Below are 110,462 nucleotides of genomic sequence, written 5' to 3'. Positions count from 1 at the left end.
CCTGTCCGGCGCCGACCGCATCGTCTACAAGCCCCGTCGACGGCATGCGCCGTCGGCGGGGTTTTCGCGTCGAGGGCCACCATGACGGGCGGGGCGGGGATGATCGAACTCGACCTCAGCGGGCTGAAATGCCCCCTGCCGGTCCTGCGGACCCGCAAGGCCCTGCGCAACCTCGCCCCGGGGGCGGGCCTCGTCGTCACCTGCACCGACCCGATGTCGGCGATCGACATCCCCAATCTGGTGCGGCAGGAGGGGGACCGGGTCGAGGCGCAGGAGCGCCTCGCCGAGGCCGTCCGCTTCACCATCCGCCGGATGCCCCGGCCCGCCTGATCGCCAGGGGCCGGCGCGGTGCCGGGATCGGGCCATCCTCCGCCTCATTCATGCGCCATCTCGCGGTTACAGCCCCGCACGATCTAAGTCCGGGGGGCGCTGCGGCCCGCGCGAGACCTCACGGCGGGAGACTGGCCATGGCACCCATCATCCGCGGGACCCGCATCGTGCATGACGGCTGGAGCCGCTTCCTCATCGCCGACGTGACGATGCCGGACGGTACCCGCCTGAAGCGCGAGATCGAGGATCACGGCCGGGCGATCGCGGTGCTGCCCTACGACCCCGAGCGGCGCCTCGCCGTCCTGATCTCGCAGTTCCGCGCCCCGGCCTTCTACGCCGACGGCACCACCGAGGTGCTGGAGGCCCCGGCCGGCCTCCTCGACGAGGCCGAGCCGGAGGAGGGCGCTCGGCGCGAGGCCTACGAGGAGACCGGTCTCCGGCTCGGCAGCCTCGAGAGCGTCGCGCGCGCCTGGAGCATGCCGGGCATCTCCACGGAGCAGATGGACCTGTTCCTCGCGGCCTTCGCGGAGGGCGACCGGGCGGGGCCGGGCGGCGGCCTCGCCGACGAGCACGAGGCCATCACGGTCCACGAGATCCCGCTGGCCCGCCTCGCTGAGATGAGCGACGACGGCGGGATCACGGACGTGAAGACGCTCCTCCTCGTTCTCGCCCTGCGCCTGCGCCATCCGCATCTCTTCGTCGAGCGCTGAGGATCGACCATTCGCTCAAGGCCGAATGTTCGGATGTTCGCCCGACATCAGGGCGCGCGTCCCAGTCAGCATTGTCGTTGCCTTGGCAAGCATCGCGGTTGCGAGGCCTTGCGAAGGATTTCGGCAAGGTTCGTCGCGCATAGTCTTCGGCATGAAGCGTGACCGCGATCCGGCCCGGACGCCCGCGCGCCGCCTAGCCGGCGGCGCTGTCGCGCTCGCTCGCCACGATCCGGACGAAGCGCCAGGAGCGCACGAAGTAGCGGCGGAACAGGCGCTGCGGCGCGTGCAGGAAGCGGAACAGCCATTCGAGCCCGACGCTCTGGACGAGGCGCGGCGCACGGGGCGCGAGCCCGGCGGCCACCGTCACGGCATCGCCCACCGCCAGGACCACGGGCTCGCCCAGCGCCGCCCCCTGCCGGTCGACCCAGATCTCGGATTTCGGCGCGCCGACCCCCATCAGGAGGAGCGTGGTCCCGTGGGCGCGCACCGCGTCCGCGAGCGCGCGGCCGTAGGTCGCGTCCTGCTCGAAGCCGAAGGGCGGCACCGCGATGGCGACCGCGTCCGGGGCGAGGCCCGCCTGCACGAACAGGTCGCGGATGCGCTCGCCCACGCGGGTGCCGGCGCAGACCACGAAGACGCGCCGGTCCTCCGGCTGCGGCCCCGCGAGCGCGCAGGCCAGCAGGTCATGGCCCGTCACCCGGACGGCGTCGTAGCGCCCGCCGAGGCGCGCCAGCCAGACCAGCGGCGTGCCGTCGAGGGTGCGGACCGCCGCCCGCTCGTAGGCCATCCGGAAGGCCGGGTTCTCGGACAGGACGACGATGTGGTCGACATTGGCCGTCACCACGAGGCGGGGCCGCGCCCGCGGGCCGGCCTCCGCCTCGGCGAGGATCGCCGCAGCACTTCCGGTGGAAAACACATGTCCGAACAGACTGAGGCTCATGCCGCGTCTTCCGAAGGGGTTCGTGCGGGACTTGGAGCGGTCTCGGACATTGGGAAGGGCCGGATGAACGGGGTGGGGGCCGCCGCGTGAGCGATGCGCCCGTGCCGCAGGTCGAGCAGGGCTGGTCCAGCGGATACGACCGGACGCTGTTTCGGTTCCTTGCACGGCGCGTGCCGTCGCGTCGCGTCAGCCTCGCGGGAGCGGGGCCGGTGGCGAGCATCACCTTCGACGACGTGCCGGAATCGGCCGCCCGTATGGGCGCGCCGCTGCTGGAGCGCAAGGGCCTGCGGGGCACCTTCTACGTCGCGGCGGCGTGGTGCGGCCTGCAGGATCAGTACTGGCGCGTCGCCAGCCGGTCGCAGGTCCGCGCCGTCGCCGAGGCCGGCCACGAGATCGGCTGCCACACGGCCCGCCACGTGAACGTGCAATCCCTCAGCCCGCGCGACCTCGCCCGCGAGTGCGACCGCAGCCGCGCGCTGCTCGGAGAGATCTGCGGGGCCGATCCCCGTCATTTCTGTTACCCGTTCGGCGATGTCGGGCTGGCCCAGAAGCGCTATCTCGCCCGCCGCTTCGTCACCTGCCGGTCGATCTACGAGCATCCCAATCTCGGCCGCGTCGATCCGGCGCTGCTCGGTGCCGTCGGGCTGTTCGACGCGACCTACCGGCGGGAGCGGCTCCTCGCCCTCGTCCGCCAGACCGTCGCCGCCCGCGGCTGGCTGATCCTCTACACCCACGACGTCTCCCCCGATCCCACGCGCATCGGCACCTCGCCGCGTCTCCTCGAGGAGACGCTCGCCGTGCTGGCCGACCACGGCGTCCCGGTCCTGACCCTGACGGACGCCGCGCGCCATCACGGGCTCGAACCCGGCTGACGCCCGCCGCTCACGCGTCGGCGGCGCGGAAGCTGCGGGCGGAGCGCTTCGGGGCCCGGGCGGCGCGGCGGCGGTCGCGGTCGGCGCCGAGCGTCAGGGCGATGGCGCCGCCGAGCGCCATGCCGAGCAGGAGGGCGATCGGCAGGACGAGCTTCGGCGAGGGCGGCCAGTTGCGCAGGCGGGCGGGCGTCGCCGGCGAGATGATCCGCACGTTGGTGGTGTTCAGCCGCTCCTGCTCGCTCGCCTCGCGGGCCCGGCGCAGGAAGGCCTCGTAGACGCCCCGGCGGGATTCCACCACCCGGTCCAGCTCGCGCAGGCCGACATTGGCGCGGTCGCTGGTGGCGGTCTCGGTCTTGACCCGGTCGAGGCTTTTGCGGATCGCCGTCTCGCTCGCCGCCGCCCGGTCGTAATCCTTCTGCGTCGTCTCGATGATGCGCTCCTTCTCGCGCTGGATCAGGCGCTGGAGGTCGCGCTGCTGGGCGTATTGCTCGGCCATGGCGGGGTGGCGCTCGCCGAGGCGCGTGGCGAGCTCGGCGGTGTTGCGCGAGAGCGTGGCGTATTGCTGCCGCAGCGCCTGCATCTCGAGGGATTGCAGCATCTCGGGCAGCGCCGTGCCGCCGTCGCCGTTCTTCATCTTCCGGGCCTGCTCCAGGCGGGCGCGGGACTCCGCCGCCTTGATCGAGGCGGTGACGAGCTGCTGGTTCAGGTCGCCGAGCTGCTGATCGGTGAGCAGCCGGCCGCTCGAGACCACGAGCTTGTTGTCCTCCCGGTACTTCACGACGCGGCTCTCGGCCTCCTCCACGCCCTGGCGCAGGGTGTTGAGGCGGGCCGTGAGGTTGTCGGAGGCGCGCTTGGCGGCCTCGGTGCGGGCGCTGGCCTCCTCGATGAAGTAGGCCTCGCCGATCGCGTTCGCGATGCGGGCCGCCTTCTCGGGGTCCTGCGACTGCACGAAGACGTCGATCACGAAGGTGCGCTCGGCCCGGCGCACGCCGAGCTTCTGGCGCAGGTTGTCGAGGGCGATGTTGACGGGGTCGCGGCTCGAGGGCGGCGGCACCATCCCGAGGGCACGCTTGAGGCCGACGATGGCGGGGTTCTGGGAATCGGGCTTGGCGAACTCGTCGTCCTTGTCGAGGCCGAGCTTCAGGGCGACCCGGCGCAGGACGTTGTCGGACTGGACCACCCGCACCTGGCTCTCGACGATCGAGACGCCGCTATCGGCCTGGGGCGTCCGGGCCGTGACGTCGTTGTCGACGAGGCGCAGGTCCGAGGGGTCGATCAGGATCTGGACGTTGGAGGTGTAGGTGGGCGTGAGCAGGCCCATCCCGGCCACCGCCACCGCCAGCATGAACAGGCCGCCGAGCAGGATGAAGCTGCTGCCGCGCCAGAGCCGCCGCAGGATGACCCGCGCGGTCGGGCGCGGGGCCGGCGGCTCTGCCTTGGGCAGCACCACCTCCACCGGCTCGCCGCGCGTGGGCGTCGCGAAATCGAACATCTGGCTCGTTCCCTGACCTGGACACCGCCGGAATGGTCCGGCCGCTGTATGGTCCCGCTCCGGCGTCCCGCGATCCGTGCCGGACTGGCACAGGGTTCGGGGCGGCGGTAACGGTCCAGCGACACGTCGCAACCGTCATGCCGAAAAGTTAGACCACTTTGCGACCGGCGTGTCTTCCGTATTGACCCGGGAAACGGTGAAGATCCCGATCGGTGCCGATTGGTCGACCGTTAAGACTAACGTTGCCTCCATCGGTTTCTGCTTTCGCAGCGTGCTCAATCCGAGGCTGTGGTCTTGTGCCGCGGGCAAAACTGTTCTGCGGCGGGTCCCGTGCCGGGCGGGGTCGCGGCGGGCGGCGTCGCCGAGGCCCGGGGCGCAGAGGCCGGGGGCGCAGAGGCCGGGGACGCAGAGGTTATGTCGGGGCCGCGCCCTCGCCGGGCGGGACGGTGCCGCCCGCCGCGTAGGCGCTGGGGCCGTCGCTCAGGAAGGCCCGGAACCGGTCGGCATCCGCCGCCGCGAGGGCGTTCCAGCGCGCCACGTTCTCCCGGGCCAGGCCGGCCGGCGCCGCGAGGCCGCCGGCGCGCAGCCACGTGCCCACCCGCGCGGCGGATTCCACCGGATCCTCGGGCCGGATGAAGAGCCCGGACCCGCCCAGGACCTCCCGGAAGACCGGGCCCTCGGGGGCGATCACCGGCAGGCCGCCGTGCTGGACCTCGAGGAGCGGCAGCCCCAGGCCCTCGGCCTTCGAGGTCGAGACGAGGGCGTGGCAGCTCTCGGCGAGCTGGCGCAGCCCCGCATCGTCCACGTAGCCGTGCAGCCTCAGGAACGCGGGCGGCGCCTCGAGGAAGGCGTGCCGGCCCCAGCCGACCCGACCGACGACGTGCAGCTCCGCCGGGAGGCCGGCGGCGTTGAGGGCGGCCGTGAGGGCGAGCGCCGCCGGGTAATCCTTGCGCGGCTCGATCGTGCCGATGGCGAGGAGGCGCAGCGGCGCGCCCGGGCGGTAGGGCGCGGGCCCGGCGAGCGCCCCGAGGCCGAACACGTCCGAGACCGCCGGCCGCAGGGTCGCCACCAGGGCCCGCGGCGCGCAGACCGCGCGCAGGGCCTCGCCCGTGGTGCGGGAATTCACCAGGAAGCGCCGGCCGTAGCGCATCGCGAGGCGGAAGCTCGGCGCCATGTAGAGGCGGCTCTTCCAGCTCAGGTCCTGCGGCCGGGTGATCAGGAAGGTGTCGTGGACGTAGAGGATGCAGCGCTCCCCGAGGAGGGCGCAGAGGGGCCCGGGCGGGAAGCCCGGGAAGATCATCAGCGCCGCGCGGTCGGCAAGGCCCCGGAGCGGCAGGCCGAATTGCTGCTCGGCGATCATCCGGGCGACGTTGCCGCCGCTCAGGGCGCGGACGGGATGCGGCGCGAGGCGCCCGGGCGCGAACAGGTCGCGGGCGACCCGCTCGATCCCCGTCACGTGGCCGCGCAGATGCGTCTGGTCGACGTAGACGCGGCGCGGGGTCATCGGCCGGTCCCGGCGGCACGCGGGCTGCCGTCGAGGCCGCGGCTCAGGGCGCCGCGGAGCCGCGCCGCGCCGAAGCGGGCCCACCGGAGCCACGGGGGCAGGTTGCGGCCGAACACGGCCTTCTTGGCCCGCCTCAGCCGGCTGACGAGGGCGGAGGAGGGCGGCTGCACGGTCCCGGTCGCGCCCGGGTAGCGCTCGGCCGCGAAGGCGAAGCGGCCGAGCATCGCGGGGGTGAAGCGCGGGCGGGCCTGCGGGTCCGGCAGCAGGCCGCGCCCGGCCAGCACCGCGTGCAGGGTCAGGGCCGCGGCCGCGTCGCTGAAGCGGTTCTCCAGGGCGATGCGGGCGAAGGCGCCGAGCCGGCGGCGGGCGGGCGCGTCGGCGATCAGCTCGGCGAGCGCCCGCGCCAGGGCGCCGGGCTCGGGGGCGACCAGCCGGCCGCTGACCCCGTCGATCACCGCCGTGGTCAGGCCGGTGGCGGCGTAGGCGAGGGTCGGCGTGCCGCACAGGCCCGCCTCGACCGGGGTCTGCCCGAGGGTCTCGGCCCGGCTCGCCGTGACGTGGAGGTCGCAGGCGCCGTACCAGGCGGCGAGCTCCGCCTCCTCGGCGACGAGGCCCGGCGCGAACAGGTTCGGCAGGCCGAGGGCGCCCGGGTCGTCGAGGCGCCCGATCCCCACGAAGCCGATGCCGGGCCCCGCGACGCCGCGCAGGGCCGACACGAGGTCGGCGAAGCCCTTGTCCGGCGCGTCCACGATGACGGCCGAGAACAGGATCAGGCAATCCTCCTCCGGCAGCCCGAGCCTGCGGCGCAGGGCGCCGCGCCCGGCCGGCCGGAACACGCCGCTCGGGAAGGCGAGGGTGATCTCGGCGATGTCGGCGCCGGGCGGCGCGTAGGTCCGGGCCCGCTCGGCGGTCCAGGCGGAGTTCGCCAGGAGGAGGGGCGCCCGCAGCCCCGCGAGCAGCCGGCGCTTGGCCGCGTGGACGGGCCCGACGCGGGCGCGGGCGAGTTCCGGGTACTGGTCCGGCGTCGGGCAGCCCGCGTCGCAGCCCGTGACGATCCGGGGGCAGTCATTGGGATAGGCGCAGCGCCCGGTGAGCGGGAAGAGGTCGTGCAGGACCTGCGCGACGGGGAGCCCGGCGCAGAGCCGGCCGAGGATGTCGAGGCTGCGCGTCGCCCCGTGCAGGTTGCCGGCGATGACGAGGTCGTGCCTGCCGGAGAGGATCGCGGCCTCGGTCCGGGGGAAGCGGTCGGTCCACTCGGCGGCGGCGGCCGGAGATTCGTCGGTGAGCCGGAGATGGCTGACGCGATGGCCCGAGAGGGCGAGGGCGTCCGCCAGCCGGCGCTGGCCGATGCCGGCGCCGCCCTCGTAGCCGGCCCCCGTGAGCGACACCACGGAGAGGCCCGGCGGCGCGGGCGCGGCCCCGGGCGCCCGCTGCAGCAGGACCGGGCGGCCGATGCGGACCCGGCCGCCGCCGGCGGGCGCGCCCTCGGCGAGGCGGGTCCAGAGCTCGGCGGGGGAGCGGCCCGGCGCGAGGCCGCCGGCCCGCACGATCGCGGCGCGCGCGAACAGCATCTCGCCGCCCGTGAAGGGCAGGCCCGCGTCGGGGCCGGACAGGGCGGGCACGTCGAGGCCGGTCACCGCCCGGTCGAACAGCACGCGCAGGCCCGCCACCGCGGCGGCCCCGCTCAGCGCCGCCTCGAGGCAGAGGGCCACGAGGGCACCGGGGGCCAGCAGGTCGCCGGCGCGCAGGAACAGGAGGTATCCGGTCTCCGGATCGTCGAGGGCCGCCGCCAGCGCCGCCTCGGCCCGCGGACCCGCCGGCACCACGTCGTGCCGGGCCTCCGCGTAGCCCTGCGCCAGCACCGAGGCCACGGTGTCGCTCAGGCCCGGCACGTCGCCATCGATCGGCGTCAGCACGCGCACGCGCGGCCAGGGCCCGCCGTCCGGCAGGGTCCCGGGCCGCGGGACGGTGAAGCCCTCGCGGGGGCCGGGCCAGTCCGCGACGCCGTGCGCCGGCCGGGGGACGGCCGTGGCGTCTGCGGGCGGGTCGTCGGGCGGGCGCGTCAAGGCGGGGATGGACCGGGGGGAGGAGAGGGCGAGACAGCCGATACCTTGTCCGGGAGAGATGAAGAAGCCCTTCCCGCCACGGCGCGCCGCCCCTCCCCAGCCCGATCCCCGCGAGGGCGGCCCCGGCCGGCCCGGCGCGCCGGCCGGAACGGGACGCGACATCGGGCCCGCGCAGGACCATATGCGGGTGACGCGACGTCTCCGCCGAGGAACCCCATGGCCGCCGACACGACCCGCAGCTTCATCCCGCTCTCGATCGCCGTGCTGACGGTCTCGGACACCCGCCGGCCCGAGGACGACCGCTCCGGCGACACCCTGGTCCAGCGCCTGACGGAGGCGGGCCACGGCCTCGCCGCCCGCGCCATCGTGCCCGACGAGGTGGCGGCGATCCGCGGGCAGGTCGAGGCCTGGGTGCGCGATCCCGCCATCGACGTGGTGATCACCACCGGGGGCACCGGCTTCACCGGCCGGGACGTCACCCCGGAGGCCCTGGAGCCCCTGTTCGAGAAGCGCATGGACGGTTTCTCGGCGGTGTTCCACCGCATCTCCTACGACAAGATCGGCACCTCGACGCTGCAGTCGCGCGCGACCGCGGGCGTGACGGGCGCGACCTACGTGTTCGTGCTGCCGGGCTCGCCCGGCGCCTGCAAGGATGCCTGGGACGGCATCCTGCGCCAGCAGCTCGACTACCGCCACCGGCCCTGCAACTTCGTCGAGATCATGCCCCGCCTCGACGAGCACCTGCGCCGCGGGGCCGCCGTGACGGCGTGAGCCGCCGTGACGGCGTGAGCCTCAGTCCCGCTCCAGGCGGGCGAGCAGCGGGCGAGGCTTGAGCCGGGGCGAGAAGGCCGGCCCCGCCATCAGCCGGTCGCGGCGCACGAGGTCGCCGGGGCGGGCGGTGGCGACGCCGATCACGCGCTCGCCCTTGGCGGCGAGGCGCTGGGGCAGGCCCGCATGCGGGCGGCGCAGGCGCGCCAGCGCTACGTCGGGCCGCACCGTGCCGACGAAGCGGTCGATGCTGCGGATCCAGCCCTCCGCCGGCACGTCCCCCGCCTCGAGGCACAGGACCCAGTCGCGCCGGGCCACCTTGGCGCCGGCGACCCAGGGGCTGACGCCGCGCGGGCGCACCACCACGGCGGCGCCGGTCGCCTCCGCCACGGTGTCGATGGCCTCGCAGGCCGTCCCGGCGACGATCACCGCATCGCCGATGAGCCCCGCCGCCACGCCCGACACGAGGGCGCTCAAGGTGTCGGCGAGGCGGTCGATCGCGTCTGGGTCGGCCGGCCGCGCCACGTAGGTCAGGGCGGAGATCATGCGGGCCCATAACGTATTTTTGACCTGATGGCACAGCCCTTTGCGCCGCATCCGAAGCGGTCGCCGACCGGGCCGCCGCCGTGGCCGCCGCCGTGGCCGCCATGGGGAGGGCCGGGAGGACGCCGGATGCCTCGAATTTAGGCGCAGCACCGGCGCTTGTTCCTGATATGTTCGGATCGAGCGCCCCGGCCCCGCCTGGGCTCAGGCCCGGGAGGGGATCGCGGATGCGCAGACAGGCCCCGGAGGGCATATCCGAATCAGCGCCGCGCCGGCTCGCCGGGACGACGCCCGAGGCCGGGAGCCGGCGCGGGCGCGGCGCGACGGCCAATCCCGCCGGCCGGTTCGAGCCGAGCCGGCGGGAGGCCTTCGACGACGGCTGGGAGCAGGATCCCGCCCCGATCCGGCGCACCGAGGTGAGCCCGGAGCGGGCGCGCCGCATCCTCACCCGCAACGAGTCCCCCGACATTCCCTTCGACCGCTCGATCAACCCCTATCGGGGCTGCGAGCACGGCTGCGTCTACTGCTTCGCCCGGCCGAACCACGCCTATGTGGGCCTGTCGCCCGGGCTCGACTTCGAGACGCGGCTGTTCACCAAGCCCGACGCGGCCCGGCTCCTGGCGGCGGAGCTCTCGGCGCCGGGCTACAGCCCGCGCACCATCGCGCTCGGCACCGCCACCGACCCCTACCAGCCGATCGAGCGGGAGCATCGCCTGACCCGCGGCGTCCTCGAGGTGCTCGCGCGCTTCCGCCACCCGGTCGGGATCGTGACGAAGTCGAACCTCGTCACCCGCGACATCGACATCCTGGCCGGGATGGCGCGGGAGCGCCTCGTCAAGGTCGCGGTCTCGGTCACCACCCTCGACCCCGTGCTCGCCCGGCGGATGGAGCCGCGGGCGCCGCATCCGCGCAAGCGCCTGGAGGCGATCCGGGCGCTGAGCGAGGCCGGCATCCCCGTGATGGTGATCGTCGCGCCCGTGATCCCCTCGCTCAACGACCACGAGATCGAGGCGATCCTGGCCGAGGCGCGGGCGCAGGGGGCGGGGGAGGCGAACCACGTGCTGCTGCGCCTGCCGCACGAGCTCGACGCGCTCGTGTCGGACTGGTTCGCCGAGCATTATCCGGGGCGCCGGGAGCACGTCTTCTCCCTCGTGCGCCGGGCCCGCGGCGGCAAGGCCTACGACGCGACCTTCGGGCGCCGCATGGTCGGGGAGGGGCCCTACGCCGACCTGATCGCGCAGCGCATGCGCCTCGCCAAGGCCCGCCTCGGCTACGCCGGCGCCCGCGTCACCCTGAACCCGGACGCGTTCTCGCCCCCGGGGGCGCAGCTCGCCCTGTTCTGACGGCTCACGGCCCGAAGGGGCGGGTGAAGCTGATCCGGTGGTGGGGGCTGCGCCCGCGCCGGGTCAGGCCGGCGAGGTGGGCCGCGGTGCCGTAGCCGACATTGCGCTCCCAGGCGTAGTCCGGGTGGCGCTGCGCCAGCGTCCGCATCAGGGCGTCCCGCAGGGTCTTGGCGACGATCGAGGCGGCGGCGATCTGGGGCACCAGCCGGTCGCCCCCGACCACGGCCTGGCAGGCCTGGCTCAGGCCCGGGACGGGGTCGCGCCCGTCGACCAGCACGAGCCCGTCGAGGCCGAGCCGCAGCACGGCGCGCCGCATGGCGTCGAGGGTGGCGCCCCGGACGTTGAGGCGGTCGACGAGGGCGCGCGAGCCCGCCGCCACGGCGACGCGGGCATGGGCCCGGATCAGCGGGGCCAGCGCCTCGCGCAGGGGCGGCTTCAGGCGCTTGCTGTCGTCGAGGCGGCCCAGGATCCCGGCCGGCAGGGCGGCGGGGTCGAACCACACGGCCGCCACCACGACGGGGCCGCACAGGGCGCCGCGGCCGACCTCGTCGCAGCCGATGAGGGCGGGGTAGCTGGCGGCGCGCGCCGGATCGAACGGGGGTATGGGCGAGGTTCGGGGCGAGGTTCGGGGCAAGGTTCGGGGTTCAGGTTCGGGGCGAGGTTGTGGACGCGTCCGCGGGCGGACCCGCAGCCTTGCCAGCTTCCGCGACCGGCGTCACCGGTCCTCGGGGAGCTCCGCCGTCTCAGCCGATCTCGACGGCGCCGCGCCCCCGCGCCGGGGCGGGACTCCGCGCCGCCGGCCCCCGGGCATGGGCCGCCGCGATGTTGGCGTAGAACTGGCGCGCGCTCTCGGCCCAGGTGTAGCGCAGGGCCTCGTCCCGGCAGCGCCCGCGCGGGATCGCGAGCGCCCCGAGGGCCGCCGCGCGCAGGTCCCGGTCGAGCACCCCCGCCCCGGTTCCGGCGATGACGTCGAGGGGGCCGGTCACCGGGTAGGCCGCCACCGGCAGCCCGCAGGCGAGCGCTTCGAGGAGCACGATCCCGAAGGTGTCGGTGAGGCTCGGGAACACGAAGGCGTCGGCGGCGGCGTAGATCCGTGCGAGCGCCGCGCCGGTCTGGGTGCCGAGGAAGCGCGCCGCCGGCGCCAGGGCCGCGAGCCGGGCCCGGTCCGGCCCGTCGCCGACCACCACCTTGGTGCCGGGCAGGTCGAGGGCCAGGAAGGCCGCGATGTTCTTCTCCACCGCGAGCCGCCCGACGAACAGGAAGATCGGCCGGGGCAGGCCGGCGAGCGCGTCGGAATCCCGGGGCCGGAACAGCTCGGTGTCGACGCCGCGTGTCCAGCGCATCAGGTTGGTGAAGCCGCGCCCCGCGAGGTCGCGCTCGAGGGAGGGCGTCGACACCATGGTGCCGCTCGAGGCCCCATGGAAGCGGCGCAGCCAGGCGTAGCTCCAGGCCTCCGGCACCGGCGCCCGGGCCGCGAGGTATTCGGGGAAGCGGGTGTGGTAGCTCGTGGTGAAGGGCCGCCCCCGCGCCAGGCAGTAGCGCCGCGTCGCGTAGCCGACCGTGCCCTCCGTGGCGATGTGGACGTAGGTGGGGCTGAGCCCCGCCCAGCGCTCGGCGATCTTGCGCTTGGTGGCATAGGCGAGCCGGATCTCGGGGTAGCCCGGCAGGGGCATCGAGCGGAAATCCTGGTGGGTCAGGAACACCGGGTCGAAGCCGAGGTCGCGCCCGGCCGCCGCCATGTGCTCCAGGGAGCGCACGACGCCGTTCACCTGCGGCGCCCAGGCGTCGGTGGCGATGAGGAGCCTCATGGAAGCCTCATGGACGCCTCACGGCAGCGGCCGGGCGCGGGGCGGGTTCCTCACGCGACGGCCCGCCGGCCGGCCGGGGCCGGCTCCGCCAGCCGGGCGACCTCGGCGCGGCCGGCCTCGCGGGCACGCAGGATGCTCGGGTAGTGCAGCACCTCCATGGTGCCGTCGTAATGCTCGACGACGGCGGTGCAGGATTCCACCCAGTCGCCGGTGTTGAGGTAGCGCAGGCCCTCGATCTCGCGGTTGGCCGCGTGGTGGATATGGCCGCAGATCACCCCGTCGGCGCCGACGCGCCGGGCCTCGGCGGCGAGGAACTCCTCGAACTTGCCGATGAAGTTGACGGCGTTCTTGACCTTGAGCTTGGCCCAGGCCGAGAGCGACCAGTAGGCGAGGCCGAGGCGGCGGCGCACCTTGTTCAGCCCGGTATTGATGACGAGCGCCAGGGTGTAGGCGCCGTCGCCCAGATAGGCGAGCCACTTGGCGTGGCGAACCACCATGTCGAACTGGTCGCCGTGGATGACGAGGTAGCGCCGCCCGTCCGCCGCCTCGTGGATGCGGCTCTCGGCGATCTCGATGCCCCCGAAGGTGGTGCCGATGTAGTCGCGCAGGAACTCGTCGTGGTTGCCCGGCACGTAGATCAGGGTCGAGCCCTTGCGCACCTTGCGCAGGAGCTTCTGCACCACGTCGTTGTGGGCCTGCGGCCAGTACCAGCCCGAGCGCAGCTGCCAGCCGTCCACGATGTCGCCGACGAGGTAGATCTCGTCGGCGTCGTAATCCTTCAGGAATTCCAGCAGCAGCCCGGCTTGGCAGCCCTTCGTGCCCAGATGCATGTCGGACAGGAAGAGCGTCCGGACGCGGATCGCCTTCTCTGTGTCTTCGGCCACGAGCGTCTCCCGGCGGCTGCGAGGCCCCGAGCCAAACCGGATTCCCGTATCAGTTTGATGACGCCGGCGGCCCGCGCGGCGGCGCGGGTCCTCGCCAAGATCGCTTGCTGCATCGCACCATTATTTGTGCGGCTGCACAACATTGACGAGGGCGGAGCGGCAGTCTTCCGTTGCAGTGCACGTAATTTTTTTGACAGACGCCCAAGTTTTTTCAGTTTTCCTTCCCTTGAGAAGGTCGTCATAATCAGGCTCAAGGAGACCACCGGGCTCGCCCGGTGCCGGAAACGGCCAATGGGATCGCCGGCGACAGGAAGGAAGGTGTCCATGAACCGTCGGAGCGCTTGCATGCGCGGCCCGACCGACGCATTGAGGCTCTGGCTATTCGGAGGCGACCGGCATGCGACCATGCCGCGACCGCGGGCGGCGCCTGCCGCCCTGCCGCTCCGCACAGCACCATGATCTGACCTGGGGGCGGACGACGTCGACGGAACGGAATGCGGCCCTTGATCCGGCCCGGCCTTCTCGAGACGGCGAGATCCGCGAAGACCGGACCATCCGTCCGCGACCACCTTCGGGCCCCTACGGCCGAGGGACCCGCCGTCACGACGATCACGGCATCCACGAGCGACGCTGGCTCACTGACATCATCCCTGGCGCCGGACGCACGGTCCGGCCATCGAGTTAGGAAATCGGAGGAAACATCATGGCGGCAACGAGACGGCCGGGTCGTAATCATCTGTTCGTGCCGGGCCCGACGAACATCCCCGACCGCATCCTGCGGGCGATGATGGTGCAGTCCGAGGATCACCGCTCGGTCGATTTCCCCTCGCTGACGAAGCCCCTGTTCGAGGACACCAAGAAGGTGTTCGGCTCGACCGACGGGACCATCTTCCTGTTCCCGGCCTCCGGCACCGGCATCTGGGAATCGGCCCTGTGCAACACCCTGGCGCGCGGCGACAAGGTCCTGTCCTCCCGCTTCGGCCAGTTCAGCCACCTCTGGATCGACATGGCGCAGCGCCTCGGCCTCGAGGTGATCGTGCAGGAGGAGGCCTGGGGCACGGGCGCGAACCCGCAGCGGATCGAGGAGGCGCTGCGCGCCGACAAGAACCACGCGATCAAGGCCGTCATGGTGGTCCACAACGAGACCGCCACGGGCGTCACCAGCGACATCGGTGCCGTGCGCAAGGCGATGGACGCGGCCGGCCACCCGGCCCTGCTCTTCGTCGACGGCGTGTCCTCGATCGGCTCGCTGCCGTTTGATGCCGACGGCTGGAAGGTCGACGCGGCCATCGCCGGCTCGCAGAAGGGCCTGATGCTGCCGGCCGGCCTCGGCGTCGCCTGCATCAGCCCGAAGGGCCTGCAGGCCGCCGAGAGCCAGGCGGGCAAGAACGACCGCCTCGCCAAGGTCTATTTCGACTACGCCGACCAGCGGAAGGCGAACCCGGCCGGCTACTTCCCCTACACCCCGCCGCTGCCGCTGCTCTACGGCCTGCGCGAGGCCCTGGCCTGCCTGTTCGAGGAAGGCCTCGAGAACGTCTACAACCGCCACCACGTGCTCGGGGAGGCGACCCGCCAGGCCGTGGCCGCCTGGGGCCTCAAGACCTGCGCCAAGGAGCCCCAGTGGAACTCCGACACCGTCACGGCGATCGTCGTGCCGGAGGGCGTCGACGCCGCCAAGATCATCAAGCACGCCTATGTCCGCTACAACCTCGCCCTCGGCGCGGGGCTGTCGGAGGTGGCCGGCAAGGTGTTCCGCATCGGCCATGTCGGCGACCTGAACGAGCTGCAGCTCCTCGCCGCCATCGCGGGGGCCGAGATGGCGATGCTCGACAACGGCGTGACGGTGACCCCCGGCTCCGGGGTCGCGGCCGCCTCGAGCTACCTGCGCGAGAACCCCCTCGCGAAGGCGTAGTGGATCACCGGGGCGGGGCCGCTGCCAGGGCGGCCCCGCTTCGCGCCAACACACGGATGAAGGCCGGGCGGACGCCACCCCCGGCCGCCCGGGTTCTGAAAGGGGTTCTCCATGACGCACAAGATCGTCTTCCTCGACCGCGAATCCCTCGACGCCACCGTGCGCGAATTCAGCTTCCCGCACGCGTATACGGAGTACGAGTCGACCTGGACGCCCGACGAGATCGTCGAGCGCCTGCAGGATGCCGACATCGCCCTGATCAACAAGGTGCCGATGCGGGCCGAGACCCTGAAGCGGCTGCCCAGGCTCAAGCTGATCGCCGTGGCGGCGACCGGCACCGACGTCGTCGACAAGGCCCAGGCCAAGCAGCAGGGCATCACGGTCGTCAACATCCGCAACTACGCCTTCAACACCGTGCCCGAGCACGTCGTGGCGCTGATGTTCGCGCTGCGCCGGGCGATCGTCCCCTACGCCAACTCGGTGCGCCGGGGCGATTGGTCGAAATCGACCCAGTTCTGCTACTTCGACTACCCGATCTACGACATCGCCGGCTCGACGCTCGGCATCGTCGGCTACGGCGCCCTCGGCAAGTCGATCGGCAAGCGGGCCGAGGCGCTCGGCATGAAGGTCATCGCCTACGACGTGTTCCCGCAGGAGGGCCTCGTCGACTTCGAGACGATCCTGTCCCAGTCCGACGTCATCACGCTGCACGTGCCGCTGACGCCCGAGACCAAGAACATGATCGGCCGCGACGAGCTCGCGAAGATGAAGCGCACCGCCATCCTGATCAACACCGCCCGCGGCGGCCTCGTGGACGAGGCGGCGCTCCTGGAGGCTCTCAAGGACGGCACCATCGCGGGGGCGGGCTTCGACGTGGTGGCGCAGGAGCCCCCGAAGGACGGCAACGTCCTGGCCGATGCCGACCTGCCGAACCTGATCGTCACCCCGCACGTGGCCTGGGCCAGCAAGCAGGCGATGCAGATCCTCGCCGACCAGCTCGTCGACAACGTCGAGGCTTACGTCGCCGGCAAGCCGCAGAACGTCGTCGAGGGCTGAGGAGGCCGGCCCGCGGGCGGGTCCGCCGGGCCGTCCGGCCCCGGGCCGCGGCGAGGCCGGCAGGACGGGACGACGACCGGGCGGGCTCGCCCGGAACCTGCCGGGACCAAACCGGGCGCGTGCGCCCGCTCGGGAAACGCTGAACCGCGCGCTGACGCGGGTGAAGGGACAAGAAAATGAAGAAGCTGCTCTTCCTGTTCGACACGGATGCGGTGCCGAGCGTCTTCGACACGGTCGTCGGCTACGACGGCGGCGCCGACCACATCACGGGCTACGGCGGGGTCACGCCGGAGAATGTCGGCGCGCTGGTCGACGGAACGATCTACACCCGCGGCGGCTCGGAGAAGAAGTCGACCGCGATCTTCGTCGGCGGCGGCAACATGGCGGCCGGCGAGGCGGTGCTGGCGGCGGTCAGGAAGCGCTTCTTCGGGCCCTTCCGGGTCTCGACCATGCTCGACTCGAACGGCTCGAACACCACCGCGGCCGCGGGCGTCGCCCTCGTGGCCAAGGCGGCGGGCTCCCTCGAGGGCAAGAAGGCGGTCGTGCTCGCGGGCACCGGCCCCGTCGGCATGCGCTCGGCGGCGCTGCTCGCCAAGGAGGGCGCCGAGGTGATCCTGGCCGGGCGCCAGCTCGACAAGGCCCAGGCCGCGGCCGAGGCCGTCAGCAAGCGCTTCAACGTCAAGATCGCGGCGGCCGAGACCCCGGATGCGGGCTCGCGCGCCAAGCTCGTGCGGGGCCAGAACCTCGTGTTCTCGGCCGGCGCCATCGGCCTCGAATTGCTGCCGGAGGAGGTCTGGAAGGACGAGTCCGGCATCGAGTTCCTGGCCGATTACAACGCCCAGCCCCCCCTCGGCTTCGGCGGCATCGACGCCATGGACAAGGGCAAGGAGCGCAACGGCAAGCGCGTCTTCGGGGCCCTCGGCATCGGCGGCCTGAAGCTCAAGCTCCACCGCGCCTGCGTCGGCCAGCTCTTCGACAACACCGAGCAGGTGCTCGATGCCGAGGAGATCTACGCCCTGGCCAAGAAGATGGCCTGAGGGAGGGGTCGATGGCCGAGAACGAGACCATCCGGAACTTCCTCGACGGGCTGGCGAGCGCGGCCCCGACCCCCGGCGGCGGCGGCGCCGCCGCCATCTCGGGCGCCATGGGGGCGGCGCTGGTGTCGATGGTGTGCAACCTCACCATCGGCAAGAAGAAATACGTCGAGGTCGAGGGCGAGCTGAAGCAGATCCTGGCCAAGTCCGAGGCGCTGCGCGCCGAGCTCACCGGCATGATCGCCGACGACGTCGCGGCCTTCGACGCCGTGATGGGCGCCTACGGCCTGCCGAAGGAGACGGACGCCCAGAAGGCCGACCGCGCCGAGAGGATCCAGGCGGCGCTCAAGACCGCCACCGACGTGCCGCTGGCCTGCTGCCGGGCCTGCCGCGCCGTCATCGACCTCGCCGAGACCGTGGCCCAGAAGGGCAACCTCAACGTCATCTCGGATGCGGGCGTGGCCGTGCTCTCGGCCTATGCGGGCCTGCGCAGCGCCGCCCTCAACGTCTACGTCAACGCCAAGGGCCTGGACGACCGCGCCTTCGCGGACGAGCGCCTGACGGCGCTGGAGACCCTCCTCGGCGAGGCGGGCGCGCTGAACGAGAGGGTCTACGAGGTGGTCAAGGGCAAGGTGAACTGAAAGGTGAACTGAGCCGGCACAGCGCATTCATCCCCGGCTCGACGGGCCGGGGATGGCCCAGAACTGAATCCCGAGCTGAATACGGAAGCATTCCGGTCGCCCTTCAAGGCAGACTCAAAGAGAGTGCAAAAAAATATTAAAACAGGAGCGCTTCCCGCGAAAAGAAATTTGCGGGATGATCCTCCGAAGGAAACGGCAAGGAGGTCTCAGATGGACGTTCACGAGTATCAAGCCAAGGAACTGCTCGCGGGCTTCGGCGTCGCCGTGCCCAAGGGCGCCGTGGCCTTCAGCCCGGACCAGGCGGTCTACGCGGCGACGGAACTCGGCGGCTCCTTCTGGGCGGTGAAGGCGCAGATCCACGCGGGCGCCCGCGGCAAGGCCGGCGGGATCAAGCTCTGCCGCACCTACAACGAGGTCCGCGACGCGGCGAAGGAGCTCCTCGGCAAGCGCCTGGTGACGATCCAGACCGGCCCCGAGGGCAAGCCCGTCCAGCGCGTCTACGTCGAGACCGCCGACCCGTTCGAGCGCGAGCTCTATCTCGGCTACGTCCTCGACCGGAAGGCCGAGCGCGTCCGCGTCATCGCGAGCCAGCGCGGCGGCATGGACATCGAGGAGATCGCCGCGAGCGAGCCCGAGGCCCTGATCCAGGTGGTGGTGGAGCCGGCGGTCGGCCTGCAGCAGTTCCAGGCCCGCGAGATCGCGTTCCAGCTCGGCCTCAACATCAAGCAGGTCTCGGCGGCGGTGAAGACGATCATGAACGCCTACCGGGCGTTCCGCGACTGCGACGGCACCATGCTGGAGATCAATCCGCTGGTGGTCACCAAGGACGACCGGGTGCTGGCCCTCGACGCCAAGATGTCCTTCGACGACAACGCCATGTTCCGCCGCCGCAACATCGCGGACATGCACGACCCCTCGCAGGGGGACCCGCGCGAGGCGCAGGCGGCCGAGCACAACCTCAACTATATCGGCCTCGAGGGCGAGATCGGCTGCATCGTCAACGGCGCCGGCCTCGCCATGGCCACCATGGACATGATCAAGCACGCGGGCGGCGAGCCGGCGAACTTCCTCGACGTCGGCGGCGGGGCGAGCCCCGAGCGCGTCGCCACCGCCTTCCGCCTCGTCCTCTCGGACCGCAACGTGAAGGCGATCCTCGTCAACATCTTCGCGGGCATCAACCGCTGCGACTGGATCGCGGAGGGCGTCGTCAAGGCGGCGCGCGAGGTCCAGATCGAGGTGCCCCTCATCGTCCGCCTCGCCGGCACGAACGTGGAGGCCGGCCAGAAGATCCTCTCCGAGAGCGGGCTCGACCTCATCACCGCCGACACCCTGACGGAAGCCGCCCGGAAGGCCGTCCAGGCCTGCAGCGACGCCAAGCGCGCTCACTGACGACGCGATCACCGACGGCGCGTCCACCGAACCGGCACGAGCGGAGACACATCATGAGCATCCTCATCGACGAGAAGACCCCGATCCTCGTCCAGGGCATCACCGGCGACAAGGGCACCTTCCACGCCCAGGAGATGATCGCCTACGGCTCGAACGTCGTCGGCGGCGTCACGCCGGGCAAGGGCGGCAGGACCCATGTGGGGGTCCCGGTCTTCGACACCGTCAAGGAGGCGGTGCGCGAGACCGGCGCCACCACCTCGATCACCTTCGTGGCGCCCCCCTTCGCGGCGGACGCCATCATGGAGGCGGCGGATGCCGGCATCCGGCTGATCTGCTCGATCACCGACGGCATCCCGGCCCAGGACATGATGCGGGTGAAGCGCTACCTGATGCGCTACCCCAAGGACCGCCGCTCGATGGTGGTGGGCCCGAACTGCGCCGGCATCATCTCGCCCGGCAAGTCGATGCTCGGCATCATGCCGGGGCACATCTACCTGCAGGGCAATGTCGGCATCATCTCGCGCTCGGGCACCCTCGGCTACGAGGCCGCCTCGCAGATGATGGCCCAGAACATCGGCATCTCGACCTCGGTCGGCATCGGCGGCGACCCGATCAACGGCTCCTCCTTCCTCGACCACCTCGCCCTGTTCGAGCAGGACCCGGACACCCACGCGGTGCTGATGATCGGCGAGATCGGCGGTCCCCAGGAGGCCGAGGCCTCGGCCTGGATCAAGCAGAACATGTCGAAGCCCGTGATCGGGTTCGTGGCGGGCCTCACGGCCCCCAAGGGCCGCCGCATGGGGCATGCCGGCGCCATCATCTCGGCGACCGGCGACAGCGCCGCCGAGAAGGCCGAGATCATGCGCTCCTACGGCCTCACCGTGGCGCCCGATCCCGGCTCCTTCGGGCTCACCGTGGCGCAGGTGATGAGCCAGCGGGCCGCCTGAGCCCCGCGACGTGTTCCCCTTCCCGCGCGGCGGGGAGGGGCAGGGATGGGGGTGGTGACGGCACCGCCGAGCCCAATCCGGCATCGCCCCCATTTCCCGGCGCCTCCCCACCCGGACCGGGCCCGCCCGGTCCGGGTGGGGAGGCGCGCCGCCGCGCCGCCGTGCGGGACAGGCCCAGGAGACCATCCCATGACCCAGACGCTGCACGCTTCGCCGGGCGCCGCCGTCGCGCCGATCTTCGCCCCCCCGGTGATCACCGGCACCTCCTCCAAGGAGGCGCTCGACATCCTGTTCCACGCCCTCCTGGACGTCGCCCGGCGCCACGAGCCCGAGCTCGAGGCGGTGCTGCACGGCCACGCCAACATCTCGGAATTCACCCCCGAGCTCCTGGCGCGCGCGCTCCAGGTGCAGGGCATCTGGTTCCAACTGCTCTCCATCGCCGAGCAGAACGCCGCCATGCGCCGGCGCCGCCACATCGAGCGCAACGAGGGCCGGGAGGCGCTCGGGGGCAGCTTCAGCAAGGTCCTGTGCGAGGCGGCCGGGGCCGGCATCGGGGCCGATCAGATCCACGGGCTGCTCAAGGACCTGCGCATCCGCCCGACCATCACGGCGCATCCGACCGAGGGCAAGCGCGTCACGGTGCTGGAGAAGTTCCGCCGGATCTACCTGCTGCTGCGCGAGCTCGAGCTGCCGCGCTGGACCGAGCGCGAGCGCAACGGCCTGATGAACGACCTGCGCGACCAGATCGAGCTGGTCTGGATGACGGGCGAGCTGCATCTCGAGAAGCCGACCGTCGAGCGCGAGGTCGCCTGGGGCCTGCACTTCTTCGACGAGACCCTGTTCGAGATGCTGCCCGAGGTGCTCTACTCCCTGGAGGAGAGCCTGACGCAATACTACCCGGACGAGAAGTTCGAGGTGCCGGCCTTCTTCCAGTTCGGCTCCTGGATCGGCGGCGACCGGGACGGCAACCCCTACGTCACCGCGAGCGTCACCCGGGCCACCCTGCAGCGCAACGCCCTCGCGTCGCTGCAGCGCTACCGCGACGGGGTGAACGGCCTCGGCCGCATGCTCTCGCTCACCGAGCGCTCCCTGCCGGTGCCCGAGTCCTTCCGGCGCGAGCTGGCGCACCTCCTCGCCGAGAGCGGCGACGCCAAGGCGATCGCGGGCCGCAACCCCGGCGAGGCCTTCCGGCAGTTCCTCACCTGCATCCTGCGCAAGATCGAGGCGACCATCGCCCGCAACGAGGGCCGCAAGTCGACGGGGCCGGATTACCCGAGCGCCGACGGCCTCATCAACGACCTGCGGGTGCTGGAGCAGGGGCTTTCGGACGCCAAGTGCACCTCGCTGGCGATCGACCTCGTTCGGCCGGTGCGCCGCATGGTCGAGATCTTCCGCTTCTCCACCGTCCGGCTCGACCTGCGCGAGAACACCACCCGCACCACCCGGACCCTGCAGGCCCTGTGGCAGCAGCAGCACGGCCCGAAGGCCCCGCCCGACATCGCGGCGCCGGACTGGAAGGCGTGGCTCCTCGCCGAGCTGGCCAAGCCCCGCAACCCCGAGCGCAGCTTCGAGGACCTGCCCGACGACGCCCGCGAGACGCTGGAGACCTTCGCCCTCGTCGGCGAGATGCGCGAGCAACTGGACCGCGAGGCCTTCGGCGCCTTCATCCTGTCGATGACCCGCTCGGTGCCCGACATCCTCGGGGCCTACCTGCTCGCCAAGGAGGCCGGCATCTTCCTCGACGCGGCGGGCACCGAGATCTGCCCGCTGCCGATCGTGCCCCTGTTCGAGACCATCGACGACCTGCGCGCCGCGCCCGTCATCATGAAGGAACTCCTGAGCGTGCCGGTGGTGCGCCGCTCCACCCGCTGGCAGGGCGGGGTGCAGGAGGTGATGATCGGCTACTCGGATTCGAACAAGGACGGCGGCTTCGTCGCCTCGAACTGGGAGCTCTACAAGGCGCAGTCGAAGCTGACCGTGCTGGGCAAGCATCTCGGCGTGCCGATCGCCTTCTTCCACGGCCGCGGCGGCTCGGTCAGCCGGGGCGGGGCCCCGACCGCCCGCGCCATCGCGGCCCAGCCGCCGGGCTCGATCAACGGGCGCTTCCGCACCACCGAGCAGGGCGAGGTGGTGTCGTTCAAATACGCCAACCGCGGCACCGCCGCCTACCAGATGGAGCTCCTGGCCTCCTCGGTCTTCGCCCACGCGCTGAATTCCGAGCGCGAGGCCGCCTCCGTGCCCCGGGCCGAGTTCGACGACGTGCTGGAGGCCTTCTCGGGGGCGAGCCGGGCGGCCTACGTCAACCTGATCCAGCACCCCGACCTCGTCACCTATTTCGGCGCCGCGAGCCCCCTCGACGAGATCGCGCTCCTCAATATCGGCTCGCGCCCGGCCCGGCGCTTCGGGGCGCGCTCCCTCGGCGACCTCAGGGCGATCCCCTGGGTCTTCGCCTGGGCGCAGAACCGGCACGTCATCACGGGCTGGTACGGCGTCGGCTCGGGGCTGCAGAGCTTCCTCGAGGTGCGGGGCGCCCAGGGCGAGGCGCAGCTCAGGCGCATGTTCCGGGAATCGCGCCTGTTCCGCCTGATCATGGACGAGGTCGAGAAGACCCTCCTGATGGTCGATCTCGAGATCGCCCGGGACTATGCCAGCCTGGTGCCCGACGCGGAGGCCCGCGAGAACATCTTCGCGCTGATCGAGGCCGAGTACCGCCTCACCTGCGAGATGGCGGTGCGTGTCAGCGGCGACCGGGTGCCCGCCGAGCGCTTCCCCCTGTTCCGCGACCGGCTCAACGAGCGGCTGCCGACCATCAACCAGGTCAGCCGCGAGCAGGTCGAGCTCCTGCGCCGCTTCCGCGCCGAGGAGGACGAGGACCAGCGCGAGGCGGTGAAGTCCGCCCTCCTGCTGTCGATCAACTGCATCGCGGTCGGCTTCGGGGCCACGGGATGAGCGGGGCCCGATCCAGAACGATCCGACCGCGCTGTCTCGCGGCCCGCCGGACGGCCCGTTGAAAACCTCCCGCCCCGCGCCCTAGCTGCGCGCCGGCGCCGACCCAGTTTCCCCCCGACCCCAGACGTCCAACAGGAGGCATCCCATGAGCTTTACCCTGATCCAGCAGGCCACTCCGCGCCTGCACCGCTCCGAACTCGCGGTCCCGGGCTCGAACCCGACCTTCATGGAGAAGTCCGCGGCCTCGAAGGCCGACGTGATCTTCCTCGACCTCGAGGACGCGGTCGCCCCCGACGACAAGGAGCGGGCCCGCACCAACATCATCCAGGCGCTCAACGAGATCGACTGGGGCACCAAGACCATGATGATCCGCATCAACGGTCTCGACACCCACTACATGTACCGCGACGTGGTCGACATCGTCGAGGCCTGTCCGCGCCTCGACATGATCCTGATCCCCAAGGTCGGCGTGCCGGCCGACGTCTACGCCATCGACGTGCTGGTGACCCAGATCGAGCAGGCCAAGAAGCGCGAGAAGGCGATCGGCTTCGAGGTCCTGATCGAGACCGCCCTCGGCATGGCCAATGTCGAGGCGATCGCCCAATCCTCGAAGCGCCTCGAGGCGATGTCCTTCGGCGTCGCCGACTACGCGGCCTCGACGCGCGCCCGCTCCACCGTCATCGGCGGCGTGAACCAGGATTACAGCGTGCTGACCGACAAGGACGAGGCCGGCAACCGCCAGACCCACTGGCAGGACCCGTGGCTGTTCGCCCAGGCCCGCATGCTGGTGGCCTGCCGCGCCTACGGCCTGCGCCCGATCGACGGCCCCTTCGGCGACTTCTCGGATCCCGACGGCTACCTCTCGGCGGCCCGCCGCTGCGCCGCCCTCGGCTTCGAGGGCAAGTGGGCGATCCACCCGAGCCAGATCGACCTCGCCAACGAGGTGTTCACCCCCTCCGAGGCCGAGGTCGGCAAGGCCCGCCGCATCCTGGAGGCCATGGAAGAGGCCGCCAAGGCCGGCCGCGGCGCCGTCTCCCTCGACGGCCGCCTCATCGACATCGCCTCGATCCGCATGGCCGAGGCGCTGATCGAGAAGGCCAACGCGATGTCGGCCCAGTAGGGGGCGCGTCGCGCCGCCCGCGGGGAAGCGGACCCACCAGAGCGGAGGCAGCGGCCATGACCGTTCCGAGCCCGGACCTCGCCATCCTGACGGTCACGAGCGTCGATCCGCTGATCGCGCTCGGGGTCGTCCTCGCCACCGGGGTGACGGACGCGGCCTACGTGTTCTTCAACGCCGCCGTGACGGCCCGGCACCGGGTGCGCGCCGCCAACTGGAGCGCGGTCTGGTACCTGCTCTCCGCCTTCGCGGTCATCAGCTACACGCAGAACGCGATCTACGTCCTGTTCGCCGCGCTGGGGTCCTGGCTCGGGGCCTACGCGTCGGTGACATGGCTCGCCCGCCGTCCCGATGACGGAACCGGCCGCCACATCTAACCATTGCGCAGGGGCCGCGCCGTGCGGCCCCGCTTCGAGGAGACCACGCCATGCACGTCACGATGGAAGAAGCCCAGAAGGCGATCGAGGCCGCGCGCGCCAAGGCCGTCTCGCTCGACACCCAGATGTGCATCGCGGTGGTGGATTCGGGCGGCAACCTGAAGGCCTTCCACCGGATGGACGACGCCTGGGTCGGCTCCATCGACATCGCGCAGAAGAAGGCCAAGACCGCCCTGTTCTTCGGCATGAAGACCGGCCAGATCGGGCAGCTGTCGCAGCCCGGCGGCCCGCTCTTCGGCATCGAGCACTCGAATGACGGGCTGATCACCTTCCCGGGCGGCATCCCGATCGTCGACAAGGACGGGGTGATGTCCGGCGCCATCGGGGTCAGCGGCTCCACCGTCGAGAACGACCACACGGTGGCGGAGGCCGGGGCCAGCGCGATCGGCGCCACCGAGCTGCCGGACCATCCCTGGCGCACCTGACCGGGTCCGCGGCGCCCCCGACCCCGGGGGGCGCAGATCCCCGACCCGGGGGCGCAGACCCCCCCCCGGGAAAACCAGCGGTTAAGCATGTGGCCCTATCACGGAGCCGAGAGCCAACCGCAGGAGACACGGGGAGCGCCGATGATGCGGGAACAGATCGCCGACGCGCTGAGGCGTCTCGTCGCCGTACAGGTCGAGGACATCGAGCGCGCGGTCAAGGATGGCCACAAGACCATCGCGCTGAACGAGCTGGCGGACCTGAACCGCCAGCTCAAGGCCTTCGCGGCCGCCCTCAAGAAGGTGCCGATCCGGGCCTGATCGGCCTGCGCCGATCGAGGCGGAGACCGAGTCGGCACAATCACCAGCGCGGGCCGCCCCAGAGTCCCTCCGGGACCTCCCGCGGCGGCAGGTCCCGCGGCGGCAGGTCCCGCGGCGCGACCTCCTGCGGCGGGAAGGGCGGCGGCCCGTAGCCGTCGCCCCCGAGATGGCCGGGCCCGAAGCGGGGGCCGCGGCCGAAGCCCGGCCGCGCGTCGCAGACCCGGACGCGGCGCACCACCTCCTCCCCGTCGGCGTCGAAGCGGCGCTTCACGAAGGTCCGGCATTCGTCGGCCGGCGGCGGCTCGAAGCGGGGCCCGGCGCTGAAGCGCGGCGCTTGGAAGACCGGGGGCGGGGGGCGCCGCTCGAACTCGGCCCCGTATTCGGGCCGGGGCGGCGGATAGGCCCCGTCGAAATCGGCGGCGAGGGCCGGGCCGGCCACGAGCGCCAGGGCGCTTAGTCCGGCAAGACGCGTCAGGATGGGGCGCGTCAGGATGGGGCGCGCCAGGATTGGGCGCGTCGGGAGCGCGCGCGTCGGAGCAGGGCGCGTCGGAAGATGGGGCAACACGGGTGTACGGCCTCCGCGGGGCGGGCCGGCGGGATCGTCCGGCCCTGCCGAGCCCGTACCATGCGGGTGCGTTCATGAACTGTTCCAGAGCTTGTGCGCGGGATTCCGTTCAGATCCGACCGCCGCACCCTTGACCGAACCATGCGACCCGTGGCGTGTTCTTGTTCTGTTCGCATCACAGGACCGCCGATGCCCCCGCGACCGAGCGCCGAGACTTCGCCATCGCCGACCGTCGAGGCGATCGCCGCGGCCTATCTGGAGGCCGCCGACGGGGATTCCGCCCTGGCGATCCGGCGCATCATCCAGGATGCCCTGACGGATCTGTGCGAGGCCGAGCGCCGGACGCTGCGGCGCGACCGACTGATCTCGCACGGCTACGTGCGGGGCGCGTTCGAGGCGAGGCGCTGAAGAACGCGCGGCCGGTCCTGAAAACGCGAGGCCGGTCAACGGGGTGGCGGCTCGTCCTCGACCTCCCGGTTCTCCTCGACCTCCCGGTTCTCTTCGACCTCTGGGGCGACCTGCCCATAATTCAGCACCGCCACCAGGGCGACCCCGCCGAAGACGTTGCCGAGGAGCGTCGGCAGGAAGAACCGGACGACATATTCGCCCATCGTGGCGGTGCCGTTCGCCACGAGGAAGAACGCCTCGACCGAGCCCGCCACGATGTGGGCGAGGCCGCAGAGCGAGACGAGCCAGGTCATCAGGAAGATCACGAAGGGCGCCGCCGACCCGGTCGCGGGCAGGATCCACACCATCAGGGCGATCATCCAGCCGGCGAAGATCGCCTTGATCAGGGTGGTGCCGAAGGAGAACGCGACGGCGTGGTGGCTGATCTCCGCGAAGGCCGCCGTCACGGCCGGCCCGAACGCGTCCGAGCGCGCCAGCACCGTGGCGATCGCCGCCGTCGCCAGGATGTTGCCGGACAGCACGATCGCCCACAGGCGCAGGACCCGCCAGGCGGTCTTGGCCGAACGGTCGTGCAGCAGGGGCAGGATCGGCGTGATGGTGTTCTCGGTGAACAATTGCTGGCGCCCCAGCACCACGACCAGGAAGCCGACCGCGTAACCCATGGTGGTGAGGATCGCGGTCCACTCGCCGGAGGGCAGGTGGGCCTTGAGCACGCCGGGCACGATCAGCGAGAGGGCGATGCTCAACCCCGCCGCCACCGCCGACAGGAACAGGGCCCCGCCGTGCCGGCGCAGCTCCTCGTCGCCCTCGTGCCGGATCACCTCGTGCAGCACGAGGGCGTCCGGCCGTCCGATCGCGCTCACCGCGTCCGCCATCTCGTCGCGCTTGGCGACCATCTCGGCCCGATCCCGCGTCATTGCCCCAGCCCGCCCCGTCCGCCCGGCGCCCGCGCCGCGTGAGGTCGACGCCCGGGAACGCTCATCGATCCGCGACGCACGTGAAGTCGCGTGCGGGCATGCGGGGACGGGGCATGCGGGGACGGCATCTGCGGGGGCTCATCCCCGAAGGCGCGCCACCAGGGTCTCGATCTCGGCCCGCGCCCGGATGACCGCCGCGGGGTCCTTGCTCCGCACCACGATGCGGTTGAGGAAGCCGTCCGGCGTCATCGACGGATAGGAGCCGACCGAGACCCCCGGATGGGCGGCCGCGAGCGCCGCGAGGTCGGAGGCGTAGGCGCCCTCCGGGATGTTGCCGACCTCGATCGTCTCCGAGATCACCTTGGCCCCCGTCGACAGGGTCGGGCCGATATTGTCGAGCATCGCCTGCATGATCGCCGGCACGCCGGCCATCACGAAGACGTTGCCGATGCGGAAGCCCGGCGCCTTCGAGATCGGGTTCGCGATCAGGTCGGCCCCGGCCGGGATCCGGGCCATGCGGAGCCGCGCGGCGTTGAGGTCCTCCGGCTTGATCCGCTCGAGCAGCATGGCGCGCGCCCGCGGGTCGACGTCGATCGAGACCCCGAAGGCCTCGGCCACGCAATCGGCCGTGATGTCGTCGTGCGTCGGGCCGATGCCGCCGGTGGTGAACAGGTAGGTGTGCCGCGCCCGCAGGGCGTTCACCGCCTCGACGATCATCGGTGCCTCGTCGGGGACGATGCGGACCTCGCGAAGGTCGATGCCGATCGCCGTCAAATAATCGGCGATCGTACCGATGTTCTTGTCCTTGGTTCGTCCCGACAGGATCTCGTCGCCGATGACGAGGACGGCGGCGGTCACGGCGTTCGGTGCGTCGGTCATGATGTCCGGGGGCGGTCGCGTGCGCTCACCGGCACGCTCAGCGGCAGATAGTGCGCCGGCGGGCGGCGGCCATATCCGTCCGGGCCGAAGCCTGTTCAGGCCGCGGATCGCCGGGTAGGGAGGGCCCGCGTCTCCCTCCCAGTCGACGGCTCGTCCGATGCGCTTTCCCGCGCCCCTGATCGAGGGGCGGCTCGTCCAGCGCTACAAGCGCTTCCTCGCCGACGTGGCCCTCCCGGACGGCCGCATCGTCACGGCCCACTGCGCCAATCCCGGCGCCATGCTCGGCCTCAAGGCGCCCGGCAGCCGGGTCCTGCTCTCCGAGGCCGGCAACCCGGCGCGCAAGCTGCGCTTCTCGTGGGAACTCGTCGAGGCGGACCTGCCGGGCGGCCCGCAATGGGTCGGCGTCAACACCCTGCGCCCCAACGCCCTCGTGGCCGAGGCCTTCCGGGCCGGGGGGCTCGCGCCGCTCGGCGGCTACACCCGGCTGAAGCCGGAGGTCCGCTACGGCGCGGCGAGCCGGGTCGATTTCGTGGCGAGCGGCGACGGGCTCCCGCCCTGCCATGTCGAGGTCAAGAACTGCCACCTGATGCGGCGCGCAGGCCTCGCGGAATTCCCCGATTGCGTCGCCGCGCGCAGCGCGCGCCACATGGCGGAGCTCGCCGGGATCGTCGCAGGGGGCGGGCGGGCCGTCGTGATCGTCGCGGTGCAGATGCGGGCCGAGGCCTTCGACGTCGCCCGCGACCTCGACCCGGCCTTCGACCGCGCCTTCCGGGCCGCGCGGGCGGCGGGGGTCGAGGCTTACGCGTATCGCGCCCAGGTCGGTCCGGAGGGCGTCGCGCTGGCGGACCCGATCCCGATCACGACCCCGCCCTGACCGTCAGGCCGCGGGCGCGGCGCGCTCGAACACGAGGTTGAGGCGCGAGCGCGCGATCTCCCGGTAGCCGTGGGTGCCGAGCAGGCGCGGCAGGTCGAGCTGCCACTGGTCCGTCCCGTTCTCGAGGAGGAGAAGTTTCGGCAGCAGGGATTCGGGGGCCTCGCGCAGGAAGGGCTCCAGGATGAGGTCCTCCGCCCCCTCGACATCGAGCTTGACCGCGTCGATCCGGGTGATGCCCTCGGCCTGGACGAGGCCGAGCAGCGTCACGGCCGGCACCTTGATCTGCGCCCCCTCGTTGGTGCCCACGATCCTCAGGCTGGATTCGCCCCGGTTGCGCGGATCGATGAACAGGGTCAGCTCGCCCGCCTTGTCGGCGACCGCGCAGGCGATCGCCTTCACGGTCCCGAACGGGTTCTGGGCGATGTTGTAGGTCAGCCGGTCGAACACGTCGGGCTGCGGCTCGACCGCCAGGATGCGGGCGCGGGCCCCCGCGAAGGCCGCGACGAAGAGCGTGTAGGCCCCGATATTCGAGCCGATGTCGAGGAAGACGCAATCGGCCGGAAGGCGCGCCTTCAGGATCGCGCGCTCCTCTGGATCGAAGAATTGCGGCGTGAAGAGCACCTTCTTCTCGCAGTTGTTGTTGTAGGGATGCAGGCGCATCCGGGCGCCGTAGCGCTCGACGTCGAGGGGCTTTCCGCGCAGGAGCGAGATCGCGATCCGGCGCAGGAACAGGGCGAGGCGGCGCCCGCTCCAGGTGCCCGCCGGGATGCGTGCGGTCCGCTCCGCGATGCGCGCGACGAGACCCGCGGGGGCGAAGGTTCCGTAGGGGTGGATGTCATTCATCGGCAGGCGTGATGCCAGCCCCGCTGTTTCGCCGCAAGCCGTTCCGGCATTGCCTGCCCGGCCCCGGCTGCTCTAAGCGGACAGCCACCCGCGAGAGACGAGGCCGAGACCGACCGATGCAGACCTTCGATTCCGACGGCGTGACCATCGCCTTCATCGACGTGCCGGCCAATGCGGGCCCGGGGGATCCGATCCTGCTGATCCACGGCTTCGCCTCGAACCACGCGGTGAACTGGGTCAACACGCTCTGGGTCAGGATCCTGACCCAGGCCGGCTACCGCGTGGTCGCCCTCGACAATCGCGGGCACGGAGAGAGCCAGAAGCTCTACGACCCCGCCCTCTACGGCTCCGACGCGATGGCGGGCGACGCCGTGCGCCTCCTCGACCATCTCGGCATCGCGCGGGCGGACGTGATGGGCTACTCGATGGGGGCGCGCATCACCGCGCATCTCGCCCTCGACCACCCGAACCGCGTCCGCTCGGCCCTGCTCGGGGGCCTCGGCATGCATCTCGTCGAGGGGCGCGGCCTGCCCGCCGGCATCGCGGAGGCGCTCGAGGCGCCGGCCGGCGCCCCGGCCCCGAACCCCACCGCGCAGGCCTTCCGCACCTTCGCGGAGCAGACCCGCAGCGACCTGCGGGCGCTGGCGGCCTGCATGCGCGGCTCGCGCCAGACCCTGTCCCGGGCCGAAATCGCCCAGATCGAGCAGCCGGCCCTGGTCTCGGTCGGCACCCTCGACACGGTGGCGGGCTCGGCCACCGGCCTCGCCGCGCTGATGCCGAATGCCCGCGCCCTCGAGATCCCGGACCGCGACCACAGCACCGCGGTCGGCGCCAAGGTCCACCGCGACGGGGTGCTGGCCTTCCTCGCCGCCCGGCCCTGACGCCGCCGCCTCAGCTCTTCAGCCGGTAGCCGGTGCGGAAGATCCAGGTCACGAGGCCGAGGCAGACCGTCAGGAACAGGCAGGTCATGCCGAGGCTGATGCCGAGGCTGACATCGGCCTTGCCGAAGAAGCTCCAGCGGAAGCCGCTGATCAGGTAGACCACCGGGTTGAACAGGCTCAGGGCCCGCCAGAAGGGCGGCAGCATGTCGATGGCGTAGAAGCTGCCGCCCAGGAAGGTCAGGGGCGTGACGATGAGGAGCGGCACAAGCTGCAGCTTCTCGAAGCCGTCCGCCCACAGGCCGATGACGAAGCCGAACAGGCTGAAGGTGACGGCGGTGAGGAGCAGGAAGGCCAGCATCCAGACGGGATGCTCGATGCGCAGGGGCACGAACAGCGCCGCGGTGGCCAGGATGATCAGCCCGATCAGGATCGATTTCGAGGCCGCCGCCCCGACATAGCCGAGCACCACCTCGAGGGGCGAGATCGGGGCGGACAGGATCTCGTAGATCGTGCCGGCGAAGCGCGGGAAGTAGATGCCGAAGGAGGCGTTGGCGATGCTCTGCGTCAGGAGCGAGAGCATGATCAGCCCCGGCACGATGAACAGGCCGTAGGGCACGCCGTCGACCGCGGTCACCCGCGAGCCGATGGCCGCGCCGAAGACCACGAAGTAGAGCGAGGTCGAGATGACCGGCGCCAGGATGCTCTGCATCGCCGTGCGCCAGAATCGCGCCATCTCGAAGCCGTAGATGGCGCCGACCGCCTGCCAGTTCATGCGCGCTCCTTGACGAGGTCGACGAAGATGTCTTCGAGCGAGCTCTGGCTGGTCCGCAGGTCGCTGAACCGGATGCCCGCCGTGGAGAGCGCGGTCAGCAGCCCGGTGATCCCGGTGCGCTCGCCCTTGGTGTCGTAGGTGTAGATCAGCTCGTGCCCGTCGCCCGCGAGTTCGAGGCCGTGCTCGGCGAGCGCCGGCGGGACCTCGGCGAGGGGCGCCTGGAGCTGCAGGGAGAGCTGCTTGCGCCCGAGCTTGCGCATCAGCTCGGCTTTGCCCTCGACCAGGATGATCTGCCCGCGCCGGATCACCCCGATCCGGTCGGCCATCTCCTCGGCCTCCTCGATGTAGTGGGTCGTCAGGATGACGGTGACGCCCTGGTCGCGCAGGCGGCGCACGAGGCGCCACATGTCCTGGCGCAAAGCCACGTCGACGCCCGCGGTCGGCTCGTCGAGGAACAGGATCTGGGGCTCGTGGCTCAGCGCCTTGGCGATCAGCACCCGCCGCTTCATGCCCCCCGACAGCGCCATGATGCGGCTGTCGCGCTTCTCCCAGAGGGACAGGTCGCGCAGCACCCGCTCGATATGGGCGGGGTCCTTGCGCAGGCCGAACAGGCCGCGGGTGAAGCTCACCGTGTTCCAGACCGTCTCGAAGGCGTCGGTCGTCAGCTCCTGCGGCACGAGGCCGATCCGGCGCCGGGCGGCCCGGTAATCGCCCAGGATGTCGTGCCCGTCCGCCGTCACCGTGCCGGCGCTCGGCGTGACGATGCCGCAGACGATGTTGATCAGCGTCGACTTGCCGGCGCCGTTCGGGCCGAGCAGCGCGAAGATCTCGCCGCGCTCGATCGTGAGGGTCACGTCTTTGAGGGCGACGAGACCCGATGCGTAGACCTTCGACAGGTTCGAGATCGCGATGATCGCCACGGGATCGGCCTCGCTGCGGGGGAGGGCGGGTCGGCCTCGAACCGGCCCGAAAGAAAAAAGCCGCCCGGAGGCGGCTTTCGTCGGTTCCGGCCCCGGGGGTCAGGCCCGCAGGCGGTTCCGGACCTCGCCGAGGCTGAGCCGGACGAGGTCCTGGGCGGCCTCGCCCTGCATCCGCTCGCGCAGGATGGTCTCGGAGACCCGGACCGCCGCGTCGGCGGCGGCGGCGCGGACCTGGGCGGTGGCCTGCGCCTCGGCCTGGGCGATCTTGGTCTCGGCCGCCCTGGTCCGGCGGGCGATGAAGTCGTTCAGGCGGGCATGGCCCTCCTCGGCGGCCCGCTCGGCCTCCTCGCGGGCGCCGGCCACGATCCCCTCGGCCTCGCGCTCGGCCTCGGTGCGGCGGCGCTTGTAATCGGCCAGCACGGCGGCGGCCTCCTCGCGCAGGCGGCGCGCCTCGTCGAGCTCGGCCCGGACGCGCTTGGCGCGGCCGTCGAGGCCCTTGGTCATCAGGCCGAAGCCGCCGACCTTCCAGACGATCGCCATGAAGACCACGAAGGCGACCGCGACCCAGAACTCAGCTGTCAGCAACATGTGCGTCGCTCCCGTATCAGTGCGCGGTGACGGCGCGGTCGAGGGCCCGGTCGAGGACGGCCTGGTCCGGGGCCTGTCCGGTCAGGCGCTCGACGATGGCGGAGGCGGTCTCGCCCGCGATGCCGCGGACATTGCCCATCGCCTCGGTGGTGCGCGTCCGGATGGTGGCCTCGGCGGCGGCGAGCTTCTGGTTCAGCTCGGCCTCGAGGGTCTTGCGCCGGGTCTCGGCCTCGGCCGCGAGGGTGTTGCGGGTGCCCTGGGCGATGTCGCGGGCCTTGGCCTGCGCGTCGCTCAGCGACTTCTCGTAGGCCGCGCCCGCGGCGTCGGCCTCGGCCTTCATGCGCTGCGCCTCGTCGAGGTCCGACGACAGGCGGTTCGAGCGCTCGTGCAGGATGGCCTGGATGCGCGGCAGCGCGACCTTGTCCATCAGGTAGTAGAGCAGGCCGAAGGCGAGCGCGAGCCAGATCAGCTGCGACAGGAAGGTGTGCGTCTCGAAGGGCGGAAAGGCGGCGCCGTGCGGCGCGGGATGCTCGGTGTGAGCGCCCAATTGCGTGTCGGAGCTGGGCGAGGGATGCGTGAGGGGGTTTGGCTGCGCCATGGCCTCGTCCGTGATCTTGCAACACGTGATCTTGGAAAAAACGAGCGCTCCGCGTGTTCGGAGCGCTCTCCCTCGGCTGGCCGGCCCCCGCGGCGGGGCCGCGGAGGCTGCTGGTCCGACGTCTCAGACGGCGAAGAGCAGGAGCAGCGCGATCAGCAGCGAGAAGATGCCGAGCGCTTCCGTCAGGGCGAAGCCCAGGAGCAGCGTCGCGCGCTGGCCGTCGGCCGCGGAGGGGTTGCGAAGGGCGCCGGCGAGGAACTGACCGAAGAGGTTGCCGAGACCGATACCCGCACCAGCCATGCCGAGGCAGGCGAGGCCGGCGCCGATGTACTTCGCAGCGACGGGATCCATGAGTAACTCCTGATAGGTTTTGAAGAACGAGAGTTCGTTTTCGGCGGGAGGAGCCGACCGTCAGTGGCCGGGGTGAAGGGCGTCGTTCAGGTAGATCGCGGTCAACGTCGCGAAGACGTAGGCCTGCAGGGCCGCCACGAGGAACTCGAGGGCCGTCAGCGCGATCGTGAGGGCAAGCGGGAGGGGCGATAGCACGCTCCAGGCCCCTGCGGAAAGCAGGGCGGCGACGAAGAACGCGAAGATCTTCATCGCGATGTGGCCCGCCAGCACGTTGGCGAAGAGACGGACCGAGAGGCTGATCGGCCGCGACACGAAGGAGATGATCTCGATCGGCACGAGGATCGCCAGCAGGGGCTTGGGCACGCCCGACGGCACGAACAGGCCGAAGAAGTGGGTGCCGTGCGTCATCACCCCGTAGCCGATGACGACGCCGATCACGAGGGCGGCGAGCCCGAAGGTGATGATCAGGTGGCTCGTCACCGCGAAAGCGTAGGGGATCATCCCGAACAGGTTCAGGATCAGCACGAACATGAACAGGGAGAACACCAGCGGCATGAACTTGCGGCCGCCGTCGCCGGTCGCCTGGTGCAGCGTGTCGGCGATGAACTCGTAGAAGATCTCGGCGAGGGACTGCATCCGCCCCGGCACCACCGAGCGGCTCGCGGTGGCCACGATGGTGATCAGCGCGATCACCCCGACGGCGGCGAACATGTACAGCGCCGATTGCGTGAAGGCGATCTCCTGGCTGCCGATGTGCCCGAGGGACACGAGCGGCTTCAGCTCGAACTGGTGGATCGGGTCTACATTGACCGCCATGCCCGCTTCCGTCCCTTGCCTGTCTCCGGGCGCCCCCGGGGATCATCCCGCGGCGGCCACCCGTGAAGCCCTTCGTCGCTCACGATCCCTTGCGGTCGTCCGGCCCGGAGCGCGGTCCGCTGAAGCCAGAGGCGCGCATCACGTTGTAGACGCCCGTCACGAAGCCCAGCATCAGGAATACGATCATCCCCCAGGGTTTCGTCCCGAGGAAACGATCGAAGATCCAGCCGAGGATGCCCCCTGCGATCACGCCCGCGATGAACTCCGTGGAGAGTTGCATCGCGCGCCCGAGCGGGGATGGCCCATCGGACGACCCGGAGCGCGACGAAGGACCGGGAGAGGCCGAGGGCCGCTTCCGTTCAATCTGCGTCTCGAGACGTTTGAGCCTCGCGGAGAGATCGCTGTCCGGTGCCGCTCCCCGTCCCGTGTCGCCCTCGTCCTTTGCGTCGTTGCCGCTCACGGCGATAACTCACATTGGCGAGAGCGAGAGGAACCGGCTGGAACGCCCCTTCAAGCGCGGCGCACCATAGTTTCGCCCACCTTGGGTGTCAAGGCGAGCTCAGGGCGATTTAAGTCTTTGAGATCTCAGACTTATTGCAGTCTTCGCCGAACCTTGCCGAAACCGCCGCGCCGCGCGGCCCGCGGGGGATCCCGCCGGGTGTCCCGCGGGCCGCGCTGCGCCGATGGTGCGGCCGGCCGGGCGCCCCGGAGGGGCCGGCGGACCGGCCGGAAGGGTCAGGCGCCGAGGATCGGCTTGATCACCTTCTCCATGCCCTCGATCGAGATCTCGCCCTTGTAGCGCTCGCCGTTGATGAAGAAGGTCGGGGTGGAATCGACCTTGAAGGTGTCGAGCCCCCGCTGCTTCACGGCGTTCACGGCGTTGTAGATCTTCTGGTCCTTGAGGCAGGCCTCGAACTTGTCCTTCGAGTAGCCGGCCTGGCGCAGCATCTGCTCCAGGGCGTCGACGGGGGATTGGGGCTTCTGCACGAAGGCCCAGGCGGCCTGCTGGTCGAAGAGCAGGTCCGTGATCGGGTAGTACTTCGCGTCCCCGTCGCAGCGCGCCAGCATGAAGGCGGCGGTGGCCAGGGGGTCGAGGGGGAACTCGCGCAGGGTGAAGCGCACCTTGCCGGTATCGATGTAGCGCGCCTTCAACTCGGGCCAGGTCTGGCGGTGGAAGGCCGCGCAGTGCGAGCAGGTCATCGAGGCGTACTCGATGATCGTGACCTTGGCGTCCTTCGGGCCGAGCCAGACGTCGCCGAGGGGGCCGGGCTGCAGCAGCGCGGCCACGTTCTCGCTCTGCGCGAAGGCCGGGAGCGAGAGCTTCGGCAGGATGATGGCCGCGCCGAGCGCAAGGCCGGTCGCTTTGATGGCGTCGCGCCGGGTGATCATGATCGTGACGGGCTCCGGTGGCAGTTGATCCGTGGATATAGGGCTGCGGTAGAATCTCGGGCAGATCGTGGCAAGACGCGTCCCGGCAAGACGCGTCCCGGCAAGACGCGTCCCGGCAAGACGCCCGTCATCCCCGAGCCTCGCCGATCGGGCGCCGACACCGGTCGCGCCGAGGGGGAGCGGGGCCCCGGGCGGCACGGCGCCGCGCCGTGTCTCAGCGCTTCGGCCCCGCGGCGACGACCGCCGTGCCGAGCCGGTCGAGGGCGTCGCGCAGGGCCTCGTCGCCGATGGCGGAGACCGCGAGGGCGACCTCGCCCCGCCGGACCGGGTCGATGGCGGCGGCCGGCGCGCGCCGGCCGCCGCGGTCGATCCGGCCCTGCTGCATCACGATTTTGCCGATGCAGGCCCAGCCGTAATGGGCGTTGATGCGCTCGATCACCACGGGGGCGAGGTGCTGCAGCTCGAGGGCGAACACGCCCTCGACCCGGACCACCAGGGTGCCGGAGTCCGGGCGCCCGTCCTCGTCCCGGCGGCGGCGGCGCGGCCATTCGAGCTTCGAGGGCTGGCAGTGGCGGGCGAGGCGCGGGCCGACGATGTCGGGCCACGCCGCCAGGATGTCGGTCGAGGCGAAGCCCTGCGCGGCGAAGGCCGGGCCGATGCAGGCTTCGAGGAGCTCGGCCAGCGGTTTGACGCGCGCCATGGGGTTTCTGGGCCTCGGTGTGATCGGCCTCGGTGTGATCGGCCTTGGTGTGATCGGCCTGGGTCTGATCGGCCTCGGGACCGCCGGGGCGCGATGATACGCCAAGCCGGGCCGCGACGGGAGCGCTTTGATCGGGCCGCCCGCCCGGCTATGCACGGGACCGCATGTCAGCGCCCGATGCGACGATTCCGGGGCCTCGGGCCGCCGACCTCCTGTGCTGGTACGACCGGCACCGCCGGGTGCTGCCCTGGCGCGCCCCGGCGGGGGAGCGGCCCGACCCGTACCGGGTCTGGCTCTCCGAGGTGATGCTGCAGCAGACCACGATCGCGGCGGTGAAGCCCTATTTCCACCGCTTCCTCGAACGCTTCCCCGACGTGGAGGCCCTGGCGGAGGCCCCCGAGGAGGCCGTGATGGCGGCCTGGGCGGGGCTCGGCTACTACTCGCGGGCGCGCAACCTCCACGCCTGCGCCCGGGCCGTCGCGGCGGCGGGGCGCTTCCCCGACACCGCGGACGGCTTGCGCAAGCTGCCGGGCATCGGCGCCTACACGGCGGGCGCCATCGCGGCCATCGCCTTCGACCGGCAGGAGGCGGCGGTCGACGGCAATGTCGAGCGGGTGGTGACCCGGCTGTTCGCGATCGAGACCCCGCTCCCCGCCGCCCGCCCCGAGATCCGGCGCCTGACCCAGGCCCTCGTGCCGGCGGCGCGGCCCGGCGACTTCGCCCAGGCGGTGATGGATCTCGGCGCCACGATCTGCACGCCCAAGCGCCCGGCCTGCGCCCTCTGCCCCTGGCTCTCCCCCTGCCGGGCGCGGGCGCTCGGGCTGCAGGAGAGCTTCCCCCGCAAGCTGAAGGCCGTGAAGGGGAGCTTGCGCCGAGGCGCCGCCTTCGTGGTGGTGCGCAGCGGCGACGAGGCGGTCCTGCTGCGCACCCGCCCGGCGACGGGCCTGCTCGGGGCCATGGCCGAGCCGCCGATGAGCGCGTGGGAGCCCGATTACGACCCGGCCCGGGCGCTCCTCGACGCGCCCCTCGACGCCCGCTGGAAGCGCCTGCCCGGCCTCGTGCGGCACGGCTTCACGCATTTCCCCCTGGAGCTCACGGTGTTCCTGGCCCGGGTCGCCCTGGCGACGCGCCCCCCGGAGGGCATGCGCTTCACGCCCCGGCGCGACCTCGCGGACGAACCGCTGCCCGGGGTGATGAAGAAGGTCCTGGCCCACGCCTTCGACCCGCCGGCCGAGCCGGCGCCGGCGCGGGCGGTCAAGCTCCGGCGCGAGCCCGCGCCCGCGCCCCTCCTCGCCGCCGCGGAGGCGTCCGTGCCCGCCCCCGTGCCGGCGCCCAGCATCCGCTCGGTGCCCAAGCCCGGGCCCCGCCCGTCCGCCCGGCCCGCGGGCGCGGACCCGGATTTCGAGGATGCGCCGATGGAGGCGGAGGCGCCCGCCCGGCCGGCGCCCCGCGCGAAGCCCGCGCGGGGCCGGCCCCGCGCGGCGAAGCGCTGATCGGGTCTCCGCTCGATCGAAGCGGCGGCCGCATCCGCGATCGCGCCCGGGCTCCGCCGGATCCGGCATCGGACCCGGCGCGGGCGGCACGACGCCCCCCCTGTCTCGTGCGGGAGCGGGCCGGGGCGAGGGATGCGCGTTGTCCGGATGCGTCGCAGCCCTCACCGTTCCGCTCACGCGGATTCGACCTCTCCCGAACGGGAGAGGTGGGGCGGGCCGCCGTCCGGAGTGAGTCGTGGTCCTGTGATGACGCGGGTGGCGCGACGCGCCCCCTCTCCCGTGCGGGAGAGGGTTGGGGTGAGGGGTGCGCGCTCTCCGGAGAGGTCGCACCCCTCACCCGGTCGGCTGGCGCCGACGCGACCTCTCCCGGACGGGAGAGGTGGGGCGGGCCGCCGTCCGGAGTGAGTCGTGGTCCTGTGATGGCGTGGGTGGCGCGACGCGCTCCCTCTCCCGTGCGGGAGAGGGTTGGGGTGAGGGGTGCGCGCTCTCCGGAGAGGTCGCACCCCTCGCCGGTCGGCTGTCGTGGAGGAGATCCCGCGCGAAAAATCCGCTGAGGCCCGCCCAGGTGCCGGTCAGGCGGCGGAGCCCATCTGGGTGCGCATCTTGGCCCGGAAGGTGTCGATGACGACGCGCTGGCCGTTTCGCTCCGCGTGCCAGAAATCCCAGCCGTTGCAGGCGGGCAGGCCCTGGACCAGGGCGCCGATCTTGTGGATCGAGCCGCTGACCGGGCCGACCATGACGGTGCCGTCCGGCCGCACCACCGCCTTGAAGCGGCCGCGGGCGTCGCTGAGCGTCTCGCCGGCCCGGACATGCCCGGCCTCGATCACGCTGAGGAAGGGCACCCGCGGCTCGGCCCGCTTGGCCGGCGCCAGGGCGAGGGTCGCCTGCGACAGGGGCTCGACCGCGTCGATCCGCCGGCGGGCCGCCGCCGCGTAGACGCTCTCCCGCTCGATGCCGATGAAGCGCCGGCCGAGGCGCTTGGCCACGGCCCCGGTGGTGCCGGTGCCGAAGAACGGGTCGAGCACCACGTCGCCGGGATTGGTGGCCGAGAGCAGTGTGCGGGCGAGGAGCGCCTCCGGCTTCTGGGTCGGGTGGACCTTGTGGCCGGCGGCGTCCTTCAGGCGCTCGTCCCCGGTGCAGAGGGGGATGAACCAGTCGGACCGCATCTGCAGGTCCTCGTTGCCGCCCTTCAGGGCCTCGTAGTGGAAGGTGTACTTCGCGCTCGGGTCGCGGGAGGCCCAGATCAGGGTCTCGTGCGCGTTGGTGAAGCGCTTGCCGCGGAAGTTCGGCATCGGGTTGGCCTTGCGCCAGACGATGTCGTTGAGGATCCAGAAGCCAAGATCCTGCAGCGCGCTGCCGACCCGGAAGATGTTGTGGTAGGACCCGATCACCCACAGGGAGGCGTTCGGCTTCATCACCCGGCGGCAGGCCGTGAGCCAGGCCCGGGTGAAGCTGTCGTACTGCGCGAGGCTGGAGAACTTGTCCCAGTCGTCGTCGACGGCGTCGACGCGGCTCTGGTCGGGGCGCAGCAGCGCGCCCTCGCCGAGCTGGAGGTTGTAGGGCGGGTCGGCGAAGACGCAATCGACGCTGGCCGCCGGCAGGCCGTCCATCGCGGCGATGCAGTCGCCGATCAGGATCTCATCGAGGGGAAGACGCTGGACGGCGGGTACGAGACCCATCCGTGGCGCCGACGCGAGCCGCCCGGGACGCGAGACTTGTTTCCGGGCGGCGGCGCCGGCGACCACGGTACGCGGGGAGGCCATGGCAAACACCGGTTACGCGACTGACCAGGGGACCATGGGGCCGTTAGGGTAAAGGTCGGGTTGCGGAGTTCGACGCAATGCGTCTCGATTTGGGGCTGCAGTTTTTGCCGAGTGGCCGGCGCGTTGCTGGGCCTGAACCGGATCGTCCCGGGTTTCAACGCTTGACGCCCCGCGCGACTGCTTCCGACATCAGGGGTCGGTCGGATTCTCAAGCCTGCCCGCGGGGGCTGCGGCGCGGCCGGGCCGCGATGGGGCCGCGAGGCGGAACAAATCCACGCGCCTGGCGGGCCCGCGTCCGGGGCGTTCCGCGCGGGCGTCATATGATTTGTTCCATCGCTGAGCGGGAGGCAGGGCTTCGCTGAGCGCAGATCTGGCCCCGCGCCGGACAGCTTCCGCGCGGCGCTCCGATCACTTCGGGATGAAGTCGTGCGATGTATCGAGGATCGCCTCCCAAGAGGAGCGCATGAATTCAAATCTATCGCGATACTTCGCCGAAACCATGCGTGGCCGGCGACGGGAATTAGCCTGAGGCGTCGCGTTTCGGGTCGCGAAGAGCCGGTCTCATTTTGGCCGTCATCGGCTTCATTTTCCGCGGCCATCGCCAACAACGAAGGGAATGCGAATGCACATGACGCCTGTTCGTGGGTCCGCAGCTGTCATCCTGGGTCTTGTCGTCTCCCTCGCCGCCCAAATTCCGGCCAAGGCACAAAACGGAGCCGCCTCCTGGTATGGCAGCGGGCACCGGACCGCGAATGGTGAGCGCTTCAATCCGAACGGAATGACGGCCGCTCATCGCAGCCTGCCGTTCGGCACGCGGGTCCGCGTCGAGAACAAGCAGACCGGCCGCTCGGTGGTGGTGCGCATCAACGATCGCGGGCCCTTCGTCCGCGGCCGCATCATCGACCTGTCCCGCGGCTCGGCGCGCGCGCTCGGCATGGGCGGCACGAGCTACGTCTCGCTGCACGTCATCGATTGAGCATCCCGCCGGCTGGCGTTGCCTGAGCCGCCGGCCGGCACCATCTGGAGGCGCGCAGCACGAAGGATGGTTCTTCTCGAATGGCTAAGCCCCTGATCGTCGAAATTCCGCACGAACTCGGTCGCGACGAGGCGCGGCGCCGGATCGAGACCGGCGTCGAGCAGGGGCGAGCCCTGTTGGCCAAGAGCGGCGTCACCATCGGCAACCTCGCCTGGACCGGGGATCGCCTCGACTTTGCCCTCGCGGCGCTGACGCAGAGCGTGGATGGTCAGATCGACGTCGGGCCTGAGAGTGTGCGCGTCGAGGTTCGCCTCCCGCTCCTCCTCGCGCTCTTCGCGGAGAAGATCCGCAAATCCCTGGGCAAGGAAGGCAATCTCCTCCTCACCAAGAAGTAGGCAGCGGCGGAACCGGCCCACGACGGGGTCGTTGCCGACGACACACAAAGCCGTCACCCGGAGGAGCAACCGCCATGTCGAACCCAGGCCCGATCCCGGAAGCTCCGGTTCCCGACACGCCCTACGAGCCGCCCCAGGTGCCGCAGCCGAGCCCAGGCCCCGAAATACCCGGTGAGACCCCGACGGAAGCACCTGGCGGGCGCCCTGCCGAGATACCGATCAACGATCCGGGGACCTCGCCGCAGATCACGCCGGATCCTTCGCCCACCGGCCCCGCCAACCCAACAGCCTGAAGCCGAGCTTGCTGACTGGCGCGTTTGGCCTGAAGCGGGGATTTGTTTGCGGGCACGGGCGCTGTCATAAGCCCGCCCATGGCCGCACCCCCGCTTCTCACCCTTCAAGGCGTCGCGCTCACCTTCGGCGGTACGCCGCTGATCGAGCACGCCGACCTCGCGATCTCACCCGGTGAGCGGACCTCCCTGGTCGGCCGCAATGGCTCGGGCAAGTCCACCCTCATGCGCATTGCCGCCAGTCTGGTCGAGCCCGACCGCGGCGTCCGCTTCCTCCAGCCCGGTACGACGATCCGGTATCTTGCCCAGGAGCCCGATTTCTCCGGCTTCGAGACGACGCTCGGCTTCGTCGAGGCCGGTTTGGCACCGGGCGACGATCACCACCGCGCCCGTTATCTCCTGGAGAGCCTCGGTCTCACGGGCTCCGAGGACCCGGCTCGTCTCTCCGGCGGCGAGGGGCGCCGCGCCGCCTTGGCACAGGCCCTCGCACCCGAACCCGATATCCTGCTCCTCGACGAGCCGACCAACCATCTCGATCTGCCCGCGATCGAGTGGCTCGAGAGCGAACTGAAGGGGACGCGCGCGGCACTCGTGCTGATCAGTCACGATCGCCGTTTCCTCTCGGCACTCTCCCGCACCACGGTCTGGCTCGACCGTGGTGTCACCCGCCGGATCGAGCAGGGCTTCTCGACCTTCGAGGCTTGGCGCGACGCGTTCTTCGAGGAGGAAGAGCGCGACCGGCACAAGCTCGACCGAAAGATTGCGGCCGAGGAAGATTGGCTGCGCTATGGCGTGACCGCGCGCCGGAAGCGCAATGTCCGGCGTCTCGGCAATCTGCACAACCTGCGCAAGGAGCGGCGTGAGGATCGCCGCCCGGTCGGCACGGTCAGCATGACATCGACCGAGGCCGAATCCTCCGGCGCCCTCGTGGTGGAGGCGCGCGGTGTCTCCAAGTCCTACGGGGAGCGCCGCATCGTCGATGGCGTTTCGCTGCGGATCATGCGAGGAGACCGTCTCGGCATCGTCGGTGCGAACGGCACCGGCAAGACGACCCTCGTCAACCTCCTGACGGGCAAGCTGGAGCCGGATGAAGGCAGCGTGCAACTCGGCACCAATCTGAAGATGATGCTGCTCGATCAAGCGCGCGCCGTCCTCGAGCCGAGCCAGACCGTGACGGAGGTTCTCACCGGCGGGCGCGGCGACACCGTGACGGTGGGTAACCAGTCCCGCCACGTCATCGGATACCTCAAGGACTTCCTGTTCGCCCCCGAGCAGGCACGCACGCCCGTGAGCGTCCTCTCGGGCGGAGAGCGCAATCGCCTCCTCATCGCGCGCGCTTTGGCCCAGCCCGCCAACCTCCTCGTCCTCGACGAACCGACGAACGATCTCGATCTCGAGACGCTTGACCTGCTTCAGGAGATGCTAGGAGAATATTCCGGTACCCTGATCCTCGTCAGCCACGACCGCGACTTCCTCGACCGCGTCGTCGGCAGCGTGCTGGTCAGCGAGGGAGAGGGACGCTGGGTCGAGTACGCTGGCGGGTACACCGACATGGTCACGCAGCGCGGCCAGGGCGTGCAGGCGCGATCGGCGCCCGGCTCGGCCAGGCCCGAACCGCGCGAGAAGAACCCGGCGGTAAACCCAACCTCGGCCGCGACGGCCCGGACCAAGCTCGGGTTCAAGGAGCAGCATGAGTTGAAGACCCTGCCGGCGCGGATCGCGAAGCTCGAGACGGCGATCGCGCAGCTCCGCGAGATCCTCACGGATCCGTCTCTCTACGCGCGCGATCCCGGGCGTTTCGAGAAAGCGTCCGCGATGCTGGCCGAGGCGGAGGCCGGACTTGCGGCTGCGGAAGATCGTTGGCTGGCTCTCGAGATGCTGCGCGAGGCGCAGGATGCGTGAGAGCTCAGTCTAGGTCGATCCGAGCCCAGGCAGGGTTCACACTGGGTTTGGCGACAGCGCATTGTGCAATTGCGTGGCATTCGATCACACGCAACCACGCAAACACGCCACATCTTAATTTTCGCTGCGCGGAAGCGATCGAATTGGGCAGGATGCCCCCAATTTAAACGTTGCGAGCCTGCAACAGCCTCGTGCAAAGGCGATTTGTGACCGATCTGAGTCACGAAAGCGTGTTGCCCGCCGGGGGGGGCTCACTCATGGTGGATCAGAGACAGGGAGAAACATCCCTTCTCAAGGTTTGGCCAGTGCCCATGCGGGGAGGGCCCTACCTCCAAGGGATACAAGGATTGTGGCGCGAGATCCCCTCGAACGAAGAGGTCAGCGCCGCGCAAAAGTCCGGTCCCACGGGTCTCGAAACTTTTGGAGGTTTCACAATGAAGCTCGTGAAGAGCCTACTTCTGGGTTCGGTGGCGGGGATGACCGTCGTCGCGGGAGCACAGGCCGCTGACCTTCCCGTCAAGAAAGCGATCCCGGTCGAGTATGTCCGCGTCTGCTCGGCCTACGGCGCCGGCTTCTTCTACATCCCGGGCACCGACACCTGCCTGCGCGTCTCCGGCCGCGCTCGTCTCGAAGTGGGATATCTGAACAGTTACAACCGGAACACGACGACCGGCGACACCACACAGTACCGCGGCCTCGCCCGCTTCAACCTCGACGCCCGGACGCAGACCGCCTACGGCACGCTCCGCGCCTTCACGCGTCTCGAGGTGGCGAGCCGCACCGGTCAGCACATGACCTCGGGCACGCAGCAGCGCTACGGCAACGCCTTCCCGGCGCTCGGCCCCGACACGTTCGGCCGCGCCCAGCAATACGTGAACGTCGACAAGGCCTTCGTGCAGTTCGCCGGCCTCACCGCCGGCCGTGCCTCCTCGTTCTTCGACTTCTACGCCCACGACTTCGAAATCATCGCCCTCTCGGGCGGCTCGGACACGCCCTCCACGAACCTCCTCGCCTACACGGCGAAGTTCGGCGAGGGCTGGTCGGCCACGATCTCGATGGAAGACCCGACCTTCCGCTTCCAGCCGATCTTCGCGGGCTACGCGGCAAATGCCGGCGGCATCAATAGCGTCGTCAACGTTGCGCCTGGCGGAACCGCCGGCAATTCCGGCTTCAACATCTTCGCGAATGCGACGGCCTTCTCACCGATCTACATCACCAACGCGGCCGGCGTGCCGGTCGCCCTCGCGAATTTCGACGTCACGCAGAAGAATCGGACGCCCGACTTCGTCGGCGCGCTGCGCTACGACGCGGCCTGGGGGTCGTTCCAGCTCTCGGCAGCAGTACACGAGGTGGGGATCGGCAGCGCTCTGAACCTGACGGGCGTCAACGGCGGTGCCGCGCCGCTTGTCGCGAACGTGGCGCGTCCGAGCAACGTCTACGGCTGGGCCGTGCAGGGTGGCGTGAAGCTGAATCTGCCTTTCATCGCTCCAGGCGACACCCTCTACCTGCAGGGCGCCTACGCCGATGGCGCCATGTCCTACTCGGGCTTCAACTCGACGGTTGCGGGGGAGTTGATCGCCTCCTCGATCATCCCGATCGTCGGCGGTGTCCAGCCCTACATGAGCGACGCCGTTCTCAACCCGGCGACGGGCCGCCTCGAGACGTCGCAGAGCTGGACGGTCACGGCCTCCTACCTGCATTACTGGACACCCGAGTGGCGCTCGGCCTTCTTCGGCTCCTACGGCGAGGCCTATCAGCCGCAGGGTGCGCGCACCCAGCTCGCGCGCATCGGCTTCGCTGGCATCCCGAACATCGGTCCGGGCACCGCGACGGCCTTCAACCAGCTCGCCTTCAGCAACATCCTGCGTGACACGAATATCTCCTACGCGGGTGCGAGCTTGATCTGGTCGCCGGTGAAGGATCTCGATATCGGCGCGGAAGGCGCGTACCTGCGCTACGGCGTCAACAACGGCCGCATCGCGGACGGCAATCGCCCGGGTTTCACCGCAGCCGGTGCCACGACGGTGGCTGGCGTCCCGGTCCGGACGGTGTCCTCGACGGACGGTTTCTACGCTCGCTTCCGCGTGCAGCGCGACTTCTAGGACGCTCGACCGGCTTCGACGAGCCGGCCACGCGGTCGCCTAGCCTGACAATGCATCGAGACCCCGGCCCAACGGCCGGGGTTTTCTTTTCTCGGCGCCCGTGCCGCGCTTTCGTCCGTGGCCTTCAAGATGCCGCGAAGATTCGCTGAAATCGGTCCGTTCCTGCGGTTTTTCGTTTGTCGAGACCCGTCGTGCCGTCGTTCCGCTTGCAACGTCTTCGTCAGCATCGAGCCAGCTGGCTCCTGGGGCTTCCGGTTCTCACCGTGATCTGGGGGGCGACGACATACTTGGGCGCGCCTCGTCTCGAGCGCTCCCTCGTTACTGCCGCCGACCGGGTCGTGGAGACGACGGGCGCCGTCGGGACCGAACCCTGGCTTCGCGTTGAAACCCGGGGGCGCGACCTCATCGCGAAGGGAGAAGCACCCGCTGCCGAGGCGCGCGCCAGCGCCCTCGAACGGCTCGCCGATGTGGCGGGCGTGCGTCGGGTCGTCTCCAGCATCGGGATCGTGGAAGAGGTTTCCCCCTTTGCCTGGATCGCGACCCGTTCGACCGGAGACCAGATCGCCCTGACCGGCAGCCGTCCCGTCGAGATCGGGCGTGCGACGCTGGCGGGCAGCCTCAAGGCCGATCTCCCCGAGGCGGTGAGCCTGACCGACGAATCCAAGGCTGCCCGGGGCGCGCCGCCAGATTTCCTCGCCGCCGCACATTTCGCGGTTGCACGCCTGCGCCTCCTCGCGCGTGGAGCCGTCGCGACCGTGAAGGACACCACATTGTCCTTCGAAGGTGAGGCGGTCGGTGTCGCGGAATATGACGCGTTGCGCACCGCCCTCGCCAACCCGCCTCTCGGCTTCAGCATCGGACACGCCGATATCCTGCCTCCGACAGTTCCGGATTTTCACTTCGGGATCGAGCGAGGACGTGCGGGCGGTCTGGTTCTGACGGGCTACGTCACCTCCGAGTCGGAGCGGGCACGGGTCCGCGCTCTCGCCACTGAGGCTGCCGACGGCGCCTTCGTCGATGACCGCATGCGGACCGCGCGCGGCCTTCCCGCCAGCGTTGATGGCGCCGCCCTGGCTCGCTTCGCGTTCGCGGTGGTGGCGCTCCTTCAGGAGGGAGCGGTCGAGTTTGACAAGGACGCTCTCGGTGTTTCCGGATATGCCCTCGATGCTCAGGCCGTGGGAGAGGTCGACGCGCTGATCCGAGATCAGCGACCGGCTGGCGTTGCGGCGCGGCCCGTCGCCTTGAATGTCCGGCCGCTCTCGCCCTACCGTGTCGCGATTCGACGCGAGGCGGAGAGCGTTACGCTCACAGGCCATCTGCCGGACGTCGCGGCGCGCGAGCGCCTGCTGATCGCCCTCCGGCCGCGCTTCTTCCGCGAGCGTATCATCGACAAGACCCGCCTCGCCGCGGGGGCACCGGATGGCCTCGTGCGCGCATTTGAGGTCGCGATACCGAATCTCGCCACGCTGGCATCCGGAGACTTGTCGGCGAACGATCGCCGTCTCGTGCTCACGGGCGAGAGCCTCTACCCGGCGAGCGCCAGCCGCATCGACGCGACTCTGCCCGGGATGATGCCCCCGGGCTGGACCGCGCTGGCGCGCGTGCAGGCCCGCAATCCGACCGAGCGTCGCGATGCCGAGACCTGTCGGTCCCGGTTCGAGGTGGATACGGCCGCCCGCCATCTGCGGTTCGAGCCTGGCACCACCACGATCAGACCCGATTTCTATCCAGTGCTGGATAACCTTGCGGTGCTCGCCAAAGCCTGTCCCGACCTACGCGTCACGGTGACGGGGCATGTGGACCCGACACCGCCACCGAATGCGGTCAAGCCGCCGGCTCCCGCAGCCTCTGCGCCGGAGCCCGCGCCCGTGACAAAGTCTGCCCCGCCGCAGGCCGCGAAGGAGCCTCCGAAGTCCGTGAAGGAATCCGGAAAGGACGCCGCGAAGCCCGCGAGCAAATCCTCGAAAGCCGCGAGCGCATCGAAGCCCGACGACAAGGCGCGGGAGGACGAGCCCCCACCTGATCTGCCGCGGCTCCGGGCGCTCGTCATCGTCGAGTACCTGCTCCAGGCCGGTGTCGCGCCGGATCAGATCACCGCCGTAGCGCCCGAGGTCTCGGATGCGAAGCGATCCGAGATGAGCTTCGCGCTTCGCTGATCACCCGAAACTTCGACTGAAGCCTAGGATCGCTTCCGGTCTTGATCGAGACGGGACACGAATTGGGTGCTTGCCTCAACGCGGAGATGGCGGCAGGAGCAGCCAGCGACGCCTGCGCTCCCCATCGACGACCTCGTGACTTCCTCGCCAAGAAGAAATTCTGTCCGTGACCGCATTGCTGTCAGCTCTCTGGCCCGGCCTTGCCGGGGCGCTCCTCCTCGGTCTTGCCATCGGCGGCGTCATGGGCTTGCCGGACCGGCGCGTCGTTCCCCTCGGACTTCTCGGTGCCGCGCTCCTGCTGGCAGGCCTCGCGCAATCGGGTATCCTGTCCGGCCTCATCGGGTTTTCCGTCGAGGCGGCGGCCCTGATTCTGCCCGTCTACCTCGTCGGCTGCCTGAGCAGCGCTCTCCTGTTGAAGAGCTTGGGGAAGTACCCGTCGCGGAGCGCCGGGGCTGATCGCTAACGGGCTCCCCGGTGTAGGTCGCCCTCGATCAGGAGCGCGCTCTTGCCATCGAGCCGCGTGCGATAGACCTGCAGATTCTCCATCACGCGCTGCACGTAATTGCGCGTCTCGGTGAAGGGAATCCGCTCGACCCAATCGACTGGATCGACCTCGCCCTTGCGTGGATCACCGTAGGCATCGATCCACTTCTTCACGTTGCCACCGCCCGCATTGTAGGAGGCGAAGGCGAGGATGTAGGAGCCACGCCAATCCTCCATCAACTCGCCGAGGTGGGCTTGGCCGAGGCGGGCATTGTAGGCCGGATCACTGGTCAGGCGGTCCTGATCGTAGGCGGCGCTGACCCGGCGAGCCGTCCGCTGGGCGGTGGCCGGCATCATCTGCATCAGGCCGCGGGCACCGACGCCCGATTGCGCGCGTGGATCGAACTGACTTTCCTGCCGGGCGATCGCGAACACCATCGCCTTCTCCACCAGCGGCACGGCCGAGAACGCCTCGTAGCTCGGGATACCGATTGTCGGATAGGCGTGTGCATCGAGAGGCAGTCCGCGCTGCACGGCGAGCTTGCCGATGGCCACGAGGGCGCGCGGGTCCTTCATCTCGACGGCGAGGTCGCCGAGCGCCTGCAGGTCGCTCGGGTCCGTGAGCCTCTGCGCGGTATCGATGTAGAGCGGAAGCGCGAGTTCCTTGAGCGAGGCCGCGCCGAGGAGGCGCAGGGCTCGGATGCAGAGCCGGTCTTCGAAGGCCGCCCGCGCCGTAACATCGAGGTCGGTCGGTGCACGAAGCGGGAGGCTGGTCTGGCCGAGCTTCGCCCGGGCGAGCTGTCCGTAATACGCGATCGGCTGTAGGGCGGCCTTCTCGTAGAAGAGCTTGGCTTGCGCAGGATCTTGCTGCGCCTCGGCGGCGCGGCCCTGCCAATAGGCCGTCCGAGCGAGTGAGATCGGCGTTTCGGCAATGCTTGCGGCCTGCGCGAAGTGGCGCGCCGCCGTTGTGGGATCATTGCCGAAGCGCAGCGCGATCCAACCCGCATGGAACTCGGCCTCGATCCGCTTTTCCACCGTGCGGGCGCTGTGTCCGCCGGCCACGCCGTAGGCAGCCTTGGCATCCCCGAGATCGAGGAGCTTGCGGGCGACGATCCGGCGCTCGACCCACCACTCGTCCCCATCGACGAGAACATCGGGGTTGGTCGGCGCGGTGGCGAGCATCGCGGCCGCCTCGGTGGGCTTGTCGGCGCGGCGCAGATACTGCGCCCGGGACAGGATGTAGGATGCGTCGTTTCGCAGGGACGGCGGCACGGCGTTGAGGGCTGCCAGAGCGCCCGAGCTCTTGTCCTCGACGGCCCGGCGTGCCCGCACGAGGCTCACGTAGGCGCCGCCCGCGTAGCCGGCGGCACGACCCGCCGCTTCCCAATCCTCCTTCAGGAGGGCGCGCTCCATGCGGTAACGATGATCGACCCGCGTCAGCACGCCCGGAAAGGCATCGAGCACCTTCCCCTCGAGCGACCGGCCGAACGTCTCCTCGCGCCACAACTCGCGCACGAGGACCGCCGCATCCGCATCGAGGGACTCCGTCTTGAACGCGAGAGCAAGTGCGAACTTGCCCGGCGCGCTCGAGGGCTTCGCCGTCGCGAAGAATGCGCGCACCACGGCCGGGCTCTTGCGCTCCGTGAGCAGCGCCTCCTCGGCCCGGCGCCGCAGGAGCGGGCCCGCCGGCCAGGCCGGGTTCGCGCGGGTGAAGGCGACCGTGCGCTCGAAGCCGATGCCGGCGCCGGCGCGGATCGCGATCCATTCCAGGAGCATCCGCGGCGCCGGGTCGGTGAAGCTGTCGCGCAGGCGGTCTCCGTCCGCGACCTTGCCCTTCCGGTAGAGATCGATCGCCTGCCGCAGGAGGGTGACGTCGGTATCCCCCGCCCGTGCTGCGCGGTTCGGATCCGGCACCTCCGGCACTGGCGCTGCCGGCGTCACGCCGGCATCGGGCAGCGGGAAGGCGATCGGTGCATCAGGGTCGGCCGAGGCGTAGGCCGCGGCGGCTGGTACCATCTTGCCCGGTTCCGTTGCCTTCGCCTCGACGCGCAGGGCGTCCGCTGCGGCCGGGTCGAGGATAGGCTGCGCATCCTGAACCTGCTGCGAGGGCGCGACCGCGTCGCTCGCGGGGGGCGTCGGCTGCGAGGCTGCCTCGCCCCCCTCGACGCCAGCGCGGGCCGCGAGCACGGTGAGGGTCACGCTGGCCGTGAGAGCGAAGGCCAGGGACGAGAGGCGCGAGCGTGTGAGAGAGGCCATGGCTCCGATCAGTCCCCGACGAGAGCGGACAGGGCACAGGCTCGCTCCGGCCCCCTAAAGAAGTCATTAACCGCGTTCGCAGAGCGTTTGCGCAGGCGTGGCGGAAGGCCTATGTCTGCGCCGCCGCATGAAGCGGGAGGCCGGGTATCCGGCGCAGGAAACGACCGGCCGGGAACGCCAGGATGACCGATACGAACGCTCGACGCCTGAGGGGCTCGATGACCGCCCTCGCGACCCCGTTCCGCGAAGGCGCCTTCGACGAAGCGGCCTTCCGGTCCTTCGTGAGCTGGCAGATCGATCAAGGAACTCACGGCCTCGTGCCCGTTGGCACGACCGGCGAGACGCCGACCCTCAGCCATTCCGAGCACGATCGTGTTGTCGAGGTCTGCATCGACGAGGCGGGCGGCCGTGTGCCTGTCGTGGCCGGTGCCGGCTCCAACTCGACCGCGGAGGCCGTTGAGCGCGCGCGTCATGCGGAGAAGGCCGGGGCGGACGCGGTCCTCATCGTCACGCCCTACTACAACAAGCCGACGCAGGCAGGACTGTACGCGCACTTCAAGGCGGTCAACGACGCTATCGGCATCCCGATCATCATCTACAACATCCCCGGCCGCTCAGTTGTCGACATGAGCGTCGACACGATGAAGCGCCTGTTCGAACTCAAGAACATCGCCGGCGTGAAGGACGCCACGGCCAAGCTCGACCGTGTCAGCCTGCAGCGCCAAGCCATGGGAGAAGACTTCGTCCAGCTTTCTGGCGAAGATGCGACGGCGCTCGGCTTCAATGCCCATGGCGGTTGCGGCTGCATCTCGGTGGTGTCGAACGTGGCACCGCGGCTCTGCGCCGATCTGCAGGAGGCCACGCTGGGCGGGGACTATGCCAAGGCCTTGCAGATTCAGGACAAGCTGCTGCCGCTCCACACCAGTCTGTTCCTCGAGACGAACCCCTCACCCGTGAAGTACGCGCTGGCAAAGCTCGGCCATATGTCGGAAGACGTACGCCTGCCGCTACTCCCGGTCGGCGACGAGACCCGTCGCATCGTCGATGCCGCGCTTCGCCATGCCGGGCTGCTCGAGGTCTGAGCGGTCGGATCTCGCGGAGAGCGGATCGACGCCCCATATGAACGCGCTCGGCCGCACGATGCGGCCCACCTGACCCTGCGATGAGATGGCTCCGAAACCTGATCCCGCCCGCCGCGTCGTGGCCGACAACCGTGCCGCGCGCTTCCATTACGCGATCCTGGAAACCCTTGAGGCCGGCATCTCGCTGACCGGCACCGAGGTGAAATCCCTGCGCAATGGCAAGGCGACGATCGGCGAAGCCTATGCGGGGGCCTCCGGTAACGACCTAATGCTGTTCAACGCCTACATCCCCGAATACTTGGAGGCGAACCGCTTCAATCACGACACGAAGCGGCCGCGCCGGCTGCTCCTGCATCGCCGCCAGATCGACAAGCTCATCGGCGCGACGCAGCGGCAGGGCTACACGGTGGTTCCGCTGAAGATCTACTTCAACGATCAAGGGCGCGCGAAGGTTGAACTCGGCCTCGGCAAGGGTAAGCAGCTCCACGACAAGCGCGAGACGTCGAAGCAGAGAGACTGGGAGCGTGATCGCGCACGCCTGCTTCGCGATCGGGGCTGATCTCCGTCGAGACGCGGCAAGACGATTATCCTGAGCGGAGCGTCTGCAGAGAATCTGAGTTCGAAAAATTGTCCGCGGGCACGCGGGTTCTCACCGAAGATGACGCGGCCGCTCGTCCGTCGACCGATTCCCATCTGAAACGATCGCGTCGCCATGAAAGCGGTCGATCCGGGCACCCGCAGAACCGCAGCTTTGCTGCGGATCCGGCGAGATCCGTGGATGAGTCGATCCAAGAACTATTTTTCGGCGGGTTCGTCCACCGTTGCCGCTTGCCGGATGCCGTACCGGGTTTCCAAGCCGGGATTGGCCCGGGCCGGGCGGTCCGCGAGGTCCCGGGCGGGGCGGCCGTTCTCTCCGGCCGGACGGCCCGAGCGCTCGCCCGGATCGCGGCCAACCTTGCCGATGAGGTGCACGAGATCCAGAAATTCGTCGGCTTGCCGGCGCAGGTCATCCGCGATCATCGCGGGCTGGGTCTGGATCGTGGAGACGACGGTCACCTTGACGCCGCGCCGCTGCATCGCCTCGACCAGAGACCTGAAATCTCCATCGCCGGAGAACAGCACCATGTGCTCGATATACGGAGCCAGTTCGAGGGCATCGATCGCGAGTTCGATGTCCATGTTGCCCTTGAACTTGCGACGCCCCATCGAGTCTGTGAATTCCTTCACAGGCTTCGTCACGACGCGGTAGCCATTGTAGTCGAGCCAATCAATCAGCGGTCGAATGGAGGAATATTCCTGGTCCTCGATCATGGCTGTGTAGTAGAAAGCGCGGATCAGATTGTCTCGACTCTGAAATTCCTTCAACAATCGCTTGTAGTCAATATCGAAACCGAGCGCCTTCGTAGTCGCATAAAGATTTGCACCGTCGATAAACAGGGCGCTGCGCTGCAATGTGCTCATGGCACGATCCAACTATCAATGAGGGTAACGAGTGGAGCGGGCGGTAGAACTGCGTTCAAGCAGCTCGAACAACAAATATTGCTAAATTAATGGAATTCGAAATTTGAGCGAATGCGACGGCAACGCCGCACATTACGATCTCCAGATAAAAACCTTCCACTGCAATCGGGGCACGCTCGGCGCTTCAATGAAAACAGTTTTGCATTAACAACGGCGTAGGACGGCTCGTCTGAGCTTTGAGGGGCTAAGTGCTTTATGTCAAGCGAGATTGCTGGACATCGGCTCGCCCGTGACGGAATACATCGCTGTCTGAGCGATAGCTCATGAACCTAAGGTAAACATTCGTCGGGCAGCGTGGTGTCGCGGGCGCTTGTGCGCGGGATGTCACCGGATGAGGATCAGGACTTCTGCTGTGCCCGACTCCCGGGCTTGACCGCAGGAATTGCAGCCAGTTCCGGGGGCAGGGCGTCGGCTGGATAGGCCGGGATATCCAGCGTCACGAGGGACAGAAGCGGCAAGCCGATCTCACCGCGCCCGCCGGATCGATCGATGAGGCAGGCGGCTCCCACGATCTCTCCGGCCTCGTCCGTCAAGGACGCCAGACATTCGCGCGCCGACAGACCGGTCGTGACGATGTCCTCGACGATGACGGCGCGCTTTCCCTTCGGGATGCTGAAACCGCGCCGCAGCGTGAACGGACCACCGGGATCGCGCTCCACGAATATCGCCCGGGCGCCGAGATGGCGGGCAGTCTCGTACCCCGGAACGATCCCGCCGATGGCCGGCGAAACCACGATATCGATCGCACCGAACCGTGCCTCGATCGCCTCCGCCAGGGCGCGGCACAGGCGCTCGGTGCGCGGCGGCTCGGAGAAGATCGCCATCTTCTGAAGGAACACGCCGGAGTGCAGACCCGAGCTCAGGATGAAATGCCCTTCGAGCAATGCCCCGGCATTGCGGAACTCTTCGAGCACCTGCTCTGGGGTCATGACGTCGAGGCTCCGCGGCATCGGAAAGGGCGGCACGCTTGTGACAGCGGCCGGCTCGACAGGCAAGCGAGACGGGCCTCTCAGCCGTTGACGCGATCGACGCGGCTGACCGCGCGCTTGCCGCGCAACTCCGCGATGATCGCGTTGAGATGCTTCAGGTCCCAGACGGACAGGTCGATGACGATATCGGTGAAGTCCTGGGTGCGCCGCTTCATCGAGAGATTGTCGATGTTGCCGTCGTGATCGGCGATGACCTGAGCAATCTGGGCGAGCACGCCGGGCTCGTTGATCGATTGCAGGGCGATGCGGGCAGGGAAACGCTCGCTCGACCCGGCTTCCACATCCCAGCGGACGTCGAGCCAGCGGGCCGGCTCGTTGTCGAAGGCGGCCAGAGCCGCCGATTGGATCGGGTAGATCGTGACGCCGACCCCCGGCGTCAGGATACCCACGATCCGGTCCCCCGGCACGGCGCCGCCATTCGGCGCGAAGCTGACGGGCAGGTCGCCGGCGAGGCCGCGGATCGGGATCGCGTCGGCTTGCCCGATATCGCCCGTCCCATCCGGGAAGGTCAGGCGCATGGTCTGATCCTTCGAGCGCGTCAGACGGCCCGCACCATTCGCCGGAGGCTGCGAGACCGGCGCCGCACCGGCGCGCCGCTCGTCCTTGTAATCGGGATAGACGGCCTTCACGACGTCGCCTGAGAACATCTCGCCACGGCCCACGGCGGCGAAGACGTCCTCGGTCGATCCGCGGGCGAGACGCGGCAGGGCACCGCGCAGCTTGTCCTCCGAGAAGCTTTTGCCGGCCCTCTCGAAGGCGCGATCGAGGATCTGGCGCCCGAGGCCCGCATATTGCCGTCGCACCGCGGAGCGGGTCGCCCGGCGGATCGCCGCCCGCGCCTTGCCGGTGACGACGAGGGATTCCCAGGCCGCAGGCGGCGACGCCCCATCGGAGCGCGCGATCTCGACCTCGTCTCCGTTCGCCAACTCGTGCAGGAGCGGCGCCATGCGTCCATTGATCTTGGCGCCGACCGCCGTGTTGCCGACATCCGTGTGGACCGCGTACGCGAAGTCGATCGGCGTCGCCCCCCGCGGCAGCGCGATCAGGCGGCCCTTCGGCGTGAAGCAGAAGACCTGATCCTGGAAGAGCTCGAGCTTCGTGTGTTCGAGGAATTCCTCCGGGCTGTCGCCCTCGGCCAGCAATTCGATGGTGCGGCGGAGCCACTGGTAGGCGCCGCTCTCGGTCGCGAGGCGCGGATGGATGCCGCCGCCATCGTCCTTACCGCTCACTTCCTTGTAGTGGGCGTGGGCCGCGATGCCGTACTCGGCGATCTCGTCCATGGCCGCCGTCCGGATCTGCAATTCGACCCGTTGGCTCTTCGGGCCGATCACCGTGGTGTGGATCGACCGATAATCGTTCTGCTTCGGCGTCGAGATATAGTCCTTGTAGCGGCCCGGAACCATCGGCCAGCTGGTGTGAACGACGCCGAGCGCGCCGTAGCAATCCGCGAGGGTCTCGACGACGACGCGGAAGCCGAAGATGTCGGAGAGCTGCTCGAAGGCGACGGACTTGCGCTCCATCTTCGACCAGATCGAGTAGGGCCGCTTCTGCCGTCCGGTGACCGACGCCGCGATGCCGCGCGCGGCGAGCTTGGCGGTCAGATCCTGCTCGATGCTATCGACGAGCCGCTCGGATTTCATCGAAAGGTCGCTCAAGCGCTGCGTGATCGTCGCGTAGATCTCGGGCTTGAGGTTGCGGAAGGCGAGGTCCTCGAGTTCGTCGCGCAGTTCCTGCATGCCCATGCGGCCGGCGAGGGGCGCGTAGATGTCGAGGGTTTCCTCCGCGATCCGCACCCGCTTCTCGGGCGGCATGTGGTGGAGGGTGCGCATGTTGTGCAGGCGGTCGGCGAGCTTGACGAGCAGAACCCGCACGTCGGCCGCGACCGCGAGCAGCAGCTTGCGGAAGTTCTCGCCCTGCGCCGCGCGCTTCGAGACGAGATCGAGACGCTTCAGCTTGGTCAGGCCGTCGACGAGGGCGCCGATCTCGGGGCTGAAGATCTCGCGGATCTCGTCGAGCGTCGCGGCGGTGTCCTCGACGGTGTCGTGCAGCACGGCCGCCACGATGGTGGCGTCGTCGAGCCGAAGGTCGGTGAGGATCGCGGCGACCTCGAGGGGATGGGCGAAGAACGGATCGCCGGAGGCCCGCTTCTGCGTGCCATGAGCCCGCATGGCGTAGACGTAGGCGCGGTTGAGCAAGGCCTCGTTGGTGGCGGGATTGTAGCGCTTGACCCGCTCCACGAGTTCATACTGGCGCATCATCCGCCGACGGACCCTTCCCAAGGCTTGCGATGATCGGACGTGTCCGGCCAAACTCTCCCGTATTGCACGCGGGCGCGCCAGACCTGAAGGCGTCGCAACGGCGCGATTTCGCGAGGCGCCGATCCCAAAGACGCGAAAACCCGGCCGAGGGGCCGGGTTCGCCAGGACGTGATGGACGGCGCGCGAAGGTCCGCGCGGGCGGCGCGGTCAGTCGCCCTCGTCGTCGGTCTCGACCGGGGGTGCCAGGTTCTCGAGGCCGCGCAGGAGGTCTTCCTCGCTCATGCGGTCGAACTGCACGGCGCTGTCGTCGCTCGAGGATTGGGGCGCGACGGCGGCGGCGGCGGGCGAGGAGGAGAGCAGCGGCACCGTCTCGGCCTCGGGCTCGTCGACCTCGACGTATTTCTGCATCGAGTGGATGAGCTGTTCCTTGAGGTCGTCGGCCGTGATGGTCTCGTCGCCGATCTCGCGCAGGGCGACGACGGGGTTCTTGTCGCGGTCGCGGTCGATGGTCAGGGGGGCGCCGGCGGCGAGGAGGCGGGCCCGGTGGCTCGCCAGCAGGACGAGTTCGAACCGGTTCTCGACCTTGTCGATGCAGTCTTCAACGGTGACGCGAGCCATGGAGTGCGGCTCCTTCCTGAACCTGAAATGCCGGAATTTCGATGATGAACGCGCGTCTTACACCGGATGACGCCCTGCAACAAGCGGGAGCGCCGCGGCCTCCGGGGTTGTGCGATGCATTGTTGACACAGGGCGCCCGGCGGTGCGACTGCGCCGCGCTTCCCGGTGACCGATCTGGAACAAATCATGAGCGATTCCCTCATTTTCCCCGGCCAGGGCAGTCAGGTCGTCGGCATGGGCCGGGCGCTCGCCGAGGCCCACCCCCAGGCCCGCGCGGTGTTCGAGGAGGTCGACGCGGCGCTCGGCCAGAACCTGTCCGGGCTGATGTTCGAGGGTCCGGCCGAGGCCCTGACCCTGACGGCGAACGCCCAGCCGGCCCTGATGGCCGCGAGCCTCGCGGTGCTGCGGGTGCTGGAGGCCGAGCGCGGCCTCACCCTCGCGGGCGGCGTGCAATGCGTCGCCGGACACTCGCTCGGCGAGTACTCGGCCCTGGCCGCCGCCGGCAGCGTGACGATCACGGATGCGGCACGGCTCCTGCGCATCCGCGGCGAGGCGATGCAGCGGGCGGTGGCGCCGGGCGCCGGCGCCATGGCGGCCCTGATCGGGGCGGAGCCGGCCCAGGCCGCCGAGATCGCCGCCGAGATCGCCGCGGAGGCCGCGGAGGATCAGGTCTGCGACGTCGCCAACGACAATGGCGGCGGCCAGGTGGTCCTGTCGGGCGACCGGGCGGCGGTGGAGCGCGCGGTGGCGATCGCGCAGGGGCGCGGCATCAAGCGGGCCGTGATGCTCAACGTCTCCGCGCCCTTCCATTGCCGCCTGATGGCGCCCGCCGCCGAGGCGATGCGCGAGGCGCTGGCCGATGTGGCGCTGAGGGCCCCGGTGGTGCCCGTCTACGCCAACGTCACGGCGGCGCCCGTGACGAGCCCGGAGGCGATTCGCGAGGCCCTGGTGCGGCAGGTGACCGGCACCGTGCGCTGGCGCGAGGGCGTCGCCGCGATGGCGGGGGCCGGCGTCACCCGCTTCCTCGAACTCGGGGCCGGCAAGGTCCTGACCGGCCTCGTCAAGCGCATCGCGCCGGGCACGACGGGCAGCGCCATCGGAACGCCCGACGACGTCGCGGCCTTCTCCCGCGGCTGACGCCCGTCCCCTTCCCGAAGCCTTCAAGGACGATGCCCATGTTCGATCTCACCGGCCGCAAGGCCCTCGTTACCGGCGCGACCGGCGGCCTCGGCGGCGCCATCGCGCGGGCCCTCCACGCGCAGGGCGCGACCGTGGCGCTGTCGGGCACCCGCCAGGAGGCCCTGGAGGCGCTGGCGCGGGATCTCGGGGGCGAGCGGGTCCATGTCAGCCCGACGAACCTCGCCGACGCGGCCGCGGTCGAGGCGCTGGTGCCGGCGGCCGAGGCCGCGATGGGCGGGCTCGACATCCTGGTCAACAACGCGGGCATCACCCGCGACAACCTCTTCATGCGGATGAAGGACGAGGAGTGGGAGGCGGTGATCGCCGTCAACCTCACGGCGGCCTTCCGGCTCTCGCGCGCGGCCGTGAAGGGCATGATGCGCCGCCGCCACGGCCGCATCGTCAATATCGGCTCCGTCGTCGGCGCCACCGGCAACCCGGGCCAGGGCAACTACGCGGCGGCCAAGGCCGGCCTCGTCGGGATGACCAAGGCGCTCGCCGCCGAGGTCGCCTCGCGCAACATCACGGTCAACTGCATCGCCCCGGGCTTCATCGCCTCGCCGATGACGGACGAGCTCAACGAGAAGCAGCGCGAGGGCATCCTCGGCCGGGTGCCGATGGGGCGGCTCGGCACCGGCCAGGAGGTCGCCGCCGCCACCGTCTACCTCGCCTCGCAGGAGGCGGCCTACGTCACCGGGCACACGCTCCACGTCAACGGCGGGATGGCGATGTACTAGGGGGGCGATGGTCCGGGATCGGGCGCCCCGCCATCCCCGGTTGCATGCCCCGGCGCGGACCCGGGCGGGGCGAAAACGCTCGAAAAACCACAGGGATGAACGGTTCGTGAACCGGCTCTCGCCAGCGCCGGAACCCTGTGTTAACACCCCGGCAGCCGTGCAAGGGGGGTTGACGGTTCAGCGGGTTGCAAGTCCAAGACGACACGCGATCGGAGACCGGCCGCTTCCAACGTTCAAGGCCCGGCAGCGGCTGAAGCGGCCACGGCGCCATTCACCATCACGACTGACACACGAGGACCAACAACGATGAGCGATATCGCTGAGCGCGTGAAGAAGATCGTCGTCGAGCACCTGGGCGTCGAGCCCGAGAAGGTGGTCGAGGGCGCGAACTTCATCGACGATCTCGGCGCCGACAGCCTCGACACCGTCGAGCTCGTGATGGCGTTCGAGGAGGAGTTCAACGTCGAGATTCCCGACGATGCGGCCGAAACCATCCAGACGGTCGGCGACGCGGTGAAGTTCCTCGAGAAGAACTCCGCCTGAAAAATTTTCCGGCGGCGCGGACGGGGCCGAAACGCCCCGCGCGCCGTTTATGGTTGGACGAAAACGGTTTCGGGAATTCGCGATGCGTCGGGTCGTCGTCACGGGTCTGGGTATGGTCACGCCGCTGGGCAGCGGGGTCGAGCACACCTGGAGCCGCCTGATCGCGGGGGATAGCGGTGCCTCGAAGGTCACGGCCTTCGAGACCGAGGACCTCGCCTGCCGCATCGCCTGCTCGATCCCCCTCGGCGACGGCCGCGAGGGCACCTTCAACCCCGACCGGTGGATGGAGCCCAAGGAGCAGCGCAAGGTCGACCCGTTCATCGTCTACGCGATGGCGGCGGCCGGCGAGGCCCTGGAGGATGCCGGCTGGGCCCCGAAGACCGACGCGGACCAGGTCGCCACCGGCGTGCTGATCGGCTCCGGCATCGGCGGCATCGGGGGCATCTACGACGCCTCCGTGACGCTGCACGAGAAGGGGCCGCGGCGCATCTCGCCGTTCTTCATCCCCGGCCGCATCATCAACCTCGCCTCGGGCCAGGTCTCGATCGCGCACGGGCTGAAGGGCCCGAACCACGCGGTGGTCACCGCCTGCTCCACCGGCGCGCACGCGATCGGCGACGCCGCCCGGCTGATCATGCTCGGCGATGCCGACGTGATGGTGGCGGGCGGGGCCGAATCACCCGTGAACCGCCTGGCGCTGGCGGGCTTCGCCGCCTGCCGGGCCCTCTCGACCGGCTTCAACGCGGACCCGACCCGGGCCTCCCGCCCCTACGACAAGGACCGGGACGGCTTCGTCATGGGCGAGGGCGCCGGCATCGTGGTGCTGGAGGCGTACGAGCACGCGCGGGCCCGCGGCGCCAGGATCTACGCCGAGGTGGTGGGCTACGGCCTCTCGGGCGACGCCTACCACATCACCTCGCCCTCGCCCGACGGCGACGGCGCCTATCGCTGCATGAGCGCCGCCGTGAAGCGCGCCGGCATCGACCCCTCCGAGATCGACTACATCAATGCCCACGGCACCTCGACCCCGATGGGCGACGAGCTGGAGCTGAAGGCGGTGGAGCGCGTCCTCGGCCCCGCCGCGGCCAGGGCCTCGATGTCCTCCACCAAGTCGGCCATCGGCCACCTGCTCGGCGCCGCCGGCTCCGTCGAGGCGATCTTCTCGGTCCTCGCCATCCGCGACGGCGTCCTGCCCCCGACCCTCAACCTCGACAACCCCAGCGTCGAGACCGCCATCGACCTCGTGCCGCACGAGGCCAAGCGCAAGCGGGTCGACGTGGTGCTGTCGAACTCGTTCGGGTTTGGCGGGACGAATGCCAGTCTGGTGATGCGGCGGGTTGTCGATTAAAGCCAAAAATCAATCCCGACTTACTAAAAGCAAATACCCGCCAGTATTTTTGGAAAAATAATTTGCGATTTAGTATAATTTATAGGGAATGACTTTAGCTAGTTGAATTTCTGCCTTAAGACTTAGTGGTTTTTTCGGTTCTCGCCTAGGCGGAGGCTTTGCAGTGGATCGTATCACAAAAAGTTTGCTTGATAAGTTTTCTGAATACCAGAGCTTAGACTCCTTTTCTACGGAGACTAAATTCGAGCATTTTGCAAATTATTTGGTGCTCAAGCAGTATGATGAAGACGAAATTCCAGTTTTAGAATTTCACACAGGCGAAAACGATCCATTGTCAATTGATGGTATCGGTGTTTACGTGAATGGGTCGTTCGTTTTATCTGCTGACGAGATCTTAGAATTTGCGAAAGACAATAAATATATAGATGCAACTTTCATTTTTATTCAAGCCAAGACTTCAACTTCTTTCGACACGGGTGATATCGCTAAGTTCATGCTTGGGGTATCCGATTTTTTTTCCCCAGAACCGAAATTGCCGCGGACTGAAAAATTCGAAGATTTCGAGTTACTTCGCGAAGCCGTGTATGCAGATCCTTCTTTATTCAAGCAAGGTAATCCCAAGTTAAAATGTTACTATGTGACTACAGGCATTTGGAATAACGAAACGCATCCACGTAATACCGCTGAAGCTCATAAAAAACAGCTGCAAGATACACAATTGTTTCGTAGCGTCGAGTTTTCGCCGCTAGGCGCATCTGAACTTCAAGGACTTTATCGGTCTGCTGAGGCTGCGCTATCGGTTACTTTCAAGGTAGCGAAATCAATCATTATTCCGACAGACGAAAAGGTCAGCGAGGCTCATTTGGCTCTGTTGCCATCAAGCGAATATCTTCAGTTGATCACTGATGAGGGCGGCAATATCCGACGTTCAGTGTTTTATGCAAATGTCCGTGATTTTCAAGGTAATAATAATGTTAACAAGGAGATTGGTGGAACCTTGCAATCGGATCGAAAGATAGATTTCGCTTTAAGAAACAATGGAATAACTGTCGTTGCTAAAGAACTCGGCCGAGTTTCCGATAATTTTACTTTGAAGGATTTCCAGATAGTCAATGGATGTCAGACAAGCCATGTTTTGTTTGCAAACCGTGATGTGTTGGATAGTTCTGTAAATATTCCTGTAAAGATAGTAGTGACTGAGAACGAAGATATTATCAACTCAGTCATTCGCTCGTCGAATCGACAAACAGAGGTGAGTGAAGAAGACTTCATTTCGCTTGACGAGTTCCAGAAAAAAATCGAAACTTATTTCGATACTTTCCAGGATGAACAAAAAATATTTTATGAGAGGAGATCTAAGCAGTACGCAGGTCAGGCTCTTCAGAAAGTCAAAGTTGTGTCTCGCGGTGTGCTAGTTAGGGCGTTCGCCGCGACATTTTTAGATGAACCTCATCGATCCAGCCGATACTACGGAAGAATTCTAAATACTGTTGGAAAAAGCATATTCGCAAAAACACACAAATTGTCACCTTATTATACCTCGGCTTTTGCTGCTTATAGACTCGAATTCCTTTTCCGGAACGGACGCCTTGAAGGAAAATACAAAAACTTCCGCTGGCACCTCCCTATGGCTTTGCGTTACTCAGTCTGCGGCCAAGACATGCCTCAAATATCCCATCCAAAGATTGACAAATATTGCGAGAAAATGAACCAGATACTGTGGGATGAAGACAGGGCAAAAGTGGAATTCGATAAGGTATGCAAATTTGTGGATCTCGCTATTGCTGAATCCGGTCGGGATTTTTCTTCGGAAACTGCGCGCCAACAAGAATTTCGCGATGTTTTGGTTAGATTAATTACGCGATAATTTCACCATCCCCGCCGCTCCTGCTCCCCCGGCACCCGCCCCTGCGGCGTGAGCTGTGAGATCACCTCCGGCAGGACCTGGGCGAGCTGGCCCAGCAGCGCAGTGCGGTCGAGGCCGGTCTGGTGCTCCAGGGTGTCGATGGTGTCGGGGCCGAGGGCGTCAGCGAGCTGGTTCGGCTGGACCGGACGGTTCTGGCCGTGGCCGATCCAGGATTCCATGACGTCGCCGAGGCCGCCGCGCTGGAAGCGCTCGATCAGGCCGTCGAGGCCGCCGAGATCGCCGCCCATACCCCCGCCGCCTTGATGCCCGCGCCCGAAGCCGCCCGCGTCGGGCTCCCGGTCGAGATGGGCGTAGGGGCCGGCGCCGGGACCGCGGCCGGCCGCGGTGCCGCCGCCGCCCTCGCCGGGGCCGTCGAGCATGCCCGAGAGGTCGCCATAATCGCCGGGGGGCAGGGGGGCGTCGCGCCGGCCGCCCTCCGGATCGTAGCCACCGGGCCGGCCGAAGCCGCCGATGTCACCGGGATCGCGGCCGTAGGGGCCGGCACCGCCGGAGCGGTCGTCCTCCGGGCCGGCCTCGCGCGGGTCGCCGCGGCCGTCGTGACCGCCGGCGCGCCCGAAGATGTCGCCGAAGCCGCCGCTCGCGCCCTTGGCGAGGAGCAGCATCAGGAGCGCCTTCACGATCGGCGACAGGCCGGCGGATTGGGGGCCGGAGCCGTGCGGGCCCGAGGGCGCCGGGCCGCCGCGCCCGCCGCCGAGGACCTGACCCAGCACGCCGCCGATGACCGAATCGAGGAGACCCATGCTGCGCACTCCGGTTGCCGGTCCGGTCCCGTCATGCCCGGCCCTGCGCCATTAACCGCCGAGGCCGGCCCGGGGTTGCGCCGGCCGGCCTCGCGCCATGTCGGCGTGCGGGATGGCCTATTCGCGGCCGGAGCGCTGGTTCCTCGGCAGGTGGTCGAGGGGGTTGGTGACGCTCGCCTTGCCCGCCGTGTCCGAGCGCACCACCGCGGTGGTGTTCCGGATGGCGCTCGGGGGCGCCACGCCGGCGGTCGGGCGGTTCGCCGCCGGGTTGCCCCGCACCGTGTCGGTGCCGGCCGGCGAGGTGCGGGCCGGCAGGGTGCCGGCGCCGGGCTGATCGGTCTGGTTCGCGGCCGATTGCGCCACGGCCGGCTCGCCCATCGGGGCGACCAGGATCGCGGCGGCGCCGGAGACGGCGAGGCCGCCGAGGAACAGGGCGGTGGCGAGCCCGCCCGCGCGGGGACGCAGGGGCGGGACCTTCCGGGGACGGTGCTGGGGCATGGGCGATCGATCCCGTTCGTCGCGAGGTCGGGGGCTCGAGCCGTGCGGCTCGTCTGCCAGAGCAAAGACGGGACCGGGCCGGGGGTTCCGTCGCCGGTCCCGGCCCGACCCCGCGGGCGGCGCGCGCCCTCTCCCGTGCGGGAGAGGCGGGGCCTGCCGCCGTCGGAGTGCGTTGTGGTTCCGCGCGGGCGCGGGCAGCACGACGGGCCCCCTCTCCCGTGCGGGAGAGGGTCGGGGTGAGGGATGCGCGCTGTCCGGAGAGGTCGCACCCCTCACCCGGTCGGCTGGCGCCGACTCGACCTCTCCCGGACGGGAGAGGTGGGGCGGGGCGCCGCTCCGGAAGGACGGGTTGGTGGGCGCGGGCGTCGCGACGGGCCCCCTCTCCCGTGCGGGAGAGGGTTGGGGTGAGGGATGCGCGCTCTCAAGATATGTCGCACCCCTCACCCGGTCGGCTGGCGCCGACTCGACCTCTCCCGGACGGGAGAGGTGGGCGCATCGCCGTCCGGAGTGAGTGGTGGTTCCGTGCGGGCGCGGGCGGCGCGGCGCGCCCCATCGCCCGACCGGGAGAGGGGGCGGCCCTAGCGCTTGCCGCCGCGGCCCTTGTATTTCGGGCGCTGGCCGCCGAGACCTTGTGTCGAGCGGGGCTTCGGGCGCTCCTGGAACGGGAGGGCGCCCCCGACCGGGATCTCGCGGTCGGTGCCCGGGCCCATGTTGTCGAGGCTGGGCTTGGCGATGCGCGAGCCGTCGCCCCGCGGGCCCTTGCGCCCGAACTTGCCGGCCTCGCGCGCGACATCGGCCTGGCGGGCCATGGGGTCGTCCGCGACGAGGAGCTCGGTGGCCTGGAGGCGCTTGAGCTCGTCGCGCAGGCGCGCGGCCTCCTCGAAGTCGAGGTCGGCGGCGGCCGCCCGCATGCGCTTCTCGAGGTCGCCCATCACGGCCTTGAGGTTGTGGCCGACCGTGATGGCGTCCCGGGCGAGGCCGGTATCGACCCGGACGTGGTCGCGCTCGAACACGCTGTCGAGGATGTCGGCGATGCCGCGCTTGACCGATTGCGGGGTGATGCCGTGCTCGGCGTTGTAGGCGAGCTGCTTCTGGCGCCGCCGCTCGGTCTCGGCCATCGCCCGCTCCATCGAGCCGGTGCGCTGATCGGCGTAGAGGATGCAGCGGGCCTCCGCGTTGCGGGCGGCGCGGCCGATAGTCTGGACGAGGGAGGTCTCGGAGCGCAGGAAGCCCTCCTTGTCGGCGTCGAGGATGGCGACGAGGGCGCATTCCGGGATGTCGAGGCCCTCGCGCAGCAGGTTGATGCCGATCAGCACGTCGAAGGCGCCGAGGCGCAGGTCCCGGATGATCTCGATGCGCTCCAGGGTGTCGATGTCCGAGTGCATGTAGCGCACCCGGACATTGTTCTCGTGCAGGTACTCGGTGAGGTCCTCGGCCATGCGCTTCGTCAGCGTCGTCACGAGGGTCCGGTAGCCGGCCTGGGCCACGTCCCGCACCTCGCCGAGGAGGTCGTCGACCTGGCTCCGGGCCGGCCGCACCTCGATCACGGGGTCGACGAGGCCGGTCGGGCGGATCACCTGCTCGGCGAAGACCCCATCCGTGCGCTCCATCTCCCACCGGCCCGGCGTCGCCGAGACGTGGACCGATTGCGGGCGCATCGCGTCCCATTCCTCGAAGCGGAGCGGGCGGTTGTCGAGGCAGGAGGGCAGCCGGAAGCCGTACTCGGCCAGCGTCGCCTTGCGGCGGAAGTCGCCCCGGTACATGCCGCCGATCTGCGGCACGGTGACGTGGCTCTCGTCGGTGAAGACCAGGGCGTTGTCGGGCAGGTACTCGAACAGGGTCGGGGGCGGCTCGCCGGGCTTGCGCCCGGTGAGGTAGCGCGAGTAGTTCTCGATGCCGTTGCAGGAGCCCGTCGCCTCGATCATCTCGATGTCGAAGGTGCAGCGCTGCTCGATGCGCTGCGCCTCGATCAGGCGGCCCATCCGGGTCAGCTCTTCGACCCGGGCCTTGAGCTCCGTCTTGATGCCCTTGACCGCCTGCTGCAGCGTCGGGCGCGGCGTGACGTAGTGCGAGTTGGCGTAGACCTTCACGAACTTCAGCTCGTTGATCTTCCGGCCCGTGAGCGGGTCGAACTCGACGATCGACTCGATCTCGTCGCCGAACAGCCCGACGCGCCAGCCGCGATCCTCGAGGTGGGCCGGCCACAGCTCGATCACGTCGCCGCGCACCCGGAAGGTGCCGCGGGCGAAGTCCGACTGGATGCGCTTGTACTGCAGGGCCACGAGGTCGGCGATGAGCTGGCGCTGCTCGATCTTCTCGCCGAGGCTGACGGTGAACGACATCGCCGTGTAGGTCTCGACCGAGCCGATGCCGTAGATGCACGAGACCGAGGCGACGATGATGACGTCGTCCCGCTCGAGCAGCGCCCGGGTGGCGGAGTGACGCATGCGGTCGATCTGCTCGTTGATCGAACTTTCCTTCTCGATGAAGGTGTCCGAGCGCGGCACGTAGGCCTCGGGCTGGTAATAATCGTAGTAGGAGACGAAGTACTCGACCGCGTTGTCGGGGAAGAAGCTCTTGAACTCGCCGTAGAGCTGCGCGGCGAGCGTCTTGTTCGGCGCCAGGATCAGGGCCGGGCGCTGCGTCGCCTCGATGACCTTGGCCATCGTGAAGGTCTTGCCCGAGCCCGTGACGCCGAGGAGCACCTGGTCGCGCTCCTGCGCCTTCACGCCCTCCACCAGCTCCGCGATGGCGCGGGGCTGGTCGCCCGCCGGGGTGAACTCGGAGGCGAGCCGGAAGGGCACGCCGCCCTCGGATTTCTGCGGACGCTCGGGCCGGTGCGGCACCCAGGTCTGCCCGTCCTTGAACAGCGGGTTGCCCTCGGTGAGGAGGCGCGACAGCGCGTCGACCGTGGCCGAGACCCCGTCGCTGGCGAGCGAGGTGTCGTCGCCCTCCACCAGGCCGGCGGGGGCCGGCCCGTCCTCGCCGTCGCGCAGGCCGAGCGCCTGGGCGAGGCGCGGGTCGACATCGGCCGCGCTCCCGTGCGCGAAGGCCGCCTGCGGCGCCTCGGCGAAGCCGGCCGGCGCCGCGTCGGACTTCTTTCCCCGGCCCTTCCGCTTCGGCTCGGACGGCCGTGCCGGCGGCGGCTCCGGCAGGCGGTTGCGGTTGAGGGCCGGGTTGAGCAGTTCGGCCAGGAACGGGTCGAGCGGCTTCAGCTCGGGCTTCTCGGCCTTGCCCGAGGCGGGGCGGGGCTTTCTGGGAGTCGGCATCGGGCGAATATGGCGTCTCAGGCCGGTGCCGGAAAGGGCGGCCCGTCAGGCCCGGGCGACAGCGATGGCGGCGCCGTCGAGGAGCGAGAAGCAGATGCCGGCGGTGCGGAGCGCCGCGACGGCAGCATGGCGCGACCGGGCGGCGATGGCCTCGACGTCGTCCTCGAGGCGCCGGATCGTCGAAAAGGACAGGCCGCTCGCCGCGGCCAGATCGTGCATCGACCAGCCGAGGAGGGCGCGTGCCGCCCGCACGTGATGGCCGCGGACCTGCTCCTCAAGCCTGCGCCGGACGTCGCCGGTTGGCTGCAAGCCCTGGCGGCCTACGGGGGTCACGAAGTGGGTCCAGCCCTCGATCCCGCCATCCGGACGCAGGATCGGGAGGACGATGAAGCGGAATCGTCCTTTCTGTCCGTCCGCCAGGATCAGGAGCGGCGTGGCGTGGAAGATCCGGGCGGAGGGAAAGTGTTCCGCTCCGAATTCCCGCCAGAAGCTCCGCTCCTCGCTGGCGATGGCGCGTTGCGAGTCTTCGAGAAAAGCCTCCCTGGACTGGCCCGTCAGGTCCATGAACTCGCGCGAGAATTCCAATGCGGGATGGCTGTACGTGTGCGTGAAGCTGCGGGTCCGCTGAAACAGCGCCCACGCCCGCCGCCGCTCCGCCGCCTGAGCGCGGGCGAGCGCCTCGCGATCGGTGATGTCGAGCACCGTTCCGGCCGCTGCCTGCGGGCGCCCGTCCGGCGCGACGTAGATCTCGGTTTGGATCGACAGGAGGCGCATCGTGCCGTCCGGCCTGATCACCCGCACGGTGGCGTTTCGTGCGAGCCCGTCCCGCATCTGGGCGCCGGTTTCGAGCGACGCGCGGTCCTCGGGATGGACGAGGTGGAGGAACAGGTCGTAGCTCGGTGGGACCATGCCGGGTTCCAGCCCGAGCAGGCGAAACAGCCCGGGCGACCAGACATGCTCGTTGGTCGCGAAGTTCCAGCCCCAGTTGCCGGTCAGCCCGGCGCCCTCGATCAGCCGCAGGAGCGCGCGCGACGAGTAGGGGAGGGCCGAGGGAGTAAGGAGAAGGGTCAAGGCTCCACCTCAGGTCTCGGCCACTGCGACCACGTCGCCGTCGATCGGCGGGACGCGCATGCCGGTGGCCCGAGGGGCCACGGCGGCGGCATGACGGGAGCGCTCGACCCCGCCGGCGCCCTCGATCCGGCCCGGCTGGCCGGTGAGGCCGAAGCCCTCCACGAGGCGGAGGCTGTCGCGGCAGGCGAGGGCGGACGCGGAGGCTTCCAAGGCCGGCCCTCTAGCGTTGTCCGACGGCGATGGTGCTGCTGTCGAGCAGCGAGAACTGGATGCCGGCGGTCCGCAGCGCCGCGACGGCCAGATGGCGCGAGCGCGACGCCGTGGCCTCGCCGTCGTCCTCCAGGCGGCGGACCGTCGAGAAGGACAAGCCGCTCGCTCGTGCCAGGTCCATCATCGACCAGCCGAGGAGCCCGCGCGCCGCCCGCAGGTGGCGGCCCTGGACGCTCTGTTCCAGGCCCTGCCGAAGCTCGCCGCCGAACGTCGCGAACGGCGTCTCGACGGGGGAGATGACGGCCGACCAGCACCCGATCGACGCATCCGCCTCGTAGACCGGGACCATGGTGTAGCGGAAGCGCGCACGCTCGTTCCCGACGAGGTTCAGGGTGGGAATCTCGATGAAGGGCTTGCCGGTTGCCAGGAGGCGCAGGGATTCGTCCTGCCAGAACGCCCATTCCTCGCGCGCGACATGCGCCAGCCAGTTGTCCAGGAGGTCCTGTCGCTGCAATCCGGCGAGGTCGACGAATTCGGGCGGATATTCCACGAAGGGGACGACCCGGTTCGAGCAGGTGAAGATGCGCGCCGTCTGCGCGAGCACCCGCTGGCGCTGCTTCTCGAAGGCGCTGATCGTGGCGAGCCGCTCGCGCTCGGTCACGTCGAGGAATGTGCCGGCAGCCGCGCGCGGCCGTCCCTCCGACGTGAAGTAGACCTCGCCCCGGCTCGACAGGACGCGGATCGAGCCGTCCGGCCGGATCACCCGGAAGACGTGGTCGCGCAGGATCCCGCCCTGCATGATCTCGGCGGTCGTCTCGAGTTCCGGCTTGTCCTCCGGATGGACGAGGCCGAGGAGCAGGTCGTAGCTCGGGAGCATGTCGGACGCCTGCAATCCGAGCAGTCGGAACAGGCCGGCCGACCAGACCTGCACATTCGTGTCGAAGGTCCAGCCCCAATTTCCGGTCAGTCCCTGGTCTTCGATCAGCCGCAGGAACTCGCGCGAGGAAAAGGCCAGGCCAGACCTGTTGAGGGAAACTCCGTTTGGTCCATCGTCCCGCATCGTGACATCCACGGGCATTTCCTCCCGACCTCCCCGCTCTGCGGGTCGCGTCGACGAGAAAAACGCTCTCTTCCATGTTCGAATACGTAGTCTTCGCGTTCCGCCTGCAAGTCTCGGATCGATCCTCGGGTCCCGGGCCATCCGAAAAACAGGGCGCTGACCCTGTATGCCCTCGTGTCCCTGCTTTGCAGGCAGGGTTGTGCTAACATGAGATATGCGTGAAACGTCCCTGGAGCAAGCGCATCTTCCCGCGATCCGTTTCAGTTAAGCTGGTCTCTATACGGGATACTTGCGCGCGATGCTGCAATTTGAATACATTTTGAGCTTGAGCATTCCGGGAGCGCGCGTGATCGCGCGCGGAGGTCGGTCGTGGTCGCTGCCGCCGCCGGTCCCGCCGACGGCCGTGCTGGACAGCGGCACGCGTCCACCCCAGATGCGCGGGCAGCGTTTCCCGAGCGTCCTTCCGGAGCCGTCCGATGCCCACCGAGCCCGCTGCCTCTCCGCCCGTCCTCGACGACGCGACCCTGGCCTTCGCGGGCCGGGTCTTCCAATACGCCCGGACGGGCGAGGCCGAGGCCTTGGCGGAGCTGTTCGGCCAGGGCCTGCCGGCGAACCTGCGCAACGACAAGGGCGACAGCCTGCTGATGCTCGCGGCCTATAACGGCCAGCGGGAGGCCACCCGCGTCATCCTGGGGGCCGGGGGCGACCCCGAGCTCGCCAACGACCGGGGCCAGACGCCGCTGGCCGGTGCCGCCTTTAAGGGCGCGGTCGAGATCGTCCGCCTGCTCCTCGCCCACGGGGCGGCGGTGGACGGCGTCGGCGACGGCAGCCGCACGGCGCTGATGACGGCGGCGATGTTCAACCGCACCGAGATGGTCGACCTGCTCCTCGCCCACGGGGCCGATCCGGACCGCCGCGACGCGGGCGGGCAGACCGCCGCCGAGATGGCACAGGCGGTGGGGGCGCCCGACACGCCGGCCCAGCTCGCCCGGGCGCCGAGGCCCGGCGCCTGAGGCGCGGCCTCGGCGGCGCCCGTTCGACAGGGGCCGGGGCTTGCCGTAACCACGGCGCGAACGACCAGGAACACTCGAGAAGACGCATGTCAGGGAAGAACCGCCCATCATGAGCCGTCCCGCTCCGCGCGCCCGCGCCGGCCGCCCCGCGCTCGCCGCGACCCTGGCGATGCTCGCCCTCGCGGCGCCGAACTCGGCCGGCGCGGCGCCGAACTCGGCCGGCGAGGCCTCCCGGGACTGGCCGGTATTCGGGGGCGACCATAGCAACCGCCACCACTCGCCCCTCGCCGGGATCGATCGGGGCAATGTCGGACGCCTGCGCCCGGCCTGGATCTTCCAGACCGGGGTGACCGGCTACTTCCAGGCCGAGCCCGTGGTGGTGGACGGGGTGATGTACGTCTCGACCACCGGCAACCACGTGGCCGCCCTCGAGGCGAAGTCGGGCCGGGTGCTCTGGACCTACACCCACAAGGCCCGCACCGAGAAGATCTTCGGGCCGCCCTCGAACCGGGGCGTCGCGGTCTCGGGCGGCCTCGTCTACGAGGCCACCATGGACGGGCGGGTGATCGCCCTGGATGCGGGCACCGGCAAGGTCGCGTGGGACCACGAGGCGGTGCGCCCCGAGGAGGGCGAGACCGAGACCGCCTCGGCGCTCGCGGCGCAGCTCGGCGACAAGCCGGTCCAGGGCTCGAGCCGCCTCGGCTTCAAGATGCCGCCCCTCGTGGCCGACGGCCTCGTGATCGTGGGCGTGGCGGGGGCGGGCTACGGCCTCCATGTCGAGGACGACAAGGGCGGCCTCGACGGCGGCTCCGTGGTGGGCATCGAGGGCGGCTACGGCCGGCGCGGCTGGCTCGCGGCCTATGACGCCAGGACCGGTGCCGAGCGCTGGCGCTGGTACGTCACCAAGGCCGACGGCTGGGAGGGCGGCTTCGTCGCGGCGACCGCCGACGGCGTGCCGCTCCACCGCGACATCGCGGCCGAGAAGGCCGCCGCGCCCCGGAACGCCGAGGCGTGGCGCGTCGGCGGCGGCTCCCTCTGGATGACGCCGGCCTACGACCCCGACCTCGGCCTGATCTATCTCGGCACCGGCAACCCGGCGCCGCAGAATTTCGGCCTGACCCGCCCGGGCGACAACCTCTACACGATGAGCCTCGTGGCCCTCGACGTGAGGACCGGCGCCCTGCGCTGGCATTTCCAGCAGGTGCCCCACGACGAGTGGGGCTACGACGTGGCGAGCCCGCCCTTCCTCCTCGACCACCCGACGCCGGAGGGCCCCGTGAAGGCGGTGGCGCAGGGGTCGAAGACCGGCTGGCTCTACGTGCACGACCGGGCGACGGGCAAGCTTCTCGCCCGCTCCGAGGCCTTGATCCGGCACAAGAACCTCTACGCGCCGCCGACCCCCGAGGGCACCGTCGTCAGCCCCGGCCCCCTCGGGGCGATCTCCTGGCATCCGGTCGCCTACGATTCCGCGACGGGGCTCGCCTACGCGCAGGTCCGCCACGGGGCGGCGACCTACACGGTCAGGACCGTGCCGGCGGCACAGGGCCGCCCGGAGATCCGCTACACCGAGACCAGCGAGGCGAAGGGCGAGCCCGCCTTCAGCACCCTGACGGCCGTCGACCTCGCGCGGGGCGGGGCCGTGGCGTGGTCGCGCAAGGCCGGGAGCCGGCTCTCCGGCGGCACCCTCGCGACGGCGGGCGGCCTCGTCTTCTCCGGCGAGGAGGACGGGCATCTCGACGCCCACGACGCCGGGACCGGCGAGATCCTGTGGCGCTTCCAGTGCGGCGCCGGCATCGGAGGCCCGCCCGTGACCTTCGCGGTGGACGGGCGCCAGTACGTCGCGGTGGCGGCGGGGGGCGCCTCCTTCACCAAGGGCGCGGGATTCGGCACGGGCGACGCCCTGGTGGTGTTCGCGCTCCCCGATTGAGGCGGAGCTGGTCGGCGGGCCGGGGAACTGGACCCGGGCGGCGGCCGGTGTCAGGCCTGGGTGCCCCCCGCCGTCCCGGACCTGGCACGGTCATGGCAAGGCGGACGCAGAGCCCGGAGGCCCGATCCCATGACGACCGAGACCCCCGCCCCGGCGGCGCCGGCGGCGCGGAGCCAGCCCGGCGACCGGGGCGCCCCGGTGATCCGCACCATCGCGATGCCCTCCGACACCAACCCGGCGGGCGACATCTTCGGCGGCTGGCTGATGGCGCAGATGGACCTCGCCGCCGGCAACGTCGCGGCCCGGCGCTCGCGCGGGCGCTGCGCCACCATCTCGGTCGAGGCCATGACCTTCCACCACCCGGTCTTCGTGGGCGACGAGGTCAGCCTCTACGCCTGGATCCTCAAGGTCGGCCGCACCTCCCTGCGGATCCGGGTCGAGGTCTGGCGCCGGGAGCGCGAGAGCGAGGCCACCATGAAGGTCACCGAGGCGATCTTCACCTTCGTGGCGATCGGGCCCGACCGGCGGCCGCGCCCGGTGCCGCCGGAGGCCTGACGCCTCAGGCCGCGATCATCCGGTGCGAGGCGCGCAGGCGCAGGCCGAACACCGCCATCATGAACATGCAGCAGGTGGCGTTGTTGCCGTTCAGGAGCACCGATTCGAACGAGGCCGAGATCAGGGCGAAGAACCACAGGCGCAGGAACAGCATCGTGGCCGGGTCGATCCCGTGCCCGTCCGTGATGCGCTGCAGGTCGCGCAAGGGGGCGATCAGGTAGGCCAGGAGGATGACGCCGAGCCCCGGCACGCCGAGCATCAGGGCCACGTCGATATAGGCGTTGTGCCCGTGCCGGGCGGTGTTCACCCAGGTCTGGGTCTCGCCGGTGGCGTACATGGTGCGCTCGGTCAGCCAGAAGGCGCCGTAGCCCCAGCCCTGGAGGGGCCGCGCCAGGATGTTCTCCATCGCGAATTCCCAGATCTCGCTGCGCCCGGTGAACGAGGCGTCGCTGAGCACCGAATCGAGGAGGTCCTTCACCGCCGGGATGAAGACCGAGCCGACCGAGATCACCGCGAAGCCGATCACGGGCCCGAGGAGCAGGATCGCGCGCAGGACCGTGCCCCTGAAGACGCGGCAGAGGGTCGTGACCACGAAGATCACCGGCAGGGTCGCCAGCGCGGTCTTCGAGTTGGTGCCGACCAGGAAGGTCGCGGCGAGCAGGATCAGGGCCCAGCCGTAGAGCCGGCTCGCGCTCGCCGCGACGTAGAGCCCGATGATGATGAAGATCACCATCACGGCCCCCGCCTCGTTCTTGAACGGGAAGACGCCGCGCCACAGGCCGGTGTGGCTCGGATCCGCCTGGACGTCGAAGGGCGAGTGCACCGCGAGGTGCGGCACCAGCGCGACCGCCAGGAAGGACGGGATCAGGATCACCAGGGCGGCGCCCGCGAGGGTCAGGGCGAATTGCCGGGCGGAGCGGGCGACGACCAGGATCCCGGCCGAGAGCATCGCCGCGATGACGAGCAGGATCGCCCGCCGGATCGACAGGAGCGGCTCGACCGAGGTGAAGATGGTGATCGCGAGCCAGGTCGCGACGGCGAGGAGCGGCCAGCTCGCCAGCGGCCGCAGGCGCTCGAGGCCGAGGCGCCGGAGGGCGGCCGCCATGGCGAGGCCGAGCCCGATGAACAGGAGCTGCGTCAGCAGGCTGCCGTCTTCCGCGGCGTCGAGCAGGGAGCGGTCGCTGAGGTCGCTGAACCAGACGTGGTTCCAGAGCACGACCAGGGTGACGCCGTTCAGGAGGACGCGCGCCCAATCGGCGAGGTCGCGCGCGGGCTGCGCGGCCGCGGCCGGTTCGAGGGCGTCGATCTCTGCTGCCGATGACACGGGCGGCGCGGCCTCATCGCGGGGAGGGGAGCATCGGGCGAGGCTCCGGGACCCATCCTAACCCGGAACCCCCGCGGCGGCGGCGCCCGCCGCGGCGTCATGCCCAGCAATCGCCCCGTAAGGTTGACGGCGCGGGGCGCTCAGCGCAGGCGCGCCGCCGCCTGCGGGCGCAGCGCCGTCTGTCCCTGCAGGAAGGCGGCCATCTCGGCGAGCTCGGGCGCCTTCGCCCGGAAGGTCACGGAGAGCGCCAGCAGGGTGTCGGCGTGGTCGAGGCCGGGATAGATCCGCTCCTGCACCGGCACGCGGGCGGCGCGCAGCTTGGCCGCGAGGCTCTGGGTGTTGCGCGGGCGCACGACCGTGTCGGCCTCGCCCGTGGCCAGGAAGGCCGGCGGCGAGTGCGGGCCCGCGAAGGTGATGGGCTGGGTCGCGGCCGGGTCCGGCGCCTCGCCGAATACCTGGATCGCGGTCCCCTGGTCGAAGGGCAGGAAGTCGTAGGGGCCGGAGAGCCCGGCCACGGCCCGCACGACCTTCGGATCGACGCCCGCCGCCCGCAGGTAGCGCGGGTCGAGCCCCAGCATCACGGCGTTGTAGGCGCCCGCCGAGTGGCCCGCGAGGACGATCCGGCGCGGGTCGCCGCCATAGGCCGCGATGTTGTCGCGCACCCAGGCGATGGCCGCCGCCCCGTCCTCGAGGAAGCCGGGGAAGCGCACCTCCGGGTAGAGCCGGTAATCGGGGAGCACCGTGACGAAGCCCTGGGCGGCGAGCGCCTGCCCGACGAAGGCGTAGTCCTCCTTGGCTCCGTTCTTCCAGGAGCCGCCGTAGAAGAACACCAGCACCGGCGCGTTGGTCGCCCCGGCCACGGGCACGAACACGTCGAGGCTCTGGCGCGGATGGCTGCCGAAGGGCTGGTTCTTCAGGGCCTGGCGGCCGCCGCTGTCCCGCGGGCCGATGGCGTCGAACAGCGCGAGCGGCGAGCAGGCGCCGATGCCGAGCGCCGCGAGGGCGAGGCAGACGAGGCTGGCGACGGCGGTGAAGGCTCTGATCATGCGTCTCTCGGGTGGCCTCCACCCTGATCGCATGCCGGTTCGGGCGGATTCATGACGAAGGTAAGGAATTGAACGGTCGCGCCGCCGCGACGCGCGATTCCGCCCGGACGGACCCTCACGTCCTCAGGACGATGCAGGCGCCCCCGACATGGCGGATCTTGCCGCAGAGGGTGTCGGCGGCCTGCCGGCTCTGGGCCGGGATGCGGATGCGGTAGAAGGCCCGCGTGCCGCGGTTGCGCAGGCGGGTGCCGATGATCATCGGGCGCACCTCGCCGATCACCTGCGCGTAGGCCGAGCGCGCCCGCGAGAAGCTCTGGAGCGCGAGCGACTTCGAGAAATTGCCCGCGAGCTGGATTCCCCAGGGCGCGGCCGGCCCCTCGTTGAGGCCGAGGGCGAAGCGGTCGCCGCGCGACGGGATGCGCAGCGCCGCGGTGACCTGCAGGCAGGTCTGCGGCGCCTCGACCCGCTTCTCGGCCGGGGGCGTCCGGTCGGCACCCGCCTCCTTCCCGCCGGGCTTGTCGCCGGCGGGCGCGGCGCCCCTGTCCGATGCCTTGTCGGAATCCTTGCCCTCGGGCGGCCCCATCTCGACAGCGCCGGTGCCGCCGCGCCAATCCTCCGCCGGCTGGCCCGTGATGGCGTAGACATAGGAGCGGGTCTCGGCCGGGAGCCCGCCGGACCCCGCGAGCCAGTTCGTGACGCGGCCGGCGCCGCCGTTATAGGCCGCCGCCGCGAGGCCGAGATTGCCGAACTGCCGCTTCAGGTCCGCCAGGAGGTGGGCCGCGTGCGGGATCGCCTGCTCGGGGTCGAAGGGGTCGAGCAGGCCGCGCTCCCGGGCGGTGCCCGGCATGAACTGCGCCACGCCCTGCGCGCCGACGGGACTGACGGCACTGACCCGGAAGCTGCTCTCGCGCCAGATCAGCCGCGTCAGGAACGGCACGGGCAGCCCCCGCGCCTTGGCGGAGGTCTCGATCAGGCGGCAGAGGGCCTGCTCGACGGTCTCGGTCGCCCCCTCGGAGGGGGCGGCGGAGGCGGGCAGGGCGAGGAGGAGCGCGCCGAGCAGGATCGCCGGCATCCGGAACGGGGAGATCTTCACCGCGCCGGTTCTAGCGTGAACCGGCTCAGGTTCAATCCGTCGCCGCGCCGCGGTTCGCCCTCGCGCCGCCGCCGCGCTATAACCGCCGGACCCCGCCAGCGCCCCGCCCCCGAGGCAGCCCCTCCCGATGACCGAACCCCTCCTGTCCGTCGAAGACCTCTCGGTCGCCTTCCGTACCCGGGAGGGAGAGACGCGGGCGGTCGACCGCGTCAGCTTCACGATCGCGCCGGGGGAGACGCTGGCCCTCGTCGGCGAATCGGGTTCCGGCAAGTCGGTGACGGCGCTCTCGATCCTGCGGCTTCTCGACGGCGCCGCGCATCACCCGGGCGGGCGCATCGTCTTCAAGGGGCGCGACCTCCTGGCGCTCCCCGAGCGCGCCATGCGCGACGTGCGCGGCGCCGACATCACGATGGTCTTCCAGGAGCCGATGACCTCGCTGAACCCGCTGCACTCCATCCAGCGGCAGATCGGCGAGGTGCTGGCGCTGCACCGCGGCCTCAGCGGCAGGAAGGCCCGCGCCCGCATCCTCGAACTGCTCGAGCTCGTGGGCCTGCGCGACGCGGAGCGCCGCATGGGCGCCTACCCGCACGAATTGTCCGGGGGCCAGCGCCAGCGCGTGATGATCGCGATGGCGCTGGCCTGCGAGCCGGACCTCCTCGTCGCCGACGAGCCGACCACCGCCCTCGACGTCACCGTCCAGGCGCAGATCCTGTCGCTGCTCGCCGACCTGCAGAAGCGCCTCGGCATGGCGATGCTGTTCATCACCCACGATCTCGGCATCGTGCAGCGGATCGCCGGACGCGTCTGCGTGATGCTCCAGGGCAGGATCGTGGAGACCGGCCCGGTTGAGGCGGTGTTCTCGAAGCCGCAGCACGCCTACACCCAGCGCCTGATCGCCTCCGAGCCGAAGGGCCGGGCGAACCCGGTCCCCGCCGAGGCGCCGTTCCTGATCGAGGCCGGCCCCCTCAAGGTCTGGTTCCCGATCCGCGAGGGGCTCCTCCGGCGCACCACCGGCCACATCAAGGCGGTGGACGGCGTCCGGCTCCTCGTGCGCGAGGGCGAGACCGTCGGGGTCGTCGGCGAATCGGGCTCGGGCAAGACCACGCTCGGCCTCGCGCTCCTGCGGCTCACGGGGTCGGAGGGCCCGATCGTCTTCATCGGCAAGGCCATCGACGAGTTCGGCGTCGCCGCGATGCGCCCCCTGCGGCGGGACATGCAGGTGGTCTTCCAGGATCCCTACGGCTCCCTCTCGCCGCGCATGTCGGTGGCCGACATCGTGGCCGAGGGGCTCGTGGTGCAGGGCGAGATCCGCACGGCGGCCGAGCGCCGGGTCGTGGTGGCGCAGGCCCTGACCGATGTCGGGCTCGACCCGGCCGCGATGGACCGCTACCCGCACGAATTCTCGGGCGGCCAGCGCCAGCGCATCGCCATCGCGCGGGCGATGGTGCTGAAGCCCCGCTTCGTCGTCCTCGACGAGCCCACCTCCGCCCTCGACCGCTCCGTGCAGTCGCAGATTGTCACCCTGTTGCGGGACCTGCAGCGGGAGCGCAAGCTCGCCTACCTGTTCATCAGCCACGACCTCAAGGTGGTGCGGGCGCTGGCCAACTACGTCCTGGTGATGCAGCACGGCCGCGTGGTCGAGGAGGGGCCGGCGGAGGAGATCTTCGCCAAGCCCAAGACCGAGTATACCCGCACGCTTTTCGCCGCTGCCTTCGCGATGGAGAGCGAGACCGTCGCGGACACCGAGACCGTCTGAGCCCATGCCCCGCGCGCTTCTCATCGTGCTCGATTCCGTCGGCATCGGCGGCGCGCCGGATGCCGCCCGCTACGGCGATGCCGGTGCCGACACCCTCGGGCATATCGCGGAGGCCTGCGCCGCCGGCCGGGGCGACCGGGACGGTCTGCGCCGCGGGCCCCTCGGCCTGCCGAACCTCGCCGCCCTGGGGATCGGCCTCGCAGCGGCGGGGGCGACGGGGCGCGTGCCGCCGGGCCTGGAGCCGGCGGGCCCGGTGCGGGGCGTCCACGGCCACGCCGTCGAGACGGCGGCCGGCAAGGACACGCCGTCGGGGCATTGGGAGATCTCCGGCCTGCCCGTCTCCGAGGATTGGGGATACTTCCCGGACACGCGCCCGGCCTTCCCGGCCGCGCTCACGCAGGCGCTGATCGCGCGCGGGGGTCTGCCAGGCATCCTCGGGAATGCGCACGCGTCGGGCACGGCCGTGATCGACGCCCTCGGCGCGGAGCATGTCCGGACCGGCAAGCCGATCTGCTACACCTCCACCGACAGCGTCTTCCAGATCGCCGCCCACGAGGAGACGTTCGGGCTGCAGCGCCTCTACGATCTCTGCGCCATCGCGCGGGATTGCTGCGACGCCTACCGGGTCGGGCGCGTCATCGCCCGGCCGTTCGTCGGCACCGCGGCGGCGGGGTTCCGGCGCACCCTCAACCGCAAGGATCTCGCCGTCGCGCCGCCGGGCGCCACCCTGCTCGACGCCCTGGCGGAGGCCGGCCGCGCCACCGTCAGCGTCGGCAAGATCGGCGACATCTTCGCCCACCGCGCCACCGGGCGCGAGGTGAAGCCCGGAGGCAACGCGGCCTGCCTCGACGCGGCCCTGGCGGCGTTCGAGCCCCTGCCGGCGGGCGGCCTCGTCTTCCTCAACCTCGTGGATTTCGACACCGAGTACGGCCATCGCCGCGACGTGCCGGGCTACGCCGCCGAACTCGAGGCCTTCGACGCGCGCATCCCCGCGATCGAGCGGGTGCTGCGGCCCGGCGACCTCTGCCTCGTCACCGCCGACCACGGCAACGATCCGACCTGGCACGGCACCGAGCACACGCGCGAGCAGGTCCCGATCCTGGCCTTCGGCCCCGGCATCGAGCCCCGGGATATCGGCCGGCGCGCGAGCTTTGCGGATATCGGCGCCGAGGTCGCCCGGCATCTCGGCCTGCCGGCCCTCGCGGCCGGGCGGGCCTGGGGCTAGGCCGGCGCGGGGCCCCGGGTCAGCGCGGGGCCGGCTCCGCCTCCTCGGCCGCGAGGGCCCGGACATCCTCTTGGGTCGCGTCCCCGGGGGCCTTGCGCAGGCGCAGCGCCCGGGTCGGCCGGCCCGCCCGCATCACCAGCACGACGGTCTCGGTGTCGGGGCAGCCCGGATCCGGGCAGGCGACGGCGTTGACGTGGAGCGCATCCCCGTCGCCGAGGGCGAGGCCGGCGGCGAGATCCGCCTTGAGGCGGGCGCAGGCGGCGGCCTGCGCCGCCGTGCGTGCCCGCCACGCCTTGAGGCCGAGGATGGGCACAGCCGGCTCAGGCCCGCGCGGAGACGCCGCGGGGGCGGGCGGTCCGGGGCTGTTGGCGAACGGGACGGGGCATGGCGGCTCTGGCTCGATGTTGTAATACTGTTACATTCGCGGAATCCGTGCCTGTCAAGCCGCACCTGTGCAGCAACCGTCCGCGCGTAGCCGTCCGGGGTCGAAAACCGTCATTCGCGTGTTAGGGGAAGACACGAGCCTGAAACCAGACGCGCGCGACTCCGCCCAGTCGGCGGGACGGCGTGCGAGGAGGACCCCTTGCGACCCTGGCGCGAAGGACCGGGCGACCGGCGCAGCTACCACCACGGCAACCTCAAGGAAGCCCTGATCGAGGCGGCGCGCCGATTCATCGCCGAGCGCGGCGTCGGCGGCTTCACCCTGGTGGATGCGGCCCGCCTCGTCGGCGTGACGCCGGCCGCGCTGTACCGGCACTTCCGGGGGCGCGAGGCCCTGCTGGAGGAGGTGGCGGGCCGCGGCTTCACCGACCTCGCCGAGCGGCTCGCCCGAGCCCTGACCTCGCGCGGCACGCCGCTGGAACGCTTCACCCGCATGGGCGAGGCCTACCTCGCCTTCGCGGAGGAGGAGCCCGGCTACTACGCGGCGATCTTCGAGACCCGGGGCCTCAATCTCGGGCCGCAGGCGCCGGAGCGCCCGAGCCCGTTCGACCTCCTGGTCGAGGCCCTGCAATCGACCTTCCCCGACGGCTTCGGGGGCATCGATCCCCGCTTCATCGCCCTCGAGGTCTGGGCCCTGTCCCACGGCCTCGCCACCCTCTCGGCCGCCGGTCAGTTGCCGCGGAGCCAGGGCGTGCCCGACAAGTACGAATTGCTGCGGGCCGGCGTGCTGGCCCTGGTGCACGGGGCCGGGGCGGCGAAATCCGCCTGAGGTCGCGCCGATGCCCGAGACCGGTCCCGGAAATCTCGCGGGTCGGGCCCTTGAAACAGACGGGGCGGGCCCGCATGTGAATGTGGTTCACATTAACATCGGAGCCGTGAACCGTGAGCTTTTCCTCGACCTCCCCCTGGGCCAGCGGCAAAGCCTGCCGTAGCGGCCCGTTTCCCCGCCGCTCTCTCGAGATCGGCGCCATCGTGGTGAGCTTCATCTACTGGTGGCCGCTCGCCGTCGCCTACGTCGCGTGGAAGATCGCGGGCTATCCGGCCCTCGGTGAGATGCGCGACCTCGCCCGCCGCGGCGTGTCCTCCTGGAACACCGGCACCCGCCCGGCCTCCCGCTTCGCCCGTGCCTTCGAGGCGGCCAATGCCGGCCCGAAGACCGGCAACTGGGCCTTCGACGAGTACCGCAAGGCCGAGCTCGACCGTCTCGACGCGCAACGCCGCGCCCTCCAGGAGGAGAGCCGGGCCTTCGCCGAGTTCGTCGAGGAGCTGAAGCGGGCCAAGGACCGCGAGCAGTTCGACGCCTTCATGGCCAAGCGCCGGGCGCCGGGCGAGGACGGCGCGACGAGCGTCTGATCCGAACCTCCGGTCCACGGACCGCCGCCGCATCACGAGGGCTCCCCGCATCGCGCGGGGAGCCTTTTTCGCATGGGCACGCGAGGATCCGGGCCGACGGAATCCGCCCCGTGCCTGTGGCCGCCGCCGCCGCTTTCGTGCATGCCTTCGCGGGGGCCGGGGGCGGCCCCGGGGCTCGCGCAAGGGGATCGGCGATGCAGGGTCAGACGGCTTCGGTGACGGTGGTGGACCACCCCCTGGTGCAGCACAAGCTGACCCTGATGCGCGACCGGAACCGCTCGACGCAGGGCTTCCGGCGCCTCCTCAACGAGATCGGGATGCTGCTCGCCTACGAGGTCACCCGCGACCTGCCGCTCGAGCCCGTCACGATCGAGACGCCGCTCGAGGTGATGGAAGGCCGGCAGATCCAGGGCAAGAAGCTCGTCCTCGCGCCGATCCTGCGGGCCGGGGTCGGCTTCCTCGACGGGATGCTGTCGCTGCTGCCCTCCGCCCGGGTCGCGCATGTGGGCCTCTACCGGGACCCCGAGACGCTCGAGGCGGTGGAGTACTACTTCAAGGCACCCTCCGACCTCGCCGACCGCACCGTGCTGGTGCTCGATCCCATGCTGGCGACGGCGAATTCCGCGGTCGCCGCGCTCCAGCGCCTGAAGGACCGGGGCGCGCAGGACCTGCGCTTCGTCTGCCTGCTCGCCGCCCCCGAGGGCATCGCCCGGCTGCAGGCGATCCACCCGGACGTGCCGATCTGGACGGCCGCCATCGACAGCCACCTCAATGACCACAGCTACATCGTCCCAGGATTGGGGGATGCCGGCGACCGGATGTACGGCACGCGCTGAGCCCGCCATCCCCAGGCTCCGGCCCGCCGATTGCGCCGGAGACGCTCGCCCGCCCTTGCCAACGGCCGGGCGGACCGCAACTAGGTTGGCACCTGAGGAGGACCCCGATGCCAGCCACCCCGTCCCTGCCCGACACCATGCGCCGGATCCGGTTCGACGGCGCGGGCGGCCCCGAGGTTCTCAAGATCGAGACGGCGCCGCTGCCCCAGCCGGGTCCGGGGCAGGTCCTGATCGAGGTCGCGGCGGCCGGCGTGAACCGGCCGGACGTGATGCAGCGCCTCGGCCAGTACCCGCCGCCGAAGGACGCGACCGAGATCCCCGGTCTCGAGGTCGCGGGCCGCGTCGTCTCCCTCGGCGAGGGCGTGCAGGGGCTGGCGCCGGGCGCCCAGGTCTGCGCCCTGACGATCAGCGGCGGCTACGCCGAGTTCGCGGTGGCGGAGGCCGCCCAGTGCCTGCCGAAGCCCGGGCCTCTGTCCCTCGTCGAGGCCGGCGGCCTGCCCGAGACCTTCTTCACGGTCTACGCGAACGTGATCATGCGCGGGCGCCTGAAGCCCGGTGAGATCTTCCTCGTCCACGGCGGATCGAGCGGCATCGGCACCACGGCGATCCAGATCGCCAAGCAGCTCGGCGCCCACGTCTTCGCCACCGCGGGCTCGGCCGAGAAGTGCCGCTTCTGCGAGGAGCTCGGCGCGGACGCCGCCATCAACTACCGCGACACGGATTTCGCCGAGGAGGTGAAGCGCCTGACCGACGGCAAGGGCGTGGACGTGATCCTGGACATGATCGGGGCGAGCTACCTGCAGAGGAACCTCGCCTCGCTCGCGGTCGAGGGGCGCCTCGTGCTGATCGCCCTGATGGGCGGCTACAAGGCCGAGGCGCTCAACATCACGCCGATCATGCTCAAGCGCCTCACCTTCACGGGCGCCACCCTGCGGCCCCGGCCCAAGGCCGACAAGGCCGCCATCGCCGAGGGCCTGCGCCGCGACATCTGGCCGGAGCTCGAGGCCGGCACGATCAAGCCGGTGATCCACGCGACCTTCCCGCTGGAGAAGGCCGGCGAGGCCCATGCCCTGATGGAATCGAGCGCTCATCTGGGCAAGATCCTTCTGGTGACCGGGCGCTGAGGCGCGGAGCCCCGGGGTGGCCAATCCCCACCCGATCACGGCGGAGAGAGGAACTTGCGCCTGCGACCCCGCGTTTCCGGCCGCCACATCCGTTTGGGTTTTGGCATCACGGATCGCCCCGCGGGGGCGGACAGGCGAGGTTGCAAATGGTTGAACGGCTTCCCGATGAGAATGCGCGTCAGGGCTCGAAGGGTAAGCCCGTCCTGTACGTGCTGATTGCGAGCCTGGTGCTCCTCGCGATCGCGACGGTCGGCCTGCTGACGTGGAACGGTGCCAATTCTCCGAAGGATCATGCGAGCCAGAGCCAGGACGCCTCCCGCAGGGAAGTGACGGGCTCCGTGACAGGCCAGTCCAACGCCCCGGCCTCGTCGAACAGCGGCAGCGTCCCGGCCGGCAATCCCTCCTACCCCCAGCCGGCCCAGCCGAACGCGAGCGGCAACCAGCCGAAGCCCTGATCGAGGATCGGTCCGGCAGGGACCGACGGGCCGACGCTTCCGGGAGAGACCGATGCGCCGCTCCGCCTCCGGGCCGGGCGGCGTTCGCCTCAGCGGGTGGGGACCGGGTGCTCGCCGCGGTAATCGTAGAAGCCGCGCTTCGTCTTGCGGCCGAGCCAGCCCGCCTCGACGTATTTCACGAGGAGCGGGCAGGGGCGGTACTTCGAATCCGCCAGGCCCTCGTAGAGCACCTGCATCACCGACAGGCAGGTATCGAGGCCGATGAAATCGGCGAGCTGCAGCGGGCCCATCGGGTGGTTCGCGCCGAGCCGCATCGCCGTATCGATCGATTCCACCGAGCCGACCCCCTCGTAGAGGGTGTAGATCGCCTCGTTGATCATCGGCAGCAGGATGCGGTTGACGATGAAGGCCGGGAAATCCTCCGACATCGTCGAGGTCTTGCCGAGCCTGGCGATGAAGGCCTTGGCCGATTCGTAGGTCGGATCCTCGGTGGCGATGCCGCGGATCAGCTCCACGAGCTGCATCACCGGCACGGGGTTCATGAAATGGATGCCGATGAAGCGCTCCGGCCGGTCGGTCGAGGCCGCGAGCCGGGTGATCGAGATCGACGAGGTGTTGGTCGCCACGATCGTGTCGGGGCCGAGGGACCCGCAGAGGCTCGAGAAGATCTGGCGCTTGGTCGCCTCGTCCTCCGTGGCGGCCTCGATCACGAGGTCGCAGGCGGCGAGGTCCTGGAAGCTCGCGGCCGGTCCGATCCGCCCGCGGGCGCTGCGGCGCTGATCCTCGTCGAGATGGCCCTTGGCGACCTGCCGGGCGAGGTTGCCGTCGATGGTGGCGAGGCCGGACTCGACGCGGGCGCCCTCGCGGTCGTTCAGCAGGACATCGAGGCCCGCCACCGCGCAGACTTGGGCAATGCCGCTGCCCATCTGGCCTGCACCGATGATCCCGACCCGCTTGATTTCGATGCCCATGTCGTCAACACGCCCCCGGCGCGCGGCCGGACGGCCGCCCTGAAATTCCTGTCGACGCGGCGGGCGATCGAGGCTCGCCGCTGGCGCGTCGCTCCCAGTCTTTAGAACATTCCCACGCGGCGGTGGAGCCCAATGCGCGGGAATGGTTGCGACTCCGTCGGTTCCCTCAAGCGTCGGGAAACCCGGAGGTTGTTCAGCCCTTGGCCTTGCTGATTTCGGATTGCAGCTCCGGCAACACCTGGAACAGGTCGCCGACGAGGCCGTAATCGGCGACCTGGAAGATCGGCGCGTCCTCGTCCTTGTTGATCGCCACGATCACCTTGGAGTCCTTCATGCCGGCCAGGTGCTGGATCGCCCCCGAGATGCCGACCGCCACGTAGAGGTCCGGCGCCACCACCTTGCCGGTCTGCCCGACCTGCCAGTCGTTCGGCGCGTAGCCCGCGTCGACCGCCGCCCGCGAGGCGCCCACCGCGGCGCCGAGGCTGTCGGCCAGGGGCTCGATCAGTTCCTTAAACTTCTCCGCCGAGCCGAGCGAGCGCCCGCCCGAGACGATGATGCGCGCCGCGGCGAGTTCCGGGCGGTCGGACTTGGCGATCTCCTCGCCCTTGAAGCTCGAGCCGCCGCCCTCGGGGGCCGCCGCCGGGACGGCCTCGACCGTGGCGCTGCCGCCTTCGCCCGCCGCCTTGAAGGCCGCGGTGCGCACCGTGATGACCTTCTTGCCCGCCCCCGCCTGAACCGTCTGGATGGCGTTGCCGGCATAGATCGGGCGCTCGAAGGTGTCGGGCGACACCACCGTGATGATGTCGGAGATCTGCGCCACGTCGAGGAGGGCGGCCACCCGCGGCAGCACGTTCTTGCCGGTGGTGGAGGCGGCCGCCAGGATGGTGTCGTAGGGCTCGGCGATGGCCGCGATCAGGGCGGCGGTCGGCTCGGCCAGGGCATGGTCGTAGACGGCATCCTCGGCGTTCAGCACCGTCTCGACGCCCTCGAGCTTGGCGGCGGCCTCCGCGGCCGGCTTCGAGCCGGACCCGAGCACCAGGACGTGGATGGGGCCGCCGATCGCCTGGGCGGCGGTCAGCGCCTTCAGGCTGGCGTCGCGGATGGTACCGTTCTCGTGCTCGAGAAAGAGGAGGGTGGCCATGGTTCGTCCTCGGGTGATGGGCCCGCGGCGCCGTGCGGCGGCCTGCGGGCCGGTGGTGGGAATGGGCCGGAGGGCGGGCGGCCCCCACCCTCCGTGCGCGAGGGGCTCGCCCCCTAGATGACGCCGGCCTCGACCTTCAGCTTCTGCACGAGCGCGGCGGCGGACTCGACCTTCACGCCGGCCTTGCGGCCCGCGGGCTCCACGGTCTTGAGCACCTTCAGACGCGGCGTGACGTCGACACCGAGGGCATCGGGCGCGAGCTCCTCGAGGGGCTTCTTCTTGGCCTTCATGATGTTGGGGAGCGAGGCGTAGCGCGGCTCGTTGAGGCGCAGGTCCGTGGTGACGACGGCCGGGAGCTTGAGGCTGACCGTCTGCAGGCCGCCATCGACCTCGCGGGTGACGTCGAGGCTGCCCTCGCCGAACTCGACCTTGAACGCGAAGGTGCCCTGGGGCCAGCCGAGCAGGGCGGCGAGCATCTGGCCGGTCTGGTTCGAGTCGTCGTCGATGGCCTGCTTGCCCAGGATGACGAGCTGGGGCGCTTCCTTCTCGACCACGGCCTTGAGGAGCTTGGCGACCGCGAGCGGCTCGCAGGTCACGTCGGTCTTGATCAGGATGGCCCGGTCCGCCCCCATGGCGAGCGCCGTGCGCAGGGTCTCCTGGGCCTGCTGCGGCCCGATCGAGACGGCGACGATCTCCGTGACCTTGCCCTTCTCCTTCAGGCGGATCGCCTCCTCGACGGCGATCTCGTCGAAGGGGTTCATCGACATCTTGACGTTCGACAACTCGACGCCCGAGCCGTCCGCCTTGACCCGGATCTTGACGTTGTAGTCGACGACCCGCTTCACGGGCACCAGAACCTTCATGGCGGTCACAATCCTCCGACACGGGAATAGTCACGCGAGCGGACGCGTCTAGCGGCGCCGCTTCGCGGGCGATCGCAAGGGATCAGGCCCCGTTCATTCGGGGCGGCGGACCGTAACGACCCCATTTCCGCCTTGTCAACGCGCCCGCGGACGAAGGCCCGCCGATTGCGGGGAACAGTCGACGCGGACATTTTGAATGCACGGTACGGCGATGGCGGCGTCCGCCGATGGGCGGGCGCCCGGGTCCGGTCCGGCTCCGCTCAGCGGTTCTTGTCAGCGGTTCTTGCCCGGAACCCAGAGCACGTCGTCGGCCCCGTTCGCGTTCGCGGTACGGCTGGCGACGAAGAGGAAGTCGGAGAGTCGGTTCAGGTACTGCAGGGCCTCGGGGGAGATCACCTCGCCGTCGACCATCGTGAGTTGCACGGCGAGGCGCTCGGCCCTGCGGCAGACGGTGCGGGCGAGGTGGAGCGCCGCCGCGGTCGGCGAGCCGCCCGGGAGCACGAAGGATTTCAGCGGAGCGAGGTCGGCGTTGAGGGCATCGATGTCGGTTTCGAGCCGCTTCACCTGCTGCGGGACGATCCGCAGGGGCTCGTAGGCCGGCGGCGCCTCGCTCGGCGGGGTGGCGAGGTCGGCGCCGAGATCGAACAGGTCGTTCTGGATCGCCGCCAGCAGGGCGTCGAGGCGCGGCTCCGCGTGGAGGCGCGCGAGGCCGATGCAGGCATTGGTCTCGTCGACCGTGCCGTAGGTCTCGATCCGCAGGTCCGCCTTCGAGCGGCGCTCGCCGTTGGCGAGCGCGGTGGTGCCCTTGTCACCCGTGCGGGTGTAGATGCGGTTGAGGGTGACCAACGGCGTTCCGACCCATGATTGTCTGTTAGAACGTGTAGCCGAGCTTGCCGCCGAAATTGGTCAGGCCGCGGTTGTTGGCGCAGAGCCCCGCATTCGACATGTGCTCGACGGTGGCCATGATGCTCCAATGCTCGGTGAGACGGAAGCCCAGGGCCGCCGCCTCGCGGAAGAGCGGGTTGCAGCCGAGCGCGTTGAAGCCCGGCGGCGTGATCGCCTTGATGCCGGTGGCCCCGTCGTGGAAGCCGACGCCGAAGAAGCCTTCGAGGAAGACCGTGTTGCGCAGGGTCTCGGGGAAGACCTCCACGGTCCAGGTGCCGCCGAGATAGCCGTAGCTGGTCTTGCCGCCGAAATTATAGCTGCCGCCGGCGGTCGGGCGCGGCACGAAAGCCTGCCAGAACGGGTCGAGGCTGACGAGGGGCTTGGCGAACAGGATTTCGCCGTTGATGTTCTGGGTGTTGCGCTCGGCGCTGCCCGGATCCTGCACGGAGCCGCCGATCCGGACCTCGGACACGATGCTCATCGGCTGGACCGGCGGCGCGTAGGCGGCCCGTGGCGGGGCGTAGCCGAGATCGGCGGCCGCGACGCTGTGGGCGGCCGTCAGGGCGACGGCGCCGGTCAGGATACGGGTGAGCTTGGAGGTCATGCAGGACGAATCCGGTTGAACCGGATGTGCGTATCACGCCGCCCCAGGGGCCGGCAGGCGCCGGCTGCACCGAGCGCGCGAAATCATCCCCCGGGGACCACGTTAGACCGGCGGTGCGGCCTCCTCGCCACACCGCTGCGGTGCGCCCCAGCCGGGGCGGCTCAGGCGGAGCGCCACCACACCACGCCCATGATGATCACGATCGCCACGAATTGCAGCAGCACGCGCAGGCGCATCAGCCGCTGGGACAGGTTGGCGCTGCCGCCGCGCATCATGTTGGCGAGGCCGAGCAGCAGCACGAGCGCCACCGCGAGGCAGGCGAGAAGGACGAGGGTGTTGGCGGACATCGCAGGTTCGGTCTCGGATGCGGGCATGGCGGGGTGCGGGGATCGCGAGGGCATCCGCCTCGGATCGGGCTTCGAGCCGCAACATAGGCCTTCGGGGCCGCCCCCGTCAGGGGCGGGCCCCGCTCAATTCCGACGCAGCAGGCGCTCGAAGTAGTCGAGCTCCTCGCGCGGGCGGGTCGGGTCGCCGAGCTTGCGCCGCAGCTCCTCCATGATCCGGCGGGCGCGCTGCACCGCCGACTCGTCCGCGTTCGGCACCCGCACGCGCCCGTCCGACATCTCGCGACCCCGGGTCGGCCGGCCGAGGGGGTCGTCGTCGCGCGCGCCGGCCTGACCCTGCTGGCTCGGCTGCTGGCCGCCCTCCTGCTCGCCCTGGCCCTCGCCCTCGGCCATGTCCTGCATCTGCTGGGCCATGCCCTCGGCGCCGCGCTTGAGCCCGTCGAGGGCGCGCCCCTGCGCGTCGACCGCCTCGCCGTCCTTGCCCTGGCGCAGGGCGTTCTCGGCCTGCCGCATGGCGTCCTCGGCATCGGAGAGGCCTTCCTCCCCCTGCATGCCGTTCTCCTTCATGCGGCGCTGGAGGTCTTCCAGGCGCTGGCGCAGGGCCTGCTGACGCTCGCCGACGCCGCCCTCGCCCTGCTGGCCGCGCTGCCCCTGGCCGCGCTGCCCCTGCTGGCTTGGGTCCTGGCCCTGCTGCTGGCCCTGCTGCCCCTGCTGGCCTTGGCCGCGCTGGCCCTGCTGCGGCTGCTGGCCGCGCTGCTGCGGGCGCTGGCCGCGCTGGCCCTGATCGGCCCCGCGCTTCTCCTGTCCCTCCCGGAAGGTCTCGTCTCGCAGGCCCTGCTGCTCGCGGGCCATCTGGTCGAGATCCTTCATCTGCTTCTGCATCTCGCGGGAGGTCGGATCGGACTTGCCCCCCTGCTCGGCGGTCTGCAGGTTCTCCAGGATGTTGCGCAGCTGCTCCATCAGGCGCTGCGCCTCGGCTGTGTCGCCGCGCTTCATCGCCTCGGCCATGTCCTTCAGCATCTTGTCGAGGTCGTCGGGCGTGACGGATTTCGACGATTGCTGGCTCTGCTGACTCTTCTGCGAGGGGTCGCGCGGCTCCTTGCGCTGCTTCTCCGCCAGCTCCTTCATGAACTTGTCGAGGGCCTGCTTCAGGTCCTGGGTGAGGCGCTGGATCTCGTCATCGGCGGCGTTGCGCTCGATCGCGTCCTTGAGCCGGTCCTGCGCCTGCCGAAGCTGCTTCTCCGCGTCCGAGAGGTCGCCGTCCTCGATCTTGAGGGCCATCTCCCACAGGAGATCGGCCACCTCGGTCAGGTTCTCGTCGGTCACGGCCCGGCGCAGGCGGCCGGTCGCGGTCTTGAGCCCGAGAAACACGCTCGGCTGCGGCGTGAACAGGTTGGGGGCGATCAGCAGGGCGTCGAGGGCGGCCTGGACCCGGGCGCGACCCTCGTCGGGGCCGGTGACGAGGCGGCGCCGCTCCTCCGCCAGGGCGCGGGCGAGGGGATCCTTGAAGGGACGCGCCGGCAGGGTCATCTCGGCGGGCGCGGTGCGGCCCTCCTGGCCGGCCTCGTCCTTGACCACGATCGTCAAGCGCACCCGCGCCCCCGACCACGGGTTGTCGGTGAGGTCGACGAGCGTCTTGGTGTCCGCCTCGCCGGTGGCGTCGGCCGGGAGCGCCAGCGCGATGCGCGGGGGCGGCACCAGGGAGCGCCCGGCGCGCAGCGGCTCGACCAGCCCCTCGGCGGAGGCGATGCCGTAATCGTCCTTGGCCCGGTAGGTGAGGTTGAAGGTGCCGCGCCCGTTCACCTCCGGGCCGCCGACGCTGCGCACCTCGGGCGGGTTGTCGGGGATCGCCTCGACCACGAGGCGCTGGCTCTGCGTGCCGGTCGCGATGGTGAGATCGGCCAGGGGGCCGACGAGCTGGAAGCGGTCCTCGCGCAGGTCGGGGCGCGCGGGCTTGCCGGGCAGCGCCTTGAGGCCGGCATTCGGGGTCAGCGCCGCCTCGCCCTCGCCGGCGATCCGCACCACGAGCTGGGAATTGACCGGCGCGCGCAGGCGCTGCTCGGCGCCGTTGATGGTCACGATCAGGGGCGGCATCCGGGTGTAGAGCGGCGGGTCGATCCAGCCGTCGACGCGGAAGTTCGGGCCGGGGGCCGGGGGCTCGTGCCAGTCGAAGGCGCTGCCGATCCGCGCGCGCCACTCGGGGCCGGCCACGAACAGGCTCGCGATCGCCGTCACCACCAGGGCGGCGCGCAGGGCGTAGGGATCGTGGCGCGGCATCATCGGCCGGGGCGGACTGACCCGCAGCCTGGCGACGGCCGCCGCCGCCCGGCTCTGATGCAGGGTCCAGAGCGCCCGCGTCGCCGGATCCTGCGTGCCAACCGCGAGGGTGTCCTCGATGGCGGAGGCCGGGTTGTGCAGCAGCGGGACCGTGCCGGTCCCGTCGCGGGTGGCGGCGTCCCGGTCGATGCGCGCCAGCGCCTCCCGCCGGTCGAGACGCGGCGTCCGCAGGAGCGGCACCAGGGCGGCCACCAGCGCCAGGGCGAACAGGCCGAGCCCGACCATGCGCCAGACCGGCGCCAGGTCGAGCCACAGACCCAGCCAGGACACGGCCAGGAAGGCGAGGGCCACCCCGATCCCGCGCCAGAGCAGGGGCCACGCCCGCTCCCACAGGCCGGCCGCACGAGCCTGCGCCACGAGCCGGTCGAGCCGCGCGTGCACGGCGATCTCGGTCGTTCTCGGAGGATCCTTGCTCACGCCTGTCGTCGTCCCGTGCCCCGTTCGCGCCGATCGGAAGAGCGTACCGTGGAGAAGCATCGCGTGCCTGCACAACCGCAGATTTGCCCCTGGGGGCCCGCATGCACGGTTTGTTAGGCTAGCATGGTGATCAAGCCGGGCCAGCGGGTCAAATCCGCCCAGGTCGAGGCGCAACCGGAAACACCATGGCTGTTCAAACCCGAGTCGAAGCGTTACCGGATTGGTTGCGCCGGCAACCGAGTCGCCGCGCGCCGCAAACGACGCGAGCCAGGACCATGCCGACCTACCATCTGCGCGTCGCGTGGCGAGAGGAGAGCGGTGTCGTGCGGCTGCCCGTCTGCAACGATCCGATCGAGGCGCCGAGCCTGCGCGACGCCATCGCGGTGGCGCTGACGCGCTCGCAGCACCTCCTCACGGCCGGCACGAACCTCGCTTGGCTCGTCGATCCCGACGGACACATCGCCTGGACCCTGCGGATGGACGAGGACAGCACAGTCGCGGACTAGGTGCACCGCATCGGCCGGCATCTCGACGGATCGGCTCGGGGCTGTAGGCTCGCTGCCCGACGCGGATCACGCAACGGTTGGCCGGGGTCGGGCGAGGGACGTGACGCGCATGAGTGACGACGCGCAGCAATTCGCGAGCGACAACTATTCCGGCATCTGTCCCGAAGCCTGGGCGGCGATGGAAGAGGCCAATCGCGGCCACGCCGCGGCCTACGGCGAGGATGCCTGGACGATCCGCGCCGCGGACGCCTTCCGGAGCCTGTTCGAGACGCCCTGCCAGGTGTTCTTCGCCTTCAACGGCACGGCCGCGAATTCCCTGGCGCTCGCGTCCCTCTGCCAGTCCTACCACAGCGTCATCTGCGCCGAGTCCGCCCATGTGGAGACGGACGAGTGCGGCGCGCCGGAGTTCTTCTCCAACGGCTCGAAGCTCCTCACGGTGCGCACGGCGAGCGGCAAGCTGACGCCGGAGGCGATCCGCGCCACCGCGACGAACCGCACCGACATCCACTTCCCGAAGCCCCGCGTGGTGACGATCACCCAGCCGACCGAGACGGGGCAGGTCTACGGCCTCGCGGAGATCAGGGCGGTCTCGGCCGTGTGCCGGGAACTCGGCCTCAGCCTCCACATGGACGGGGCCCGCTTCGCCAATGCCTGCGCGAGCCTCGGCTGCAGCCCGGCCGAGATGACGTGGCAGGCCGGCATCGACGTGCTCTGCTTCGGCGGCACCAAGAACGGCATGCATGCGGGCGAGGCGGTGCTGTTCTTCGATGCCGGGCTCGCGGAGGATTTCGGCTATCGCTGCAAGCAGGCCGGTCAGCTCGCCTCCAAGATGCGGTTCCTCGCGGCGCCCTGGGTGGGGATGCTCGAGACCGGGGCCTGGCTCACCCATGCCCGGAACGCGAACGCCTGCGCGCGGGGCTTCGCGGCGGCGATCGCGGAACTCCCCGGGGTGGAGCTGATGTTCCCGGTCGAGGCGAACGGTGTCTTCCTGCGCATGCCGCCGGAGCGGATGGAGGCCCTGAGGGAGCGGGGCTGGCGCTTCTACACCTTCATCGGCGGGGGCGCCCGCTTCATGTTCGCCTGGGATGCGGACCCGGCCCGGATCGCGGCCCTGGTCCGGGACCTGCGCGCGGGCGCCCATCACCGGGGGGCCTGAAGGATCGGGCCTCCCCGAGCGCGCGGGTGCCCCGCGCGGCGGGCTGCTTGCTCCGGACGACCGGCGCGGCCCATCGGGCGCAAGGCCCCTCCGGAACGACAGGGTGACGAAGGCCCAGTTCCGGGACCTGACCGCGGTGAACGCCCCCGACCGGGTCGTCCCGAGGTTCCGCCACCAGGGCCGCGCGGTCGAGATCGTCGGTCGCCACGCGGCGAGCCGGACCCGCGTCGAGCGCCCGGGCAGCCACGACAGGCCCGGCGCCGCGCTCGCGGGCACTGCCGCCGGCGGCTAGTCGAGCCAGGCGGGCACCCGGTCGAGGCCGATCAGCTCCTCGTAGGTCTGGCGCGGGCGCACCACCGCCGCATCGCTGCCGCGCACCAGCACCTCGGGCACGAGGCGGCGGGTGTTGTAGGTGCCGGCCTGGACCGCGCCGTAGGCGCCCGCCGTCATCACCGCGATGAGGTCGCCGGGCGCGACCTCCGGCATTTCGCGGTTGAGCGCCAGGTAGTCGCCGGTCTCGCAGACCGGCCCGACCACGTCCGCGACGATGCGGGGGGTCTCCGCGCCGGGCTCCGCCACCGGGCGCAGGCCGTGATAGGCCTCGTACAGCGTCGGGCGGATCAGGTCGTTCATCGCCCCGTCGACGATCACGAAGGTGCGCCCCTCCGAGTGCTTCACGAAGATCACCCGGGTGACGAGGATGCCGGCATTGCCGGCGATCATCCGGCCGATCTCGAAGACCGGCCGCAGGTTCAGGGGCCGGAAATGCGGGCGCAGCACGGCGGCGAGCGCCACCGGGTCGGGCGGGGGCGCGTTGTCGTCCCGATAGGGAATGCCGAGGCCGCCGCCGAAATCGATGTGGTGGAGCTCATGCCCCTCCGCCAGGAGGTCGCGGGCGAGGCCGGCGAGCAGCCGAGCGGCGCTGTCGAAGGGCGCGAGGTCCGTGATCTGGCTGCCGATATGCATGTCGACCCCCGAGACCTTGAGGCCCGGCAGGGTGGCGGCCTGCGCGTAGACGGCGGGTGCCCGGGTGATCGGGATGCCGAACTTGTTCTCGTACTTGCCGGTCGAGATCTTGGCATGGGTGCCGGCATCGACGTCCGGGTTGACCCGGATCGAGACGGGGGCGACCAGCCCGAGGCTCTGCGCCACCTCCGACAGCACGACGAGCTCGGGCTCGCTCTCGACGTTGAAGCAGAAGATCCCGGCCTTCAGCGCGGCGGCCATCTCCTCGCGGGTCTTGCCGACCCCTGAGAAGACGATGCGCTGCGCCGCGACGCCCGCCGCGAGGGCGCGCCGCAACTCGCCCTCCGAGACGATGTCCATGCCGGCGCCCTGGCGCGCGAGGGTGCGCAGCACCGCCTGGTTCGCGTTCGCCTTCATGGCGAAGCACACGAGGGCCTCGTCCCCCGCGAAGGCCTCGGCGAAGACGCGGTAATGCCGCTCGAGGGTGGCGGTGGAGTAGCAGTAGAACGGCGTGCCGACCTCGTCGGCGAGGCGCGTCAGGTCGACGTCCTCGGCGTGCAGGCGGCCGTCGCGGTATTGGAAATGGTGCATCGGCTGACGGCTGGCGCCCTACAGGATCGGATCGAGGAGGAAGGGCTTCTTCGGCACGGTGTAGCCGCGCTTGGCCCCGCGCTCGGTCTGCACCGGCGCGTCGGTGCCGGAGGGCGGGATGGCCGAGAGGGGCAGCTCGTCGCCGGCCTGGACGGCGGCCGGGTCCGGCGTCGGCGCACCGAGACCGAGGCCGACGCTGCTCGGCAGGGAGCGCGCGCTCGCGGGCGAGGAGGTTCCCGCCCGCGGGGCCGCGTCGGCGCGGGCGTCGGGCGGCTCGAGGGAGCCGCGCCGCCCGCAGGCCGAGACCGCCAGAGCGACGAGGCCGGCCGCGGCGAGGAGCTTCAGGGATCGGGAAAGCTGCATCGACGCGGGTCCGGCACGCATTCGGGGTGCCCGTGACGGGCGCTCCACCTTAGCGACTGCCGATAGCCGAGGCGAGCGCAGGCGCGCAACAGCCAAGCTGCGCACCCGCCGCGATGCGTCCTCCTCAGCCCTTCTTGCGGCCCGGAGTCGCCTGGTAGGCGTCGATCGCCCGGCGGCAATTCTCGGAGAGCTTCTGCCAGTTCTTCTCGAAGCACGCATCCATGGCCGGATCGTCGGGCGAGAGGTTACCGCAATAGGTGAGGTAATCGCCCGTGCAGTACTTCTTCAGGGTCTCGTTGCCCCGCTTGGTCTGGGGCGCCGGGTCGGCGAAGGCCGGGGCAGCGAGCGACGCGGCGATGCCGAGCGCAAGGCCAAGGGACGTCAGCTTCAGAGCCATGGAGTGTCGTTCCGTCTTCTGTGAAGGGAGAATGGTGCCCGGATGATGCCTTTGCGTGGTCGAAACAAGGCATACCGGACGTGAGGGTGCGGTGAACGCGCGATTCGAACGCGTCCGCGGCGCGGGCCCATCCCGGGCGGTTTCCGATCGGCGGCGCGCGGTTCCTCAGTTCCTCGCCTGGAGCGCGTAGGCATCGACGGCGGGCAGGCGCTCGCGCCGGGTCAGCGCGTCCGCGACCTCGGTGATGCGGTGGCGCAGCTCGGCGTTCTCGCGATGCAGATCCTCGCCCCGGTTCGTCAGCGCCTGGGCGAGCGCGTCCTCGGCGGCCGCGAGGCTGGCGCGCAGGGCCTCGCGCTCGGCCACCAGGGACGCGTGCTGCGCGGAGAGGGCGACGGGCTCCGTCGCGCTGACGGAGAGCCGGGCGGCATCGCGCTCGCGGCGGGTGGTGACCAGGGTCTCGAGCATGTCGCCGTGCGCCTCCTCCAGCGCCCGAAGGGTGGCGAGCCCCGCCACGCCCTCCTCGCGGGCGACGCCGAGCTCGTCCTCGACCCGCACCAGGGTCGCCTGCACGAAGGCGGTCTCGCGGGCGCGCTCGGCGAGCGTCCCGTCCCGCGTCTCGACGTCGCGGGCGAGTGCCGCGATCTCCATGCTGCGGGCGCCGATCTCGGCGAGGTCGGCGTGGCGTTTGGCCAGCGTCGCCTCGACCTTCCGCTCGAGCCGGCGCTGCTGCACGGCGAACTGCGCGCGCAGGAAATCCTTCTCCGCCGCGATCTCCGTGTACGAGAGCGGGAACATCGCCTCCACCCGCCGACGGGCGAGCCGCGCCGCGCGCTTGTTCACGGCCGGCAGGATCAACAGGGCGACCAGGCTCGCGGCCAGGAAGCCGAGGGCGAAGATCATGAAGGTTTCGATCACGCGGGCACGCTCATCCGTTGAGCCTGACGGGACGGGGCCGGACGGGTCCGCTCGCGCGGCACCGCTTCCGGCCGGATCCCGTCATTAGCCCATCTTCGGGGCTCGCGGGCAAATTTTGCGCCCCGGCCGGCCCGGGCCGGCCCGGCTCAGAAGGGGTTCCAGGTCGGGCGGCTGGTGAATTTGAGGTAGCCGATATTGATCCCGAGCCGCGCTCCCACGCCGGTCCGGATCGGCACCACGACGATGCCCTCGGCGGTCGCCGCCGTCATGCCGAAGCCTCCGATGAGGTAGGCCGAGCCGTCGACCCCGCCGAAGCGCCGGTACAGATCCTCGACCGCGGACAGGTTGTAGACGAGCATCATCGTGCGGGCGCCCTCGCCGCCGACGTCGAAGCCGAGGGTCGGCCCCTGCCAGTAGACGCGCCGCTGGCCGGCGTTGCGCGTGTAGAGGGTCCCCTCGCCGTAGCGCAGGCCGCCCACGATCGCGCCGGAGGCTTCCTGCCCCAGGATGTAGCCGTTGGGCTCGCCCCAGCGCCGGGTTGCCTCCTGCACCGTGAGGGCGAGGCCGCGGGAGACCGAGCCGAAGAAGCGGTGGCCGGAATCGACGATCTCCGAGGGCCGGAACGAATCCGGGTTGCCCGGATCGTCGCCGGGGCGCGCCAGCGTCGCGCCGACGCCGCCGAAGGCGAGCATCGCCGCGAGGGCGAGTACGGCCGCAAGGGCGGCCGGGACAGTGCGGCGCCGGGCTGCGGCGCGGTGGTGGGGACCTTGAATCCTCGACATCGTTCCTCCTCGCCCGCGTCGGGCTCTCCGAGGCGATCGTGCGGTCCGTCCGGGCCCTGCGCCCGGGCGACGTGTGGGCCGCGTCCCGGCGCGGCGGCGGCATCCGGTTCCCGGACACCGCATCCCGGGCCCGAGCCGCGCGGTCTGCGGGGTCCCGGGATTGCATTGCGGCCGGCGGTGCGCTCGAAGGCGGCCTCGCCGGTCCGGCCCCGCCGCGACGGCGATTCGGCGAGCCTGACACGGACTTTCGCAAGATGTGGTTAACGCTTCGACAACGCATCCGGATGGCGCCCGCGCTCGCGCTCTTCGCCGGATTCGTGCTCGGCACCGCTCCTGGGCCGCTCCCGTCGGCGTCCCGCGCCGAGGCGCAGGGCCCGCCCGATGCCGTTCGGCCCGGAGCCAGACGCGACACGCTGCCCGCCGCCGATCTCCTGGCCCTGCGCGGCTTCGACGCCGTCAGCTACTTCCTGCCCGGCGGGCCGACCTCCGGCCGGGCCGCCTACGAGCTGTCGTGGCGCGGGCGGGTCTGGCGGTTCGCCAGCGCGGCGAACCGGGAAGCCTTCCGGCGCGATCCCGAGACCTACGCGCCGCGCCTCGGCGGCTACGATCCGGTCGGGATGGTCGAGGGCCGGCTCGTCGATGCCGACCCGCTCGTGTTCGCGCTGATCGGCGAGCGGCTCTACCTGTTCCGGGATCCGGAGCGGCGGGCGCTCGCCGGGCCGGACCTCGCGGGGCGGGCCGAGGCCCGCTGGCCGGACCTGCGCACCCTCACCGAGGCGACGGCTCCGGATTGACGGCCGGGTGCAACTCCGCGAGCACCTCGCCCTGCGGGCGCATCAGCGGCCCCCGGTCCGGCAGGTCGAGGCGATCGAGGTAGGCCGGGTCGCCGAGCGCCGCGAAGGGGCCGTTGCGGTAGGAAAGGGCGTGGCGCCCGTAGACCATCGGCCGGCCGGTCGGTGCCACGACGCAGCCTCCCGCGACCGTCAGTACGTGGTCGCCCGCCGCGGTATCCCACTCCATGGTCGGGCCGCAGCGCACGTAGATGTCGGCCTCGCCGGAGGCGATCAGGCAGAACTTCAGGGCCGAGGCCGCGCCGCGGCGCGACTCGATCGGCAGGCCGGCGAGACAGGCCTCGGTCTCGCTGTCGCCGTGCCGGCGGCTGACCAGGGCGACGAGGCCCGCGGGCGGCGCCTGGCGGGCATGGATGGGGTGGGCGGCCTCGACGCGGCCCGCCCGGATCGGCGCCTCGAAGGCGCTCGTGCCGGCAAACCAGACCCGGGCGACACCGGGGGCCGCGAGGGCCGCCGCGACCGGGCGGTTGCCCTCCACCAGCCCGATATTGACCGAGTATTCCGGATTGCCGGCCAGGAAGTCGCGCGTGCCGTCGAGGGGATCGACCAGGAAGAACAGGTCGGCCGGCGGCACGTTGTGGCAGGTCTCCTCGGCCACGACCGGGATGCCCGGGCAGGCCTGGGCGAGGGCCGAGAGGATCAGCTGCTCGGCCTGCAGGTCGGCCACGCTGGAGGGTGATCCGTCGGGCTTGATGACGTGCGGGCAATCGCCGCCATGGTGGGCGCGCAGGATCTCTCCGGCCTCGCAGGCGATCCCCGCCAGGGTCGCGGCGATGCGATCGCGCTGCGTCTCCGAGAGTGTCATCCGGTCGTCATGCCCGAGGCCTCCGGGATTGTCGACCCGGACACGGAACGGTCCCGAAAGCTTTTCAAAGCAGGACGCGGCGTCTATCCGTGCCGGAGCGGCCGTCGCGGATGCGGCCACAGCTATCTCCGATGAACCTCGCGCGGAGCGCGCCATGACCACCGTGAACCTCGACGCCCTCGATCTCTCCGCCCTGCTGTGCTCCCGCGTCTGCCACGACGTGATCAGCCCGGTGGGCGCGATCGTGAACGGACTCGAGGTGCTGGAGGACGACAACGACGCCTCCATGCGCGAATTCGCCCTCGACCTGATCCGCAAGAGCGCGCGTCAGGCCTCGGCCCGCCTGCAATTCGCCCGCATCGCCTTCGGGGCCGCGGGATCGGCCGGCGCCTCGATCGACCTCGCCGATGCCGAGAAGGTCTCGCGCGGCATGTTCTCCGACGAGAAGACCCAGCTGACCTGGAGCGCGCCCCAGGCCCTGTTCCCGAAGAACAAGGTCAAGCTCCTGCTCAACCTGGTGATGATCGCCACGAGCGCGATCCCGCGCGGGGGCCTGATCGACGTGAAGGTGAGCGGCGACGGCGATGCCCCGCTCCTCGTCCTGAAGTCCAAGGGCTCGCACGCCCGCATCCCGTCCCACGTCGAGGACCTGCTCGCCGGCACGCCCGAGAGCGGCTCCGTCGACGCCCACGGGATCCTGGCCTACTATGCGGGCTTGGTCGCCCGCGCCGCCGCCATGGACGTGCGCTTCTCGATCGAGGGCGACGAGGTGACGATCCGGGCGGAGCCCACCGCCGCCGCGGCCGAGCCGGCGGCGCCAGGAGCTGCCCCGGCGACGACAGAGGACGCCCGTCCCTCCGACAGCGAGCCGAGCGACACCGCGCTCGCCTGAAGCTCGAAGGACCGCTGTCCGGGCAGGCCCCGGCCGTCGGCTGAGCCGATTTCGTTCACGCCGTGCGGCGGGGCCCGGGCCAGCCGGCCCGGCGGCTCCTCCGCAGGCGGGCGGGGTCGGCGCGGCGGTCGGACGTTGTCCGTGCAGGATCGCGTGCGGGCTGAAATCGCCCAGCGCCCGGTCTGGTAAACACGTGGAAACGCTCTCGATATTCCCGGATTTTCAGGTTCGGGAGTATCGGCCGGCAACGGTTCCCTAACCCATCCCGTTCAAGGTTGGATCAGCACGGACTTTGTGCGGATCTGGACCGAGAACCTGTCATGGACGACTTGCTGCGTGAGTTCCTGACCGAGAGCAGTGAGCATCTCGACACTGTCGATACCGAGCTGGTCCGGTTCGAGCAGGAACCAAACAACCAGCAGATCCTGCGCAACATCTTCCGCCTCGTCCACACCATCAAGGGCACCTGCGGCTTCCTCGGGCTGCCGCGCCTGGAGGCGCTGGCGCACGCCGCCGAGACCCTGATGGGGCGCTTCCGCGACGGGCTTCCGGTGAGCGGTCCCTCCGTCACCCTGATCCTGTCGACCCTCGACCGCCTCAAGGCGATCCTGGCGGACCTCGAAGCCACGGGCTCCGAGCCGGCGGGCTCCGACGACGACCTCATCGGCGCCCTCGAGCACATGGCCTCCGCCCCGATCGCGGCAGCGCCCGCCCCGCCGCCGCTCATCACCCTGCCCGAGCCCGTCTCCCGCGAGCTGAAGCCCGGCGAGGTGTCGCTCGAGGACCTCGAGGCCGCCTTCCTGGCCGCGCCCGGCCCCGAGGAGATGATGGCGGAAGCCCCGCCCATGCCGGCCCCCGCAGCCCTGCCGGCCGCCGTCGCGGCGCCGGCTCCGGTGGCGAAGCCGGAACCCGTCGCGATGCCGGAGCCCGCGCCCCCGGCCGCCGCTCCCGCCGCCAAGGCCGCCGATGCGCCGGCCTCCGAGGGCGAGGGCAGCATCGCCAAGGTCCAGACCATCCGGGTGAACGTCGACACCCTCGAGCACCTGATGACGATGGTGTCCGAGCTGGTGCTGACCCGCAACCAGCTGCTCGAGATCGCCCGCCGTCACGACGACACAAGCTACAAGGTGCCGCTGCAGCGCCTCAGCCACGTCACGGCCGAGCTGCAGGAAGGCGTCATGAAGACGCGCATGCAGCCGATCGGCAACGCCTGGCAGAAGCTGCCGCGCGTGGTGCGCGACCTCTCCTCGGAACTCGGCAAGCAGATCGAGCTGGTCATGCAGGGGGCCGAGACCGAGCTCGACCGCCAGGTGCTCGAGGTCATCAAGGACCCGCTCACCCACATGGTCCGCAACTCGGCCGACCACGGCATCGAGTCGACTGCCGAGCGCAAGGCCGCGGGCAAGCCGGCCCGGGGCACGATCCGGCTCGCCGCCTACCACGAGGGCGGCACGATCACGATCGAGATCTCGGACGACGGCAAGGGCCTCGACCTCTCCGCCATCCGCCGCAAGGCGGTGGAGCGGGGCGTGGCGAGCCAGGCCGACATCGAGAAGATGACCGACGCGCAGGTCGCCAAGTTCATCTTCCACGCCGGCTTCTCGACCGCCAAGGCGGTGACCTCGGTCTCCGGCCGCGGCGTCGGCATGGACGTGGTCAAGACCAACATCGAGACCATCGGCGGCGTCATCGACATCAACACGCAGCTCGGCCGCGGCACCACCTTCACCATCAAGATCCCGCTCACCCTCGCGATCGTCGCCGCCCTGATCGTCAAGGCCGGCGACCACCGCTTCGCGGTGCCGCAGGTCGCGGTGCTGGAGCTGGTGCGGGTGGACAAGACCACGGGCCAGCGCGTCGAGCGCATCAACGGCTCGCCGGTGCTGCGGCTGCGCGAGCGGCTGCTGCCGATCGTCACCCTCACGGGCCTCCTCGGCCAGGACAACGGCACCGAGGCCGAGACCGGCTTCGTGGTCGTGGCCCAGGTCGGGCGCCAGCGCTTCGGCATCCTCGTCGACGAGGTCTTCCACACGGAGGAGATCGTCGTGAAGCCGATGTCCTCGAAGCTGCGCCACATCCCGCTGTTTGCCGGCAACACCATCCTGGGCGACGGAGCGGTGGTCCTCATCGTCGATCCGAACGGCGTCGCGCGCCAAGTCAGCCAGGGCTCGCAGACCGGCGCGATCCCGATCGATGCCGAGGTCGAGGAGACCGAGACAGCCGACGCCAAGGCGACGCTGCTGGTCTTCAAGGGCGGCAACAACACCTACAAGGCGGTGCCGCTCTCCCTCGTCACCCGCCTCGAGGAGATCGACGCCTCCAAGATCGAGTGGCTCGGCGGGCGCCCCCTCATTCAGTACCGCGGCCGCCTGATGCCGCTGGTGCCGGCCGACGAGGCAATCACCATCCGTTCCGAGGGCACCCAGGCCCTTGTGGTGTTCTCGGACGGCGAGCGCGCCATGGGCCTCGTGGTCGACGAGATCGTCGACATCGTCGAGGATCGGCTCGACATCGAGATCACGGCCGAGCGCTCGGACCTGATCGGCTCGGCGGTCCTGCGCGGGCGCGCCACCGACATCATCAACATCGCCCACTTCCTGCCCCTCGCCTACGACGACTGGGCGCGGGGGCCGCGCAAGGCCGATAAGCGCAGCGCCACGCTGCTCCTCGTCGACGATTCCGCGTTCTTCCGCGACATGCTGACCCCGGTCCTCAAGGCCGCGGGCTACGCGGTGATCGCGGCCGCGAGCACCGAGCAGGCCCTTGCCGTGCTCCAGTCCAACCCCCGCATCGACGTGGTCGTCACCGATCTCGAGATGCCCGGCCGCAGCGGCTTCGACCTCGTGTCCGCCATGCGCGGCGCCGACCCGCGCCTCGCACGCCTTCCCGTCGTGGCGATGTCGGGCTCGATCGGGGCCGACGCCGTGGAGCGGGCTCGCGCGCTCGCGATCAGCGACCTCGTCGCCAAGTTCGATCGCAGCGGCCTGATCGCGGCCCTCGCCGAAATCAACTCCGTCACCCTCGCCGAAGCCGCCTGACCGCCCGATCCCCCGGAGTCCCACCATGATGCAGGCCGCCAACAGCAACGCCACCGCGGAGGCGGGCACCACCTCCGATTTCGTCACCGTCTTCGTCGGCGACACGATGTTCGGGCTGGCGATCAACCGGGTGCACGACGTGTTCATCCCGGCGGGCGTCACCCCGGTGCCGCTCGCGCCGCCGGAGATCGTCGGCCTCCTCAACCTGCGCGGGCGGGTCGTCACCGCGCTCTGCCTGCGCCGCCGCCTCGGCCTCGCGCCCGCTCAGGGCGAGGGCAACAAGATGGCGATCGGCCTGGAGCAGGGTGGCGAGACCTTCGCCCTCGTGGTCGACGGCGTCGGCGAGGTCCTCAAGCTCGGGGCCGACACCCACGAGGCGGTTCCGATCAACCTCGACGCGCGCTGGCGCGATCTCGCGCTCGGCGTTCACCGCCTCGACGGACGCCTCCTCGTCATCCTCGACGTCGATTCGCTTCTGGCCTTCGGGGCCGGGCGTCTCGGCGCCAGTGCGGCCTGATCGCCAGCGCATGAGCCTCACCATGAAGACCTGCCTCATCGTCGACGATTCCGCCGTGATCCGGAAGGTCGCGCGCCGCATCCTGGAGAACCTCGACCTCGCCGTGAGCGAGGCCGAGGACGGCGCCAAGGCCATGGAGCAGTGCTCCGCGGCGATGCCGGACGTCATCCTGCTCGACTGGAACATGCCGAACATGGACGGCTACGCCTTCCTGCGGGCGCTCCGTCAGGCGCCGGGGGGCGGGGAGCCGAAGGTCTTGTTCTGCACCACCGAGAACGATGTCGGCGCCATCGCCCGCGCCCTCCACGCGGGGGCGGACGAGTACATCATGAAGCCCTTCGACCGCGACATCCTCACCGCCAAGCTCGAGCAGGTCGGGCTGGCTGAGGCGACCGCGGCCTGAACCCCGCACCCGCCGCGTCGCGCCGGGTGCCGCCACATCCGGCCACCCACGCGTCCGGCCGGGACGATAAGGAATGCGGTCCCTTCGCGCGCCGGCCGATGCCGTGCCGGGAGGGGACCGGAGAATCCCAGATGGGAGCGGCGTCGATGGGCCCGGATGGGCCGGCGCCGGTTCGGTGACGCGTATTCGAGGCGTAGGACACATGCTGGCAGCGACCGCCAATCCACCCGCCTCCGGGACCGCCGCCGGCGCGGCCGGGCGCATCAAGGTGCTCATCGCCGACGATTCCGCGGTGGTGCGCGGCCTCGTTGCCCGCTGGATCGGCGAGGCCGGCTACAACGTCGTCGGCACCGCCGCCAACGGCCGGATCGCCGTCGAGATGATGGGCCGGCACGACCCCGACGTGGTGCTCCTCGACATCGACATGCCGGAGCTCGACGGCACGCAGGCGCTGCCCCTGATGCTCGCCCGCTCGCCCGGCCTCCAGGTCGTCATGATGTCGACGCTGACTACGCGCAACGCGGACATCTCCCTGAAATGCCTAGCGCTCGGCGCCGTCGACTACCTCCCGAAGCCCGAGAGCAACCGCGGCGTCACCACCTCGGACGCCTTCCGGGCCGAACTCGTCGAGCGCGTCCGGGTCTTCGGCGCGGCGCGCGCCCGCCGGCGCGGCCCCGCGCCCGCCGCTCCGGGCGCCGCCGCCGCGCCCGCTCCGGCCCAGCCGCGGCCCGCCGCGCCCCTCGTCCTGCGGCCGAAGGCCCGAAGCGCCACGACGCCCCGCGTGCTCCTGATCGGATCCTCGACCGGGGGCCCGCGCGCCGTCGGCGAGGTGCTGGAGAAGATCGGCGCGCCGACGCTCCGCAAGATTCCGGTCCTGATCGTCCAGCACATGCCGCCGGTCTTCACCGCGGTCTTCGCCGAGCATCTCGGGGCCCGCACGGGCATCCCGGCGGGCGAGGGCAAGACGGACGAGCCGGTCCTGCCGGGCCGGATCTACGTCGCCCCGGGCGGACGCCACATGCGCCTCGTCGGCGCGGCCGGGCGCGACCTCGCGATCCGCCTCGACGACGGCCCGGCGGTGAATTTCTGCCGGCCCGCGGTCGACGTCCTGTTCCAGGATGCCGCCGCGATCTTCGGCCCGGCGACCCTCTCGGTGATCCTCACCGGCATGGGCTCCGACGGGACCAACGGCGCCCGCGCTCTCGTCGAGGCCGGCGGTGCCGTCTTGGCCCAGGACGAGGCCACCAGCACGGTCTGGGGCATGCCCGGCAGCGTCGCGAAGGCGGGCCTCGCCCAGGCCATCCTGCCGCTCCCCGACATCGGACCGGCTCTGCGCAGCCTGATCACGGGTCTCAGCGCATGACCGACCTCGATTTCGACTTCCTCCGCGCCTACCTGAAGCAGCGATCCGGCCTCGCCCTGACGGCGGAGAAGCGCTACCTCGTCGAGAGCCGGCTCGGCCCGGTCTGCCGCCGCTTCGGGATCGCCACGCTGCGCGACCTCGTGGGCGCCCTCAAGGTCTCCCGCGATACCGGCATCGAGCGCGCCGTGATCGAGGCGATGACCACCAACGAAACGTTCTTCTTCCGCGACCGGGCGCCCTTCGACCTGTTCCGCGACGTTCTGCTGCCGCAGGTGATCGCGCGCCGGGCGAGCCAGCGCCGCATCCGGATCTGGTGCGCCGCGTCCTCGACCGGGCAGGAGCCCTACTCGCTCGCGATGCTGCTGCGGGAGGCGGGGCCGCGCCTCGCGGGCTGGCACGTCGACATCGTGGCCACCGATCTCTCGACCGAGGTGATCGAGAAGGCGAAGCTCGGCCTCTACAGCCACTTCGAGGTGCAGCGCGGCCTGCCCGTGCAAATGCTGCTCAAGTACTTCACCCAGGTCGGCGAGCAGTGGCACATCGCCCCGGGCATCCGCTCGATGGTCGATTACCGCCAGCTGAACCTGCTGAACGGGTTCGAGGCGCTCGGGCCGTTCGACATCATCTACTGCCGCAACGTGCTGATCTATTTCGACGCGCCGACGAAGGCGGACGTGCTGGCGCGGCTCGCCGCGTGCCTGACCCCGGAAGGGGCCCTGCTGCTCGGCGCCGCCGAGACCGTCATCGGCCTGACCGACCGCCTCGCGCCGAACCCGGACCATCGCGGCCTCTACGGGCATCCCCCGGATTCCGCCCGCACCGCCGCGACCGCACCGCGCCCCCTGCGCGTCGCCGCCCTCCGCTGAGCCCCGGGGCTTCCCCGGCCCGACCAACTCCCGACCGACCCCGGCTCTCACCCCGAAAGCCGGGGTCTTCCGTTTGCGGATCCGACTCCGGTGAGGGCTCCGGGAAGGGGGCAGCGAAGGCCGCCGGCCGGCACCGGCGCTCCCGGAGGAGGGAACCCGCCCGGCCGCGCACCGGTCCGTGGCGGCCGCCCTGTGCGGAAAAAACAAAAAGCCCCGCCGAAGCGGGGCTTGTTCGTGAGGGGAGGGGGTCTGCCGCGATCAGACGGCGATCCGCTCCTCGCCGTCCACGGGCTCACGCAGCACGTAGCCGCGGCCCCAGACGGTCTCGATGTAGTTCTTGCCCGAGGAGGCGTTGGCGAGCTTCTTGCGCAGCTTGCAGATGAAGACGTCGATGATCTTCAGCTCGGGCTCGTCCATGCCGCCGTAGAGGTGGTTGAGGAACATCTCCTTCGTCAGGGTCGTGCCCTTCCGGAGGCTGAGGAGCTCCAGCATCTGGTACTCCTTGCCGGTGAGATGGACCCGCGAGCCCGAGACCTCGACGGTCTTCTGGTCGAGGTTCACGATCAGGTCGCCGGTGGTGATGACCGATTGGGCGTGGCCCTTCGAGCGGCGCACGATCGCGTGGATGCGGGCGACGAGCTCGTCCTTGTGGAAGGGCTTGGTCAGGTAGTCGTCGGCCCCGAAGCCGAGGCCCTTCACCTTGTCCTCGATGCCGGCCATGCCCGACAGGATCAGGATCGGCGTCTTGACCTTGGCCACGCGCAGGCTGCGCAGGACCTCGTAGCCCGACATGTCGGGCAGGTTCAGGTCGAGCAGGATGATGTCGTAATCGTAGAGCTTGCCGAGATCGACGCCCTCCTCACCGAGATCGGTGGTGTAGGTGTTGAAGTTCTCGGACTTGAGCATCAGCTCGATGCTCTGCGCCGTGGCGCTGTCGTCCTCGATCAGAAGTACCCGCATCGTCGGTCCCCAGCCCAGCACGGCCGTTTCAGCGTTCGGACACGTCCCGCCATACGCCCGCCACCGGCCTGTGGACGGGCGCACCCTCGTCATTGACGTGAAACGCTATTCGTTAATCGTTAACAAAACCTGATTCTCGCTTGCAAGCGTCCGTTTGGTGTTCACGCTCTCCGGGACGAAAAATCGTCAGCGATGTGGTCTCGCGACGATCGCCGCCCTTCTCCCTCAGCGTGGCCACAACCCCGGCCAAGTGCTTCGCCCTGCACGGTTCGGCGCGATCTGTGACCCGAAAGTCACGGCCGCTCGCGCGTCGGATGCCGCGCCCCGCGCTTCATCCAAGATGTGAACGGCTCGCTACAAGCCCGATGCACTCAGTGTTAAGGAGGGAGGTAAACGAAGCGTGAAGGGGGCGCGGATGACCGACGATCTGCGCGGAACGGGGCGGGCCTCGCTCGCGGCCGCCCGGGCGGCCCTTGAGCGGATCGAATCACTCGAGACCTACGGCCGCGTCGTGGCGATCCGGGGCCTCCTCGTCGAGGTCGCCGGACCGGTGGCCGCCATGCGCCTCGGCGGCCGCCTCGACATCGAGGGGGCCGGGCGCTCCGGGTTGATCCCCTGCGAGATCATCGGCTTCCAGGGCGACCGGGCCCTCGCGATGCCGTTCGGGTCCCTCGAGGGTGTGCGCCGGGGCTGCCCGGCCTATGTCCGCGACGAGGCGGCGGGCGCCATCAGGCCCTCGAGCGCCTGGCTCGGCCGGGTCGTCGATGCCCTCGGCCGCCCCGTGGACGGCCTCGGGCCGCTGCCGCCCGGCCCCGAGATCTATCCCCTGCGCGCCGACCCGCCCCCGGCCCACGCGCGCCGCCGGGTCGGCCGCCCCCTCGATCTCGGGATCCGCTGCATCAACACCTTCCTGACCATGTGCGCCGGCCAGCGCATGGGCATCTTCGCGGGCTCGGGCGTCGGCAAGTCGGTCCTGCTCTCGATGCTGGCGCGCTACACCGCGGCGGATGTCGCGGTGATCGGGCTCGTCGGGGAGCGCGGGCGCGAGGTGCAGGAGTTCCTGCAGGACGATCTCGGGCCGGAGGGCCTCGCCCGCTCCGTGGTGGTGGTGGCGACCTCCGACGAGCCGGCCCTGATGCGCCGGAACGCCGCCTACGTCACCCTGGCGCTCGCCGAGCACTTCCGCGATTCCGGCGCCAAGGTCCTGTGCATGATCGACTCGATCACGCGCTTCGCCATGGCTCAGCGCGACATCGGTCTGGCGGCCGGCGAGCCGCCCACCGCCAAGGGCTACACCCCGACCGTGTTCAGCGAGCTGCCGCGCCTCCTCGAGCGGGCCGGGCCCGGGGTGGGGGAGGGGACCATCTCGGCCCTGTTCACGGTGCTGGTCGAGGGCGACGACCACAACGAGCCCGTGGCGGACGCGGTCCGGGGCATCCTCGACGGGCACATCGTGATGGAGCGCTCGATCGCCGAGCGCGGGCGTTACCCCGCCATCAACGTGCTCCGCTCGGTCTCCCGCACCATGCCGCGCGCCTGCGATCCCGCCTTCCTCCCCGTGGTGCGCCGGGCGCGGCGGGTGCTCTCCACCTACGCCGACATGGAGGAGCTGATCCGCCTCGGCGCCTACCGGGCCGGCTCCTCGCAGGAGGTGGACGAGGCCGTGGCGCTCATGCCCGATCTTGAGGCTTTTCTGGGGCAGGGTAAGGAAGAAGCAACCTCCATCGGCGATGGTTACGCACGGCTCGCCCAGATCGTGGGCGGACCCTGAGAGGCGTTGCGGGCGGTCTTCGCCGAGCATGCCCCTAGGCGTTGCGTGGAGTGAGCGTTCCCATGAAATCGCGTGACACGCTGATCCGTCTGCGTCGCTTCCAGGTCGACGAGAAGCGTCGGCGCGTGACCCAGATCGAGATGATGATGGCCGACTTCCTCCGGATGGCCACCGAGCTCGATCGTGAGGTTGCCCAGGAAGAAGGCCGCGCCGGCATCTCCGACACAGCCCATTTCGCCTACCCGACCTATGCCCGCGCCGCCGCCGGCCGCCGAGACAACATGCGCCAGTCCGCCGCCGCCCTCGAGGGGCAGCTCGCCGAGGCCAAGGCCGAGCTCGGCGAGGCCTTCGAGGAGCTGAAGAAGGTCGAGATCCTGGAGGATCGCGAGCGCAGCGCCGAGCGCGCCGCCGAGGCCCTGCGCGATCAGGCGGCCATGGACGGGATCGGCCTGTCCCGGGCGCGGGCCTGAGCTTTCGGCCGAGCCGGCACGAAACCGTCACGATCCGGTGACATCACGCATCGCCCCGCGGCGCCGAGAGGCCTCGCTTGCGGTGCGTCCGATCCTGGCGCATCAGGGGCCCTCTGCCCAAGGGTGCGTCCGGTTTCCATGAAGAAGATCAGCGAATTCATCTGGCCGATCATCGGGATCGGGGCACTCATCGTATCGGGCTGGCTCCTCTACCGAGAGCTCAAGGACATCTCGATCGCCGACATCGAGACGAGCCTCGCGGCGATCCCCTCGCACCGCTTCCTGCTCGCCGGTCTCTCGACCCTCGTCGCCTACGCGGCCCTCGCCTGGTACGACCGGATCGCGCTGCTGCATCTCGGCGTGCGCCACATCTCCTGGTTCTTCGTCTCGGTCTGCTCCTTCACCACCTACGCGCTCTCGCACAATATCGGCGCCTCGGTCTTCTCGGGCGCGGTGGTGCGCTACCGAGCCTACACGGCCAAGGGGCTGTCGGCCGCCCAGGTCGCCGTGCTGGTGGCCCTGTGCTCCTTCACCTTCGGCCTCGGGACCCTGCTCCTCGGCGGGGCCGTGCTGGCGCTGAAGCCCGACCTGCTGGCGCGCCTCGAAGGCCATCTCCCGAACCTCCTGACGAACCCGACGACCGCCTTCCTGCTCGGCCTGGCGCTGCTCGGGGCGGTGGGGCTCTACGTGGTGGGCTCGCTCCTCCACCTGAAGCCGCTGCACATCCGCGCCTTCAAGCTCGAATATCCGCGCCCGAACATCATGGGCCGGCAGCTCGTCGCGGCGCCCCTCGAACTCCTCGGCGCGGCGGGCATCATCTACTTCGCGCTGCCCGAGGCCGGCAATCCCGGCTTCCTCGTGGTCCTGGCGGTGTTCCTCGCCTCGTTCTCGGCGGCCCTCGTCTCGCACGCGCCGGGTGGCCTCGGCGTGTTCGAGCTGATCTTCGTCCTGGCGATGCCGGAGGTGGCGCGCCCGCAAGTGATCGCCGCGCTCCTGGTCTTCCGGATCTTCTACTTCTGGCTGCCCTTCGCCCTCTCGGTGGTCGTCGTCGTCCTGTACGAGCGCTCCCGCCTCTCCGAGGCCTGGAAACGGCGCGCCGACATTTCCGCCGAGCCGCCGCCGGAGCCCCCGCTGGTGGCGCCCGGCCTCGACGCGCACAAGATCGAGCACCGGCTGGAGAAGAAGGCGGTCTGAGGACGGGCAGACGGCATGGATCGATCCCTCGACGCGGCACGACTTCAGCAGGCGTTCGATCTTCTGGGCGCCGACCTCGCGGCGCGCGGTGCCT

The 110,462-nt window shown here is 70.4% G+C and carries 109 protein-coding genes (1 of these 109 running past the window's edge); 58 read left to right on the top strand and 51 right to left on the bottom strand.

All coding sequences use genetic code 11. The features are described from left to right. The first annotated feature begins 81 nt into the window (after positions 1-81). Positions 82-330 (top strand): sulfurtransferase TusA family protein, encoded by a 249-nt coding sequence (locus tag F6X51_RS04790; RefSeq protein WP_150962080.1) that lies wholly within the window; start codon positions 82-84, stop codon positions 328-330. 137 nt (positions 331-467) lie between these two features. Next, on the top strand, positions 468-1,040 hold the full coding sequence (locus F6X51_RS04785; protein WP_150962079.1) for an NUDIX domain-containing protein: 573 nt from the start codon (positions 468-470) through the stop codon (positions 1,038-1,040). A 193-nt stretch (positions 1,041-1,233) separates the two neighbouring features. Here F6X51_RS04785 and F6X51_RS04780 read toward each other — a convergent pair whose 3' ends face one another. Beyond that, positions 1,234-1,980, bottom strand: coding sequence for a WecB/TagA/CpsF family glycosyltransferase (locus tag F6X51_RS04780; protein WP_150962078.1), 747 nt, complete (start codon positions 1,978-1,980; stop codon positions 1,234-1,236). Between the two features lie 86 nt (positions 1,981-2,066). Between F6X51_RS04780 and F6X51_RS04775 the strand changes: the two genes are divergently transcribed. Then, positions 2,067-2,852 carry a polysaccharide deacetylase family protein gene (locus F6X51_RS04775; protein WP_150962077.1) on the top strand — a complete coding sequence of 262 codons (786 nt, stop codon included), beginning with the start codon at positions 2,067-2,069 and terminating at the stop codon, positions 2,850-2,852. 10 nt (positions 2,853-2,862) lie between these two features. Here the strand turns inward: F6X51_RS04775 and F6X51_RS04770 are convergent, their stop codons facing one another. The 3 genes from F6X51_RS04770 to F6X51_RS04760 all read right to left on the bottom strand — a co-directional run bounded on the left by F6X51_RS04770 (position 2,863) and on the right by F6X51_RS04760 (position 7,914). Continuing rightward, the gene (locus tag F6X51_RS04770; protein WP_150962076.1) at positions 2,863-4,344 is read right to left on the bottom strand and encodes a GumC family protein; all 1,482 of its coding nucleotides are present in this window, start codon (positions 4,342-4,344) and stop codon (positions 2,863-2,865) included. Positions 4,345-4,756: 412 nt separating this feature from the next. Beyond that, positions 4,757-5,848 carry a glycosyltransferase gene (locus tag F6X51_RS04765; protein ID WP_150962075.1) on the bottom strand — a complete coding sequence of 364 codons (1,092 nt, stop codon included), beginning with the start codon at positions 5,846-5,848 and terminating at the stop codon, positions 4,757-4,759. Then, on the bottom strand, positions 5,845-7,914 hold the full coding sequence (locus F6X51_RS04760; protein ID WP_246696623.1) for a glycosyltransferase: 2,070 nt from the start codon (positions 7,912-7,914) through the stop codon (positions 5,845-5,847). Before F6X51_RS04760 ends, F6X51_RS04765 begins: the two co-directional genes overlap by 4 nt. A gap of 216 nt (positions 7,915-8,130) precedes the next feature. On the opposite strand from F6X51_RS04760, the gene moaB reads away from it, so the two are divergent. After that, entirely contained in the window at positions 8,131-8,685 is a 555-nt protein-coding gene (moaB, locus tag F6X51_RS04755) for a molybdenum cofactor biosynthesis protein B (protein WP_150962073.1), read from the top strand. A gap of 21 nt (positions 8,686-8,706) precedes the next feature. Here the strand turns inward: moaB and F6X51_RS04750 are convergent, their stop codons facing one another. Further along, positions 8,707-9,228 carry a hypothetical protein gene (locus F6X51_RS04750; protein ID WP_150962072.1) on the bottom strand — a complete coding sequence of 174 codons (522 nt, stop codon included), beginning with the start codon at positions 9,226-9,228 and terminating at the stop codon, positions 8,707-8,709. Positions 9,229-9,452: 224 nt separating this feature from the next. On the opposite strand from F6X51_RS04750, the gene F6X51_RS04745 reads away from it, so the two are divergent. Next, positions 9,453-10,568, top strand: coding sequence for a PA0069 family radical SAM protein (locus F6X51_RS04745; RefSeq protein ID WP_150962071.1), 1,116 nt, complete (start codon positions 9,453-9,455; stop codon positions 10,566-10,568). Between the two features lie 4 nt (positions 10,569-10,572). On the opposite strand, the gene F6X51_RS04740 is transcribed toward F6X51_RS04745, so the two are convergent. From F6X51_RS04740 to F6X51_RS04730, 3 genes are all read right to left on the bottom strand, one after another. Continuing rightward, a complete protein-coding gene (locus F6X51_RS04740) occupies positions 10,573-11,202 on the bottom strand; it encodes a ribonuclease HII (RefSeq protein ID WP_150962070.1) in 630 nt (209 codons plus the stop codon). Positions 11,203-11,311: 109 nt separating this feature from the next. Continuing rightward, positions 11,312-12,376, bottom strand: a complete 1,065-nt coding sequence (locus F6X51_RS04735) for a glycosyltransferase family 4 protein (protein ID WP_150962069.1) — start codon at positions 12,374-12,376, stop codon at positions 11,312-11,314. 50 nt (positions 12,377-12,426) lie between these two features. Then, positions 12,427-13,206 (bottom strand): UDP-2,3-diacylglucosamine diphosphatase, encoded by a 780-nt coding sequence (locus tag F6X51_RS04730; RefSeq protein WP_407658445.1) that lies wholly within the window; start codon positions 13,204-13,206, stop codon positions 12,427-12,429. 757 nt (positions 13,207-13,963) lie between these two features. Between F6X51_RS04730 and F6X51_RS04725 the strand changes: the two genes are divergently transcribed. From F6X51_RS04725 to F6X51_RS27705, 11 genes are all read left to right on the top strand, one after another. Then, positions 13,964-15,172, top strand: a complete 1,209-nt coding sequence (locus tag F6X51_RS04725) for an aminotransferase class V-fold PLP-dependent enzyme (RefSeq protein ID WP_150962067.1) — start codon at positions 13,964-13,966, stop codon at positions 15,170-15,172. Positions 15,173-15,283: 111 nt separating this feature from the next. After that, entirely contained in the window at positions 15,284-16,228 is a 945-nt protein-coding gene (locus F6X51_RS04720; RefSeq protein WP_150962066.1) for a D-2-hydroxyacid dehydrogenase, read from the top strand. A gap of 176 nt (positions 16,229-16,404) precedes the next feature. After that, positions 16,405-17,265 carry an NADP-dependent methylenetetrahydromethanopterin/methylenetetrahydrofolate dehydrogenase gene (locus F6X51_RS04715; protein WP_150962065.1) on the top strand — a complete coding sequence of 287 codons (861 nt, stop codon included), beginning with the start codon at positions 16,405-16,407 and terminating at the stop codon, positions 17,263-17,265. An 11-nt stretch (positions 17,266-17,276) separates the two neighbouring features. Next, on the top strand, positions 17,277-17,903 hold the full coding sequence (gene fchA / locus F6X51_RS04710; RefSeq protein WP_150962064.1) for a methenyltetrahydrofolate cyclohydrolase: 627 nt from the start codon (positions 17,277-17,279) through the stop codon (positions 17,901-17,903). Positions 17,904-18,113: 210 nt separating this feature from the next. Beyond that, on the top strand, positions 18,114-19,292 hold the full coding sequence (locus tag F6X51_RS04705) for a malate--CoA ligase subunit beta (RefSeq protein WP_150962063.1): 1,179 nt from the start codon (positions 18,114-18,116) through the stop codon (positions 19,290-19,292). Between the two features lie 53 nt (positions 19,293-19,345). Continuing rightward, on the top strand, positions 19,346-20,239 hold the full coding sequence (gene sucD / locus F6X51_RS04700) for a succinate--CoA ligase subunit alpha (RefSeq protein WP_150962062.1): 894 nt from the start codon (positions 19,346-19,348) through the stop codon (positions 20,237-20,239). 189 nt (positions 20,240-20,428) lie between these two features. Continuing rightward, positions 20,429-23,188, top strand: coding sequence for a phosphoenolpyruvate carboxylase (locus tag F6X51_RS04695; RefSeq protein WP_150962061.1), 2,760 nt, complete (start codon positions 20,429-20,431; stop codon positions 23,186-23,188). A gap of 145 nt (positions 23,189-23,333) precedes the next feature. Next, positions 23,334-24,308 carry an HpcH/HpaI aldolase/citrate lyase family protein gene (locus tag F6X51_RS04690; RefSeq protein ID WP_150962060.1) on the top strand — a complete coding sequence of 325 codons (975 nt, stop codon included), beginning with the start codon at positions 23,334-23,336 and terminating at the stop codon, positions 24,306-24,308. A gap of 56 nt (positions 24,309-24,364) precedes the next feature. Next, positions 24,365-24,682 (top strand): hypothetical protein, encoded by a 318-nt coding sequence (locus F6X51_RS04685; protein ID WP_150962059.1) that lies wholly within the window; start codon positions 24,365-24,367, stop codon positions 24,680-24,682. Between the two features lie 50 nt (positions 24,683-24,732). Next, complete coding sequence (locus F6X51_RS04680; protein ID WP_150962058.1) at positions 24,733-25,167, top strand: GlcG/HbpS family heme-binding protein; 435 nt, start codon at positions 24,733-24,735, stop codon at positions 25,165-25,167. A 141-nt stretch (positions 25,168-25,308) separates the two neighbouring features. Then, a complete protein-coding gene (locus F6X51_RS27705; protein ID WP_191970011.1) occupies positions 25,309-25,485 on the top strand; it encodes a hypothetical protein in 177 nt (58 codons plus the stop codon). 40 nt (positions 25,486-25,525) lie between these two features. Here F6X51_RS27705 and F6X51_RS04675 read toward each other — a convergent pair whose 3' ends face one another. Beyond that, positions 25,526-26,050 carry a hypothetical protein gene (locus tag F6X51_RS04675; protein ID WP_150962057.1) on the bottom strand — a complete coding sequence of 175 codons (525 nt, stop codon included), beginning with the start codon at positions 26,048-26,050 and terminating at the stop codon, positions 25,526-25,528. 189 nt (positions 26,051-26,239) lie between these two features. Between F6X51_RS04675 and F6X51_RS04670 the strand changes: the two genes are divergently transcribed. Next, on the top strand, positions 26,240-26,458 hold the full coding sequence (locus F6X51_RS04670; protein WP_150962056.1) for a hypothetical protein: 219 nt from the start codon (positions 26,240-26,242) through the stop codon (positions 26,456-26,458). 35 nt (positions 26,459-26,493) lie between these two features. Here F6X51_RS04670 and F6X51_RS04665 read toward each other — a convergent pair whose 3' ends face one another. Then, complete coding sequence (locus tag F6X51_RS04665; protein ID WP_150962055.1) at positions 26,494-27,375, bottom strand: formate/nitrite transporter family protein; 882 nt, start codon at positions 27,373-27,375, stop codon at positions 26,494-26,496. A gap of 138 nt (positions 27,376-27,513) precedes the next feature. After that, the gene (locus F6X51_RS04660; RefSeq protein WP_150962054.1) at positions 27,514-28,254 is read right to left on the bottom strand and encodes a competence/damage-inducible protein A; all 741 of its coding nucleotides are present in this window, start codon (positions 28,252-28,254) and stop codon (positions 27,514-27,516) included. 157 nt (positions 28,255-28,411) lie between these two features. Here F6X51_RS04660 and sfsA point away from each other — a divergent pair, with 157 nt between their 5' ends. Beyond that, positions 28,412-29,128 (top strand): DNA/RNA nuclease SfsA, encoded by a 717-nt coding sequence (sfsA, locus tag F6X51_RS04655; protein WP_150962053.1) that lies wholly within the window; start codon positions 28,412-28,414, stop codon positions 29,126-29,128. Between the two features lie 3 nt (positions 29,129-29,131). Here sfsA and F6X51_RS04650 read toward each other — a convergent pair whose 3' ends face one another. Continuing rightward, positions 29,132-29,971 (bottom strand): FkbM family methyltransferase, encoded by an 840-nt coding sequence (locus F6X51_RS04650; protein WP_150962052.1) that lies wholly within the window; start codon positions 29,969-29,971, stop codon positions 29,132-29,134. Positions 29,972-30,087: 116 nt separating this feature from the next. On the opposite strand from F6X51_RS04650, the gene F6X51_RS04645 reads away from it, so the two are divergent. Then, positions 30,088-30,852 (top strand): alpha/beta fold hydrolase, encoded by a 765-nt coding sequence (locus F6X51_RS04645; protein WP_150962051.1) that lies wholly within the window; start codon positions 30,088-30,090, stop codon positions 30,850-30,852. A 10-nt stretch (positions 30,853-30,862) separates the two neighbouring features. On the opposite strand, the gene F6X51_RS04640 is transcribed toward F6X51_RS04645, so the two are convergent. From F6X51_RS04640 to F6X51_RS04600, 9 genes are all read right to left on the bottom strand, one after another. Further along, positions 30,863-31,624, bottom strand: coding sequence for an ABC transporter permease (locus tag F6X51_RS04640; protein WP_150962050.1), 762 nt, complete (start codon positions 31,622-31,624; stop codon positions 30,863-30,865). Next, positions 31,621-32,544 carry an ABC transporter ATP-binding protein gene (locus F6X51_RS04635; RefSeq protein ID WP_150962049.1) on the bottom strand — a complete coding sequence of 308 codons (924 nt, stop codon included), beginning with the start codon at positions 32,542-32,544 and terminating at the stop codon, positions 31,621-31,623. Before F6X51_RS04635 ends, F6X51_RS04640 begins: the two co-directional genes overlap by 4 nt. 99 nt (positions 32,545-32,643) lie before the next feature. After that, complete coding sequence (locus F6X51_RS04630; protein WP_191970023.1) at positions 32,644-33,129, bottom strand: F0F1 ATP synthase subunit B family protein; 486 nt, start codon at positions 33,127-33,129, stop codon at positions 32,644-32,646. A 19-nt stretch (positions 33,130-33,148) separates the two neighbouring features. After that, complete coding sequence (locus tag F6X51_RS04625) at positions 33,149-33,730, bottom strand: F0F1 ATP synthase subunit B family protein (RefSeq protein ID WP_150962047.1); 582 nt, start codon at positions 33,728-33,730, stop codon at positions 33,149-33,151. A 123-nt stretch (positions 33,731-33,853) separates the two neighbouring features. After that, positions 33,854-34,081 carry a F0F1 ATP synthase subunit C gene (locus F6X51_RS04620; protein ID WP_007566773.1) on the bottom strand — a complete coding sequence of 76 codons (228 nt, stop codon included), beginning with the start codon at positions 34,079-34,081 and terminating at the stop codon, positions 33,854-33,856. Positions 34,082-34,141: 60 nt separating this feature from the next. Further along, positions 34,142-34,897, bottom strand: coding sequence for a F0F1 ATP synthase subunit A (locus F6X51_RS04615; RefSeq protein ID WP_150962046.1), 756 nt, complete (start codon positions 34,895-34,897; stop codon positions 34,142-34,144). Between the two features lie 79 nt (positions 34,898-34,976). After that, entirely contained in the window at positions 34,977-35,357 is a 381-nt protein-coding gene (locus F6X51_RS04610) for an AtpZ/AtpI family protein (RefSeq protein WP_150962045.1), read from the bottom strand. 275 nt (positions 35,358-35,632) lie between these two features. Beyond that, positions 35,633-36,286 carry a DsbA family protein gene (locus F6X51_RS04605; protein ID WP_150962044.1) on the bottom strand — a complete coding sequence of 218 codons (654 nt, stop codon included), beginning with the start codon at positions 36,284-36,286 and terminating at the stop codon, positions 35,633-35,635. A 214-nt stretch (positions 36,287-36,500) separates the two neighbouring features. Continuing rightward, on the bottom strand, positions 36,501-36,986 hold the full coding sequence (locus F6X51_RS04600) for a DUF721 domain-containing protein (protein ID WP_150962043.1): 486 nt from the start codon (positions 36,984-36,986) through the stop codon (positions 36,501-36,503). Between the two features lie 185 nt (positions 36,987-37,171). Here F6X51_RS04600 and mutY point away from each other — a divergent pair, with 185 nt between their 5' ends. Next, a complete protein-coding gene (mutY, locus tag F6X51_RS04595) occupies positions 37,172-38,479 on the top strand; it encodes an A/G-specific adenine glycosylase (protein WP_407658444.1) in 1,308 nt (435 codons plus the stop codon). A 572-nt stretch (positions 38,480-39,051) separates the two neighbouring features. Here the strand turns inward: mutY and F6X51_RS04590 are convergent. Next, entirely contained in the window at positions 39,052-40,242 is a 1,191-nt protein-coding gene (locus F6X51_RS04590) for a site-specific DNA-methyltransferase (RefSeq protein ID WP_150962041.1), read from the bottom strand. A gap of 628 nt (positions 40,243-40,870) precedes the next feature. On the opposite strand from F6X51_RS04590, the gene F6X51_RS04585 reads away from it, so the two are divergent. The 7 genes from F6X51_RS04585 to F6X51_RS04555 all read left to right on the top strand — a co-directional run bounded on the left by F6X51_RS04585 (position 40,871) and on the right by F6X51_RS04555 (position 48,526). After that, the gene (locus F6X51_RS04585) at positions 40,871-41,218 is read left to right on the top strand and encodes a septal ring lytic transglycosylase RlpA family protein (protein WP_150962040.1); all 348 of its coding nucleotides are present in this window, start codon (positions 40,871-40,873) and stop codon (positions 41,216-41,218) included. An 80-nt stretch (positions 41,219-41,298) separates the two neighbouring features. Then, the gene (locus F6X51_RS04580) at positions 41,299-41,613 is read left to right on the top strand and encodes a polyhydroxyalkanoic acid system family protein (RefSeq protein ID WP_150962039.1); all 315 of its coding nucleotides are present in this window, start codon (positions 41,299-41,301) and stop codon (positions 41,611-41,613) included. Between the two features lie 74 nt (positions 41,614-41,687). Continuing rightward, entirely contained in the window at positions 41,688-41,906 is a 219-nt protein-coding gene (locus F6X51_RS28470) for a hypothetical protein (RefSeq protein WP_150962038.1), read from the top strand. A 78-nt stretch (positions 41,907-41,984) separates the two neighbouring features. Continuing rightward, positions 41,985-43,805: an ABC-F family ATP-binding cassette domain-containing protein gene (locus tag F6X51_RS04570; RefSeq protein WP_150962037.1), complete on the top strand. Its 1,821-nt coding sequence runs from the start codon at positions 41,985-41,987 to the stop codon at positions 43,803-43,805. A gap of 434 nt (positions 43,806-44,239) precedes the next feature. Continuing rightward, positions 44,240-45,907 (top strand): porin, encoded by a 1,668-nt coding sequence (locus tag F6X51_RS04565; protein ID WP_150962036.1) that lies wholly within the window; start codon positions 44,240-44,242, stop codon positions 45,905-45,907. 338 nt (positions 45,908-46,245) lie between these two features. Beyond that, positions 46,246-48,063, top strand: coding sequence for an OmpA family protein (locus tag F6X51_RS04560; protein ID WP_246696621.1), 1,818 nt, complete (start codon positions 46,246-46,248; stop codon positions 48,061-48,063). Positions 48,064-48,229: 166 nt separating this feature from the next. Further along, positions 48,230-48,526, top strand: a complete 297-nt coding sequence (locus tag F6X51_RS04555; protein ID WP_150962035.1) for a hypothetical protein — start codon at positions 48,230-48,232, stop codon at positions 48,524-48,526. On the opposite strand, the gene F6X51_RS04550 is transcribed toward F6X51_RS04555, so the two are convergent. Then, positions 48,523-50,802, bottom strand: coding sequence for a lytic transglycosylase domain-containing protein (locus F6X51_RS04550; RefSeq protein WP_150962034.1), 2,280 nt, complete (start codon positions 50,800-50,802; stop codon positions 48,523-48,525). The genes F6X51_RS04555 and F6X51_RS04550 overlap by 4 nt on opposite strands. A gap of 182 nt (positions 50,803-50,984) precedes the next feature. Between F6X51_RS04550 and dapA the strand changes: the two genes are divergently transcribed. Beyond that, entirely contained in the window at positions 50,985-51,884 is a 900-nt protein-coding gene (gene dapA / locus F6X51_RS04545) for a 4-hydroxy-tetrahydrodipicolinate synthase (RefSeq protein WP_150962033.1), read from the top strand. Positions 51,885-51,969: 85 nt separating this feature from the next. After that, positions 51,970-52,443, top strand: coding sequence for an SsrA-binding protein SmpB (smpB, locus tag F6X51_RS04540; protein WP_150962032.1), 474 nt, complete (start codon positions 51,970-51,972; stop codon positions 52,441-52,443). 236 nt (positions 52,444-52,679) lie between these two features. Here the strand turns inward: smpB and F6X51_RS04535 are convergent, their stop codons facing one another. From F6X51_RS04535 to rpoZ, 4 genes are all read right to left on the bottom strand, one after another. After that, positions 52,680-53,345 (bottom strand): LabA-like NYN domain-containing protein, encoded by a 666-nt coding sequence (locus F6X51_RS04535; RefSeq protein ID WP_150962031.1) that lies wholly within the window; start codon positions 53,343-53,345, stop codon positions 52,680-52,682. A gap of 398 nt (positions 53,346-53,743) precedes the next feature. Continuing rightward, the gene (gene pyrE / locus F6X51_RS04530) at positions 53,744-54,334 is read right to left on the bottom strand and encodes an orotate phosphoribosyltransferase (protein ID WP_150962030.1); all 591 of its coding nucleotides are present in this window, start codon (positions 54,332-54,334) and stop codon (positions 53,744-53,746) included. A gap of 80 nt (positions 54,335-54,414) precedes the next feature. Further along, positions 54,415-56,652, bottom strand: a complete 2,238-nt coding sequence (locus tag F6X51_RS04525; protein ID WP_150962029.1) for a RelA/SpoT family protein — start codon at positions 56,650-56,652, stop codon at positions 54,415-54,417. Positions 56,653-56,859: 207 nt separating this feature from the next. Further along, entirely contained in the window at positions 56,860-57,270 is a 411-nt protein-coding gene (gene rpoZ / locus F6X51_RS04520) for a DNA-directed RNA polymerase subunit omega (protein ID WP_150962028.1), read from the bottom strand. A gap of 186 nt (positions 57,271-57,456) precedes the next feature. Between rpoZ and fabD the strand changes: the two genes are divergently transcribed. The 5 genes from fabD (at position 57,457) to F6X51_RS04495 (ending at position 62,944) form a co-directional block, all read left to right on the top strand. Next, on the top strand, positions 57,457-58,407 hold the full coding sequence (gene fabD, locus F6X51_RS04515) for an ACP S-malonyltransferase (RefSeq protein ID WP_150962027.1): 951 nt from the start codon (positions 57,457-57,459) through the stop codon (positions 58,405-58,407). 38 nt (positions 58,408-58,445) lie between these two features. Then, positions 58,446-59,186 (top strand): 3-oxoacyl-[acyl-carrier-protein] reductase, encoded by a 741-nt coding sequence (fabG, locus tag F6X51_RS04510; protein ID WP_150962026.1) that lies wholly within the window; start codon positions 58,446-58,448, stop codon positions 59,184-59,186. A 306-nt stretch (positions 59,187-59,492) separates the two neighbouring features. Next, on the top strand, positions 59,493-59,729 hold the full coding sequence (locus F6X51_RS04505; protein ID WP_018044468.1) for an acyl carrier protein: 237 nt from the start codon (positions 59,493-59,495) through the stop codon (positions 59,727-59,729). Between the two features lie 82 nt (positions 59,730-59,811). Next, positions 59,812-61,077: a beta-ketoacyl-ACP synthase II gene (fabF, locus tag F6X51_RS04500; RefSeq protein WP_150962025.1), complete on the top strand. Its 1,266-nt coding sequence runs from the start codon at positions 59,812-59,814 to the stop codon at positions 61,075-61,077. Positions 61,078-61,240: 163 nt separating this feature from the next. Further along, a complete protein-coding gene (locus F6X51_RS04495; RefSeq protein ID WP_150962024.1) occupies positions 61,241-62,944 on the top strand; it encodes an AIPR family protein in 1,704 nt (567 codons plus the stop codon). Positions 62,945-62,946: 2 nt separating this feature from the next. Here the strand turns inward: F6X51_RS04495 and F6X51_RS04490 are convergent, their stop codons facing one another. The 6 genes from F6X51_RS04490 to F6X51_RS04465 form a co-directional block, all read right to left on the bottom strand. Further along, positions 62,947-63,744 carry a YidB family protein gene (locus F6X51_RS04490; RefSeq protein ID WP_150962023.1) on the bottom strand — a complete coding sequence of 266 codons (798 nt, stop codon included), beginning with the start codon at positions 63,742-63,744 and terminating at the stop codon, positions 62,947-62,949. A 117-nt stretch (positions 63,745-63,861) separates the two neighbouring features. Then, complete coding sequence (locus F6X51_RS04485) at positions 63,862-64,242, bottom strand: hypothetical protein (protein ID WP_150962022.1); 381 nt, start codon at positions 64,240-64,242, stop codon at positions 63,862-63,864. 578 nt (positions 64,243-64,820) lie between these two features. Continuing rightward, a complete protein-coding gene (uvrB, locus tag F6X51_RS04480) occupies positions 64,821-67,511 on the bottom strand; it encodes an excinuclease ABC subunit UvrB (RefSeq protein WP_150962021.1) in 2,691 nt (896 codons plus the stop codon). A gap of 45 nt (positions 67,512-67,556) precedes the next feature. Continuing rightward, positions 67,557-68,582, bottom strand: a complete 1,026-nt coding sequence (locus tag F6X51_RS04475) for a helix-turn-helix domain-containing protein (protein WP_150962020.1) — start codon at positions 68,580-68,582, stop codon at positions 67,557-67,559. Between the two features lie 9 nt (positions 68,583-68,591). After that, a complete protein-coding gene (locus F6X51_RS04470; RefSeq protein WP_150962019.1) occupies positions 68,592-68,792 on the bottom strand; it encodes a hypothetical protein in 201 nt (66 codons plus the stop codon). Positions 68,793-68,802: 10 nt separating this feature from the next. Beyond that, a complete protein-coding gene (locus F6X51_RS04465) occupies positions 68,803-69,864 on the bottom strand; it encodes a PAS domain-containing protein (protein ID WP_191970010.1) in 1,062 nt (353 codons plus the stop codon). Positions 69,865-70,328: 464 nt separating this feature from the next. On the opposite strand from F6X51_RS04465, the gene F6X51_RS04460 reads away from it, so the two are divergent. From F6X51_RS04460 to F6X51_RS04450, 3 genes are all read left to right on the top strand, one after another. Next, the gene (locus F6X51_RS04460) at positions 70,329-70,865 is read left to right on the top strand and encodes an ankyrin repeat domain-containing protein (RefSeq protein ID WP_150962017.1); all 537 of its coding nucleotides are present in this window, start codon (positions 70,329-70,331) and stop codon (positions 70,863-70,865) included. A gap of 109 nt (positions 70,866-70,974) precedes the next feature. After that, positions 70,975-72,792: a pyrroloquinoline quinone-dependent dehydrogenase gene (locus F6X51_RS04455; protein WP_150962016.1), complete on the top strand. Its 1,818-nt coding sequence runs from the start codon at positions 70,975-70,977 to the stop codon at positions 72,790-72,792. A 129-nt stretch (positions 72,793-72,921) separates the two neighbouring features. Next, a complete protein-coding gene (locus F6X51_RS04450; RefSeq protein WP_150962015.1) occupies positions 72,922-73,347 on the top strand; it encodes an acyl-CoA thioesterase in 426 nt (141 codons plus the stop codon). A gap of 4 nt (positions 73,348-73,351) precedes the next feature. On the opposite strand, the gene F6X51_RS04445 is transcribed toward F6X51_RS04450, so the two are convergent. The 3 genes from F6X51_RS04445 to F6X51_RS04435 all read right to left on the bottom strand — a co-directional run bounded on the left by F6X51_RS04445 (position 73,352) and on the right by F6X51_RS04435 (position 76,789). After that, positions 73,352-74,671 (bottom strand): O-antigen ligase family protein, encoded by a 1,320-nt coding sequence (locus F6X51_RS04445; protein ID WP_150962014.1) that lies wholly within the window; start codon positions 74,669-74,671, stop codon positions 73,352-73,354. Between the two features lie 140 nt (positions 74,672-74,811). Continuing rightward, on the bottom strand, positions 74,812-75,717 hold the full coding sequence (locus F6X51_RS04440; RefSeq protein WP_150962013.1) for an alpha/beta hydrolase: 906 nt from the start codon (positions 75,715-75,717) through the stop codon (positions 74,812-74,814). Between the two features lie 115 nt (positions 75,718-75,832). Continuing rightward, positions 75,833-76,789 (bottom strand): lytic transglycosylase domain-containing protein, encoded by a 957-nt coding sequence (locus F6X51_RS04435; RefSeq protein WP_150962228.1) that lies wholly within the window; start codon positions 76,787-76,789, stop codon positions 75,833-75,835. A gap of 148 nt (positions 76,790-76,937) precedes the next feature. On the opposite strand from F6X51_RS04435, the gene F6X51_RS04430 reads away from it, so the two are divergent. Continuing rightward, complete coding sequence (locus tag F6X51_RS04430) at positions 76,938-78,566, top strand: ABC transporter ATP-binding protein (protein WP_150962012.1); 1,629 nt, start codon at positions 76,938-76,940, stop codon at positions 78,564-78,566. Between the two features lie 4 nt (positions 78,567-78,570). Further along, positions 78,571-79,791 (top strand): phosphopentomutase, encoded by a 1,221-nt coding sequence (locus F6X51_RS04425; protein WP_150962011.1) that lies wholly within the window; start codon positions 78,571-78,573, stop codon positions 79,789-79,791. Positions 79,792-79,810: 19 nt separating this feature from the next. On the opposite strand, the gene F6X51_RS04420 is transcribed toward F6X51_RS04425, so the two are convergent. Further along, on the bottom strand, positions 79,811-80,104 hold the full coding sequence (locus F6X51_RS04420; RefSeq protein WP_150962010.1) for a hypothetical protein: 294 nt from the start codon (positions 80,102-80,104) through the stop codon (positions 79,811-79,813). 270 nt (positions 80,105-80,374) lie between these two features. Here F6X51_RS04420 and F6X51_RS04415 point away from each other — a divergent pair, with 270 nt between their 5' ends. The 5 genes from F6X51_RS04415 to F6X51_RS04395 all read left to right on the top strand — a co-directional run bounded on the left by F6X51_RS04415 (position 80,375) and on the right by F6X51_RS04395 (position 84,000). After that, the gene (locus F6X51_RS04415; protein WP_150962009.1) at positions 80,375-81,001 is read left to right on the top strand and encodes a TetR/AcrR family transcriptional regulator; all 627 of its coding nucleotides are present in this window, start codon (positions 80,375-80,377) and stop codon (positions 80,999-81,001) included. A 113-nt stretch (positions 81,002-81,114) separates the two neighbouring features. Continuing rightward, positions 81,115-81,585, top strand: a complete 471-nt coding sequence (locus F6X51_RS04410) for a DUF2852 domain-containing protein (RefSeq protein ID WP_150962008.1) — start codon at positions 81,115-81,117, stop codon at positions 81,583-81,585. Between the two features lie 194 nt (positions 81,586-81,779). After that, positions 81,780-82,421 (top strand): uracil phosphoribosyltransferase, encoded by a 642-nt coding sequence (upp, locus tag F6X51_RS04405; RefSeq protein WP_150962007.1) that lies wholly within the window; start codon positions 81,780-81,782, stop codon positions 82,419-82,421. 107 nt (positions 82,422-82,528) lie between these two features. Next, positions 82,529-83,545, top strand: coding sequence for an NAD(P)H-quinone oxidoreductase (locus F6X51_RS04400; RefSeq protein ID WP_150962006.1), 1,017 nt, complete (start codon positions 82,529-82,531; stop codon positions 83,543-83,545). A gap of 146 nt (positions 83,546-83,691) precedes the next feature. Further along, complete coding sequence (locus F6X51_RS04395) at positions 83,692-84,000, top strand: flagellar basal body-associated FliL family protein (protein WP_150962005.1); 309 nt, start codon at positions 83,692-83,694, stop codon at positions 83,998-84,000. A gap of 89 nt (positions 84,001-84,089) precedes the next feature. Here the strand turns inward: F6X51_RS04395 and F6X51_RS04390 are convergent, their stop codons facing one another. The 7 genes from F6X51_RS04390 to F6X51_RS04360 form a co-directional block, all read right to left on the bottom strand. Continuing rightward, the gene (locus F6X51_RS04390; RefSeq protein ID WP_150962004.1) at positions 84,090-84,971 is read right to left on the bottom strand and encodes a 3-hydroxybutyryl-CoA dehydrogenase; all 882 of its coding nucleotides are present in this window, start codon (positions 84,969-84,971) and stop codon (positions 84,090-84,092) included. 193 nt (positions 84,972-85,164) lie between these two features. Next, positions 85,165-86,112 carry an electron transfer flavoprotein subunit alpha/FixB family protein gene (locus F6X51_RS04385; RefSeq protein WP_150962003.1) on the bottom strand — a complete coding sequence of 316 codons (948 nt, stop codon included), beginning with the start codon at positions 86,110-86,112 and terminating at the stop codon, positions 85,165-85,167. A 113-nt stretch (positions 86,113-86,225) separates the two neighbouring features. Beyond that, positions 86,226-86,975 carry an electron transfer flavoprotein subunit beta/FixA family protein gene (locus tag F6X51_RS04380; protein WP_150962002.1) on the bottom strand — a complete coding sequence of 250 codons (750 nt, stop codon included), beginning with the start codon at positions 86,973-86,975 and terminating at the stop codon, positions 86,226-86,228. Positions 86,976-87,248: 273 nt separating this feature from the next. Then, positions 87,249-87,821, bottom strand: coding sequence for a cob(I)yrinic acid a,c-diamide adenosyltransferase (locus F6X51_RS04375; RefSeq protein WP_150962001.1), 573 nt, complete (start codon positions 87,819-87,821; stop codon positions 87,249-87,251). A gap of 25 nt (positions 87,822-87,846) precedes the next feature. Further along, positions 87,847-88,464 carry an acyloxyacyl hydrolase gene (locus tag F6X51_RS04370; RefSeq protein WP_150962000.1) on the bottom strand — a complete coding sequence of 206 codons (618 nt, stop codon included), beginning with the start codon at positions 88,462-88,464 and terminating at the stop codon, positions 87,847-87,849. 161 nt (positions 88,465-88,625) lie between these two features. Next, on the bottom strand, positions 88,626-88,811 hold the full coding sequence (locus F6X51_RS04365; protein WP_150961999.1) for a twin transmembrane helix small protein: 186 nt from the start codon (positions 88,809-88,811) through the stop codon (positions 88,626-88,628). A gap of 123 nt (positions 88,812-88,934) precedes the next feature. After that, entirely contained in the window at positions 88,935-91,622 is a 2,688-nt protein-coding gene (locus F6X51_RS04360; RefSeq protein ID WP_150961998.1) for a TIGR02302 family protein, read from the bottom strand. 215 nt (positions 91,623-91,837) lie between these two features. On the opposite strand from F6X51_RS04360, the gene F6X51_RS04355 reads away from it, so the two are divergent. From F6X51_RS04355 to F6X51_RS04345, 3 genes are all read left to right on the top strand, one after another. Next, a complete protein-coding gene (locus tag F6X51_RS04355) occupies positions 91,838-92,068 on the top strand; it encodes a hypothetical protein (protein ID WP_150961997.1) in 231 nt (76 codons plus the stop codon). 109 nt (positions 92,069-92,177) lie between these two features. Beyond that, entirely contained in the window at positions 92,178-93,224 is a 1,047-nt protein-coding gene (locus F6X51_RS04350; RefSeq protein ID WP_150961996.1) for a threonine aldolase family protein, read from the top strand. 103 nt (positions 93,225-93,327) lie between these two features. Further along, positions 93,328-93,516 (top strand): hypothetical protein, encoded by a 189-nt coding sequence (locus tag F6X51_RS04345; RefSeq protein WP_150961995.1) that lies wholly within the window; start codon positions 93,328-93,330, stop codon positions 93,514-93,516. On the opposite strand, the gene lysA is transcribed toward F6X51_RS04345, so the two are convergent. The 5 genes from lysA to F6X51_RS04320 form a co-directional block, all read right to left on the bottom strand. Continuing rightward, entirely contained in the window at positions 93,513-94,781 is a 1,269-nt protein-coding gene (lysA, locus tag F6X51_RS04340; protein WP_150961994.1) for a diaminopimelate decarboxylase, read from the bottom strand. The genes F6X51_RS04345 and lysA overlap by 4 nt on opposite strands. 18 nt (positions 94,782-94,799) lie before the next feature. Next, the gene (lptM, locus tag F6X51_RS04335; protein ID WP_150961993.1) at positions 94,800-95,144 is read right to left on the bottom strand and encodes an LPS translocon maturation chaperone LptM; all 345 of its coding nucleotides are present in this window, start codon (positions 95,142-95,144) and stop codon (positions 94,800-94,802) included. Between the two features lie 124 nt (positions 95,145-95,268). Beyond that, on the bottom strand, positions 95,269-95,541 hold the full coding sequence (locus F6X51_RS04330) for a 3',5'-cyclic-nucleotide phosphodiesterase (protein ID WP_150961992.1): 273 nt from the start codon (positions 95,539-95,541) through the stop codon (positions 95,269-95,271). A 165-nt stretch (positions 95,542-95,706) separates the two neighbouring features. Beyond that, a complete protein-coding gene (locus F6X51_RS04325) occupies positions 95,707-96,456 on the bottom strand; it encodes a hypothetical protein (protein ID WP_246696619.1) in 750 nt (249 codons plus the stop codon). 146 nt (positions 96,457-96,602) lie between these two features. Then, on the bottom strand, positions 96,603-97,148 hold the full coding sequence (locus F6X51_RS04320) for a DUF1134 domain-containing protein (RefSeq protein ID WP_246696635.1): 546 nt from the start codon (positions 97,146-97,148) through the stop codon (positions 96,603-96,605). A 374-nt stretch (positions 97,149-97,522) separates the two neighbouring features. On the opposite strand from F6X51_RS04320, the gene F6X51_RS04315 reads away from it, so the two are divergent. Further along, entirely contained in the window at positions 97,523-98,032 is a 510-nt protein-coding gene (locus F6X51_RS04315; protein WP_246696618.1) for a YHS domain-containing (seleno)protein, read from the top strand. Here F6X51_RS04315 and F6X51_RS04310 read toward each other — a convergent pair. Beyond that, on the bottom strand, positions 98,007-98,894 hold the full coding sequence (locus tag F6X51_RS04310) for a 3'(2'),5'-bisphosphate nucleotidase CysQ family protein (RefSeq protein ID WP_150961990.1): 888 nt from the start codon (positions 98,892-98,894) through the stop codon (positions 98,007-98,009). The genes F6X51_RS04315 and F6X51_RS04310 overlap by 26 nt on opposite strands. 154 nt (positions 98,895-99,048) lie before the next feature. Here F6X51_RS04310 and chpT point away from each other — a divergent pair, with 154 nt between their 5' ends. The 6 genes from chpT to F6X51_RS04280 all read left to right on the top strand — a co-directional run bounded on the left by chpT (position 99,049) and on the right by F6X51_RS04280 (position 105,973). Then, positions 99,049-99,786 carry a histidine phosphotransferase ChpT gene (gene chpT, locus F6X51_RS04305; protein ID WP_150961989.1) on the top strand — a complete coding sequence of 246 codons (738 nt, stop codon included), beginning with the start codon at positions 99,049-99,051 and terminating at the stop codon, positions 99,784-99,786. Positions 99,787-100,106: 320 nt separating this feature from the next. After that, the gene (locus tag F6X51_RS04300; RefSeq protein ID WP_150961988.1) at positions 100,107-102,824 is read left to right on the top strand and encodes a hybrid sensor histidine kinase/response regulator; all 2,718 of its coding nucleotides are present in this window, start codon (positions 100,107-100,109) and stop codon (positions 102,822-102,824) included. 28 nt (positions 102,825-102,852) lie between these two features. Next, positions 102,853-103,341 (top strand): chemotaxis protein CheW, encoded by a 489-nt coding sequence (locus F6X51_RS04295; protein ID WP_191970021.1) that lies wholly within the window; start codon positions 102,853-102,855, stop codon positions 103,339-103,341. 22 nt (positions 103,342-103,363) lie between these two features. Next, on the top strand, positions 103,364-103,744 hold the full coding sequence (locus F6X51_RS04290) for a response regulator (RefSeq protein ID WP_150962225.1): 381 nt from the start codon (positions 103,364-103,366) through the stop codon (positions 103,742-103,744). Between the two features lie 202 nt (positions 103,745-103,946). Continuing rightward, the gene (locus F6X51_RS04285) at positions 103,947-105,107 is read left to right on the top strand and encodes a protein-glutamate methylesterase/protein-glutamine glutaminase (RefSeq protein ID WP_150961986.1); all 1,161 of its coding nucleotides are present in this window, start codon (positions 103,947-103,949) and stop codon (positions 105,105-105,107) included. Then, positions 105,104-105,973, top strand: a complete 870-nt coding sequence (locus F6X51_RS04280; protein WP_150961985.1) for a CheR family methyltransferase — start codon at positions 105,104-105,106, stop codon at positions 105,971-105,973. Before F6X51_RS04285 ends, F6X51_RS04280 begins: the two co-directional genes overlap by 4 nt. 258 nt (positions 105,974-106,231) lie before the next feature. Here F6X51_RS04280 and ctrA read toward each other — a convergent pair whose 3' ends face one another. Continuing rightward, entirely contained in the window at positions 106,232-106,933 is a 702-nt protein-coding gene (gene ctrA / locus F6X51_RS04275; RefSeq protein WP_150961984.1) for a response regulator transcription factor CtrA, read from the bottom strand. Between the two features lie 415 nt (positions 106,934-107,348). Here ctrA and fliI point away from each other — a divergent pair, with 415 nt between their 5' ends. The 4 genes from fliI to F6X51_RS04255 all read left to right on the top strand — a co-directional run. After that, complete coding sequence (gene fliI / locus F6X51_RS04270; protein ID WP_150961983.1) at positions 107,349-108,704, top strand: flagellar protein export ATPase FliI; 1,356 nt, start codon at positions 107,349-107,351, stop codon at positions 108,702-108,704. Positions 108,705-108,766: 62 nt separating this feature from the next. Continuing rightward, complete coding sequence (gene fliJ / locus F6X51_RS04265; protein WP_150961982.1) at positions 108,767-109,174, top strand: flagellar export protein FliJ; 408 nt, start codon at positions 108,767-108,769, stop codon at positions 109,172-109,174. A 138-nt stretch (positions 109,175-109,312) separates the two neighbouring features. Next, positions 109,313-110,368 carry a lysylphosphatidylglycerol synthase domain-containing protein gene (locus F6X51_RS04260; RefSeq protein ID WP_150961981.1) on the top strand — a complete coding sequence of 352 codons (1,056 nt, stop codon included), beginning with the start codon at positions 109,313-109,315 and terminating at the stop codon, positions 110,366-110,368. Between the two features lie 15 nt (positions 110,369-110,383). After that, positions 110,384-110,462, top strand: the 5' portion of a protein-coding gene (locus tag F6X51_RS04255; protein WP_150961980.1) for a hypothetical protein. The gene runs 488 nt beyond the window's last position; the window shows 79 of its 567 coding nt (coding positions 1-79); the start codon lies at positions 110,384-110,386; its stop codon lies off the right edge, out of view.

Source organism: Methylobacterium planeticum, assembly GCF_008806345.1.
Taxonomy (GTDB): Bacteria; Pseudomonadota; Alphaproteobacteria; order Rhizobiales; family Beijerinckiaceae; genus Methylobacterium; species Methylobacterium planeticum.
Note: the sequence above shows the minus strand (reverse complement) of the source record. Positions and strands in the feature narration are given on the sequence as shown.

Excerpts from the sequence above, each read along its gene's own strand:
- F6X51_RS04790 (WP_150962080.1), top strand. The coding sequence starts at position 82 with ATGACGGGCGGGGCGGGGATGATCGAACTCGACCTCAGCGGGCTGAAA.
- F6X51_RS04785 (WP_150962079.1), top strand. The coding sequence starts at position 468 with ATGGCACCCATCATCCGCGGGACCCGCATCGTGCATGACGGCTGGAGC.
- F6X51_RS04780 (WP_150962078.1), bottom strand. The coding sequence starts at position 1,980 with ATGAGCCTCAGTCTGTTCGGACATGTGTTTTCCACCGGAAGTGCTGCG.
- F6X51_RS04770 (WP_150962076.1), bottom strand. The coding sequence starts at position 4,344 with ATGTTCGATTTCGCGACGCCCACGCGCGGCGAGCCGGTGGAGGTGGTG.
- F6X51_RS04765 (WP_150962075.1), bottom strand. The coding sequence starts at position 5,848 with ATGACCCCGCGCCGCGTCTACGTCGACCAGACGCATCTGCGCGGCCAC.
- moaB (WP_150962073.1), top strand. The coding sequence starts at position 8,131 with ATGGCCGCCGACACGACCCGCAGCTTCATCCCGCTCTCGATCGCCGTG.
- F6X51_RS04750 (WP_150962072.1), bottom strand. The coding sequence starts at position 9,228 with ATGATCTCCGCCCTGACCTACGTGGCGCGGCCGGCCGACCCAGACGCG.
- F6X51_RS04745 (WP_150962071.1), top strand. The coding sequence starts at position 9,453 with ATGCGCAGACAGGCCCCGGAGGGCATATCCGAATCAGCGCCGCGCCGG.
- F6X51_RS04735 (WP_150962069.1), bottom strand. The coding sequence starts at position 12,376 with ATGAGGCTCCTCATCGCCACCGACGCCTGGGCGCCGCAGGTGAACGGC.
- F6X51_RS04730 (WP_407658445.1), bottom strand. The coding sequence starts at position 13,206 with ATGCATCTGGGCACGAAGGGCTGCCAAGCCGGGCTGCTGCTGGAATTC.
- F6X51_RS04725 (WP_150962067.1), top strand. The coding sequence starts at position 13,964 with ATGGCGGCAACGAGACGGCCGGGTCGTAATCATCTGTTCGTGCCGGGC.
- F6X51_RS04720 (WP_150962066.1), top strand. The coding sequence starts at position 15,284 with ATGACGCACAAGATCGTCTTCCTCGACCGCGAATCCCTCGACGCCACC.
- F6X51_RS04715 (WP_150962065.1), top strand. The coding sequence starts at position 16,405 with ATGAAGAAGCTGCTCTTCCTGTTCGACACGGATGCGGTGCCGAGCGTC.
- fchA (WP_150962064.1), top strand. The coding sequence starts at position 17,277 with ATGGCCGAGAACGAGACCATCCGGAACTTCCTCGACGGGCTGGCGAGC.
- F6X51_RS04705 (WP_150962063.1), top strand. The coding sequence starts at position 18,114 with ATGGACGTTCACGAGTATCAAGCCAAGGAACTGCTCGCGGGCTTCGGC.
- sucD (WP_150962062.1), top strand. The coding sequence starts at position 19,346 with ATGAGCATCCTCATCGACGAGAAGACCCCGATCCTCGTCCAGGGCATC.
- F6X51_RS04695 (WP_150962061.1), top strand. The coding sequence starts at position 20,429 with ATGACCCAGACGCTGCACGCTTCGCCGGGCGCCGCCGTCGCGCCGATC.
- F6X51_RS04690 (WP_150962060.1), top strand. The coding sequence starts at position 23,334 with ATGAGCTTTACCCTGATCCAGCAGGCCACTCCGCGCCTGCACCGCTCC.
- F6X51_RS04685 (WP_150962059.1), top strand. The coding sequence starts at position 24,365 with ATGACCGTTCCGAGCCCGGACCTCGCCATCCTGACGGTCACGAGCGTC.
- F6X51_RS04680 (WP_150962058.1), top strand. The coding sequence starts at position 24,733 with ATGCACGTCACGATGGAAGAAGCCCAGAAGGCGATCGAGGCCGCGCGC.
- F6X51_RS27705 (WP_191970011.1), top strand. The coding sequence starts at position 25,309 with ATGATGCGGGAACAGATCGCCGACGCGCTGAGGCGTCTCGTCGCCGTA.
- F6X51_RS04670 (WP_150962056.1), top strand. The coding sequence starts at position 26,240 with ATGCCCCCGCGACCGAGCGCCGAGACTTCGCCATCGCCGACCGTCGAG.
- F6X51_RS04665 (WP_150962055.1), bottom strand. The coding sequence starts at position 27,375 with ATGACGCGGGATCGGGCCGAGATGGTCGCCAAGCGCGACGAGATGGCG.
- F6X51_RS04660 (WP_150962054.1), bottom strand. The coding sequence starts at position 28,254 with ATGACCGACGCACCGAACGCCGTGACCGCCGCCGTCCTCGTCATCGGC.
- sfsA (WP_150962053.1), top strand. The coding sequence starts at position 28,412 with ATGCGCTTTCCCGCGCCCCTGATCGAGGGGCGGCTCGTCCAGCGCTAC.
- F6X51_RS04650 (WP_150962052.1), bottom strand. The coding sequence starts at position 29,971 with ATGAATGACATCCACCCCTACGGAACCTTCGCCCCCGCGGGTCTCGTC.
- F6X51_RS04645 (WP_150962051.1), top strand. The coding sequence starts at position 30,088 with ATGCAGACCTTCGATTCCGACGGCGTGACCATCGCCTTCATCGACGTG.
- F6X51_RS04640 (WP_150962050.1), bottom strand. The coding sequence starts at position 31,624 with ATGAACTGGCAGGCGGTCGGCGCCATCTACGGCTTCGAGATGGCGCGA.
- F6X51_RS04625 (WP_150962047.1), bottom strand. The coding sequence starts at position 33,730 with ATGGCGCAGCCAAACCCCCTCACGCATCCCTCGCCCAGCTCCGACACG.
- F6X51_RS04620 (WP_007566773.1), bottom strand. The coding sequence starts at position 34,081 with ATGGATCCCGTCGCTGCGAAGTACATCGGCGCCGGCCTCGCCTGCCTC.
- F6X51_RS04615 (WP_150962046.1), bottom strand. The coding sequence starts at position 34,897 with ATGGCGGTCAATGTAGACCCGATCCACCAGTTCGAGCTGAAGCCGCTC.
- F6X51_RS04605 (WP_150962044.1), bottom strand. The coding sequence starts at position 36,286 with ATGATCACCCGGCGCGACGCCATCAAAGCGACCGGCCTTGCGCTCGGC.
- F6X51_RS04600 (WP_150962043.1), bottom strand. The coding sequence starts at position 36,986 with ATGGCGCGCGTCAAACCGCTGGCCGAGCTCCTCGAAGCCTGCATCGGC.
- F6X51_RS04590 (WP_150962041.1), bottom strand. The coding sequence starts at position 40,242 with ATGGCCTCCCCGCGTACCGTGGTCGCCGGCGCCGCCGCCCGGAAACAA.
- F6X51_RS04585 (WP_150962040.1), top strand. The coding sequence starts at position 40,871 with ATGACGCCTGTTCGTGGGTCCGCAGCTGTCATCCTGGGTCTTGTCGTC.
- F6X51_RS04580 (WP_150962039.1), top strand. The coding sequence starts at position 41,299 with ATGGCTAAGCCCCTGATCGTCGAAATTCCGCACGAACTCGGTCGCGAC.
- F6X51_RS28470 (WP_150962038.1), top strand. The coding sequence starts at position 41,688 with ATGTCGAACCCAGGCCCGATCCCGGAAGCTCCGGTTCCCGACACGCCC.
- F6X51_RS04570 (WP_150962037.1), top strand. The coding sequence starts at position 41,985 with ATGGCCGCACCCCCGCTTCTCACCCTTCAAGGCGTCGCGCTCACCTTC.
- F6X51_RS04565 (WP_150962036.1), top strand. The coding sequence starts at position 44,240 with ATGAAGCTCGTGAAGAGCCTACTTCTGGGTTCGGTGGCGGGGATGACC.
- F6X51_RS04550 (WP_150962034.1), bottom strand. The coding sequence starts at position 50,802 with ATGGCCTCTCTCACACGCTCGCGCCTCTCGTCCCTGGCCTTCGCTCTC.
- dapA (WP_150962033.1), top strand. The coding sequence starts at position 50,985 with ATGACCGATACGAACGCTCGACGCCTGAGGGGCTCGATGACCGCCCTC.
- smpB (WP_150962032.1), top strand. The coding sequence starts at position 51,970 with ATGGCTCCGAAACCTGATCCCGCCCGCCGCGTCGTGGCCGACAACCGT.
- F6X51_RS04535 (WP_150962031.1), bottom strand. The coding sequence starts at position 53,345 with ATGAGCACATTGCAGCGCAGCGCCCTGTTTATCGACGGTGCAAATCTT.
- pyrE (WP_150962030.1), bottom strand. The coding sequence starts at position 54,334 with ATGACCCCAGAGCAGGTGCTCGAAGAGTTCCGCAATGCCGGGGCATTG.
- F6X51_RS04525 (WP_150962029.1), bottom strand. The coding sequence starts at position 56,652 with ATGATGCGCCAGTATGAACTCGTGGAGCGGGTCAAGCGCTACAATCCC.
- rpoZ (WP_150962028.1), bottom strand. The coding sequence starts at position 57,270 with ATGGCTCGCGTCACCGTTGAAGACTGCATCGACAAGGTCGAGAACCGG.
- fabD (WP_150962027.1), top strand. The coding sequence starts at position 57,457 with ATGAGCGATTCCCTCATTTTCCCCGGCCAGGGCAGTCAGGTCGTCGGC.
- fabG (WP_150962026.1), top strand. The coding sequence starts at position 58,446 with ATGTTCGATCTCACCGGCCGCAAGGCCCTCGTTACCGGCGCGACCGGC.
- F6X51_RS04505 (WP_018044468.1), top strand. The coding sequence starts at position 59,493 with ATGAGCGATATCGCTGAGCGCGTGAAGAAGATCGTCGTCGAGCACCTG.
- fabF (WP_150962025.1), top strand. The coding sequence starts at position 59,812 with ATGCGTCGGGTCGTCGTCACGGGTCTGGGTATGGTCACGCCGCTGGGC.
- F6X51_RS04490 (WP_150962023.1), bottom strand. The coding sequence starts at position 63,744 with ATGGGTCTCCTCGATTCGGTCATCGGCGGCGTGCTGGGTCAGGTCCTC.
- F6X51_RS04485 (WP_150962022.1), bottom strand. The coding sequence starts at position 64,242 with ATGCCCCAGCACCGTCCCCGGAAGGTCCCGCCCCTGCGTCCCCGCGCG.
- uvrB (WP_150962021.1), bottom strand. The coding sequence starts at position 67,511 with ATGCCGACTCCCAGAAAGCCCCGCCCCGCCTCGGGCAAGGCCGAGAAG.
- F6X51_RS04460 (WP_150962017.1), top strand. The coding sequence starts at position 70,329 with ATGCCCACCGAGCCCGCTGCCTCTCCGCCCGTCCTCGACGACGCGACC.
- F6X51_RS04455 (WP_150962016.1), top strand. The coding sequence starts at position 70,975 with ATGAGCCGTCCCGCTCCGCGCGCCCGCGCCGGCCGCCCCGCGCTCGCC.
- F6X51_RS04450 (WP_150962015.1), top strand. The coding sequence starts at position 72,922 with ATGACGACCGAGACCCCCGCCCCGGCGGCGCCGGCGGCGCGGAGCCAG.
- F6X51_RS04440 (WP_150962013.1), bottom strand. The coding sequence starts at position 75,717 with ATGATCAGAGCCTTCACCGCCGTCGCCAGCCTCGTCTGCCTCGCCCTC.
- F6X51_RS04435 (WP_150962228.1), bottom strand. The coding sequence starts at position 76,789 with ATGCCGGCGATCCTGCTCGGCGCGCTCCTCCTCGCCCTGCCCGCCTCC.
- F6X51_RS04430 (WP_150962012.1), top strand. The coding sequence starts at position 76,938 with ATGACCGAACCCCTCCTGTCCGTCGAAGACCTCTCGGTCGCCTTCCGT.
- F6X51_RS04425 (WP_150962011.1), top strand. The coding sequence starts at position 78,571 with ATGCCCCGCGCGCTTCTCATCGTGCTCGATTCCGTCGGCATCGGCGGC.
- upp (WP_150962007.1), top strand. The coding sequence starts at position 81,780 with ATGCAGGGTCAGACGGCTTCGGTGACGGTGGTGGACCACCCCCTGGTG.
- F6X51_RS04400 (WP_150962006.1), top strand. The coding sequence starts at position 82,529 with ATGCCAGCCACCCCGTCCCTGCCCGACACCATGCGCCGGATCCGGTTC.
- F6X51_RS04395 (WP_150962005.1), top strand. The coding sequence starts at position 83,692 with ATGGTTGAACGGCTTCCCGATGAGAATGCGCGTCAGGGCTCGAAGGGT.
- F6X51_RS04390 (WP_150962004.1), bottom strand. The coding sequence starts at position 84,971 with ATGGGCATCGAAATCAAGCGGGTCGGGATCATCGGTGCAGGCCAGATG.
- F6X51_RS04385 (WP_150962003.1), bottom strand. The coding sequence starts at position 86,112 with ATGGCCACCCTCCTCTTTCTCGAGCACGAGAACGGTACCATCCGCGAC.
- F6X51_RS04380 (WP_150962002.1), bottom strand. The coding sequence starts at position 86,975 with ATGAAGGTTCTGGTGCCCGTGAAGCGGGTCGTCGACTACAACGTCAAG.
- F6X51_RS04370 (WP_150962000.1), bottom strand. The coding sequence starts at position 88,464 with ATGACCTCCAAGCTCACCCGTATCCTGACCGGCGCCGTCGCCCTGACG.
- F6X51_RS04365 (WP_150961999.1), bottom strand. The coding sequence starts at position 88,811 with ATGTCCGCCAACACCCTCGTCCTTCTCGCCTGCCTCGCGGTGGCGCTC.
- F6X51_RS04360 (WP_150961998.1), bottom strand. The coding sequence starts at position 91,622 with ATGCTTCTCCACGGTACGCTCTTCCGATCGGCGCGAACGGGGCACGGG.
- F6X51_RS04355 (WP_150961997.1), top strand. The coding sequence starts at position 91,838 with ATGCCGACCTACCATCTGCGCGTCGCGTGGCGAGAGGAGAGCGGTGTC.
- F6X51_RS04350 (WP_150961996.1), top strand. The coding sequence starts at position 92,178 with ATGAGTGACGACGCGCAGCAATTCGCGAGCGACAACTATTCCGGCATC.
- lysA (WP_150961994.1), bottom strand. The coding sequence starts at position 94,781 with ATGCACCATTTCCAATACCGCGACGGCCGCCTGCACGCCGAGGACGTC.
- lptM (WP_150961993.1), bottom strand. The coding sequence starts at position 95,144 with ATGCAGCTTTCCCGATCCCTGAAGCTCCTCGCCGCGGCCGGCCTCGTC.
- F6X51_RS04330 (WP_150961992.1), bottom strand. The coding sequence starts at position 95,541 with ATGGCTCTGAAGCTGACGTCCCTTGGCCTTGCGCTCGGCATCGCCGCG.
- F6X51_RS04320 (WP_246696635.1), bottom strand. The coding sequence starts at position 97,148 with ATGCTCGCCTTCGGCGGCGTCGGCGCGACGCTGGCGCGCCCCGGCGAC.
- F6X51_RS04315 (WP_246696618.1), top strand. The coding sequence starts at position 97,523 with ATGGCGCCCGCGCTCGCGCTCTTCGCCGGATTCGTGCTCGGCACCGCT.
- F6X51_RS04310 (WP_150961990.1), bottom strand. The coding sequence starts at position 98,894 with ATGACACTCTCGGAGACGCAGCGCGATCGCATCGCCGCGACCCTGGCG.
- chpT (WP_150961989.1), top strand. The coding sequence starts at position 99,049 with ATGACCACCGTGAACCTCGACGCCCTCGATCTCTCCGCCCTGCTGTGC.
- F6X51_RS04300 (WP_150961988.1), top strand. The coding sequence starts at position 100,107 with ATGGACGACTTGCTGCGTGAGTTCCTGACCGAGAGCAGTGAGCATCTC.
- F6X51_RS04295 (WP_191970021.1), top strand. The coding sequence starts at position 102,853 with ATGCAGGCCGCCAACAGCAACGCCACCGCGGAGGCGGGCACCACCTCC.
- F6X51_RS04290 (WP_150962225.1), top strand. The coding sequence starts at position 103,364 with ATGAAGACCTGCCTCATCGTCGACGATTCCGCCGTGATCCGGAAGGTC.
- F6X51_RS04285 (WP_150961986.1), top strand. The coding sequence starts at position 103,947 with ATGCTGGCAGCGACCGCCAATCCACCCGCCTCCGGGACCGCCGCCGGC.
- F6X51_RS04280 (WP_150961985.1), top strand. The coding sequence starts at position 105,104 with ATGACCGACCTCGATTTCGACTTCCTCCGCGCCTACCTGAAGCAGCGA.
- ctrA (WP_150961984.1), bottom strand. The coding sequence starts at position 106,933 with ATGCGGGTACTTCTGATCGAGGACGACAGCGCCACGGCGCAGAGCATC.
- fliI (WP_150961983.1), top strand. The coding sequence starts at position 107,349 with ATGACCGACGATCTGCGCGGAACGGGGCGGGCCTCGCTCGCGGCCGCC.
- fliJ (WP_150961982.1), top strand. The coding sequence starts at position 108,767 with ATGAAATCGCGTGACACGCTGATCCGTCTGCGTCGCTTCCAGGTCGAC.
- F6X51_RS04260 (WP_150961981.1), top strand. The coding sequence starts at position 109,313 with ATGAAGAAGATCAGCGAATTCATCTGGCCGATCATCGGGATCGGGGCA.